This window comes from Blastococcus sp. SYSU DS0533, assembly GCF_054050775.1.
Genome location: NZ_JBJGZZ010000001.1, coordinates 168,678 through 279,144 on the forward strand (window position 1 = coordinate 168,678; position 110,467 = coordinate 279,144).

At 75.3% G+C, this 110,467-nt stretch carries 120 protein-coding genes (2 of these 120 only partly in view); 81 read left to right on the plus strand and 39 right to left on the minus strand.

All coding sequences use genetic code 11. From position 1 onward, the window contains the following. On the plus strand, window positions 1-588 hold the 3' portion of the coding sequence (gene hrpA / locus ACI79W_RS00835) for an ATP-dependent RNA helicase HrpA (protein WP_456560192.1). Its footprint begins 3,363 nt before the window's first position; 588 of the gene's 3,951 nt are visible here — the last part of the coding sequence; its start codon lies beyond the left edge, outside the window; it ends in the stop codon at window positions 586-588. Here hrpA and ACI79W_RS00840 read toward each other — a convergent pair. Further along, entirely contained in the window at window positions 585-953 is a 369-nt protein-coding gene (locus tag ACI79W_RS00840; protein WP_456560193.1) for a hypothetical protein, read from the minus strand. The genes hrpA and ACI79W_RS00840 overlap by 4 nt on opposite strands. A 209-nt stretch (window positions 954-1,162) precedes the next feature. Between ACI79W_RS00840 and ACI79W_RS00845 the strand changes: the two genes are divergently transcribed. The 3 genes from ACI79W_RS00845 (at window position 1,163) to ACI79W_RS00855 (ending at window position 3,190) form a co-directional block, all read left to right on the plus strand. After that, a complete protein-coding gene (locus tag ACI79W_RS00845; protein WP_456560194.1) occupies window positions 1,163-1,552 on the plus strand; it encodes an ATP-binding protein in 390 nt (129 codons plus the stop codon). Between the two features lie 75 nt (window positions 1,553-1,627). Next, window positions 1,628-1,792 (plus strand): hypothetical protein, encoded by a 165-nt coding sequence (locus ACI79W_RS00850; protein WP_456560195.1) that lies wholly within the window; start codon window positions 1,628-1,630, stop codon window positions 1,790-1,792. Window positions 1,793-1,873: 81 nt separating this feature from the next. Beyond that, window positions 1,874-3,190 carry a cytochrome P450 gene (locus ACI79W_RS00855; RefSeq protein ID WP_456560196.1) on the plus strand — a complete coding sequence of 439 codons (1,317 nt, stop codon included), beginning with the start codon at window positions 1,874-1,876 and terminating at the stop codon, window positions 3,188-3,190. A 65-nt stretch (window positions 3,191-3,255) separates the two neighbouring features. Here the strand turns inward: ACI79W_RS00855 and ACI79W_RS00860 are convergent, their stop codons facing one another. Continuing rightward, complete coding sequence (locus tag ACI79W_RS00860) at window positions 3,256-4,566, minus strand: sulfate adenylyltransferase subunit 1 (protein WP_456560197.1); 1,311 nt, start codon at window positions 4,564-4,566, stop codon at window positions 3,256-3,258. Window positions 4,567-4,634: 68 nt separating this feature from the next. Between ACI79W_RS00860 and ACI79W_RS00865 the strand changes: the two genes are divergently transcribed. Next, window positions 4,635-4,856, plus strand: coding sequence for a hypothetical protein (locus tag ACI79W_RS00865; protein ID WP_456560198.1), 222 nt, complete (start codon window positions 4,635-4,637; stop codon window positions 4,854-4,856). Here the strand turns inward: ACI79W_RS00865 and cysD are convergent. From cysD to ACI79W_RS00895, 6 genes are all read right to left on the minus strand, one after another. Then, window positions 4,847-5,755: a sulfate adenylyltransferase subunit CysD gene (gene cysD, locus ACI79W_RS00870; protein WP_456560199.1), complete on the minus strand. Its 909-nt coding sequence runs from the start codon at window positions 5,753-5,755 to the stop codon at window positions 4,847-4,849. The genes ACI79W_RS00865 and cysD overlap by 10 nt on opposite strands. Window positions 5,756-5,838: 83 nt before the next feature. Beyond that, entirely contained in the window at window positions 5,839-6,588 is a 750-nt protein-coding gene (locus ACI79W_RS00875; RefSeq protein WP_456560200.1) for an inositol monophosphatase family protein, read from the minus strand. Further along, window positions 6,579-7,301: a PaaI family thioesterase gene (locus ACI79W_RS00880; RefSeq protein ID WP_456560201.1), complete on the minus strand. Its 723-nt coding sequence runs from the start codon at window positions 7,299-7,301 to the stop codon at window positions 6,579-6,581. Before ACI79W_RS00880 ends, ACI79W_RS00875 begins: the two co-directional genes overlap by 10 nt. 21 nt (window positions 7,302-7,322) lie before the next feature. Then, complete coding sequence (locus ACI79W_RS00885) at window positions 7,323-8,735, minus strand: sensor histidine kinase (protein WP_456560202.1); 1,413 nt, start codon at window positions 8,733-8,735, stop codon at window positions 7,323-7,325. A 62-nt stretch (window positions 8,736-8,797) separates the two neighbouring features. Then, the gene (locus ACI79W_RS00890; protein WP_456560203.1) at window positions 8,798-9,526 is read right to left on the minus strand and encodes a response regulator transcription factor; all 729 of its coding nucleotides are present in this window, start codon (window positions 9,524-9,526) and stop codon (window positions 8,798-8,800) included. Window positions 9,527-9,628: 102 nt separating this feature from the next. Then, on the minus strand, window positions 9,629-10,423 hold the full coding sequence (locus ACI79W_RS00895) for a siderophore-interacting protein (RefSeq protein WP_456560204.1): 795 nt from the start codon (window positions 10,421-10,423) through the stop codon (window positions 9,629-9,631). 101 nt (window positions 10,424-10,524) lie between these two features. On the opposite strand from ACI79W_RS00895, the gene ACI79W_RS00900 reads away from it, so the two are divergent. Beyond that, on the plus strand, window positions 10,525-10,734 hold the full coding sequence (locus tag ACI79W_RS00900; protein WP_236827776.1) for a hypervirulence associated TUDOR domain-containing protein: 210 nt from the start codon (window positions 10,525-10,527) through the stop codon (window positions 10,732-10,734). Between the two features lie 58 nt (window positions 10,735-10,792). After that, complete coding sequence (locus ACI79W_RS00905; protein ID WP_456560205.1) at window positions 10,793-11,257, plus strand: DUF2795 domain-containing protein; 465 nt, start codon at window positions 10,793-10,795, stop codon at window positions 11,255-11,257. A gap of 20 nt (window positions 11,258-11,277) precedes the next feature. Here the strand turns inward: ACI79W_RS00905 and ACI79W_RS00910 are convergent, their stop codons facing one another. Further along, on the minus strand, window positions 11,278-12,246 hold the full coding sequence (locus ACI79W_RS00910) for a hypothetical protein (RefSeq protein WP_456560206.1): 969 nt from the start codon (window positions 12,244-12,246) through the stop codon (window positions 11,278-11,280). Window positions 12,247-13,047: 801 nt separating this feature from the next. Here ACI79W_RS00910 and ACI79W_RS00915 point away from each other — a divergent pair. Next, entirely contained in the window at window positions 13,048-14,502 is a 1,455-nt protein-coding gene (locus ACI79W_RS00915) for an LCP family protein (RefSeq protein ID WP_456560207.1), read from the plus strand. A 292-nt stretch (window positions 14,503-14,794) separates the two neighbouring features. Here ACI79W_RS00915 and pstB read toward each other — a convergent pair whose 3' ends face one another. The 5 genes from pstB to ACI79W_RS00940 all read right to left on the minus strand — a co-directional run bounded on the left by pstB (window position 14,795) and on the right by ACI79W_RS00940 (window position 20,683). Continuing rightward, complete coding sequence (pstB, locus tag ACI79W_RS00920; RefSeq protein WP_456560208.1) at window positions 14,795-15,574, minus strand: phosphate ABC transporter ATP-binding protein PstB; 780 nt, start codon at window positions 15,572-15,574, stop codon at window positions 14,795-14,797. Between the two features lie 25 nt (window positions 15,575-15,599). Then, the gene (gene pstA, locus ACI79W_RS00925; protein ID WP_456560209.1) at window positions 15,600-16,682 is read right to left on the minus strand and encodes a phosphate ABC transporter permease PstA; all 1,083 of its coding nucleotides are present in this window, start codon (window positions 16,680-16,682) and stop codon (window positions 15,600-15,602) included. Continuing rightward, a complete protein-coding gene (pstC, locus tag ACI79W_RS00930; RefSeq protein ID WP_456560210.1) occupies window positions 16,682-17,632 on the minus strand; it encodes a phosphate ABC transporter permease subunit PstC in 951 nt (316 codons plus the stop codon). The genes pstA and pstC overlap by 1 nt, the downstream gene beginning before the upstream one ends. Before the next feature lie 127 nt (window positions 17,633-17,759). Continuing rightward, window positions 17,760-18,875, minus strand: a complete 1,116-nt coding sequence (gene pstS / locus ACI79W_RS00935) for a phosphate ABC transporter substrate-binding protein PstS (RefSeq protein ID WP_456560211.1) — start codon at window positions 18,873-18,875, stop codon at window positions 17,760-17,762. A gap of 326 nt (window positions 18,876-19,201) precedes the next feature. Then, window positions 19,202-20,683, minus strand: coding sequence for a PhoX family protein (locus tag ACI79W_RS00940; protein ID WP_456560212.1), 1,482 nt, complete (start codon window positions 20,681-20,683; stop codon window positions 19,202-19,204). Window positions 20,684-20,947: 264 nt separating this feature from the next. On the opposite strand from ACI79W_RS00940, the gene ACI79W_RS00945 reads away from it, so the two are divergent. Both ACI79W_RS00945 and ACI79W_RS00950 read left to right on the plus strand, forming a co-directional pair. Next, entirely contained in the window at window positions 20,948-21,577 is a 630-nt protein-coding gene (locus ACI79W_RS00945) for a flavodoxin domain-containing protein (RefSeq protein WP_456560213.1), read from the plus strand. A gap of 4 nt (window positions 21,578-21,581) precedes the next feature. Further along, window positions 21,582-21,884, plus strand: a complete 303-nt coding sequence (locus ACI79W_RS00950) for a twin-arginine translocase TatA/TatE family subunit (RefSeq protein ID WP_456560214.1) — start codon at window positions 21,582-21,584, stop codon at window positions 21,882-21,884. An 11-nt stretch (window positions 21,885-21,895) separates the two neighbouring features. Here ACI79W_RS00950 and mshD read toward each other — a convergent pair whose 3' ends face one another. Together mshD and ACI79W_RS00960 are read right to left on the minus strand one after the other, a co-directional pair. Further along, entirely contained in the window at window positions 21,896-22,792 is an 897-nt protein-coding gene (mshD, locus tag ACI79W_RS00955; RefSeq protein ID WP_456560215.1) for a mycothiol synthase, read from the minus strand. A gap of 7 nt (window positions 22,793-22,799) precedes the next feature. Further along, a complete protein-coding gene (locus tag ACI79W_RS00960; RefSeq protein WP_456560216.1) occupies window positions 22,800-23,555 on the minus strand; it encodes a winged helix-turn-helix transcriptional regulator in 756 nt (251 codons plus the stop codon). Between the two features lie 219 nt (window positions 23,556-23,774). Here ACI79W_RS00960 and ACI79W_RS00965 point away from each other — a divergent pair, with 219 nt between their 5' ends. The 5 genes from ACI79W_RS00965 (at window position 23,775) to ACI79W_RS00985 (ending at window position 27,046) form a co-directional block, all read left to right on the plus strand. Then, window positions 23,775-24,599 (plus strand): hypothetical protein, encoded by an 825-nt coding sequence (locus ACI79W_RS00965; protein ID WP_456560217.1) that lies wholly within the window; start codon window positions 23,775-23,777, stop codon window positions 24,597-24,599. Continuing rightward, window positions 24,596-25,285 carry an LmeA family phospholipid-binding protein gene (locus ACI79W_RS00970; protein WP_456560218.1) on the plus strand — a complete coding sequence of 230 codons (690 nt, stop codon included), beginning with the start codon at window positions 24,596-24,598 and terminating at the stop codon, window positions 25,283-25,285. Before ACI79W_RS00965 ends, ACI79W_RS00970 begins: the two co-directional genes overlap by 4 nt. Window positions 25,286-25,342: 57 nt before the next feature. After that, window positions 25,343-25,681: a thioredoxin family protein gene (locus ACI79W_RS00975; protein WP_456560219.1), complete on the plus strand. Its 339-nt coding sequence runs from the start codon at window positions 25,343-25,345 to the stop codon at window positions 25,679-25,681. Window positions 25,682-25,918: 237 nt separating this feature from the next. Continuing rightward, on the plus strand, window positions 25,919-26,746 hold the full coding sequence (locus ACI79W_RS00980; protein ID WP_456560220.1) for a sulfurtransferase: 828 nt from the start codon (window positions 25,919-25,921) through the stop codon (window positions 26,744-26,746). 6 nt (window positions 26,747-26,752) lie between these two features. Further along, entirely contained in the window at window positions 26,753-27,046 is a 294-nt protein-coding gene (locus ACI79W_RS00985) for a DUF1416 domain-containing protein (RefSeq protein ID WP_456560221.1), read from the plus strand. A 117-nt stretch (window positions 27,047-27,163) separates the two neighbouring features. Here ACI79W_RS00985 and ACI79W_RS00990 read toward each other — a convergent pair whose 3' ends face one another. The 3 genes from ACI79W_RS00990 to ACI79W_RS01000 all read right to left on the minus strand — a co-directional run bounded on the left by ACI79W_RS00990 (window position 27,164) and on the right by ACI79W_RS01000 (window position 31,032). Next, window positions 27,164-28,921, minus strand: coding sequence for a SpoIIE family protein phosphatase (locus tag ACI79W_RS00990; RefSeq protein ID WP_456560222.1), 1,758 nt, complete (start codon window positions 28,919-28,921; stop codon window positions 27,164-27,166). Between the two features lie 187 nt (window positions 28,922-29,108). Continuing rightward, complete coding sequence (locus ACI79W_RS00995; RefSeq protein WP_456560223.1) at window positions 29,109-30,203, minus strand: right-handed parallel beta-helix repeat-containing protein; 1,095 nt, start codon at window positions 30,201-30,203, stop codon at window positions 29,109-29,111. 151 nt (window positions 30,204-30,354) lie between these two features. Continuing rightward, on the minus strand, window positions 30,355-31,032 hold the full coding sequence (locus tag ACI79W_RS01000) for a TetR/AcrR family transcriptional regulator (RefSeq protein ID WP_456560224.1): 678 nt from the start codon (window positions 31,030-31,032) through the stop codon (window positions 30,355-30,357). A 128-nt stretch (window positions 31,033-31,160) separates the two neighbouring features. Here ACI79W_RS01000 and ACI79W_RS01005 point away from each other — a divergent pair, with 128 nt between their 5' ends. From ACI79W_RS01005 to ACI79W_RS01015, 3 genes are all read left to right on the plus strand, one after another. Then, window positions 31,161-32,090, plus strand: a complete 930-nt coding sequence (locus ACI79W_RS01005; RefSeq protein WP_456560225.1) for an NAD-dependent epimerase/dehydratase family protein — start codon at window positions 31,161-31,163, stop codon at window positions 32,088-32,090. Window positions 32,091-32,226: 136 nt separating this feature from the next. After that, window positions 32,227-32,772 (plus strand): FABP family protein, encoded by a 546-nt coding sequence (locus tag ACI79W_RS01010; protein WP_456560226.1) that lies wholly within the window; start codon window positions 32,227-32,229, stop codon window positions 32,770-32,772. After that, window positions 32,769-34,481 (plus strand): DUF885 domain-containing protein, encoded by a 1,713-nt coding sequence (locus tag ACI79W_RS01015; RefSeq protein ID WP_456560227.1) that lies wholly within the window; start codon window positions 32,769-32,771, stop codon window positions 34,479-34,481. The genes ACI79W_RS01010 and ACI79W_RS01015 overlap by 4 nt, the downstream gene beginning before the upstream one ends. Before the next feature lie 3 nt (window positions 34,482-34,484). Here ACI79W_RS01015 and ACI79W_RS01020 read toward each other — a convergent pair whose 3' ends face one another. The 3 genes from ACI79W_RS01020 to ACI79W_RS01030 all read right to left on the minus strand — a co-directional run bounded on the left by ACI79W_RS01020 (window position 34,485) and on the right by ACI79W_RS01030 (window position 38,133). Continuing rightward, entirely contained in the window at window positions 34,485-35,219 is a 735-nt protein-coding gene (locus ACI79W_RS01020; RefSeq protein WP_456560228.1) for a hypothetical protein, read from the minus strand. A gap of 368 nt (window positions 35,220-35,587) precedes the next feature. Then, window positions 35,588-37,195, minus strand: coding sequence for a Na+/H+ antiporter NhaA (gene nhaA / locus ACI79W_RS01025; protein ID WP_456560229.1), 1,608 nt, complete (start codon window positions 37,193-37,195; stop codon window positions 35,588-35,590). A gap of 89 nt (window positions 37,196-37,284) precedes the next feature. Then, complete coding sequence (locus ACI79W_RS01030) at window positions 37,285-38,133, minus strand: aminotransferase class IV (protein ID WP_456560230.1); 849 nt, start codon at window positions 38,131-38,133, stop codon at window positions 37,285-37,287. 39 nt (window positions 38,134-38,172) lie between these two features. On the opposite strand from ACI79W_RS01030, the gene ACI79W_RS01035 reads away from it, so the two are divergent. The 7 genes from ACI79W_RS01035 (at window position 38,173) to ACI79W_RS01065 (ending at window position 43,257) form a co-directional block, all read left to right on the plus strand. Beyond that, window positions 38,173-38,631 (plus strand): Fur family transcriptional regulator, encoded by a 459-nt coding sequence (locus ACI79W_RS01035; protein WP_456560231.1) that lies wholly within the window; start codon window positions 38,173-38,175, stop codon window positions 38,629-38,631. Then, entirely contained in the window at window positions 38,628-39,737 is a 1,110-nt protein-coding gene (ygfZ, locus tag ACI79W_RS01040) for a CAF17-like 4Fe-4S cluster assembly/insertion protein YgfZ (RefSeq protein ID WP_456560232.1), read from the plus strand. Before ACI79W_RS01035 ends, ygfZ begins: the two co-directional genes overlap by 4 nt. A gap of 123 nt (window positions 39,738-39,860) precedes the next feature. Continuing rightward, the gene (locus ACI79W_RS01045) at window positions 39,861-40,421 is read left to right on the plus strand and encodes an RsiG family protein (protein WP_456560233.1); all 561 of its coding nucleotides are present in this window, start codon (window positions 39,861-39,863) and stop codon (window positions 40,419-40,421) included. Window positions 40,422-40,538: 117 nt separating this feature from the next. Continuing rightward, on the plus strand, window positions 40,539-41,483 hold the full coding sequence (locus ACI79W_RS01050) for an asparaginase (protein WP_456560234.1): 945 nt from the start codon (window positions 40,539-40,541) through the stop codon (window positions 41,481-41,483). Between the two features lie 87 nt (window positions 41,484-41,570). Further along, window positions 41,571-42,023 carry a helix-turn-helix domain-containing protein gene (locus ACI79W_RS01055; protein ID WP_456560235.1) on the plus strand — a complete coding sequence of 151 codons (453 nt, stop codon included), beginning with the start codon at window positions 41,571-41,573 and terminating at the stop codon, window positions 42,021-42,023. Between the two features lie 34 nt (window positions 42,024-42,057). Next, complete coding sequence (locus ACI79W_RS01060; RefSeq protein ID WP_456560236.1) at window positions 42,058-42,831, plus strand: hypothetical protein; 774 nt, start codon at window positions 42,058-42,060, stop codon at window positions 42,829-42,831. 138 nt (window positions 42,832-42,969) lie between these two features. Further along, window positions 42,970-43,257, plus strand: a complete 288-nt coding sequence (locus tag ACI79W_RS01065; protein ID WP_456560237.1) for a DUF2516 family protein — start codon at window positions 42,970-42,972, stop codon at window positions 43,255-43,257. 13 nt (window positions 43,258-43,270) lie between these two features. On the opposite strand, the gene ACI79W_RS01070 is transcribed toward ACI79W_RS01065, so the two are convergent. Next, entirely contained in the window at window positions 43,271-43,474 is a 204-nt protein-coding gene (locus tag ACI79W_RS01070) for a PspC domain-containing protein (RefSeq protein WP_456560238.1), read from the minus strand. A gap of 44 nt (window positions 43,475-43,518) precedes the next feature. After that, window positions 43,519-44,358: a spermidine synthase gene (locus ACI79W_RS01075; protein ID WP_456560239.1), complete on the minus strand. Its 840-nt coding sequence runs from the start codon at window positions 44,356-44,358 to the stop codon at window positions 43,519-43,521. 101 nt (window positions 44,359-44,459) lie between these two features. Between ACI79W_RS01075 and ACI79W_RS01080 the strand changes: the two genes are divergently transcribed. Next, window positions 44,460-44,807 carry a cupin domain-containing protein gene (locus ACI79W_RS01080; RefSeq protein ID WP_456560240.1) on the plus strand — a complete coding sequence of 116 codons (348 nt, stop codon included), beginning with the start codon at window positions 44,460-44,462 and terminating at the stop codon, window positions 44,805-44,807. Window positions 44,808-44,814: 7 nt separating this feature from the next. Here the strand turns inward: ACI79W_RS01080 and ACI79W_RS01085 are convergent, their stop codons facing one another. Then, complete coding sequence (locus tag ACI79W_RS01085; protein ID WP_456560241.1) at window positions 44,815-45,678, minus strand: class I SAM-dependent methyltransferase; 864 nt, start codon at window positions 45,676-45,678, stop codon at window positions 44,815-44,817. A gap of 34 nt (window positions 45,679-45,712) precedes the next feature. On the opposite strand from ACI79W_RS01085, the gene ACI79W_RS01090 reads away from it, so the two are divergent. Next, window positions 45,713-46,720, plus strand: coding sequence for a UDP-N-acetylmuramate dehydrogenase (locus ACI79W_RS01090; protein ID WP_456560242.1), 1,008 nt, complete (start codon window positions 45,713-45,715; stop codon window positions 46,718-46,720). Window positions 46,721-46,933: 213 nt separating this feature from the next. Here ACI79W_RS01090 and ACI79W_RS01095 read toward each other — a convergent pair whose 3' ends face one another. After that, on the minus strand, window positions 46,934-47,719 hold the full coding sequence (locus ACI79W_RS01095) for an SDR family oxidoreductase (RefSeq protein WP_456560243.1): 786 nt from the start codon (window positions 47,717-47,719) through the stop codon (window positions 46,934-46,936). An 84-nt stretch (window positions 47,720-47,803) separates the two neighbouring features. Between ACI79W_RS01095 and mshA the strand changes: the two genes are divergently transcribed. The 4 genes from mshA (at window position 47,804) to ACI79W_RS01115 (ending at window position 52,229) form a co-directional block, all read left to right on the plus strand. After that, on the plus strand, window positions 47,804-49,141 hold the full coding sequence (gene mshA, locus ACI79W_RS01100; protein ID WP_456560244.1) for a D-inositol-3-phosphate glycosyltransferase: 1,338 nt from the start codon (window positions 47,804-47,806) through the stop codon (window positions 49,139-49,141). Continuing rightward, window positions 49,138-49,668 (plus strand): YbjN domain-containing protein, encoded by a 531-nt coding sequence (locus ACI79W_RS01105; RefSeq protein ID WP_456560245.1) that lies wholly within the window; start codon window positions 49,138-49,140, stop codon window positions 49,666-49,668. The genes mshA and ACI79W_RS01105 overlap by 4 nt, the downstream gene beginning before the upstream one ends. Continuing rightward, a complete protein-coding gene (locus tag ACI79W_RS01110; protein WP_456560246.1) occupies window positions 49,665-51,257 on the plus strand; it encodes an MFS transporter in 1,593 nt (530 codons plus the stop codon). The genes ACI79W_RS01105 and ACI79W_RS01110 overlap by 4 nt, the downstream gene beginning before the upstream one ends. A gap of 210 nt (window positions 51,258-51,467) precedes the next feature. Beyond that, window positions 51,468-52,229, plus strand: a complete 762-nt coding sequence (locus ACI79W_RS01115; protein WP_456560247.1) for a phosphoglyceromutase — start codon at window positions 51,468-51,470, stop codon at window positions 52,227-52,229. A 68-nt stretch (window positions 52,230-52,297) separates the two neighbouring features. On the opposite strand, the gene phoU is transcribed toward ACI79W_RS01115, so the two are convergent. Beyond that, window positions 52,298-52,963 (minus strand): phosphate signaling complex protein PhoU, encoded by a 666-nt coding sequence (phoU, locus tag ACI79W_RS01120; RefSeq protein ID WP_456560248.1) that lies wholly within the window; start codon window positions 52,961-52,963, stop codon window positions 52,298-52,300. Between the two features lie 167 nt (window positions 52,964-53,130). On the opposite strand from phoU, the gene ACI79W_RS01125 reads away from it, so the two are divergent. After that, window positions 53,131-54,333 carry a sensor histidine kinase gene (locus ACI79W_RS01125; RefSeq protein ID WP_456560249.1) on the plus strand — a complete coding sequence of 401 codons (1,203 nt, stop codon included), beginning with the start codon at window positions 53,131-53,133 and terminating at the stop codon, window positions 54,331-54,333. Next, window positions 54,330-55,019 carry a winged helix-turn-helix domain-containing protein gene (locus ACI79W_RS01130; protein ID WP_456560250.1) on the plus strand — a complete coding sequence of 230 codons (690 nt, stop codon included), beginning with the start codon at window positions 54,330-54,332 and terminating at the stop codon, window positions 55,017-55,019. Before ACI79W_RS01125 ends, ACI79W_RS01130 begins: the two co-directional genes overlap by 4 nt. Before the next feature lie 10 nt (window positions 55,020-55,029). Here ACI79W_RS01130 and ACI79W_RS01135 read toward each other — a convergent pair whose 3' ends face one another. Next, complete coding sequence (locus ACI79W_RS01135; RefSeq protein WP_456560251.1) at window positions 55,030-55,221, minus strand: DUF3072 domain-containing protein; 192 nt, start codon at window positions 55,219-55,221, stop codon at window positions 55,030-55,032. Window positions 55,222-55,231: 10 nt separating this feature from the next. Further along, window positions 55,232-55,450 carry a hypothetical protein gene (locus ACI79W_RS01140; protein ID WP_456560252.1) on the minus strand — a complete coding sequence of 73 codons (219 nt, stop codon included), beginning with the start codon at window positions 55,448-55,450 and terminating at the stop codon, window positions 55,232-55,234. Window positions 55,451-55,531: 81 nt separating this feature from the next. Between ACI79W_RS01140 and ACI79W_RS01145 the strand changes: the two genes are divergently transcribed. Next, window positions 55,532-56,617 carry a helix-turn-helix domain-containing protein gene (locus ACI79W_RS01145; RefSeq protein ID WP_456560253.1) on the plus strand — a complete coding sequence of 362 codons (1,086 nt, stop codon included), beginning with the start codon at window positions 55,532-55,534 and terminating at the stop codon, window positions 56,615-56,617. On the opposite strand, the gene ACI79W_RS01150 is transcribed toward ACI79W_RS01145, so the two are convergent. Next, entirely contained in the window at window positions 56,501-57,376 is an 876-nt protein-coding gene (locus tag ACI79W_RS01150) for a hypothetical protein (protein ID WP_456560254.1), read from the minus strand. The two genes, ACI79W_RS01145 and ACI79W_RS01150, sit on opposite strands and share 117 nt — an antisense overlap. A gap of 84 nt (window positions 57,377-57,460) precedes the next feature. Between ACI79W_RS01150 and ACI79W_RS01155 the strand changes: the two genes are divergently transcribed. Together ACI79W_RS01155 and ACI79W_RS01160 are read left to right on the plus strand one after the other, a co-directional pair. Beyond that, window positions 57,461-58,405, plus strand: coding sequence for a Ppx/GppA phosphatase family protein (locus ACI79W_RS01155; RefSeq protein ID WP_456560255.1), 945 nt, complete (start codon window positions 57,461-57,463; stop codon window positions 58,403-58,405). Then, complete coding sequence (locus ACI79W_RS01160) at window positions 58,405-59,187, plus strand: hypothetical protein (protein ID WP_456560256.1); 783 nt, start codon at window positions 58,405-58,407, stop codon at window positions 59,185-59,187. Before ACI79W_RS01155 ends, ACI79W_RS01160 begins: the two co-directional genes overlap by 1 nt. A 6-nt stretch (window positions 59,188-59,193) precedes the next feature. Here the strand turns inward: ACI79W_RS01160 and ACI79W_RS01165 are convergent, their stop codons facing one another. Beyond that, the gene (locus tag ACI79W_RS01165) at window positions 59,194-59,760 is read right to left on the minus strand and encodes a type 1 glutamine amidotransferase domain-containing protein (protein WP_456560257.1); all 567 of its coding nucleotides are present in this window, start codon (window positions 59,758-59,760) and stop codon (window positions 59,194-59,196) included. A gap of 308 nt (window positions 59,761-60,068) precedes the next feature. Between ACI79W_RS01165 and proC the strand changes: the two genes are divergently transcribed. From proC to ACI79W_RS01190, 5 genes are all read left to right on the plus strand, one after another. Then, window positions 60,069-60,887 carry a pyrroline-5-carboxylate reductase gene (gene proC / locus ACI79W_RS01170; protein WP_456560258.1) on the plus strand — a complete coding sequence of 273 codons (819 nt, stop codon included), beginning with the start codon at window positions 60,069-60,071 and terminating at the stop codon, window positions 60,885-60,887. A gap of 344 nt (window positions 60,888-61,231) precedes the next feature. Beyond that, entirely contained in the window at window positions 61,232-61,576 is a 345-nt protein-coding gene (locus tag ACI79W_RS01175; protein WP_456560259.1) for a helix-turn-helix domain-containing protein, read from the plus strand. A 220-nt stretch (window positions 61,577-61,796) separates the two neighbouring features. Beyond that, the gene (locus ACI79W_RS01180; RefSeq protein WP_012854759.1) at window positions 61,797-61,895 is read left to right on the plus strand and encodes a 30S ribosomal protein bS22; all 99 of its coding nucleotides are present in this window, start codon (window positions 61,797-61,799) and stop codon (window positions 61,893-61,895) included. A gap of 10 nt (window positions 61,896-61,905) precedes the next feature. Beyond that, window positions 61,906-63,012: an NAD-dependent epimerase/dehydratase family protein gene (locus tag ACI79W_RS01185; RefSeq protein WP_456560260.1), complete on the plus strand. Its 1,107-nt coding sequence runs from the start codon at window positions 61,906-61,908 to the stop codon at window positions 63,010-63,012. Further along, window positions 63,005-63,919: a lysophospholipid acyltransferase family protein gene (locus tag ACI79W_RS01190; RefSeq protein ID WP_456560261.1), complete on the plus strand. Its 915-nt coding sequence runs from the start codon at window positions 63,005-63,007 to the stop codon at window positions 63,917-63,919. Before ACI79W_RS01185 ends, ACI79W_RS01190 begins: the two co-directional genes overlap by 8 nt. On the opposite strand, the gene ACI79W_RS01195 is transcribed toward ACI79W_RS01190, so the two are convergent. The 3 genes from ACI79W_RS01195 to ACI79W_RS01205 all read right to left on the minus strand — a co-directional run bounded on the left by ACI79W_RS01195 (window position 63,877) and on the right by ACI79W_RS01205 (window position 66,976). Further along, complete coding sequence (locus tag ACI79W_RS01195; RefSeq protein ID WP_456560262.1) at window positions 63,877-64,869, minus strand: HAD family hydrolase; 993 nt, start codon at window positions 64,867-64,869, stop codon at window positions 63,877-63,879. The genes ACI79W_RS01190 and ACI79W_RS01195 overlap by 43 nt on opposite strands. 108 nt (window positions 64,870-64,977) lie before the next feature. Further along, window positions 64,978-66,123, minus strand: coding sequence for a DUF5667 domain-containing protein (locus tag ACI79W_RS01200; protein ID WP_456560263.1), 1,146 nt, complete (start codon window positions 66,121-66,123; stop codon window positions 64,978-64,980). A 112-nt stretch (window positions 66,124-66,235) separates the two neighbouring features. Beyond that, the gene (locus ACI79W_RS01205; RefSeq protein ID WP_456560264.1) at window positions 66,236-66,976 is read right to left on the minus strand and encodes a sigma-70 family RNA polymerase sigma factor; all 741 of its coding nucleotides are present in this window, start codon (window positions 66,974-66,976) and stop codon (window positions 66,236-66,238) included. A gap of 195 nt (window positions 66,977-67,171) precedes the next feature. On the opposite strand from ACI79W_RS01205, the gene ACI79W_RS01210 reads away from it, so the two are divergent. The 15 genes from ACI79W_RS01210 to ACI79W_RS01280 all read left to right on the plus strand — a co-directional run bounded on the left by ACI79W_RS01210 (window position 67,172) and on the right by ACI79W_RS01280 (window position 81,757). Beyond that, entirely contained in the window at window positions 67,172-68,752 is a 1,581-nt protein-coding gene (locus tag ACI79W_RS01210) for a class I adenylate-forming enzyme family protein (RefSeq protein ID WP_456560265.1), read from the plus strand. Further along, window positions 68,745-69,002 carry a glutaredoxin family protein gene (locus ACI79W_RS01215; RefSeq protein WP_456560266.1) on the plus strand — a complete coding sequence of 86 codons (258 nt, stop codon included), beginning with the start codon at window positions 68,745-68,747 and terminating at the stop codon, window positions 69,000-69,002. The genes ACI79W_RS01210 and ACI79W_RS01215 overlap by 8 nt, the downstream gene beginning before the upstream one ends. 236 nt (window positions 69,003-69,238) lie before the next feature. After that, window positions 69,239-69,898, plus strand: a complete 660-nt coding sequence (locus ACI79W_RS01220; protein ID WP_456560267.1) for a redox-sensing transcriptional repressor Rex — start codon at window positions 69,239-69,241, stop codon at window positions 69,896-69,898. Further along, window positions 69,895-71,274 carry a glutamyl-tRNA reductase gene (locus ACI79W_RS01225; RefSeq protein ID WP_456560268.1) on the plus strand — a complete coding sequence of 460 codons (1,380 nt, stop codon included), beginning with the start codon at window positions 69,895-69,897 and terminating at the stop codon, window positions 71,272-71,274. The genes ACI79W_RS01220 and ACI79W_RS01225 overlap by 4 nt, the downstream gene beginning before the upstream one ends. Next, window positions 71,271-72,257 carry a hydroxymethylbilane synthase gene (hemC, locus tag ACI79W_RS01230; RefSeq protein WP_456560269.1) on the plus strand — a complete coding sequence of 329 codons (987 nt, stop codon included), beginning with the start codon at window positions 71,271-71,273 and terminating at the stop codon, window positions 72,255-72,257. The genes ACI79W_RS01225 and hemC overlap by 4 nt, the downstream gene beginning before the upstream one ends. Before the next feature lie 91 nt (window positions 72,258-72,348). After that, a complete protein-coding gene (locus ACI79W_RS01235) occupies window positions 72,349-73,893 on the plus strand; it encodes a uroporphyrinogen-III synthase (RefSeq protein WP_456560270.1) in 1,545 nt (514 codons plus the stop codon). A 26-nt stretch (window positions 73,894-73,919) separates the two neighbouring features. After that, entirely contained in the window at window positions 73,920-74,909 is a 990-nt protein-coding gene (gene hemB / locus ACI79W_RS01240) for a porphobilinogen synthase (protein WP_456560271.1), read from the plus strand. A gap of 19 nt (window positions 74,910-74,928) precedes the next feature. Next, window positions 74,929-75,408 carry a hypothetical protein gene (locus ACI79W_RS01245; RefSeq protein WP_456560272.1) on the plus strand — a complete coding sequence of 160 codons (480 nt, stop codon included), beginning with the start codon at window positions 74,929-74,931 and terminating at the stop codon, window positions 75,406-75,408. Next, window positions 75,405-76,772: a glutamate-1-semialdehyde 2,1-aminomutase gene (hemL, locus tag ACI79W_RS01250; protein ID WP_456560273.1), complete on the plus strand. Its 1,368-nt coding sequence runs from the start codon at window positions 75,405-75,407 to the stop codon at window positions 76,770-76,772. Before ACI79W_RS01245 ends, hemL begins: the two co-directional genes overlap by 4 nt. Next, window positions 76,769-77,401, plus strand: coding sequence for a histidine phosphatase family protein (locus tag ACI79W_RS01255; RefSeq protein ID WP_456560274.1), 633 nt, complete (start codon window positions 76,769-76,771; stop codon window positions 77,399-77,401). The genes hemL and ACI79W_RS01255 overlap by 4 nt, the downstream gene beginning before the upstream one ends. Next, entirely contained in the window at window positions 77,398-77,970 is a 573-nt protein-coding gene (locus ACI79W_RS01260) for a TlpA family protein disulfide reductase (protein ID WP_456560275.1), read from the plus strand. The genes ACI79W_RS01255 and ACI79W_RS01260 overlap by 4 nt, the downstream gene beginning before the upstream one ends. Before the next feature lie 2 nt (window positions 77,971-77,972). Next, window positions 77,973-78,797, plus strand: a complete 825-nt coding sequence (locus ACI79W_RS01265) for a cytochrome c biogenesis CcdA family protein (RefSeq protein ID WP_456560276.1) — start codon at window positions 77,973-77,975, stop codon at window positions 78,795-78,797. After that, window positions 78,794-80,413 (plus strand): cytochrome c biogenesis protein ResB, encoded by a 1,620-nt coding sequence (resB, locus tag ACI79W_RS01270; protein WP_456560277.1) that lies wholly within the window; start codon window positions 78,794-78,796, stop codon window positions 80,411-80,413. The genes ACI79W_RS01265 and resB overlap by 4 nt, the downstream gene beginning before the upstream one ends. After that, window positions 80,406-81,353, plus strand: coding sequence for a c-type cytochrome biogenesis protein CcsB (ccsB, locus tag ACI79W_RS01275; protein WP_456560278.1), 948 nt, complete (start codon window positions 80,406-80,408; stop codon window positions 81,351-81,353). The genes resB and ccsB overlap by 8 nt, the downstream gene beginning before the upstream one ends. A gap of 116 nt (window positions 81,354-81,469) precedes the next feature. After that, window positions 81,470-81,757, plus strand: a complete 288-nt coding sequence (locus tag ACI79W_RS01280; RefSeq protein ID WP_456560279.1) for a hypothetical protein — start codon at window positions 81,470-81,472, stop codon at window positions 81,755-81,757. 15 nt (window positions 81,758-81,772) lie between these two features. On the opposite strand, the gene ACI79W_RS01285 is transcribed toward ACI79W_RS01280, so the two are convergent. Continuing rightward, window positions 81,773-81,985 (minus strand): hypothetical protein, encoded by a 213-nt coding sequence (locus tag ACI79W_RS01285; protein WP_091931071.1) that lies wholly within the window; start codon window positions 81,983-81,985, stop codon window positions 81,773-81,775. A gap of 105 nt (window positions 81,986-82,090) precedes the next feature. Between ACI79W_RS01285 and ACI79W_RS01290 the strand changes: the two genes are divergently transcribed. Together ACI79W_RS01290 and ACI79W_RS01295 are read left to right on the plus strand one after the other, a co-directional pair. Then, the gene (locus tag ACI79W_RS01290; RefSeq protein WP_456560280.1) at window positions 82,091-82,519 is read left to right on the plus strand and encodes an Lrp/AsnC family transcriptional regulator; all 429 of its coding nucleotides are present in this window, start codon (window positions 82,091-82,093) and stop codon (window positions 82,517-82,519) included. Then, window positions 82,512-82,838: a DUF4229 domain-containing protein gene (locus ACI79W_RS01295; protein WP_456560281.1), complete on the plus strand. Its 327-nt coding sequence runs from the start codon at window positions 82,512-82,514 to the stop codon at window positions 82,836-82,838. Before ACI79W_RS01290 ends, ACI79W_RS01295 begins: the two co-directional genes overlap by 8 nt. Before the next feature lie 6 nt (window positions 82,839-82,844). On the opposite strand, the gene ACI79W_RS01300 is transcribed toward ACI79W_RS01295, so the two are convergent. Together ACI79W_RS01300 and menE are read right to left on the minus strand one after the other, a co-directional pair. Continuing rightward, complete coding sequence (locus ACI79W_RS01300; RefSeq protein ID WP_456560282.1) at window positions 82,845-83,714, minus strand: 1,4-dihydroxy-2-naphthoate polyprenyltransferase; 870 nt, start codon at window positions 83,712-83,714, stop codon at window positions 82,845-82,847. Continuing rightward, a complete protein-coding gene (menE, locus tag ACI79W_RS01305; protein ID WP_456560283.1) occupies window positions 83,714-84,835 on the minus strand; it encodes an o-succinylbenzoate--CoA ligase in 1,122 nt (373 codons plus the stop codon). Before menE ends, ACI79W_RS01300 begins: the two co-directional genes overlap by 1 nt. A gap of 89 nt (window positions 84,836-84,924) precedes the next feature. Between menE and ACI79W_RS01310 the strand changes: the two genes are divergently transcribed. The 3 genes from ACI79W_RS01310 to ACI79W_RS01320 are packed head-to-tail and all read left to right on the plus strand — an operon-like array spanning window position 84,925 to window position 87,822. Beyond that, window positions 84,925-85,887, plus strand: coding sequence for an o-succinylbenzoate synthase (locus ACI79W_RS01310; RefSeq protein WP_456560284.1), 963 nt, complete (start codon window positions 84,925-84,927; stop codon window positions 85,885-85,887). Continuing rightward, window positions 85,884-87,566 (plus strand): 2-succinyl-5-enolpyruvyl-6-hydroxy-3-cyclohexene-1-carboxylic-acid synthase, encoded by a 1,683-nt coding sequence (gene menD, locus ACI79W_RS01315; RefSeq protein ID WP_456560285.1) that lies wholly within the window; start codon window positions 85,884-85,886, stop codon window positions 87,564-87,566. The genes ACI79W_RS01310 and menD overlap by 4 nt, the downstream gene beginning before the upstream one ends. 40 nt (window positions 87,567-87,606) lie before the next feature. Continuing rightward, entirely contained in the window at window positions 87,607-87,822 is a 216-nt protein-coding gene (locus ACI79W_RS01320; protein ID WP_456560286.1) for a hypothetical protein, read from the plus strand. Here ACI79W_RS01320 and ACI79W_RS01325 read toward each other — a convergent pair. Next, a complete protein-coding gene (locus ACI79W_RS01325) occupies window positions 87,804-88,379 on the minus strand; it encodes a dihydrofolate reductase family protein (RefSeq protein WP_456560287.1) in 576 nt (191 codons plus the stop codon). The two genes, ACI79W_RS01320 and ACI79W_RS01325, sit on opposite strands and share 19 nt — an antisense overlap. 136 nt (window positions 88,380-88,515) lie before the next feature. Further along, entirely contained in the window at window positions 88,516-89,760 is a 1,245-nt protein-coding gene (locus tag ACI79W_RS01330; RefSeq protein WP_456560288.1) for an isochorismate synthase, read from the minus strand. Between the two features lie 35 nt (window positions 89,761-89,795). Here ACI79W_RS01330 and ACI79W_RS01335 point away from each other — a divergent pair, with 35 nt between their 5' ends. The 20 genes from ACI79W_RS01335 to nuoN form a co-directional block, all read left to right on the plus strand. Next, window positions 89,796-90,515 carry a demethylmenaquinone methyltransferase gene (locus ACI79W_RS01335; RefSeq protein ID WP_456560289.1) on the plus strand — a complete coding sequence of 240 codons (720 nt, stop codon included), beginning with the start codon at window positions 89,796-89,798 and terminating at the stop codon, window positions 90,513-90,515. Between the two features lie 88 nt (window positions 90,516-90,603). Further along, window positions 90,604-91,002, plus strand: a complete 399-nt coding sequence (locus tag ACI79W_RS01340; RefSeq protein WP_456560290.1) for a DNA polymerase beta superfamily protein — start codon at window positions 90,604-90,606, stop codon at window positions 91,000-91,002. A 23-nt stretch (window positions 91,003-91,025) separates the two neighbouring features. Further along, window positions 91,026-91,226, plus strand: coding sequence for a hypothetical protein (locus tag ACI79W_RS01345; RefSeq protein ID WP_456560291.1), 201 nt, complete (start codon window positions 91,026-91,028; stop codon window positions 91,224-91,226). Between the two features lie 108 nt (window positions 91,227-91,334). After that, window positions 91,335-92,840: a DUF222 domain-containing protein gene (locus tag ACI79W_RS01350; RefSeq protein WP_456560292.1), complete on the plus strand. Its 1,506-nt coding sequence runs from the start codon at window positions 91,335-91,337 to the stop codon at window positions 92,838-92,840. Between the two features lie 248 nt (window positions 92,841-93,088). Beyond that, window positions 93,089-93,748, plus strand: a complete 660-nt coding sequence (locus ACI79W_RS01355) for a phosphoribosyltransferase (protein WP_456560293.1) — start codon at window positions 93,089-93,091, stop codon at window positions 93,746-93,748. Window positions 93,749-93,835: 87 nt separating this feature from the next. Continuing rightward, window positions 93,836-95,104, plus strand: coding sequence for a geranylgeranyl reductase family protein (locus ACI79W_RS01360; protein ID WP_456560294.1), 1,269 nt, complete (start codon window positions 93,836-93,838; stop codon window positions 95,102-95,104). Window positions 95,105-95,193: 89 nt separating this feature from the next. Then, a complete protein-coding gene (locus tag ACI79W_RS01365) occupies window positions 95,194-95,556 on the plus strand; it encodes an NADH-quinone oxidoreductase subunit A (protein WP_456560295.1) in 363 nt (120 codons plus the stop codon). Between the two features lie 13 nt (window positions 95,557-95,569). Further along, complete coding sequence (locus ACI79W_RS01370; protein WP_456560296.1) at window positions 95,570-96,244, plus strand: NuoB/complex I 20 kDa subunit family protein; 675 nt, start codon at window positions 95,570-95,572, stop codon at window positions 96,242-96,244. Continuing rightward, the gene (locus tag ACI79W_RS01375; protein ID WP_456560297.1) at window positions 96,241-96,990 is read left to right on the plus strand and encodes an NADH-quinone oxidoreductase subunit C; all 750 of its coding nucleotides are present in this window, start codon (window positions 96,241-96,243) and stop codon (window positions 96,988-96,990) included. Before ACI79W_RS01370 ends, ACI79W_RS01375 begins: the two co-directional genes overlap by 4 nt. 16 nt (window positions 96,991-97,006) lie before the next feature. Next, complete coding sequence (locus ACI79W_RS01380; protein ID WP_456560298.1) at window positions 97,007-98,338, plus strand: NADH-quinone oxidoreductase subunit D; 1,332 nt, start codon at window positions 97,007-97,009, stop codon at window positions 98,336-98,338. After that, a complete protein-coding gene (gene nuoE / locus ACI79W_RS01385; RefSeq protein ID WP_456560299.1) occupies window positions 98,335-99,417 on the plus strand; it encodes an NADH-quinone oxidoreductase subunit NuoE in 1,083 nt (360 codons plus the stop codon). The genes ACI79W_RS01380 and nuoE overlap by 4 nt, the downstream gene beginning before the upstream one ends. Before the next feature lie 3 nt (window positions 99,418-99,420). Further along, complete coding sequence (nuoF, locus tag ACI79W_RS01390) at window positions 99,421-100,749, plus strand: NADH-quinone oxidoreductase subunit NuoF (RefSeq protein ID WP_456560300.1); 1,329 nt, start codon at window positions 99,421-99,423, stop codon at window positions 100,747-100,749. After that, complete coding sequence (locus ACI79W_RS01395; RefSeq protein WP_456560301.1) at window positions 100,746-103,256, plus strand: NADH-quinone oxidoreductase subunit G; 2,511 nt, start codon at window positions 100,746-100,748, stop codon at window positions 103,254-103,256. Before nuoF ends, ACI79W_RS01395 begins: the two co-directional genes overlap by 4 nt. Continuing rightward, the gene (gene nuoH, locus ACI79W_RS01400; protein ID WP_456560302.1) at window positions 103,253-104,722 is read left to right on the plus strand and encodes an NADH-quinone oxidoreductase subunit NuoH; all 1,470 of its coding nucleotides are present in this window, start codon (window positions 103,253-103,255) and stop codon (window positions 104,720-104,722) included. The genes ACI79W_RS01395 and nuoH overlap by 4 nt, the downstream gene beginning before the upstream one ends. Beyond that, window positions 104,715-105,338: an NADH-quinone oxidoreductase subunit NuoI gene (nuoI, locus tag ACI79W_RS01405; protein ID WP_456560303.1), complete on the plus strand. Its 624-nt coding sequence runs from the start codon at window positions 104,715-104,717 to the stop codon at window positions 105,336-105,338. The genes nuoH and nuoI overlap by 8 nt, the downstream gene beginning before the upstream one ends. Next, the gene (locus ACI79W_RS01410; protein ID WP_456560304.1) at window positions 105,335-106,189 is read left to right on the plus strand and encodes an NADH-quinone oxidoreductase subunit J; all 855 of its coding nucleotides are present in this window, start codon (window positions 105,335-105,337) and stop codon (window positions 106,187-106,189) included. Before nuoI ends, ACI79W_RS01410 begins: the two co-directional genes overlap by 4 nt. A 127-nt stretch (window positions 106,190-106,316) precedes the next feature. Beyond that, window positions 106,317-106,616: an NADH-quinone oxidoreductase subunit NuoK gene (gene nuoK, locus ACI79W_RS01415; protein WP_246982456.1), complete on the plus strand. Its 300-nt coding sequence runs from the start codon at window positions 106,317-106,319 to the stop codon at window positions 106,614-106,616. 19 nt (window positions 106,617-106,635) lie between these two features. After that, entirely contained in the window at window positions 106,636-108,543 is a 1,908-nt protein-coding gene (gene nuoL / locus ACI79W_RS01420; RefSeq protein ID WP_456560305.1) for an NADH-quinone oxidoreductase subunit L, read from the plus strand. 52 nt (window positions 108,544-108,595) lie between these two features. Further along, the gene (locus ACI79W_RS01425; RefSeq protein ID WP_456560306.1) at window positions 108,596-110,185 is read left to right on the plus strand and encodes an NADH-quinone oxidoreductase subunit M; all 1,590 of its coding nucleotides are present in this window, start codon (window positions 108,596-108,598) and stop codon (window positions 110,183-110,185) included. Continuing rightward, window positions 110,185-110,467, plus strand: partial view of an NADH-quinone oxidoreductase subunit NuoN gene (nuoN, locus tag ACI79W_RS01430; RefSeq protein ID WP_456560307.1) — the 5' portion only. The gene runs 1,256 nt beyond the window's last position; the window shows 283 of its 1,539 coding nt (coding positions 1-283); it begins with the start codon at window positions 110,185-110,187; the stop codon falls past the right edge of the window. The genes ACI79W_RS01425 and nuoN overlap by 1 nt, the downstream gene beginning before the upstream one ends.

A 110,467-nucleotide genomic window follows, 5' to 3' on the forward strand; every position in this document is an offset into this window, starting at 1 on the left:
GACCTGGTCGCCGACTGCGTGGACGCGGCCGCCGACGAGCTGATCGCCGCCGCCGGGGGGCCGCCCCGCGATGCGGCGGCCTTCGACGCCCTCGTCGTCTCGGCGAAGGGGCAGCTGCACCGGCTCACCACGGACACGGTCGGGCGCGTCGAGGCCGTGCTGACCCGAGCGCGCGAGGTGGCCGGGGCGATCGGCGCCGCGCCCGCCCGCCGGGTGCCCGAGGCGGCGGTGGCCGACCTGCGGCGGCAGATGACCGGGCTGCTGCACCGCGGTTTCGTCGCCGCCACCGGCCGCCGCCGGTTGCCCGACCTCGTCCGGTACCTCACCGCGATGGCGCACCGGCTGGAGAAGCTGCCGGCCAACGCGGTGCGCGACGAGCTGTCGATGCAGCAGGTGGCCGCGGTGACGGCGGAGTACGAGCAGCTCCGGAGGGAGGTCCCGCCGACCGGGGCGCCCGATGACCCGGTCATCCGGGTCCGCTGGATGATCGAGGAGTTGCGCGTGGGGCTGTTCGCCCAGAACGTGGGCACGCCCCGGCCGGTGTCCGAGCAGCGCATCTACAAGGCGATCGACGCGATCGGGGTCTAGGCCCCCGTGCCCGGCGCGTGCTCCTTCAGCAGGGCCGAGATGCGCTGGCGGGTGACGCCGAAGAGGGCGGCGATCCGGTTGATGCTGACCTGCTCGCGCTGCAGGGCCGCCGCCTCCTCCCGCCGGAAGGCGTGGCCGGCGGTGGCCAGCGTTGCGAGCACGGTGGAGATGCTCTCCACCACCAGCGGGCCGGACTCCTCGGTGACCAGTTCCAGCCACGACCGGCCGGCGCGGCGCTCGCCCAGCAGCAGGTCGGCCCGGCCCCGGGCGTGCTCCAGCTCGGCGAGGGAGGCGTCGATGCAGGCGATGAGGCGCTCCAGCGCCACCGCGGCCGGTTCGTCCGGCGTGCCGTGCGGGCCGCTCATCGCTGCTCCTCACGGGCTCGGCGGGGGTCGGGGGAACAGTAGCCGGACATGTATTGCACACAACCCGCGTGGGGGGCAAGGGGCGTTGCACCTCAGGCTTGCGCATGGCAGGTTGTGCGCAACGGTTTAGTTCCCGCTCCGGTCTGCCGATGATGCCGGTACCGGGCGACCAGGCCGTCTCCCCGCCCGCCGGCAGAACGGAACGCACCGTGTCCACGCTCAGCGCCAGCCTCGACCTCCCGCCGGTCGCCGCGAGCGTGCCGGCGGCCCGTCGGCTGGTCCGCGAGCTGCTGATCTCCTGGGGCGCCCGCCAGGACCACGAGGACGCCGCCCTGCTGGTGACCGAGCTCGTCGCCAACGCCGTGGACCACGTGGACGGCACCGCCTGCCTGACCGTGGAGGCGACCCTCTCGGAGGACTGGCTGCGGCTCGCCGTCGTGGACTGCTCCCCCATCCGTCCGGCGGTGCAGCCGTTCTCCCCGGACCGCCGCCGGGGCCGGGGGATGCTCATGGTGGAGGTGCTCGCCGACCGGTGGGGGTGCGAGGACCACCGCGACGGCAAGCGCGTGTGGTTCGAGCTGCGTCCCCCCCGGCTGTGACGCGCCGGCTGGTTTGCCGCAGTCGCCGATCGGGGACGGGCGAGGAGGAAGCCAGCCGAAGGAAGGGACTGCGCGATGAGCGATCCGAACACCCACGCCGCCGGTGAGGACGTCTCCGACGAGGAGATGATCGAGACCGTGGCGAGCCAGACCGACAGCGCGTCGGAGAACGCCGACGTCGCCGGCAAGGACTGGGACGGTGACCCGGGGTCCGCACCCGCCCCCAGCGACGAGGCCTGAGCGCCACCGACGCCCCGCACCGCCCCCGCCCCGATCCCGGGCCGGGGGCGGTGCCGCGTCCGACCCGGGCACACTGCGGTGGTGAGCGCCACAGGAGAGCTGCTGACCCGGCCCGCCCGCACCGCGGCCCGCTGGGTGGTCCGCCACGGCCTGCCCGCCCTGTACCTCGCCCGCAGCGCCCGCCGGGGCGATGCCGTCGGCCGGCTGATGCGCGACCCCGCGCTCCGCGAGCACCCCTACGGGCTGTACGAGGAGCTCCGCGCCCGGGGACCGCTCACGGGCAGCAGCCTGGGGCTGGTCACGACGTCGCACCCCGTGGCCCAGGAGGTGCTGCGCAGCGAGCGCTTCGGTGTGGGCTGGGATCGCGCGGCGGCGCCCCGGCCGGTCCGCTGGGCGCTGGAGTTCGGCGACGACCCGGCCACGGCCGGGGTCGCCGAGCCGCCGTCCATGCTCGTCGTCGACCCGCCCGACCACACCCGGTTCCGCCGGCTGGTCAGCCGCGCCTTCACCCCGCGGGCGACGGCGGCGTTCGAGCCGGCGATCCGGCGCACCGCCGAGCGGCTGCTGGACGACCTCGAGCGCCGGGACGGCGTCGTGGACCTCGTCGAGGCCTACGCGGCGCAGCTACCGGTGCTGGTCATCGCCGAGCTCCTGGGCGTCCCCGTCGAGCGCCGCGTGGAGTTCCTCCGCTGGGGCGCGGCGGCGGCCGCCACCCTCGACCCCGGACTCCCGCTGGGTCGCTTCCTGGCCGCCGAGCGGGCACTGCGGGCCATGCACCGCTTCCTCGGCGAGCACTTCGAGCGGCTGCGCCGGGAACCGGACGAGGACCTGGTCAGCAGGCTGGTGACCCTGCCGCCCGACGAGGCCCTCACCGATCGGGAGCTGCACGCCACCGTGCTGCTGCTCCTGGGCGCGGGCTTCGAGACCACGGTCAACCTGCTCGGCAACGCCGTCGTGCTGCTGGACGCGCACCGCGACCAGTGGGCGGCCCTCCGCGGCGGTGACGCGGGCTGGGACGACGCCGTCGAGGAGGTGCTGCGGCTGGACAGCCCGGTGCAGGTGACCGGCCGGACGGCGCGCGCGGACGTCGAGCTCGCCGGGCGGCGGGTGGCCGCCGGCATGCGGGTCACGCTGCTGCTGGGTGCGGCGAACCGCGACCCAGACGTCTTCCCCGACCCGGCGCGCTTCGACGTCACGCGGGCCAACGCGCGCGAGCACCTGGCCTTCTCCGGTGGGATCCACTACTGCCTGGGGGCCGGGCTGGCCCGGCTGGAGGGCGCGGTGGGCCTGGAGGTGCTCGGCGAGCGCTTCCCGGGCCTGCGCGTGGCCGGCCGCCCGGTGCGCCGCGACCTGCAGACCCTGCGCGGCTTCGAGCGCGTCCCGGTCACGCTGCGCTGACGGGGCGTGGCCCCCTTCCGGGCACCGCCCCGAGCCTGCGAGGGGTGGGGGGAAGGGGTGCTCCATCAGCTGCCGGGGACCAGCATGCCTGCGCCGACGGTGGCGTTGGTGGCCTCGTCGACGAGGATGAAGCGGCCGGTCACCCGGTTGCGGGAGTACTCGTCCACGAACAGCGGCTGGGTGGTGCGCAGCCGCACCCGGCCGATGTCGTTCAGGCCGAGCTCTGTCGCCTCCTGCTCGCGGTGCAGGGTGTTCACGTCCAGCCGGTACTGCAACTCCTTGACCACCGCCCGCACCGACCGGGTCGTGTGCTTGACGGCCAGCCGCTGGCGGGGACGCAGCGGCTCGTCGGTCATCCAGCACACCAGCGCGTCGAGGTCCTGGGTCACGTGCGGGGCGTTCGCCGGCCGGCAGATCAGGTCGCCGCGCGAGACGTCGAGGTCGTCGGCCAGCCGGACGGTCACCGACATCGGCGCGAACGCCTCCCCGACCGGGCCGCGGGGCCCGTCGATGCCGGCGATCGTCGTCGTCAGGCCGCTGGGCAGCACCTGGACCTCGTCGCCGGGGCGCAGCACGCCGCTGGCGACCGTCCCGGCGTAGCCGCGGTAGTCGTGGTGCGCGTCGGACTGCGGCCGGATGACGTACTGCACCGGGAAGCGCACGTCGATCAGGTTGCGGTCGCTGGCCACGTGCACGTGCTCGAGGTGGTGCAGCAGCGAGGGGCCCTGGTACCAGGGCGTGTTCTCCGACCGGCGCACCACGTTGTCCCCGTGCAGCGCCGAGATCGGCACCACGGTGAGGTCGGGGACGTCGAGCTTGGCGGCGAAGGCCGTGAACTCGTCGCGGATCGCCTCGTACGTCTCCTCCGACCAGTCGACCAGGTCCATCTTGTTGACGGCGACGACCAGGTGCGGCACCCGCAGCAGAGAGGCGAGGAAGGCGTGCCGCCGGCTCTGCTCGACCATGCCCTTGCGGGCGTCGACGAGGACGATCGCCAGGTCCGCCGTCGAGGCGCCGGTGACCATGTTCCGCGTGTACTGCACGTGGCCCGGGGTGTCGGCCAGGATGAACGTCCGCCGCGGGGTGGCGAAGTACCGGTAGGCGACGTCGATGGTGATGCCCTGCTCGCGCTCGGCGCGCAGGCCGTCGGTGAGCAGCGCGAGGTCGACGTAGTCGCCCTTGCTGGCGCGCTCGACCGCCTCGTACTGGTCCTCGAACACGGCCTTGCTGTCGTACAGCAGGCGGCCGATCAGCGTGCTCTTGCCGTCGTCCACCGAGCCCGCGGTGGCGATGCGCAGGATGTCCTTGCGGGCGGTGGCGATCTCGGCGGCCGCCTCGGCGGCGGCCGAGTGGACGTCGACGGGGGCGTCGGTCATCGGGCGGTCTCCTGGCGCGGGGCGGCGGCGTGGCGGACGCTGGTGTCCGTCGACCGGGGAGGCAGCGGGTGTTCGTGTTGCTCGCCGTACCGGGGCTGCTGGTCGTGGTAGGGGGGTACGTCGTCGGCTTCGCCGTGGCGGACTGGGTGTGCGGGCTGCTCGGCGCGCGACCGGGCGGGGCGCCGGAGGTCGCCGGCTGGCTGACGGGGCTGCTCCTGCTCGCCGTCGTGGTGCGCGGCGTGGTGGGCCACCTGCGCCGCCGGCGCGAGGACCGCGGGCATCAGAAGTAGCCCTCCTTCTTGCGGTCCTCCATGGCGGCGTCGCTCACCTTGTCGTCCCCGCGGGTGGCCCCGCGCTCGGTCATGCGGGTCACCGCGATCTCGGCGATGACCTCCTCGACCGTGGTGGCGGTGGAGGGGACGGCGGCGGTCAGGTTGGCGTCGCCGACCGTGCGGTAGCGGACGCTGCGCCGCTGCACCTGCTCGCCCTCGCGCGGGGTGATGAACTCGTTCACCGCGTAGAGCATCCCCTGGCGCTCGACCACGTCCCGCTCCTGGGCGAGGTAGAGCGGGGGGATGGCGATCCCCTCGCGGAGGATGTACTGCCAGATGTCCAGCTCGGTCCAGTTCGACAGCGGGAAGACGCGGATGGACTCACCCAGGTGGATCCGGCCGTTGTAGAGGTCCCAGAGCTCGGGGCGCTGGTTCTTCGGGTCCCACTGGCCGAACTCGTCGCGGAAGGAGAACACCCGTTCCTTGGCGCGGGCCTTGTCCTCGTCGCGGCGGGCGCCGCCGAACAGCGCGGTGAAGCCGTGCTCCTCGACCGCGTCGAGCAGCACGGGGGTCTGGATGCGGTTGCGGGAGCCGTTGGGCTCCTCCTTCACCGTCCCGGCCGCGATCGCGTCGGGCACCGAGGCCACCACGAGCTGGACGTCGAGCTCCGCGACCCGCTTGTCGCGGAAGGCCAGCACCTCGGGGAAGTTCAGCCCCGTGTCCACGTGCATGACGGGGAACGGGATGCGGGCGGGCGCGAACGCCTTGCGGGCCAGCTCCAGCATCACGATGGAGTCCTTGCCGCCGGAGAACAGCAGCACGGGCCGCTCGAGCTCGGCCACCACCTCACGGATGACGTGGATGGACTCGGCCTCCAGCGTCTCCAGCTGGCTGAGCCGGTAGTCGGGCGTCGTCACGCGCGCATGCTCCACGGGGTAGGGATCGGGTCGGCGACCGGCGCAACCCGATCGGGTCGGTGCGGATTCCCGCCCAGTGTCCGCTATCGGGCCGCGGCGACCGCAGCCAGGACCTCGTGCGCCAGCTCCGGGCGGACGACCACCAGCTCCGGCAGCGAGGGTTCGGGGTCGTTGTAGACCAGCGGCGACCCGTCCAGCCGGCAGGTCACCAGCCCCGCGGCGCGGGCCACGGCGACAGGTGCGGCGGAGTCCCACTGGTACATGCCCCCGCCGTGGACGTAGGCGTCGACCTCCCCCCGCACGACCGCGAGGGTCTTGTAGCCCGCGGAGCCGAGCGGCACCAGCTCGCCACCCAGTGCAGCCGCGACGGCCTGAGCCTCGGCCGGGGGGCGGGTGCGGCTGACGGCGATGCGGACCGGTCCGTCCGGGCGGGGCGGCAGCGCGGGGGCCGGATCGGTGACGTGCACCTCGTCCAACGCCGGCAGGGCCACCGCGGCGGCCACCAGGTCGCCCCCTGCCCAGAGGGCGACGTGCACCGCCCAGTCGGTGCGGGCGGGGTCGGAGTACTCGCGGGTGCCGTCGAGCGGGTCGACGATCCACACCCGGTCGGCGGTCAGCCGGCGGGCGTCGTCCACCGCCTCCTCGCTGAACACGGCGTCCTCCGGGCGGGCGTCGGTGAGCACGCCGAGGATCGCCCGTTGCGCGGCGGCGTCCCCGGCGTCGCCCAGGGCGCGCCCCTCCGGGCCGCCCGCGCGCAGGGGCAGGAGCGCGGCGGCGGCGGCTCGTGCGGCGGCCACGGCGACGGCGACGTCGCCGTCGTGGGTCAGCTCCACTGGACGGAGGTGGCGTCGCCGGGCCGGCGGGGCGGGGTGTGCCGGCCCGCGGCATCGGTGATGGTGCCGAAGTAGGCCTGGACCTTCTCCGGGCGGGGCATGACGAAGATGCCGCGGGCCTCGACCAGCGGGCGTCCGGGGTCGGCCGCCAGCGCGATCGTGCCGACGATCACCGACTTGCGACCCTCGTTGCTCTCCACCCGGGCGCGCATCACCAGCGGGGTCTCCAGCGGCAGCGGGCCGCGGTAGTCGAGCTCCAGGTGCGCGGTCATGCCCCACAGCCCCGCCGCACCGGCCGCGCTGCCCAGCAACTGGTCCATGAAGAGGGCGCTCATCCCGCCGTGCACGTAGCTGGGCGGGCCCTCGTACGCGACGCCCAGGGTGACCTCGGCGACCACGCCGCCCTCCTCCCGGCGCACCACGAGCGGCGGGGCCAGGGCGTTGCCGATGCCGACGACCGGGTTGAAGACGCGGCGGCCGACCGAGGGGTCGTCCAGCGCCGGGAGCTGGGTGGCGGGGCGCCGCGAGGCGCCGATCGCCGCGGTGGCCCGGCGCACCTGCTCGGCGGCCGCGGCCACCTCCGCCGCCGGGGCGGTGGTGAGCACCGAGGCCTCGATCAGCTCGCGCAGCGCGGCCCCGAGATCGGTGGAGGCCACCATGAGCTCGGCGTCGTAGGGGGCCCCGGGCTCCGGGGTGCCGTCGTTCGTCGTCACCGGGCGATGGTCGCAAGGGGCTCAGGCGGCCGGTGCGCCACCCCCGGGCGGCCCGCTCCGCGGCAGCCGCACGGTCACCGCGAGCCCCCGACCCGGGGCGGTCTCCAGCGACGCCGACCCGCCGTGCGCGGCGGCCAGCGAGGCGACGATGGAGAGCCCCAGCCCGGTGCCACCGGCGGCGCGGGTGCGCGAGGCGTCCGCCCGGTAGAACCGCTCGAACGCGCGCTCCGCGTCGGCCTGTGCCATGCCCGGGCCCTCGTCGGCGACGCGCAGCAGCAGCGCGTCCGGGTCGTCGGGGGCCTCGGCCACGGAGACCTGCACCCGGGTGGACGGCGGCGTGTGGGTGAGCGCGTTGGTGACCAGGTTCCCGACCACCTGGCGCAGCCGGCTCTCGTCGCCGAGCACGACCGGCACGTCCGTGAGCGACTCGTCCAGGTGCAGGCTGATCGGCCGGTCCGGCTGGACGGCGCGGGCGTCGTGCACCGCGTCGCCGGCCACCGCCGCGAGGTCGACCGGTGCCACGGACAGCGGCCGCTGCTGGTCCATGCGCGCGAGGAGCAGCAGGTCCTCGACGAGGAGGCCCATGCGTCCGCCCTCGGCCTCGATGCGCTGCATGAGCCGGGCGACGTCCTCTTCCGAGCGGACGGCGCCCTGGCGGTACAGCTCGGCGAAGCCGCGGATGGAGGTCAGCGGGGTGCGCAGCTCGTGGCTGGCGTCGGCGACGAACCGGCGCATGCGGTGCTCGGACCCGCGCGCCTGCTCCTCCGATGCCTGCTGGGCGCGGAAGGCGGCCTCGATGCGGGCGAGCATGCCGTTGAGCGCCGTCGAGAGCCGCCCCACCTCGGTGCGCTCGTCGCCGACGGGGACGCGCCGGGAGAGGTCGCCCGCGGCGATGGCGGCGGCCGTGCGCTCGACGTCGACCAGCGGGCGCAGGCTGTTGCGCACCAGCACGTAGCCGGCGGCGCCCAGCAGCACCAGGAGGGCGAGCCCGACGACCAGCTCGATCCGCACCAGCCGCGAGATGGCCCGGTCCACACCCGCGAGGTCGTCGCCGACGACCAGGGTGTAACCGCCGGGCAGCTCGCCCGAGGTCATCCGCCACCGCTCGCCGTCGACCCAGACCGTGAAGGGGCGGCTGTCCGCCCGGAGGCGCTCCACCGCCTCGCCGTCCAGCTCGGGCCCGTCGTCCCCGCGGGGCCCCTGGGGCTCGCCCAGGACCACCGGCTCCTCACCGTCCGGCGCGAGGCACGCGACGAAGAAGGGGTTCGGGGCGGGCTCGCCGGCCTGGCGGCAGGCGGCGGCCACCTCGGGTCGCAGGTTGTAGTCGATGAAGAGGCGGAGCTCGGCGTCCCGCTGGTCCTGGAGGTAGTCGCGCAGCAGCGAGGTCGTGGCCAGACCGGTCACCAGCAGGGCGGCGCTCAGCAGCGCCACCATCAGAGCGACGAGGGTGACCCGGAGCGGGACGCGCGGGCCTCGCACCGGCGCGGGAGGAGCGGTCATGCGCCCCGCGGCAGCCGCAGCGTGTACCCGACTCCCCGGATGGTGTGCAGCAGGCGCGGCTCGGTCGTGTCGATCTTGCGGCGCAGGTAGGAGATGTAGGACTCGACGACGTTGGCCTCGCCGTTGAAGTCGTAGTTCCACACGTGGTCGAGGATCTGCGCCTTGGAGAGCACCCGCCCGGCGTTGGCCATCAGGTAGCGCAGCAGCTTGAACTCGGTGGGGGAGAGGCTGATGACCTCGCCGGCCTTGATGACCTCGTGGCTCTCCTCGTCCAGCTCGATGTCCGCGAACGTCAGCCGCGGGGCCTCGGCGCCGCGCTGGGCGCCGGCGGTGCGCCGCAGCACGGCGCGGATGCGCGCCACCACCTCGTCCAGGCTGAACGGCTTGGTCACGTAGTCGTCGCCGCCCAGGGTCAGACCGGAGACCTTGTCCTCCGCGGCGTCCCGTGCGGTGAGGAAGAGCACCGGGGTGTGCCGGCCGCTCTCCCGCAGGCGCCGGACGACGCCGAAGCCGTCGAGCCCGGGCATCATCACGTCGAGCACCAGCAGGTCGGGTCGGAACGAGGCGGCCAGCGCGAGAGCCTGCTGGCCGTCCGCGGCGGTGGCCACCTCGAAGCCCGCGTACCGGAGGCTCGCCGACAGCAGCTCGCGGATGTTCGGCTCGTCGTCCACCACGAGCAGGCGGGCCTCGGGGGCCGTGCGCCCGGTGGGCTGGGTGCCGGACATCGTTCCTCCGGGGGCGTGCGCCGGTGCCGTCGACATGCACCCAGGGTGGGCGCGCCGGCTGCGGTGGTTCTGGACGCTACCTGTGAACCAGCTGGGAGCGGTTCAGCCCGCGGGGGCCATGGCGCGCCCGCGCCGCCAGTACCCGATCGCGTGGTGCTGGGCCCGGCCCAACCCCCAGCGCCCGCGCAGGTCGGCCCGGATGGCGCGCACGGCAGCCGACTCGGCGCCCACCCAGGCGAACACGTCGTCGCCCGCGGGCCGCTCCAGCGAGGCCACGGCGTCGACGAGCAGCGTGCCCTCACCGGGCGGGGTGGCCCCCCGGTGCAGCCAGCGCAGCTCGACCCCGGCCGGGGCGGCCAGCTGCTGTTCCTCCTCCGGGCCGGCCACCTCGAGGTAGGCGACCCCGGTGGTGCCGGCCGGCGCGGCGGCGAGGATGCGGCTCACCGCGGGCAGCGCCGTCTCGTCCGCGGCCAGGAGCAGCCACCGGGCCGGGCGCTCGGCGAGCGAGGCGGCGCCGGCGACGCCGAGCAGGGCGCCGGGGTGTGCCGCGGCCGCCCAGGTGGCGGCCGGGCCGTCGCCGTGCAGGACGAAGTCGATGTCCACCTCACCGGCGGCCGGGTCCTGTCGGCGGGCGGTGTAGCTGCGCAGCGCCACCCCGTGGCTGCCGTCGGGCCACACCACGCGACCGTCGCGCTGGAGGAGCGGCCAGCGGGGTGCGGCGTCGTCCACCCGCGGCACCAGCAGGTTCACCGTGGGCCCGGCGGCCGCCACGGCCTCCGGCGTCCCCGACAGCGTCACGCGGCGGACCGAGGGGGTGACGTCGGTGACCGCTACGACGGTCAGGACGTCGACCGGGCGCAGGCCGTCCACGAGGGCGGCGTCGTTCGCGGTGGTCACGTCGTCCGAGCCTAGGCGGACAGGCGATCGGGCCCCGATGTGTGCCCGCAGCGCGCTGCGGGCACCGGCAGGACCAGCACCGTCCGACGGAGGGGAAGGCGATGGCTGACGACTTCGAGAAGGGCGACCACGTCGCCTGGAAGAGCCACGGGTCGAAGACCGAGGGCACGGTGGAGAAGAAGATCACCTCCGACACCGAGGCCTCCGGCCGCACCGTGCGCGCCAGCGAGGACGACCCGCAGTACGAGGTCCGCAGCGACAAGAGCGGGCGCACCGCGGTGCACAAGCCCGGCGCCCTCGACGAGGCCTGATCCCTCGCGGACCGACCCCTGGCCCGGCGCTGCCGGGCCCGATCAACAGGAGGCACACGTGACCGAGTCCGCAGGCGAGTTCTCCGGCTCTCGCAGCACCAAGCACAACCCGCGGCTCGACGAGGAGCTCGAGCACGAGGTCCAGGGCATGCTCAAGGCCGAGCGGGCCACCCGGGCGCACGAGTGGCGCGAGGTGGAGCCGGTCGCCGAGGGCGAGCCGGACATCGACGCCGACCCGGCGGGCACGCTGGTCGGCGGGACGCCGGTCGGCATGGACGAGGACGCCGTGGTCGCCCGCGCCGAGCTGGCGCGCTGGCTGGACCGGGCCGACTTCCCGAGCAACGGACCCGACCTGGTGGAGGCCGCGCGCGACCACCGGGCACCCGACGTCGTCGTCGCGGAGCTGGAGCGGCTGCCCCAGGGGGAGACGTTCGAGCGGATCGGTGACGTCGTCCGCGCCCTGGGCTACCCGACCGAGACGGGGCCGGGTCCCGGGGCCTCGGAGTCCGCGCAGGGCTCCTGACCGGACGCGGGGGCGCCGGCTCAGCCGCCGGCGCCCTCGCGCGCCTCGTCCTCCGCGATCTCCTCGGCGCCGCGGCGGCGGAACAGCTTGGAGCCGGGGAAGCCCTTCACGATCCGCCGCATGTCCTGCACGGTGTCGACGAGGTCGCGCACGTCGGTGCCCACGTTCTCCAGCCCCTCGAGAGCCGGCAGCACCTGGTCGTCCAGGTGGCCGAGCACCTGCGGTAGCCGGTCGATCAGCGTGATCAGCGCGTCGACCTCCGTCGCGTCGAACTCCGCCGCCAGCCGTCGCAGCGACGGCGCGAGCGCGACGAGCGCCGGTTCGTAGTCGGCGAGCAGCGGCTCGAGCCGGCCGACCATCCCCTCGGCCCGCTCGACGAGCCCGTCCGCCCGGCCGACCGTGCCGCCGACGTCGGCGACGGCACGGTCGGCCTTCTGGCGGGTGCCGTCCATGTCGGTGATGGCTTGGTCGGCCTTCTGGCGGGTGCCGTCCATGTCGGTGAGGGCTTGGTCGGCCTTCTGGCGGGTGCCGTCCATGTCGGTGATGGCTTGGTCGGCCTTCTGGCGGGTGCCGTCCATGTCGGTGAGGGCTTGGTCGGCCTTCTGGCGGGTGCCGTCCATGTCGGTGATGGCTCGGTCGGCCTTCTGGCGGGTGCCGTCCATGTCGGTGATGGCTCGGTCGGCCTTCCGCCTGGTCTCGCTGATGCCCTCGATGGCCTCGTCGGCCCGCTGCTGCGTCGCAGCGACGCCGGCGATCGCCTCGTCGGCGGTGGCGCGCGTGGCGTCCAGGCGCGTGATCGCCCCGTCCGCACGGTCGAGCAGCGCCTCGGCGCGGTCCACCGCGCCGGACACCCGGCCGAGCAGCCCTTCGAGCTCGCCGAGCACCGCCGCGGCCCGGGGTACCAGCGCGAGCGCGTCCCCGAGGCCCTCGCGCACCCCTCCTACCAGCGCGACGACGTCCGACGGACCGGGGACCGAGGGCAGGCGCACCAGGCGAACGCTACGCAGTGCGCCCGTGGCTCACCATTCGATCGCGCCCGTCCACCCGGCGGGGGCCGTCCCGGCGGCTGGGTGCCCCCGCGCGTCGGCGTGGTCATCGCGGATCCGCCCGTATCGTGGGACGACGGGCACGGACATGCGGACGACGAGAAGGTGTCGACACCTGTGGGGGATCAGCCGACGTGGGATGACGCGGGGGACCGCGACCTCCCCGGTCGCAAGCGCCGTGGGCGCACCCCGGAGGGCGGCGGCGCCGAGCCGGTGACGGTGGAGCAACTGCTCGCGCGCCAGGGGAACGATGTCGGAGGCCGGCGGGCTGCCCGGCGCGCCACCGCCCAGCCGGCCTCCCGTCGCAGCCCAGCGACGCCCGGTGCCCGGCGGTCGACGGCGGACCCCCGCGGCGTGGACGGGGCCCGGCCGGAGCAGCGCGGGCAGGGAGCACGGGACGGTGCCGCGAACGGACCAGGTGTCCGCTCGGGTCTCCCGCCGGTACCCGGTGCCGCACGACCCGGCCACGCCGCGGATCCCCGACCCGGCCTCCCGCCGGTGCCCGGTTCCCCGTCCGCGCGGCCCCCGGGCGCCGCAGCCCAGCCGGGTCTCCCGCCCGTCCCGGCCGCGCCGCCTGGGTTCCCGCCCGTCCCCGGCGCCGCAACGGGATCGCCCGCCGGGTCCGGGCCGGCCGGGACTCCGGCGGCCTGGGCTCCCGACGAGCGACCGTCCCGGCGCAGCGGTCCGATCCCCCCGCTGCCCGGCCTGGCGCCGCCACCGCCGTCCGGCGCCACCCGCCGCCGGGTGCCCGCCGACCGCCCGCCGCGCAGCCCGGGTCGCAGGCGCCTGGCGCGCGGCGTCACGGCGCTGGCCGCCGTTGTGGGCGTCGTCGTCCTGTACCACCTGGCGCTGTACTTCTACGTCGACCAGCGCATCGACCGGGTCGACGCGCTCGCCCTCGACGGTCCGGAGATCCTCGCACCCGACCTGCAGGACGCCGCCGAGACCTACCTCGTCGTCGGCACCGGTGTCCCCGGGCAGACCGGGGCGGCCTCCGTGGCCACGCTCATCGTGTCGGTCTCGGCCGACGGCGACCGCGCCGCGCTGGTCAGCGTGCCCCCCACGGCGCTCGTGGACACCCCCGTGTGCCGCACGCCCGACGGGACCCTCCGGGACCCGGTCACCGAGGCGTTCGCCAGCTCGCTCCTCGAGGGCGGCCCGGCGTGCACGGTGCGGGCGGTCCAGCAGCTGTCCGGGCTGCGCGTCGACCACTACCTGGGCGTGGACCTCACCCGCCTCCCGGGGATGGTCGACGCCCTGGGCGGCATCCCCGTCTGCGTGGTCCCCACCGCGGCGACCGCGGCTGCGGCGACCCTGCCCCCGGCCGGGCCCTCGGAGCTCTCCGGCGACGCGGCGTCGGGCTTCCTGCAGCCGGGCGACGGCGGCGTCGACGTCACCGGGGGCGCCGTCGCCGAGCGGGCGCAGCGGCTGCTCACCTCGACCCTGCGGGCGGCGATGTCCACGGAGACGCTGCTCGACCCGGTCGCGCTGACCCGCTTCCTCTCCCGCGCCTCCGACGCGCTGACGGTCGACGACCAGACGACGCTCGGCGACCTGCGCGCGCTGGCCGGGACCCTCGGCGACCTCTCCGGCGACGCGGTGCAGCGCGCCGAGCTGCCGGTCGCCCAGGTGGGGTACGTCCCGGCCGGGACCGACCAGGCCTACGTCGTCCTCGACGCCTCGGCGACGCGAACGCTCTTCGACGAGGTCATCGACGGCGTCCGGGTGCCGGCGGAGCTCCGGGCCGTCCCGGGGGCGGCACCGGTGGAGGCCGAGCCCGAGCCGGCCCTTGAGGCGGCGGCGCCGCCCGTGCCCGAGCCGCTCACCGCGGCTCCCGGCGAGATCACCGTCGACGTGCTGAACGGCACCGCCACCACGGGCCTGGCCGCCACCGTCGCCGACGCCCTCCGCGGGCAGGGCTTCGGCATCGGCACGGTGGGCAACGAGACCGGCACCGTCACCGAGAGCGTCGTCCGGTACGGGCCGGCCGCGCTGGACCGGGCGCGGACCGTCGCCGCCGCCGTCCCGGGCGCGGTGCTGCAGCCCAGCGACGCGCTCGGGGACGCCGTGCAGCTGGTCATCGGGCCGAGCTACTCCACGGTCGTCCCGGTGGAGATCGGCGCACCGGAGCCGGTCCAGGCGGCGCCGGACACGGCGGCGGCCGCCCCTGGACCGGAGGCGGCCGCGGTCCGCTGCTGATGCCCCACCCGCCGATTCCCGCCCTCAGCGGTCCGTCCAGCAGCAGGTCAGGACCACTCGATCCTGCCCCGTCGGCTGTGGGACCCGGGACAGGAGGAAGCCCCGGCGACGACGAGCGCGGTCACCAGCGCAGCCAGAGGACCGGGTGGAGCGGCCGGGAGGTCACCACACGTCGCGCCGCCGGGCGTCGACCGTGGTGCCCGGGGCAGGAGGACGTCCTGGCTCAGCTGATGAGGTCCTGGCGCACGGTGGACGGTGGGCCAGGACCCCTGACGACCAGGACACCTGGTCGTCAGCCGAAGCGGCCGGAGATGTAGTCCTCGGTCGCCTTCTGGTCGGGGTTGCTGAAGATCTTCTCGGTCGGGTTGAACTCGATCAGCCGACCCGGCTGCCCGACGCCGTTGAGGTTGAAGAAGCCGGTCTGCTCGCTCACGCGGGCCGCCTGCTGCATGTTGTGGGTGACGATGACGATGGTGAACCGCTCCTTGAGCTCCGTCATCAGGTCCTCGATGGCGAGCGTGGAGATGGGGTCGAGGGCCGAGCAGGGCTCGTCCATGAGCAGCACGTCGGGCTCGACGGCGATGGCGCGGGCGATGCAGAGCCGCTGCTGCTGACCGCCGGAGAGCCCCGACCCGGGCCTGTCGAGGCGGTCCTTGACCTCTTCCCACAGGTTGGCGCCCTTGAGCGAGCGCTCCACCAGGTCGTCCATGTCGGACTTGCTCATCTTGACGCTGTTGAGCCGGAGCCCGGCGGCGACGTTCTCGTAGATCGACATCGTCGGGAAGGGGTTCGGCCGCTGGAACACCATGCCGATCTGGCGGCGCACGGTGACCGGGTCGGTGTCTGCGCCGTAGAGGTCCTGGCCGTCCATGACGACCTTGCCCTCCACGCGGGCGCCCGGGATCACCTCGTGCATCCGGTTGAGCGTCCGCAGGAACGTGGACTTCCCGCAGCCGGACGGACCGATCAGTGCGGTGATGCTCCGGGGCTCGATCGAGACGTTGACGCCCTCGACCGCTCGGAAGTTGCCGTAGTAGATGTTCAGGTCGGAGACGTCGATGCGCTTGGCCACGGGGATTCCCTCTGGGTCGGTCCGGTCAGCGACCGGTCTTGGGGGCGAAGAAGCGGCTGATCAGACGGGCGACGACGTTGAGCCCCATGACCAGCATGATGAGCAGCAGCCCGGCCGTCCAGGCCCGGTCGATGGCGAACTCCGGCGGCACGCCGGGCTGGGTGAGCTGGTAGTAGGCGTAGACCGGCAGCGTCGCCATGCGGCCGTCGAAGGGGTCGAAGTTCGTCGCGTTCGTGATGCCGACGGTGATCAGCAGCGGCGCGGTCTCGCCGATGACGCGGGCGATCGCGAGCGTCACCCCGGTGCCGATGCCGGCGATCGCGGTCGGGATGACCACCTTGGTGATCGTCCGCCACTTCGGGACCCCGAGGGCGTAGGAGGCCTCGCGGAGCTCGTTCGGGACCAGCTTGAGCACCTCCTCGGCCGAGCGGACGACGACCGGGATCATCAGCACCGACAGCGCGATCGCGCCCATGATGCCCAGCCGGATGCCCGGGCCGAAGAAGAGCACGAAGAGCGCGTAGGCGAACAGGCCGGCGACGATCGAGGGGATGCCGGTCATGACGTCGACGAAGAACGTGATGGAGCGCTTGAGGCGGCCGCGCGCGTACTCGACGAGGTAGATCGCCGTCATGAGGCCGATGGGCACGGAGAGCAGCGTGGTCAGCCCGGTGATGATCAGCGTGCCCATCAGGGCGTGGTAGGCGCCGCCGCCCTCGCCGATGATGCCCTGCAGCGAGGCGTTGAAGAACTCGCCGTCGAAGCGCTCGATGCCGCGGCCGACGACCTCCCAGATGAGGGAGACCAGCGGCACCATCGCGAGGCCGAACGCCGACGTCACGACGGAGGTCACCAGGCGGTCGGTGGCCCGGCGCCGCCCCTCGGCCACGCGGGAGACGACGTACACCGCCAGGGTGCCGAGCACGACCGCGTAGATGACGAACAGCGCGATGTTGAACCCGGTGACCGTGGTCAGCAGGGCGGCGACCGCGGCCCCCGCGGCGAACACGGCGGGCGGCACCCAGCGTGGCAGGGTGCTCTCCTGGTGCTGCTGGGGCCGGGTGGCGGCGGAGGACCCGCTGGTGGGGGTGGGCGTCTGGACGCTCATCAGTTGGCTCCGGAGAAGTCGGCCCGGCGGTTGACGATCCAGCGCGCCAGCATGTTGACGGCCAGTGTGATGACGAACAGCGCGAGCCCGCTGGCGATGAGCGTGTTGACGTCGATGCCGGAGGACTCGGGGAAGTCGAGGGCGATGTTGGCCGCGATGGTGGCGGGGTTGGCGCTGCTGATCAGGTTGAACGTGATGCCGCCGGAGACGGAGAGGATGATCGCGACGGCCATCGTCTCGCCCAGCGCGCGGCCCAGGCCGAGCATCGCGCCACCGATGACCCCGCTCTTGCCGTAGGGGATCACGGCCATCCTGATCATCTCCCAGCGCGTGGCGCCGAGCGCGAGCGCTGCCTCCTTGTGCAGCGTGGGGACCTGGCGGAAGACCTCGCGGGAGATGGCGCTGATGATCGGCAGGATCATGATCGCCAGCACCAGGCCGACGGTGAGCATGGTCCGGCCGGTCGCGGAGGTGGGCCCGGCGAAGAGGGGGATGAACCCGAGGTTCTCCTCGAGCCAGCGGTAGAACGGGACGAGCTTCGGGGCCAGCCAGAAGATGCCCCAGAAGCCGTACACGATGCTCGGGATCGCGGCCAGCAGGTCGACCACGTAGCCCAGGCCCTGCGCCAGCCGGCGCGGCGCGTAGTGCGTGATGAAGAGCGCGATCGCCACGGCCAGCGGGGTTGCGACCACGAGAGCGATCACGGCCGAGAGCAGGGTGCCGAACAGCAGGGGGCCGATGTAGGAGAGCAGCCCCTCGCCGCCGGGGATCTCCTCGGCGGGCGCGGTGAGCGACGGGATGGCCTCGACCAGGAGGAAGGCGGCGACGCCGGCCAGGATGACGAGGATGAGGATGCCCGCGCCCCGGGCGGTGCCGGCGAAGATGCGGTCACCGGGCCGGCGGGGGGGCTTGGTGGTGGTCTGGTCGGACGGCGTCCGCGTGGCTGTCACCGCTGCTCCGGGAGGTCGGTGGGGGAACTGCTGGGAACTTCCTACCCGTCGCCGGGCGGCGCAGCGGCCCGGGGCGTCAGATGACGCTCCGGGCCGCTGCCTTGCTGGGGTCGATCAGGACCTCACGTCACCCGGCGACCGTGATGGCGTCGATCGCCGACTGGGCCTGCTCGCGCAGCCCGTCGGAGATCGGCGCGGAGCCGGCCGCCTCGGCCGCGGCCTGCTGGCCCTCCTCGCTGACCACGTAGGACATGAAGTCCTTCACCAGGTCGACCGTCTCCTGGTCCTCGTACTCGATGCAGCCCACGTGGTAGCTGATCAGGACGATCGGGTAGTTGCCCGACTCGGTCGTGTCGCGGGCCAACTCGATGGCGAAGTCGTACTCGCCCCGACCCTCGAGGGTCTCGGAGTTCTCGACGACGGCGGCGGCGGCCTCGGCCGACGGCGCCACGAACTCCTCGCCCACGCCGACGTTCGCGACACCGAGGTCGCCGGCCTGGCTGAGGTCGGCGTAGCCGATGGCGCCGTTGCCGGCGCTGACCGCGCTCACCACGCCCGACGTGCCCTGGGCGGCCTCGCCACCGGCGACCGGCCAGTCACCGCTGGGCTCGTGCGGCCACGCGTCGGCCGCGGCGGCGGCCAGGTACTCGGTGAAGTTCTCGGTGGTCCCCGACTCGTCGGACCGGTTCACCGGGGTGATCGGCAGGTCGGGCAGCGTGGCGTCCGGGTTGGCCTCGGCGATCGCCGGGTCGTTCCAGTTGGTGATCTGCTGGTTGAAGATCCCGGCGATCACGGCGGGCGGCAGGTTGAGCTCCTCGACGCCCTCGAGGTTGTAGACGACCGCGATCGGCGAGATGTAGTTCGGCAGCTCGAAGACGCCGGAAGGGCCGCAGCGCTCCTCGGCGGCGGCGAGCTCCTCCTCGTCCAGGGGGGCGTCGGAACCGGCGAAGTCGGTGCCGCCGTCGAGGAACTGCTCGCGGCCACCACCGGAGCCCACCGGGTCGTAGTTGACCGTCACGTCAGGCTGGACGCTGGAGTAGCCCGCGGTCCAGCCCTGCATGGCGGCCTGCTGGCTGCTCGCGCCGGCGCCGACGAGCGTGCCGCTCAGCTCCGTGCCGGAGCCGGCGTCGCTGCCGCTACCGGTGTTCGAGGTCTCGTTGGACGCACCGCAGGCGGCGAGCGCGAGGGTGCTGGCGAACGCCACGGAGAGCGTCGTGGCGCGCGTCTTGGTGCTGAGCTTCAACTCAGGGCCTCTCAGGTTCGCCCGGACCTGTTCCGGGCAGCGTGGGACCGACAGGAGCGACGGTAGGGAGCCCAGGTGGCTGCCCGGCCCAGGTGAAGTGAACGGATGGTGAACGACCGCCGAGGACTCGGACGATCTTGGGTGGTGCCGGTCACGCCCGGGGGAAGATGCGGGGTCCGGTGCAGCCCGGACGGGTGGCCGGGACGTTGCCCGGTCCTCCGGCGCGCTGGGCCCGGGACGCGACTGCGCCCCGGCATCCCCTGGGGATGCCGGGGCGCAGCCCGACCTCAGTGCGCGGCCGGGAGCCGCGCGGGTGCCACGCTGGGTCAGATCGAGCCCTTCCCCCAGGGCCCGCGGATGGCGAAGCTGACGCCCGGGGTCTGGATGTTGACGAACAGGACCTCGCCGTCGGGGCTGAAGCAGGCCCCGGCGAACTCGTTGTTCACGTCGTCCTCCTCGCCCTCGATGCTGTTCCGGGCGAAGTCGAAGATCCGGCCCTGCTCGTCGAGGCCGCGGACGAACTGCTCGCCGCCACCGTCCTCGCACAGGACCAGGCCGCCGCGGGGGCTGACCGTCAGGTTGTCCGGCGAGTCCAGCACCTCCTCGGACGGGGACTCGAAGAGCAGGATCAGCTGGCCACCGGAGCGGCCGCGGGGCCGGAACTCCCACACCTGACCGGCGCCGACGTCGCCGCCGCTGGTGGCGTTGAAGAAGATGCTGCCGCCGTCGTACCAGCAGCCCTCGAGGCGGGCGAACGACGCCCCGCCCTTGGCGAAGCCCTGGTTGAACACCGACTCCGAGGTGATGTCGGCCGGGTCCGGGTCGTCGATGGTGACCCACTCGACCTGCAGCGGCCGGCCCACCAGGTCGCCGACGCCCTGGTGGGTCTGCAGCTGCGGCTGGCCCTTCACCGCGAGCATCTGGAGCGTGCCGCCCTCGGCCAGGTACCCCGGCTTGTTGGGCAGGAAGCGGTAGAAGCCCGAGGTGTTGCCGCTGTCCTCGGTCTCGTAGACCGTCCCGTTCGCCGGGTCGACGGCCACCGCCTCGTGCGCGAACCGGCCCATCTCCCGGAAGGGGCCGCGGGAGCGCTTCCGGTCGGGGCCGTTGGCCGGCACCTCGAACACGTAGCCGTGGTCCTCCCGGAAACCGTTCTGGGTGCCGTTGATCGTCTCCTCGCAGCTCAGCCAGGAGCCCCAGGGCGTCGGGCCGCCGGCGCAGTTGACCGAGGTCCCGTTGAGGCTGATGAAGCTGTCGACCAGCGTCAGCGAACGGGTGTCGAACGTCATGGTCGTCGTCCCGCCGGCGCCCGCGACGTCGTAGGCGGTCGCAGGGTCGCCGATCAGGAGGCGGTCGTACTCGCGCTCGGCGGTGTAGTCCGCAGGCTCCTGTGACGCGTCGGTCGGGGAGTAGCCCTGCTCGTGGTTGCGGACCAGTCGGATGACGCCGCGGTGGCTCTCGGGCGTGGTGAAGGTGGCCATGCCGTCGTGGCGGCCGGGGGTGGGGTAGCCGTCGGAGCCGACCGCCGCCGGGAGGCCGAGGGCGGCGGCGTACTCGGCCGCGTGCCCGAAGGAGGCGTACTCGAACCCGGCGGGCAGGTGCAGCAGGGTCCGGCCGGTGGTCCGGTCCTCCGTCGGCTGCAGCGGGCCGTAGCCACCGTTCCCCGGGGCCTTCAGCTCCGGGCCGCGGCGGCCGGGGGCGGCGAGGGCGCCGTGCGCGCCCAGGAGCTGGGTGCCGCTGGCCAGCACGGTGCCGGCCGTCACAGCCGCGCCGCGCTGCAGGAACTTCCGTCGATCGAACGAGATGGTCATGAACCGTGTCTCCTCGGAGTGGGTCCTCGGGGCTGGTGCGACCCCAGGGCCTGACCGACGTTAGGCACGGCACGAGGCGCTCGGACGGCCCGCGGGCGAACCCTGGGACAACGGTCGGCGCCCTGGGTTCACCCGGCGGGAAAGGCGCCGACCGGTTGCCCGGCCGCCCCGCGCGCGCGGGGACGAGTGCCCCCTTGCGGGGTCGGCGGGTGTTCCCCCGGAGTTCACGCCGGCGCCCTCCCGTGCCGCATAGCGTCCAGGGCCATGACCCACCTGCTGGCGACGAGCCCCCGTGCGCCCGTCCACACCTCCCCTCCCGGGACAGGGGAGCTCCTGGCCCCGCCCACGGCCGGGCCCGGTGGCGGGCCCCGCGTGCTCGTGGTCTTCGCCAGCCGGCACGGTTCCACCAGGGAGATCGCCGCCGAGCTGGTCCGGGCGCTGCCGGGGTCGGCCCCGGGACGGAGCGGCGGGCTGTCAGCGACGCTGGCCCCGGTCGAGATGCACCCCGATCCGGCCGGCTTCGACGCCGTCGTGCTCGGGAGCGCGGTCTACGCGGGCCGCTGGCTGGAACCGGCGCGGCGGTACGTCGACGCGGTCGCCCCGCAGTTGCGCGCCCGCCCGACGTGGCTGTTCTCCAGCGGCCTGGCCGGCAACCGCCCGTGGTGCCCCGACGGCGCGGACCGCGACGCGCGGAGCCTCGGCGAGCTCACCGGAGCCCGCGGGTACCGCGCGTTCGGCGGCCGGTTGGAGCGGCGGCTGCTGTCGGCTGCCGAGCGGCGCGACTGGCCGGCCGGTGGCGCGACGGGCGACCTCCGGGACTGGCGGGCGGTACGGGGCTGGGCCGGGGAGATCGCCGAGGCGGTCGCCCGCCAGGCCGTCCCTCTCCCGGGGTAGCGCGGTGCTCAGCTCCATCGGGTGGGGCGAGATCGTCGCCCTCGCCCTGGTGGCCCTGTTCGTCTTCGGCCCGGAACGGCTGCCGGGCCTGGCGAAGGAGGCCGCCGGAGGCCTGGGGCGGCTGCGCGGCGCCGTGACCGGCGTGCGCGCTCAGCTTCACGACACCCTCGGTGAGGACTTCGACCACCTCCGGGACGTCGACCTGCGCCGCTACCACCCGAGGGCGCTCCTGCGCGAGCACCTCCTCGGGGAGGACGACGACCAGCCGCCCCGGCGGGGCCCCCGGCCGTCCTCCGGTCCCGGCTGACCCGCAGCGCCTCAGCGCGCCTGCGGCTCCAGGTGCCACCCGACGTCAACCGAGTACCGGGTGAAGCCCCGGCCCTCGTACAGCCGCACCGCCGCCGCGTTGTCCTCCTCGACGTAGAGCAGCACCTCGCCGAGGCCCCGTGCGCGCAGGTGCGCCAGCCCGAGGTCGGTGAGCGCCCGCCCGAGCCGCAGCCCCTGGGCGGCCGGGTCGACGCCCAGCACGTACACCTCGCCGACGGGGTCGGGGCCGGCGTCCCCGGCGGGGTGGACCTTGGTCCAGTGGAAACCGAGCAGGTCGCCCCCCTCGCCGGGGTCCCCGCGCCACGCCATCAGGAAGCCCTCGGGGTCGAACCACGGCTCGGCCTCGCGGCGCTCCAGGTCGGCGCGGGTCATCCGGCCCTGCTCGGGGTGCCAGTCGAAGGCGCGCGCGTTGACCCGCAGCCACGCCTCCTCGTCCCGGCCGGGGACGAAGGGCACCACCTGGACGTCGCCGGGCAGCTCGGGGCGCGGGTCGGGGTCGACGCCGGCCAGGTCGCGCCGCAGCTGCAGGAGCACCCGCGCCCGCCGGAAGCCGTGCGGGGTGAGCAGCTCGGCCGACCCGGGCAGGTCCCCGTGCGCCCAGACGTCCAGCGGCTGCCCGCCCGCGGCGTCCAGCACCCGCTGCAGCAGCGCGGTGCCGTGGCCGCGACGGCGCCGCTCGGGGTGCACCACCAGCTCGGCGGTGCCGCCGTCGAGGCGGGCGTAGCCGGCCAGCGCGCCGTCGGCGTCCCGGACCGTGAGGTCCTGCCCGTCGGCGGAGCCGTGCCGGAGGCGCAGCTCGGCCTCCTCGGAGACGGGGCGCACCCCGTCGGCGGCGCCGGCGGCGCGGAGCAGGTCGAGGACGCCGGGGACGTCGCGTTCGTCGATCACCGGCCCATCAGACCAGTTCGGCGCCCGCCCCGGCGTCGGCGGTCGCCGCGCGGTCCTCGGCCGCGGCCCGCGCGGTGGCGTCGGCCACCTGCTGGTCGAGCTTGTAGCCGACGTTGCGCACGGTCCCGATCAGCGCCTCGTGCTCGGTGCCGAGCTTGGCGCGCAGCCGGCGGACGTGGACGTCGACCGTCCGGGTGCCGCCGAAGTAGTCGTAGCCCCAGATCTCCTGGAGGAGCTGCGCGCGGGAGAAGACCCGGCCCGGGTGCTGCGCCAGGTACTTCAGGAGCTCGAACTCCTTGTAGGTCAGGTCCAGCGGGCGGCCGCGGAGCTTGGCCGAGTAGCTGTGCTCGTCGATCACCAGCTCGCCGGCCTGGGTGAGCCCGCCGTCGCCGCCGTCGGCCGGGGTGGCGGCGGCCAGGCGCCGGGCGGTCGCCCACTTCAGGCGGGCGTCGACCTCCGCGGGACCGGCGGTGTCGAGCAGCACGTCGTCGACGCCCCAGTCCGCGGAGAGGGCGACCAGCCCGCCCTCGGACAGGACGGCGACCAGCGCGGCGGCGACCCCGGTCGAGGAGAGCAGCCCGCAGAGGGTGCGGGCCTGGATGAGGTCGTAGCGGGCGTCGACGAGCACGACGTCGCCGGAGTCGCCGTCGAGGAGGCTCGAGAGCTCCGGGGCCACGACGCGGACCTGGTGGCCGAGCAGCCCCAGGGCGGGCAGGACCTCGGTCGTCGCCTGGCGGGCGGCGGTCATGAGCACGAGTCGCATGTCGTCTCCTCAGGGGTCCGGGGCCGGCGGGTGCCGACCGGACCTGCGACGGCGCTGTCGAGGTGAGAGGGAAGGATAGCCGACGTCCTCGCCGGACCGGCCCATCGCGGGCAGGGCGTCCTCGTCGGGTGAGCCCCGGGCGCCGGACATCCCGGTCGTGGAGCGGGTGACCCCGCTCGTCGAGCGGATCGGGCGGCGGGCTTCTGAGACGATCGGGCCGTGAGCTCTGCAGCGGTCCCGTCGACGACGCCGGCCCGCCCGCACCACGTCCCGGCGGCGGGCCTGGCCGTCGTCGCCGCGGGCCTGGTCGCCGGACTGCCGCCGCTGGTCGGCGAGGTCGGGGCCCTCGCCGCCGTGCTCGTGCTCCAGCTGGCGCTGGTGCTCTCCTGGGTGCTCGCCACGGGGATGCAGGGCTTCGCCGCGTCGCTGGCCGTCGGCACGGCCGCCGCCGTGGCGGCCGATCTCGCGCTCGTGCTGCCCGAGGACCCGGTGCTGGGCGGGCTCCTCGCCGTGCTGGGCGTCGGCTTCCTCGCCGCCGTGCTGCAGCAGATGCTCCGCACCCCGCGGGAGGCCCTGGTCGACTCGCTGGCCGGCTCCGCGGTCCTGCTCGCCGCCGTCGGCGCGCTGGCGGCGCTGCTCCTGCTGGGCCGCGCCGACGGCGGCGGCCTGACCACCACCGCCCTGGTCGCGGGGGTCGCGCTGGTCGTCGGCCACCTGGTCGACCGGGTGCTGCCGCGACCCCAGCTCGCCCCGGGCGTCCCGCGCGGTCTGCTCGCCGTGGTGCTCGCGGTCCTGGCCGGCGCGGCGACGGCGTGGGCGGTCCGCGACCTGGCCGAGCTCGGCGCGCTCCGCGCGCCGGCCGTGGGCGCCGTCGTCGCCGGGGTGGTCGCGCTGGTGGCCGTGGCCGGCAGCTACCTCGCCGTCGAGACGACGACCGAGGGCGAGGCGGAGGCGCTCTCCCCGTGGGCGCCGACCGTGGTGCAGGTCGTGCTGCCCTTCGCCGCCTGCGCACCGGTGGGCCTCGCGCTGATGACCGCCCTGTGAAGGCCGCCGCGGTCGTCCTGCTGCTGCTCGTCGTCACCGGTGTCGTCCTCGACCGGGTGGCGGTGGGCTTCGCCGAGCGCGAGGTGGCCGGGCAGCTGGCGGCCCAGGACGCGCTGGCCGGCGCCCCGGACGTCGACGTCCGCGGCTTCCCCTTCCTCACCCAGGCGTTCGCCGGGCGCTACGAGGAGGTCCGCATCTCGCTGACCGCCGACGACCTGGGACAGCCCGAGGGCACCCGCGCCGACGTGACGCTCCGGGGCGTGCACCTGCCCCTGTCGGCGCTGCGGGCGGGCACCGTGGCGGAGGTGCCGGTCGAGCGCATCGACGGCACCGCGACGCTCTCGTACGAGCTGCTGGCCGGGGAGCTCGGCGCGGACACCACCCTGCAGCGCGAGGGGGACGGGCTGCGCATCACCCGCACCGTCGACGTGCTGGGCCGCACGTTGCCGCTCACCGCGGCCGGCACCGTCTCGCTCGACGGCGACGCGCTCGTCATCGACGTCGAGCGGGCGTCCGGGGTGGGCGTCGACGTCCCGCGCATCCTCGTCGAGCGCGCCACGGACCTGCTGGACCTGCGCTACCCGGTGGAGCTGCCCTACGGGCTGCGGCTCACGGAGGTGGCCCCGCAGGCGGACGGCGTCGCGGTGCGCGCGGTGGCCGAGGACGCCGTCCTCGCGGCGGAATAGCGCCGCGGCCCCGCCGGGTTGTGCGCACGGGGTGCCCGGCGAGCGGAGGAGGACCAGGTGGACGCTGCGGCGGTGTTCGACCGGCTCGGCGTGCGCCCGGCGGAGGCGGACCTGACCGTCGTCCAGTTCTCCACGGCGTTCTGCCGTCCGTGCCGCGCCACGAGGGCCAGGCTGGAGCAGTTGCGGGTGGGCCGACCGGGGCTGGCCGCCGTCCACGTCGACGCGGAGAGCCACCTGGACGAGGTCCGCGAGCTCGGTGTCCGGTCGACGCCGACGTTGTTCTACCTGGACCGGGACGGACGCCTGGTCGGCCGCAGCACCGGGGCTCCCCGGCCGGCGGACCTGGCCGCCCTGGTGGATGCGCACGTGGGTGGCCGGGCGGGGGGCCCGGCGTGATCGGCTACCCTCGCGCCGTGGGCATCCTGCTGACCTCGCGCCGCGCAGTGGACCTGTGCCGCGTCGGCAGCTGCCTCTGTCCCGCCCTCTGAGGGCGGCACCGCGCCGTCCAGACGCGCTCTCCGCGCCGTCGGGATGCCCTTCTCTCCCGTGAGTTCCGCGCTGCGAGCGATCCGCGTCGTCCCGCTCCACCCGAACGACCGACCGCACACACCGATCACCCGGAGGACCACCACCATGAGCCGCAACGACGTGCTCGTCACCGTCGACTGGGTCCAGGAGCACCTGGGCCAGCCCGGCATCGTCCTCGTCGAGGTCGACGAGGACACCACCGCCTACGACGGCGGCCACATCGAGGGCGCCGTCAAGCTGGACTGGAAGAAGGACCTGCAGGACCCGCTGCGCCGCGACTACCTGGACAAGAGCGCCTTCGAGGAGCTGCTCTCGAGCCGGGGCATCGCCAACGACGACACCGTCGTGCTCTACGGCGGCAACAACAACTGGTTCGCCGCCTACGCGTACTGGTACTTCAAGATCTACGGCCACTCCGACGTCAAGCTGATGGACGGCGGCCGCAAGAAGTGGGAGCTGGACGGCCGCCCGCTGTCCAAGGACCCGGTCGAGCGCCCGGCCACGCAGTACAAGGCCTCCGAGCCGGACCTGTCGATCCGCGCGTTCCGCGACGAGGTCGTCGCCTCCATCGGCTCCAAGAACATCGTCGACGTGCGCTCGCCCGACGAGTTCTCCGGCAAGATCCTGGCGCCCGCCCACCTGCCCCAGGAGCAGTCGCAGCGGGCCGGGCACGTGCCCACCGCGATCAACATCCCGTGGAGCAAGGCGGCCAACGAGGACGGCACGTTCAAGTCCGACGAGGAGCTGGCCAAGCTCTACGCCGAGCAGGGCTACGACGAGAGCAAGCCGACCATCGCCTACTGCCGGATCGGCGAGCGCTCGAGCCACACGTGGTTCGTGCTGCGCGAGCTCCTCGGCAAGACCGACGTCAAGAACTACGACGGCAGCTGGGTCGAGTACGGCTCGCTCGTCGGCGTCCCGATCGAGAAGTGAGCTGACATGTGCGGAGCGCCCAAGCAGGGCGGTGTCCTCGACGGCATCGACCTGAGCACGCAGACGGTCATCCAGGGCTCGGTGTGGCACGACGGCGCGCCGGTGGCCGGGGCCTACGTCCGGCTGCTGGACTCGACCGACGAGTTCACCGCCGAGGTCGTGACCAGCCCGGAGGGCGAGTTCCGGTTCTTCGCCGCGCCCGGGCCGTGGAAGGTGCGCGCCCTGGCCGCGGTCGGCAAGGGCGAGCGCACCCTCTCGGCCGAGGTCGGTCTGAACGAGACCACGATCGCGATCTCGTGAGGACCGCGTTCTCCTGAACGCTCGCGAGCTCGCGGCGAGCCCCTGAACGGGGCCGAGAGCTCGCGGACGACGGCCCGTCTCCCCCGGGGGAGGCGGGCCGTCGTCATCCCCGGCGGCTCAGGTCAGGCCCGGCGGCAGCCGGTTCGGCCCGGCCTCGGCGGGCCGGGGGCGGTCCTCGGGGAAGGCGCGCACGGCGACGATCGCGACGTCGTCGGCGCCGGGCTCGGGCACCAGCCGGCTCAGCACGGTGTCCAGCAGCTCCTCCAGCGGCGTCGAGCCGAGGTCGCGCAGGGCGTCGCGGAGCCGCTCGATCCCTTCGTCGAGGTCGATGTCCCGGCGCTCGACCAGCCCGTCGGTGACCAGCAGCAGGGTGTGGCCGTCGGGCAGGTCGACGGACTGGTCGCTGCGGGGTGCATCCGGGTCGATCCCGAGCATGAGCTCCGGTCTGCTGGTGAGCATCGTGACCGAGCCGTCGGGAGCCAGCAGGACCGGCGGCAGGTGCCCGGCATTGCTCCAGCGCAGCAGCCGGCGCCCGGCCACCGGCACGTCGGGGTGCCGCTCGATGCGCGCCAGGACCGCTGTGGCGAGGGTGGAGACCGCCAGCCCGCGGGCGGCGTGCTCGACCCGCGTCAGGGTCGCCGCCGGGCCGTCCTCCTCGGCGTAGGCGAGGGCGCGCAGCAGCCCGCGGAGCTGCCCCATCGCCGCGGCGGCGCTGCTGTCGTGGCCGACCACGTCGCCGATCACGAGCATCGTGGCGCCGTCCGGCTGGAGGAAGGCGTCGTACCAGTCGCCGCCGACCTGCGCCTCGTGCGCGGCGGGGCTGTAGCGGACGGCGATCTGCAGGTGGTCGGGCTCCGGCGGCGGGGTGAGCAGCGACTGCTGCAGCCGGTCGGACAGCGCGCGGTCGGCGGCCGCCCGTGCGGCGAGCGCCTCGAGCTCCGCGGCCTGCCGCTGGGCCGCCAGGCGGTCGGTGAGGTCGCGGAAGGAGACGACCACACCGGTGTGCACGCCCTCCTCCAGGGTGGGGACGACGATCATCTCGACCGGGACCGGGGTGCCGTCCTTGCGCCAGAGGGTCTCGTGCTCGGCGACGATGGTGCGGCCGGTGCGCAGCGCCTCCCAGACCGGGCACTCCTCGCGGGGGTACTCGGAGCCGTCCGGGCGCCGGCCGTGGACGAGGGCGTGCTGGTCCTGGCCGAGCTGCTCACCGGGCCGGTAGCCGGTGAGGCGTGCCGCGGCGGGGTTCAGGAACTCCACCCGGCCCTCGTTGTCGAGGCCGTAGATCCCGTCGGCGACGTTGGCCAGCACGCGCTCGGTGATCGCGAGGGCGCGGGTGAGCTTGGCCTCGGTCTCGCGCAGCACCTCCAGGTCCCGGGCGCGCGCGGTGGCCACCTGGCGCAGCGTGGTGGCCTCGGTCCCGGCGGCCCGGGCCTCCGCGGTGAGCCGCTCGGCGTGCAGCCGGTCGGTGATGTCCATGCCGGTCACCAGCAGGAACTGCTGCCGGTCGCCGTCGGGCACCAGCTGCATGGTCAGGTCGGCGGTGCGGCGCCTCCCCTCGGCGAGGAAGAAGCCGGTGACCGCCCGGACCGGTGCGCCCCCGGCGGCGACCTCCAGGCACCAGTCGCGCACCCGGGTGCCCACTGCCGGGTCGCCGGACCACCAGCCGGCCTCCCAGAGGGGGCGGCCCAGCTGCTCGCGGCGGTCGAAGCCGCAGCCTTCCACGGCCAGGCGGTTGGCGGTCAGCAGCGTCCCGTCGGTGTCGCAGACGGCGGCGAACATGAACGTCGACTCGTGGAGCACGGCGTACCACGACGGCGTGCCCGGGAGCGCCTCGGCGTCCGGGGTCGGCGCGGTGCCGCGGCCGGCCTCGGCCATCTCGATGACTGCTCCTCCCGCCCCGTCCCGCCGTCCGGGGTGCGCCCAGCCTGCCGTACGACCCCCGGCCGGCACCAGCGACCCCGGCTGTCGGGTCCGCCTCACCTGCACCGGGGCGGTCCCGCGCGCGACGGGGCGCCCGCCCCGGCGGGATGCCGGAGCGGGCGCCTCGGGTGGTGCGGTGAGTTCAGCCGCAGAGCCCCTCGGGGATGGAGGTCATGCACCGGTTCCTGTCGAAGTCGACGTCACCGGTCCCGTCCCAGTTGATGTCGGCCGGCTGGTTGCCCTTCGCCTTGTTGCGCTCGACCTCACCGCTGGGGTCGAAGCCGGGCGCGAGGACCTCGGGCAGGGAGTTGGTCGAGAGGACGACGATGCCGCCCTCGAGCAGGCTCGCGGCGTCCGACCTGTTGTCGCGGACCGTGTTGTCGCGCACGCGGAAGTCCTGCGCACCCACCAGCGCGATGCCCGCGCCGCTGAGGGCCGGGACCCCGTCCTCGGCGTTGCCCTCGCAGACCTTGTTGTTCGCCGAGACCTCGTTCTTCCGCAGTTCCCAGTCGGTGACCGGCCCGGGGGCTCCGGCGAGCAGCAGCACGCCGACGCAGTTGCCGACGGCGACGTTGCCCTGCATCTTGCCGACGCTGGCGTTCCGGTAGAAGTAGCCGAGCTCGTTCTTCGCCGAGTAGTTGCCGCGGACGTCGGCATCGGCGTGCTCGCTGTCCCCGACGTAGAAGCCCGCCTCGGCGTTGCCGGTGGACTTGTTGCCGCGGAACGTGGTGCCCTCGGTGACGAAGCTCGCGGCGCCGTACCCGCCGTTGTCGGTGAAGCGGCTGTCGCTGACCTCGAGGTCCTTCGTCGCGAGCGCCACCAGGCCGTCCCCCGTCGCGCCGGTGACGGTGACGCCGCGGACGCTGACGCCGGTGACGCGGTCGACCGCCTCGAAGGTCTCGGGATCGACCTCGCCGAGGATGCAGATGCCGGACACGCGGTCGGTCTCGGGGTCGTCGAAGGTGTCGCACGCGGTCGAATCCGCGCCGGCGGGCGCGATGACCGCGCGGTGGCCGAGCAGCGTGATGCCGTCCTTCTGGATGGTCACCGACTCGTGGTACGTGCCGGGCGGGATGCGGATCGTGTCACCCGGCTTCGCGGCGTCCACCGCGGCCTGGATGCTGAAGCCGCCGTGCGGGCCGGGCTTCCGGCCGTCGTCCGCGGCGGCCGGTCCGGCTACCGCCAGTGTGGCGAGGGTGGTGGCGGACGCCACCGCCAGGAGGCGTGCTCTGCGCATGTGCATGGGTGCTCCCCGGATGCGGGCCCCGGCCCCCCGGTTGGCGGACGTCGGTGTCCGCCGCCGCGTCGCCCTGAGGACGGCCAGACTGCCCCCGGCCCGGGTGGCACGGAAACCCCCGATTCCGGGGGTCGGCGCCCACCGCGGCCGGTCAGAGGCCCAGGCCGGCGGCGAGCTCCCCCATGGCGCGGTCGAACCAGCGGTCGGTGTCCAGCACCGACCCCACCAGGTGGCCGAAGAGCTCGAAGCTGATCGTGCCGAACAGCGCGCTCCAGGCCAGCAGCGCCCGCACCCGCACTGCCTCGTCGAGGGCCGGGTGCTCCCCGCCCAGGATCGCGACGGCGTCCTCGCTGATCAGCGCGGGGTCGCGTTCGCCGGCCGCCTCCGGGAGGGCGCCGGACCGCGCCGCGTCGCCGAGGATGCGCCCGAGGACGAGGCCGGCGCGGGCGGCGGCGGGCACGGTGTCGGCGGGCGCCCGGTAGCCCGGCACGGGGGAGCCGTAGAGCAGGGCGTACTCGTGCGGGTGTGCCCGCGCCCAGTCGCGCACCGCTCGGCAGACGGTCAGCCAGCGCATCCGAGGGGGGTCCCCGGGCACGTCGGCCGCCTCGGCAGCGGCGCCCAGGTCGTCGTACGCGTCGATGATCAACCGCGTCAGCAGGTCGTCGCGGCTGGGGACGTAGCGGTAGACGGCCGAGGAGGCCATGCCGAGCTCCCGCGCGACGGCCCGGAGGGACAGCCCGGCCGCCCCGACCTCGGCGAGCTGCCGGCGCGCGGCGTCGGCGATCTCGGCGGTGATCTCGGCGCGGACGCGCTCGCGAGCGGTGGGCATCGGGCCAGGCTGCCTCATCGGAGCGCTGCACGCAAACGAGAGCACCGCTCTTGACAGCCGCGGCAGGAGGCGCGAGCATCAGTCCGCATCGAGAGCACCGCTCTCACTCCGACCTTCGGGAGCACCTCATGGCACTGCACGTCGTCGTCGGCAAGGGGCCGGTCGGCCTGACCACCGCCCGGGAGCTCCGGGACCGCGGGCACGAGGTCCGCGTGCTGTCCCGGTCCGGCGGGGTGTCCGCGGACGGGATCGAGCACCGGCAGCTGGATGCCGCCGACCCGGCAGCCCTCGCCGGTGCTGCGCGCGGGGCCGCCGCGCTCTACAACGCCGTCAACCCGGCCTACCACCGGTGGGCGACCGACTGGCCGCCGATCGCCGATGCGCTGCTCACCGCCGCCGAGCGCACCGGCGCCGTCCTGGTGACCATGTCGAACCTCTACGGCTACGGCCGTCCGGAGGGCCCGATGACGCCGCGGTCACCCCTGACCGCCACCGACACCAAGGGTGTCGTCCGGGCGCGGATGTGGGCCCAGGCGCTCGCCGCCCACGAGGCCGGGCGGGTGCGCGTCACCGAGGCCCGGGCCGCGGACTTCGTCGGGCCGCAGGTGCCGCCCGCGCAGTCCCACCTGGTGCGCCAGCTGCCCGCCCTCCGGCGCGGCCGCACCGCCTGGGTGATCGGCGACCCGGACGCGCCTCGCAGCTGGGCCTACCTCCCCGACGTGGCGACCACGCTGGTCACCCTGGGTACCGACGAGCGGGCGCTCGGCCGGGCGTGGCACGTGCCCAGCGGGCCCCCGCGCTCGCAGCGCGCCGCCCTCACCGACCTCGCGACCGCCCTGTCCGCCCCGGCCCCCACCGTGCGCGGCATCCCGTGGGCGGTGCTGCGGGCCGCGGGTCCGGTGTCCCCGCTGGTGCGCGAGGTGCTCGCCGTGCGGCACCAGTTCGACCAGGAGTACGTCATCGACGCGGCGGAGACGACGGCGACCTTCGGCCTCGCCCCGACCCCCTGGGCCGAGGTGGTCGCCGCGACCGCCGGCCGGGCACCGGCGGCCGCCTGAGGCCGGGTCGCGGCGCCGTCACTACGGTGGTCGCCATGGTCTCTGCCTGGCTCCTGGTCACCCTGACGGCGTCCTCCGCCGTGGCGCTGGGCTACGGCGCCGTCCGGCTCTCCCGCGGACCGAAGGCCGGTCGGCGGTGAGCGCGCCGACGGAGCTGCCGGTGCCCGACACCGCCGACGTCCGCAGCGGCCCGGAGGTCTCCCCGGACCTCCTCTCCGTGCTGCCGCTGCTGGGGGAGTGGCACGGCGAGGGCATCCTGAGCGGTGCCGTGGCCGGTTCCGACCATGACCTCCGGTTCGGCCAGTGGATCCGCTTCGCCCACGACGGCCGCGGGTTCCTGGCCTACGAGTCGCGCACCTGGCGGCTCGCCGACGACGGGAGGATCGTCGGGCCGGACGTCCGGGAGTCGGGCTTCTGGCGGCCCCGCGGTGAGGACGACGTCGAGCTGCTCGTGGCCAGCCCGGAGGGGCTCGTGGAGATCTACGTCGGCACCGCGCGCACCACGACCAGCTGGGAGCTCACCAGCGACGTGCTCGCCCGCACGCCGGACGCCCCCGACGTCACCCGGTCGGTGCGCCTGTACGGCATCGTCGAGGGGGCGCTGATGTACGCGATCGACCGCGCGGTGGGGGAGCAGCCGCCGCGCCCGGTGATGTCGGCCCGGCTGGAGCGCCTCCGGTGACGGCGCCGTCGTCCGCCCGGCCCACCACTCCCCGGCAGGTCGCCGATCGCTACGTCGACGCCGTCTGCGACCTGGACCCGATCGTCGCGACCTCCCTCGGGGTCCGTCCGGGCGACGACCGGCTGCCCGACGTGAGCCCCGCCGGGCTCGAGGCGGAGGCCGCCCTGGCCCGCGCCACCCTGGCCGAGCTGGACCGGGTGCAGGCGGCCGACCCGGCGCTCGACGACGACCCGGTCGAGCGCCGCTGCGCCCGCCTGCTGCGGGAACGGCTGGGCGCGGAGCTGGCCGTGCACGAGGCGGGGGAGGGGTTCCGGTCCCTCAACAACCTGTTCAGCCCGCTGCACGCGGTCCGGCAGGTGTTCATGCTCATGCCGGCGGCGACGGAGGAGGACTGGTCCGTCCTCGCCCGCCGGCTCGCCCGCGTGCCGGAGGCCTACCGGGGCTACCGCGAGACGCTCGCCGAGGGGGCGCGCCGCGGCCTGCTCGTGGCCCCCCGGCAGGTGCGCACCGTCCTGGCCCAGCTCGACGAGTGGTCGAGCGGGCCATTCTTCGGCTCGTTCGTCGCCACCGGGCCCGAGGCGCTGCGGGGCGAGCTCGCCGCGGCCGCCCGTGCCGCGGACGAGGCGGTGGTGGAGGTGCGGGACTTCCTCCGAGACGGGTACGCCCCGCGCACCGACGGGACGCCGGACGCCGTCGGCCGCGAGCGCTACGCCGTCGCCGCTCGCCGCTGGACCGGTTCGGACCTGGGTGCCGGTCGCGGGCTCGAGGAGGCCTACGCCTGGGGCTGGGCCGAGCACCGGCGGATCCTGGCCGAGCAGCGCGTGGAGGCGGAGCGGGTGCAGCCCGGTGCGACGCCGCTGGAGGCGATGCGCCGGCTCTCCCTGGAGGGCCCCGCAGTGGAGGGCGTGGAAGCGATCCGAGACCGGCTGCAGCAGATGATGGACGAGGCGATCGCGGCGCTGGACGGGACGCATTTCGACCTGGCGGAACCGGTCAAGCGGGTGGAGGCGATGATCGCCCCGCCCGGGAGCGCGGCCGCCCCGTACTACACCCGACCGGCGCACGACTTCTCCCGGCCTGGCCGCACCTGGCTGCCCACGCTCGGGCGCACCCGCTTCCCGCTGTGGGACCTCCTGTCGATCTGGTACCACGAGGGCGTCCCGGGCCACCACCTGCAGCTCGCGCAGTGGGTGCACGTGTCCCGGCAGCTGTCGACCTACCAGACGTCACTGGGCTCGGTGGGTGCGAACGTGGAGGGGTGGGCCCTCTACGCCGAGCGGCTCATGGACGAGCTCGGCTACTTCGCCGACCCCGGGGAACGGCTGGGCTTCCTGGACGCCCAGCAGCTGCGCTCGGTGCGCGTGGTGATCGACATCGGCATGCACCTGCGGCTCCCCGTGCCGGACGACGCCGAGGGCGTGCTGGCCGGGCACCGCGGCCGGCCGTGGACGCCCGAGCTGGCCCGCGTCTTCCTCGGCGAGCACTCGGGTGCGGAGGTCGCCTTCCTCGACAGCGAGCTGGTGCGCTACCTCGGTCTGCCGGGGCAGGCGATCAGCTACAAGCTCGGGGAGCGGGCCTGGCGGGACGGGCGGGCGGCCGCCGAGCGGGCCCGTGGGGCGGGCTTCGACCTCAAGGCGTGGCACATGGCCGCGCTGTCGCAGGGGTCGCTGGGCCTGGACGACCTCGCCGGCGAGCTCGCGCTGCTCTGACGGTCAGCCCCGAGCGGGCAAGGGGTTCACCGGGTCGTCGGCGTGGCCGACCCGGTCCTCCGCCGCGCTCGGGCAGACCTCCAGCCCGGGCGTGGAGAGCAGCTCGGCGATGCAGGCGGCGCTCCCGCCGACGTAGGTGCTCATCAGGTCGATGTCGGTGGCCACGACCCACGAGCGGTCGGCGGGCCACCACAGGTTGGCGCTCTGCTCCCACGGCTCGGGGGCGAGGTTGCGCACCGCGTCGCCGACGGAGCCCCGCACCAGCACGGCGTCGCGCCCGCGGGGCATCGGCAGGGTCGCCACGCCCCGCAGCGCGGCGGTGTCGGGACCCAGCCCGGCCCAGCGGCCCAGCAGGCACTCGCCGGGGGTGCCCGTGTGGCGGGCCAGCACGGCCGCCATGCGCGCGGCGACGGTCGTGGGCAGGTGCCCCTCCGCGGGGGCCCCGTCCCAGTCGGGGGGCTGGCTGTCCTCGGCCAGGTACTCCCAGCCGCCCGTCACCGACGGCCACTGCACCAGCGGGTGGGCCACGGCGCCGTTCAGCGCGGCGACGGCGGCCCAGGTCACCTCGACGTCGGCGTCGCCCTCGTAGCGGTAGGCCGGGTGCAGCACGCGGGCGTAGGCGGGGAACAGCGGCGGCACCAGCGAGGCGACCGTGCCCCAGGGGGATCGGGCTACGGCCTCGGCGATCCAGGTGCCGACGGAGACGTCGGTCTCGACGGGCAGACCGCCGAGCTGCACGCACGCCTCCTGGGGACGGACAACCCCCGGGCTGCTCCGCGGCGCTCCGCTGGGGAGCAGCACGCGGGCCGACTGGACAAATGTCGGCGGCCCGGGGGTCGGGTGACTGTCCGGTTCTCGCTCGCCGCCGTGCGACGGACGGGCGATCATGCCGTCGTTCGCACTGTCGTACGAACGGGCGGCCCATCTGGACGGCGGCTAGCGGACAGCCACCTCACGAGTCCTGTAGCTCAGCAAAGTTACGGACCACCTCCCTTCTCGTGTGCCACGACGGTACGTCCGCGTGCAGGCCGAGCGCCAACGATTTCCGTCCGCTCTCGGCGAACACCCGGTGGTGGGTGCGACCGCCGCCGGCGTGTCCGCCCCGGTCAGCCCCCGCTGCCCGGGCCGAGGGTGCGCCCGGGCGGGCGGGAACCCTCCCACCCCGGGTCGTGCTCGGCGCGGTCGTCGACGGTCTCGTACCCCGGTCGGGGGCCGTCGTGGTCCCCGGCGGCGTCCGTCGCCGTGCGCCCGGGCGGGGGGGCACCTTCCCAGGCCGGGTCGTGCTCGGCCTCGTCGTCGACCGTCTCGTAGCGCGGGTGCGCGGCGCCCTCGCCGAACTCGTCGGTGGCGGCGGTGGCGCCGGGGCCGGGCGGCGGCGTGGCCGCGCGGTCCGCGGGGCGCCCGGGCCGGTCGTCGACGGTGTCCCAGGCGTCGGGGATGCCGTCGCGGTCGGCGTCGCTCATCTCGTGGAGGTACATCGCCTTGTAGCGGCGGTTGCGCAGCCGGAGGATCACCGCGGCGAGCAGGGCGGCCAGCAGGGTGCCGAACAGGATGCCGACCTTGGCGTGGTCGTAGCTCTCGCTCTCCGCGCCGTAGGCGAGCTCGGTGATCAGCAGCGAGACGGTGAAGCCCATCCCGCCGAGGAGCGCCAGGCCCACCACGTCCGGCCAGCCCAGGTTCTCGTCCAGCTGCGCCCGGGTGAAGCGGGAGACCAGCCAGGTGGCGCCGGTGATGCCGATCGCCTTGCCGGCGACCAGCCCGACCATGATGCCGATGGCGATGCTGTCGCCGAGGGACTCGCCCAGGCCGGAGAGCCCGCCGATGGCGACGCCGGCGGAGAAGAAGGCGAAGACCGGGACGGCGACGCCTGCCGACAGCGGCCGGATGCGGTGCTCGAAGTGCTCGGCCATGCCCGGCCCGGCGTCGGGGCCGCCGGCGGCGTCGCTCCGGACGACCGGGACGGTGAAGGCGAGCAGGACGCCCGCGACGGTGGCGTGCACGCCGGACTCGTGGACCAGCACCCAGGTGACGGCGGCCAGCGGCAGCAGCAGCCACCAGGACCGGATCCGCTTCTGCACCAGGAAGCCGAACAGGGCCAGCGGGATCAGGGCCAGCAGCAGCGGCGTGACGGCCAGCGAGGCCGTGTAGAAGATCGCGATGATCGTGATGGCCAGCAGGTCGTCGACGACGGCGAGCGTCAGCAGGAAGGTGCGCAGCGCGCTGGGCAGGTGGGTGCTGATGACCGCCAGGACGGCGAGCGCGAAGGCGATGTCGGTCGCCGACGGGATGGCCCAGCCCGCGAGCGCCCCCTCCGGGCCGCCCAGGTTGAACAGCACGAAGAACAGCGCCGGGACGACCATGCCGCCGACGGCGGCGGCGATGGGCAGTGCCGCCCGGCGGGGTTCGCGGAGGTCGCCCGCGACGAACTCCCGCTTGAGCTCCAGCCCGGCGACGAAGAAGAAGATCGCCAGCAGGCCGTCGGCCGCCCAGGTCCCGAGGGTGAGGTCCAGGTGCAGCGACGCCGGGCCCACCCGCGTGTCGCGCAGCGCCTCGTAGCTCTCCGACCAGGGCGAGTTCGCCCAGATCAGGGCGATCGCCGCACCGATCAGCAGCAGGGCGCCACCGACGGTCTCCTTGCGGAGGACCGAGGCGACGCGCTGCGCCTCGGTCCAGGATCCCCGCCCGAAGAGGCGGGTGGGGGCGGAAGTCGTCACGGGGCGGCTCCGGGGGACGGGGTCGGGTGGGGACGTGCCCTCGACGGACACGCTGCCGACCAGACTTCCCGGCGCACCTCCTGCTCACGCTACCCGGCGAGCAGTTCCCTGACCCGGGGTGAGAGCCCGCCGTCGCCGCGGGGGACGCCGTCGAGGGTGTGCACGTGGACGGCGCCGCGCACCCCGGAGAGCAGCCAGACGGCATCGGCCGCGTGCAGGTCGTCGACCGTGCCGGGCGTCGAGGCGGTGGGCCAGCCGGCCGCCCGGGCGGCGGCGAACAACCGCGCCTGGGTGGTACCGGCGAGGATCCCGCTCTCCACCGGTGGCGTGTGCAGCGTGCCCCCAGCGGCCCAGACGACGGTCGAGGTCGGGCCCTCGAGCACCCGGCCCTCCAGGCTGGTGAGGACGACGTCGTCGGCGCCGAGGGCGTGCGCGTGCCGCTGGGCGGCCATGTTCACCGCGTAGGAGAGCGTCTTCGCGCCGCCGAGCAGCCAGGGGGCGCCCGCCCGGAAGTCGGCGGGCACCCCGAGGCCGAGGGTCACCACCGCGACGCCCTCCGCGCGCTGGCGCACCGCCTCCCGGGGCACCGGCGCGAGCAGCGCCAGCGCCGTCGGGGGCGTGCCCTCGCCGAGCCCGCGGGTGAGCAGCAGGCGGCACACGCCCTCGACCTCCGCCGGCCAGCCGGCCAGCGCCGTCCCGACCAGGGCCCGCCAGGCGGCGTCGCCGGGGTCGGTCAGCCCGAGCAGCTGCGCGGAGCGGCCCAGCCGGGCCAGGTGCGCATCGAGGTGGGGGGTGCGCCCGCCGACGACCGCCACGGACTCGAAGACGCCGTCCCCGCGGCCCAGGCCCAGGTCGAAGGCGGTCACCACCGGCTGGTCCGCGGCGACGGGTACCGCCGCGCCGTCCCGCCAGACCGCCACCCTGCGCTGCTGATCCACGCGCGCCAGCCTGCCGTACCCGGGGAATAGGCTCGCGTCATGGGGACCGACGACGTCGCCGCGCCGCTCGCGGAGCAGCTTCGTGCGCGCGGGCTGCGCCTGACCCCCCAGCGCGCCCGGGTGCTGGCCGCGGTGGCCGCGCTGGCGCACGCCACCCCGGAGGCGATCGGTGCCCGGCTGCGCGAGGAGGCCGGCCCCGGCGGGAGCGCCCCCGACACCTCGACGGTCTACCGGACGCTGGAGCTGCTCGAGCGGCTCGGGCTCGTCTGGCACACCCACCTGGGGCGCGGCGCGCCGGTCTACCACGCCGCCGAGCGCCCCCACCTGCACGTCGTCTGCAACTCCTGCGGGGAGATCTCGTCGGCGGCGCCCGACCTGCTGGACGGGGCGGCGGAACGTCTGGCGGCCGAGCTGGGTTTCACCGTGGACGTCGGCCACGTCGCCCTGTCGGGTACGTGCCGCGCCTGCAGCGACCGCGCCGGAACGGAGACCCCATGACCACGCCCTCGCCCCTCCTCGCCCGCCCCGGGGCGGTCGCCGTCGAGCCGGGGCCGGAGGCCACCCGCACCGTCGCGGCGCACTACGGCGACCCGCTGCGCGAGCAGCGGCTGCTCGCCGAGGGCGCCGGCCTGGTCGACCGCAGCGACCGGGACGTGCTCGCGGTGCCGGGCGCCGACCGCCTCTCGTGGCTGCACAGCATCACCAGCCAGCACGTCGCCCAGCTGGCCGACGGCGCGGGGAGCGAGGCCCTGGTGCTGAGCCCCCACGGGCACGTCGAGCACCACCTGGTCGTCACCGAGCTCGCCGGCACGACCTGGGCCGACGTCGAGCCGGGCGCGGGCCCCGCGCTGCTGGCCTTCCTGGAGCGGATGCGGTTCATGCTCCGGGTGGAGCCGCGTCTGGCCACCGACGACCTGGGGCTGCTGTCGCTCGTCGGCCCGGGCTCCGCCGCGGCCCTGGCGGCGGCCGGGCTGCCGGTGCCCGCGGAGCCCTACGCCGTGGCGCCCCTCGGCGAGGGCTGGGTGCGCCGCATGCCGGCGGTCGGCGACGGCGCGGCCGTCGTCCACGACCTGCTGGTCCCGCGGGTGGGGATCGACGCCCTGGCCGACCGGCTGGGCGTCCCCCTCGCCGGCGCCGCGGCGTACGACGCGCTGCGCGTGGAGGCCCGGCGGCCCCGGTTCGGCGTCGACAACGACCACCGCACCATCCCCAACGAGCTCGAGTGGCTGCGCACCGCCGTCCACCTGGACAAGGGCTGCTACCGCGGGCAGGAGACCGTCGCGCGGGTGCACAACCTGGGGCGCCCGCCGCGCCGCCTGGTGCTCCTGCACCTCGACGGCGTCAGCGAGGACCTGCCGGCGCCCGGCGAACCGGTGCTGGCGGGCGCGCGGGCGGTCGGCCGCGTGGGCAGCGTGGTGCGGCACCACGAGCTGGGCGTCGTCGCCCTGGCCCTGGTCAAGCAGTCGGTGGCCCAGGACGCCACGCTCACCGTCGCCGGCTCCACCGCAGCCATCGACCCCGACGACGCGCCGCCGGCGCTCGACGACACCCAGGTGGCGGCGCGGAACCGGGTCCGGGCCGTCCGGTCTGGGACGATCGGCTGAGCGCGCCACGAACGCCCCGCTCCCGGGTGGGCAGGCCGGGGCCGCTGACCTACGCTCCGCCCAGCGCCCGCCGCTGACCACCGCCGATCCCCCCGTCGGGCATCCCGCACCTGGAGGCCACCCGTGAGCCCGAAGCCGTCCCCCGCCGGGGGTGCCGCCGTCGACGCGCTGCTGGACCCCGCGTTCCTGGAGGGCGCCGTGCGCCGGCCCATGGGGGACGTGCGGCGGCTGCGCCGAGACGCCGAGCAGCAGGAGGTCAACCTCTCCTACACCCGGCGGCTGCTGCAGGGGCGCCTGGACATCGTGCGGCGGGAGCTGCAGCGGCGGGCCGAGCACGACGGGCGTTCGCTGGTCGACCTGCTGCCGGAGATCCTCGCCGAGAAGGGGCGCGGCCCCGCGCACGGCCTGGGCCGGCACCAGACGGTGCAGCCGGCCGACCCCCAGGAGTACGAGTCCTGGGTCCACTCGCTGACCCCCGGGGCCGACCTCTCGGCGATCACCGAGCTCTCCGACGCCGAGCTCGAGGCGGCGGCCCGGTCGCTCGCCGAGGCCGAGAAGGGCCTGTCGGAGCGCCGCCGCGGCGTGCAGCAGGTCATGGACGGGCTCGCGGCGGAGCTCGGTCGCCGCTACCGGGACGGCGAGGCCGACGTCGCCGCCCTGCTCGCCGACGAGGGCCGCCACTAGGAGGGCCACGCCTCCGCCATGCCTCGCACGCCCGGCATGGGACCCTGGGGCGTGGCCGTTCCAGCACCTCACCAGGCTCCCGGTGGTCCCCGCAGCTCCCCCTGGCCGGACAACCCGGTGCTGGTCGAGGTGCACCGCTCGGGCTTCCTGGAGTCGGTGCACCGGGGCTCGCTGGTGGTGCTCGACGCCGCGGGCGGGGTGACCTTCGCCGCCGGTGCGGTCGACCGCCCGACGCTGCCCCGGTCGTCGAACAAGCCGGTGCAGGCGACGGCGCTGCTCGCGGCCGGCTGGGCGCCGCGCTCGGGCGAGGAGCTGGCCATCGGCGCCGGCTCGCACCTCGGCGAGGACGGGCACCGGGAGCTCGCCGCGAGCATGCTCGCCGCCGCCGGTCTCGGCCCCGACGACCTGGGCTGCCCGCCGGCGCTGCCCTCGCACGAGGGGACGAAGGCGGCCTGGCTCGCCGCCGGCCGCGCGCCGGAGCGGCTGGCCATGAACTGCTCGGGCAAGCACGCCGCGATGCTGGCCGCCTGCGTGGCGGCCGGCTGGCCGACGGAGGGCTACCTGGCGCGCGAGCACCCCCTGCAGCAGGCGATCGAGGCGCGGCTGGGCGAGGCGGCCGGCGAGCCGGTCGCGGCGGTCGTCGTCGACGGCTGCGGGGCGCCGCAGCACGCCCTCTCGCTCACCGGGCTGGCCCGCGGGGTCCTCTCCCTCGTGCAGGCCGCTGAGGGCTCCCGCGAGCGGGCGGTGGCCGACGCGATGCGGGCCCACCCGTGGTTCGTCGCCGGCAGCGGGCGGGAGGACACCGATCTCATGCGCGCGGTCCCCGGCCTGCTGGTGAAGGGCGGTGCCGACGGCGTGCACGTAGCGGCGCTGCCGGGTGCGGGGGCCGTGGCGATCAAGCTCGACGACGGCGGGGACCGCGGGCGGACGCCGGCGCTCACGGCGGGGCTGCGCCGGCTCGGCGTCGCCCCCGAGGTGCTTGCTCCCTGGGCGCGCACGCCCGTCCCGGGTGGCGACGGCGTCGTCGGCGAGGTCCGCGCGTCCGCAGTGCTGGAGGGCTGACCAGGGCTCCCCGGTGTGGTCGTCATCACGTCCGGGTGCTAGCCGCTCCGCTTGCAGGAGCTAGCACCCGGGGTTAGCGTCGAGGACGTGCAGACCCCGGGTGAGTTCGTCCGCGAGCAGGTGACCTCCGTCCGTTCCACGGTGGACCGGGTCGCCGACTCCGTCGCCGACGCGTCCGGCGTCACGGCGGTCAGCTCGTCGGTGGGCGACTTCATCCGCGAGCAGCGCAACGCCGCGCGGGTCTCGCTGCGCGAGCTGGCCCGCACCGCCGGCGTCAGCAACCCCTACCTGTCCCAGGTGGAGCGGGGCCTCCGCAAGCCGTCAGCGGAGATCCTCGCGTCGATCGCCCGGGGCCTGAAGATCTCGGCCGAGACGCTCTACGAGCAGGCGGGGATCCTCGACCGGCGTTCCGGCAACCCGGACACCGTGGCGGCGATCCGCTCCGACGACGCGCTGTCCGAGCGGCACAAGGCCGTCCTGCTCGAGCTCTACGAGACCTACGTCCGTGAGCACCGGGCCTCGTCCCCGGCCGCCAGCTGACCACCCCCCATCTCCCACTCCCGAGGAGTCCGGCATGACCCCCACCCAGACCGTGAAGCAGTACGGCGAGTTCGCCGTGGCCCAGGGCCGCACGCTCGCCGAGCAGGCCCGCACCCCGCTGCTCGCCTTCGTCGGCGCCGGTGACCTGGCCGTCGAGCGCGCCCGCACCGTCGTCGCGCAGTTCCGCAGCACCGCCGAGGCGCTGCCGGGCGAGGCGCAGGTGCAGGCCGACCTCGCCGTCAAGGAGGCCCGGACCCGGGCCGCCGAGGCCGCCGGCACCGCCCGCACCACGGCGCACCAGCTGGCCGTCGCCGCTCGTCCGGAGGCGCTGCGCAGCACCGTCGCCGGCCTGGTCGAGACCGCCCGCACCCAGGCGATCGCCACGGTCGAGACGCTGGCCGAGCGCGGTGCCGTCGTCGTCGAGGACCTGCGCCGCCAGCCCGGCGTCCGGCGCATCGTGCGCCGCGCCGAGCAGGCCGTCGACACCGTCGAGGAGCGGCTCGAGGACGCCATCGAGGACGGCGCCGAGGCCGTCGTCGAGGCCTCCAACGAGGTGACCTCGGTGGCGCAGAAGACCGCCGCCAAGGCCACCAAGGTCGCCGCGAAGGCCGAGGCCGAGGTCGAGGACGCCGCCGACGCCGCCAAGGCCACCGCGGAGGAGGCCGCCGCCCCCAAGCGCCGGACCGCGGCCAAGAAGACGACCTCGGCCGCCCGCAAGTCGCCGGCGAAGGCCACCTCGGCGCGCGTGACCCGTGCCCGCACGGCCAAGCCGGCCGACCCGACCGCCGTGCCCGCCAAGAAGAGCTGACGGCACGGCCCCACCGACCAGGGCCCCGGAGCTGCGACCAGCGCTCCGGGGCCCTGTCGCGTCCGCCCACCGCCGTCCCGGGCGGGTCGGACGCTCGACCGGCCCGGTGCGGGGCGGGCCACGAGTAGGCTCGCGGGCATGGGTCTGTTCGACGGGTGGCTGCTGCTCGGCCTCTACTGGGCGTCCCTGGGGCTGACCGCCTGGGCGTTCGTGGACGCCCTGATTCGGCCCGCCGCCGGGTACGTCGCCGCCGGCAAGCTCACGAAGCCGGGCTGGGCGGCGATCACCGGCCTGGCCCTGCTGGTCATCTTCTGGCAGAAGACCCCGCTGTCGCTGCTGGGCCTGCCCGCCGTCATCGCGGCGATCGTCTACCTGGTCGACGTGCGCCCCGCGGTGGGCGGGATGCGCCGCGACAACACCTGGTAGCAGCCGGCCCGGTTCAGTACCGGTCGTCGGCCGGCATGAGCACCCACAGCAGCAGGTAGGCGACGAACTGCGGGCCCGGGAGCACGCAGGAGACCACGAAAGCCACCCGCAGCCCGCTGCGCGAGAGCCCGTAGCGCCGGGCGATGCCCGCGCAGACGCCGGCGACCATCTTGTGGCGGGTGTCCCGGCGGAGCCGGTACGGCGAAGGTGTCGTCATGCGGCCAGCCTAGGGTGGTGAGCCGGCTCCGACCGGTCGTGCGGTCAGCGGCCGAACACGCCGGCCGGCGGCTCGGGCGAGGGCTCGGCGCCGGCGTCGGGCACCGGCCGGGCGTCGCCCGCGAACCGGTCGAGGTCGTCACCGTCCACGACGCGCGACGGCATCGGGTCGCGGGCGCAGGCGCGGCTGAGCTCCGCCAGCGGCAGCTCCGCGTCGGACGCGACGGCGACCAGGTTGCCGAACCGCCGGCCCCGGAGGGTCCCCGGCTCGGCCAGCAGGCAGACGTGCCGGAAGGCCGTGCGCAGCGTGGCGACCTGGCCGCGGGCGAAGCGCAGCGGGGGTCCGTCGGCGACGTTGGCCGCGTAGACGCCCCCGGGCCGCAGGGCACGCGCGACCGCCGCCGCGAACTCGACGGTCGTCAGGTGGGCCGGGGTCCGGGCGCCGGCGAAGACGTCGGTGACGACGACGTCCGCGCTGCGCGGGTGCAGGGCGGTGAGCGCCTCCCGGGCATCGGCGGCCCGCACCCGCACGCGGGCCGACCGCGGCAGCGGCAGGTGCTCGCGCACCAGGTCGGTCAGCGGCTGGTCGATCTCGGCCACCCGCTGGCGGGACCCGGGGCGCGTGGCGGCCACGTAGCGGGGGAGGGTCAGCGCCCCGCCACCGAGGTGCACGACGTCCAGCGGGGCACCGGGCTCGGCGGCGGTGTCGAGCACGTGCCCGATGCGCCGCACGTACTCGAACTCCAGGTGCGCCGGGTCGGTCAGGTCGACGTGCGACTGCGGGGTGCCGTTCAGCATCAGCACCCACGAGCCGTCCCGGTCGGCGTCGGCGAGCAGCTCGGCGGTGCCGCCGTCCACGGCGACCGGCCCCGGCGGTGTCCTCACCGGCGCCCCGTCCCTGCCCGGCACCCGGCCGTCCCCGCGCTCATCCGCGTCATGGTCCCACCGGGAGGAGTCCGGGCGCCCGGGTGGCTACCGTCCCGTTCGTGCGCCGGGTCCGCCTCTCCTCGCGGGAGATCACCGCCTTCGGCAGCCACGGCGTCTCCATGGTGTCGCCCGCCCGGGTGCTCGAGCCGGTGCCCGGCTTCGGGGTGCACCTGGCGACCTTCGCGGCCGGTGCGGTCGTGGGCCGGCACGAGACGCGCGTCTGGCAGCTGTTCGCGGTCGTCTCCGGGGCGGGCTGGGTGGCCGGCACGGACGGCGTCCGGGTGCCGCTGGCCGCCGGGGACGCCGTCCTGTGGGAGCCCGGGGAGCTGCACGGGAGCGGGTCGGACGCCGGGATGGTCGCCGTGGTGGTCGAGAGCCCGGTGGTCCCGGTACCGGACGGGGGCTGAGGCCCGGTCAGACGGGCGCGACCGCCGACCACCGCACGGTGACCTCGCCGTGCCGCCAGCGCCGGCTGGAGCCCACCAGCGGCCAGCCCTGCTCACCGAGGGCCTCCACCGCCGCCGTCCAGCGCTGGCGCGGGCCGAACGTGCCCATGCCGGCGACGGCCGCCCACGCGGCGTCGAAGGCGCGCAGGAACTCGTGCACCGGCTGCCCGGGCACGTTGTGGTGGATGAGCGCCTTGGGCAGCCGCTCGGCCAGGTCGGACGGCGTCGCGATGTCGGAGACCCGCGCCGCGAGCGTGAGGGTGAGCGGGCCGTCGGCGTCCAGCGCCACCCACGCCGAGCGGCGTCCCCACTCGTCGCAGGTGCCCTCGACGAGCAGCCCGCCGGGCGCGAGCGTGCCGCACATGGTCTCCCAGGCCCGGGCGGCGGACTCCTCGTCGTACTGGCGCAGCACGTTGAAGGCGCGCACCAGGACCGGGCGCAGCCCGGCGAGCTCGAAGCCGCCCACCCGGAAGTCGACCCGCGGCGGGTCGCGGTCGGCGGCCACGGCCGCCACCCGCTCCGGGTCGATCTCCAGCCCGACGACCTCGAGGCCGGCCACCTCGGGGCCCAGGCGTTCGACGAGCTCCAGCGTGGTGACGGCGGAGGAGCCGTAGCCGAGGTCGACGACGAGCGGCCGGGCGGCGTCGCGCAACCGCGGCACCTGCGTGGCCAGCAGCCAGCGGTCGACCCGGCGCAGCCGGTTGGCGTTGGTGGTGCCGCGCGTGGGCAGGCCCAGCGCCCGCGCCCGCCCGGCGGCCAGCCGGGGTGCCCGGCGCTGCGGCTGGGGGGACAGCGACGCCCGGCGCTTGTGCTCGTCGCCCGGCTGGTTCACGGGGTCACAGGCTAGCCCCGGCTACCGTCGAGCCGTGCAGGTGCGATCCGACGTCCCCCTCGCGGAGCTGACCACCCTGGCCGTGGGCGGTCCCGCCGACCGGCTGGTGGAGGTCGAGACGGCCGCCGAGCTGGTGGCCGCCGTCCGTGACGCGGACGAGTCCGGCCGCCCGCTGCTGCTCCTCGGCGGCGGCTCCAACCTCATCGCCCCCGACGAGGGGTGGCCCGGTGACGTCGTCGCCGTCCGGTCGCGGGGGATCGAGCGCGCCGGCGACATCCTCGTGGTGCAGGCGGGCGAGGACTGGGACGGGCTGGTCGCGCACACGGTCGAGCAGCGGCTGGCGGGTGTGGAGGCGCTGTCGGGCATCCCCGGTTCCACGGGGGCGACCCCGGTGCAGAACGTCGGCGCCTACGGCCAGGAGGTCGCGCAGACCATCACCGGTGTGCGGGTGTACGACCGCGCCGCGAAGGCCGAGCGCACGCTCGCGCCGGCCGAGTGCGGCTTCGCCTACCGCGACAGCCGGTTCAAGCGCGAGCCGGGCCGGTTCGTCGTCCTGGAGGTGTCCTTCGCGCTGGAGCCGAGCGGCCTGTCGCGCCCGGTCGGCTACGCGGAGCTGGCGCGCAGCCTGGGCGTGGGGGTCGGCGAGCGGGCGCCGCTGGCGGCCGTCCGCGACGCCGTCCTGGCGCTGCGCCGCGGCAAGGGCATGGTCTGGGACCGGGCCGACCCCGACTCGCGCAGCGCCGGCTCGTTCTTCACCAACCCGGTCGTGCCCGCCGAGCGCGCCGTCGAGGGCTGCCCGAGCTGGCCGGCCGGGGACGGGCAGCTCAAGCTCAGCGCCGCCTGGCTGGTGCAGCACGCCGGCTTCGGCCGCGGCACCCGCGACGGGCGGGTGGGCACCTCGTCTCGGCACAGCCTGGCGCTCACCACCGAGGACGGCGCGACGGCGGCCGAGCTGCTCGCCTTCGCCGACCGCGTGGTCGGTGCGGTGCGCGAGCGGTTCGGCGTCACGCTGGACCGCGAGCCCACCGCCGTCCGCCCCTGACGGGCGCGGCCGACGCGTCGCCGGTCCGGCCGGCCGTGCCGGCCGACGACGGCGGGTGGATCGACGTCCTCCCCGGACCGGAGGCGTTCGACTTGAGCCGGGCTACGCAGACGAGGACTGGACCGTCATAGCCCATCGCTGGCGAGTTCGGCGATCTCGCCGGTCCTGAGGCCTGGGAGCGTGCCCAGATCGCCGATCTCGCAGTCGGGACGGTCAGTCCGTCTCGCGGTGGACCTTGTGCTGGGCGGCCTGGGCGCGCGGGCGGACCACCAGCAGGTCGACGTTCACGTGGTGCGGGCGGGTGAGCGCCCAGGCGATGCAGTCGGCGACGTCCTCGGCCACCAGCGGCTCGCGCACCCCGCGGTAGACGGCGTCCGCCCGCTCCTGCGAGCCGGTGCGGTTGAGCGAGAACTCCTCGGTCTTCACCATCCCGGGTGCGATCTCGATCACCCGGACCGGCTCCCCGCAGAGCTCGAGCCGCAGCGTCTCGGCCAGCGTGTGCACCCCGTGCTTGGCGGCGGTGTAGGAGGCGCCGCCCTCGTAGGAGATCAGCCCGGCGGTGGAACCCACGAAGAGCACGTCACCCGCGCCGGTCGCGCGCAGCGCCGGCAGCAGGGCCTTGGTCAGGCGCACGGTGCCGAGCACGTTGACCTCGTAGGTGCGCGCCCAGGAGTCGAGGTCGGCGTCGGCGACGGGATCGGTGTCGAACGCCCCGCCGGCGTTGTTGACCAGCACGTCCACCCGGTCGAGGGCGGCGGCGAAGGCGGCCACCGAGGCGGGGTCGGTGACGTCCAGGGGCACGGCGCGGCCGCCGATCGACGCGGCGAGCGCCTCCAGGCGGTCCAGCCGGCGGGCGCCGACGACGACGTCGAAGCCCTCGGCCGCGAGCCGCCGGGCCGTGGCCGCCCCGATCCCGCTCGAGGCGCCGGTGACGACGGCGGTGCGACCGGTACCGGGCAGCGGGCCGGCCCCAGGGGTCGAGGGTGAGGTACCTGACATGCCCCCATCCTGGCGCTGTTGCAAGATGGGGGACCGACAGGGGTGCTGGTCGGGGGCCCTCGCAGAGCAGAGCGGAGGTCCGTGGTGCCCGCTCGCCGCTTCCCCGCACCCGGCCGCCCGGCTCGCGTCGCGACGCTGTCGGTGCACACCAGCCCGCTGGACCAGCCCGGGGCCGGTGACGCCGGGGGCATGAACGTCTACATCGTCGAGGTCTCGCGCCGGCTGGCCGCCCGCGGTATCGAGGTCGACGTCTTCACCCGGGCGACCTCGAGCGAGCTGCCCCCGGTGGTCGAGATGAGTCCCGGCGTCACGGTGCGGCACGTCAGCGCCGGGCCCTTCGAGGGCCTGGGCAAGGAGGAGCTGCCCGCCCAGCTCTGCGCGTTCACCGCGGCGGTGCTCCGGGCGGAGGCGCAGCACGAACCGGGTCACTACGACGTCGTCCACTCGCACTACTGGCTCTCCGGGCAGGTCGGCTGGCTGGCCCGCGACCGGTGGGGCGTGCCGCTGGTGCACACCGCGCACACCCTGGCCAAGGTCAAGAACGAGGCGCTGGCCGACGGCGACCGCCCCGAGCCGCGCGCACGGGTGATCGGCGAGGAGCAGGTCGTGGCCGAGGCCGACCGGCTGATCGCCAACACCGACGAGGAGGCCCGGCAGCTGGTGCGCCTCTACGGCGCCGACCCCGCGCGCACCCTCGTCGTGCCGCCCGGGGTGGACCTCGACCGGTTCGCCCCCGGCAGCCGGTTCGCCGCCCGCCGCGCGGTCGGCGTGCGCGACGACGCCGTCGTCCTGCTGTTCGTGGGGCGGATCCAGCCGCTGAAGGCGCCCGACGTGCTGCTGCACACGGCCGCGCGCATGCTGGCCGACGACCCCGCGCTGCGGGACCGCCTGGAGGTGCACGTGGTGGGTGCGCCCAGCGGCAGCGGCCTGGACGCCCCTCGTCAGCTGGAGGAGCTCGCCCGCTCGCTCGGCATCGGTGACCTGGTGCGGTTCCACCCGCCGCAGCCGCCCGCCCGGCTGGCCGAGTTCTACCGCGCCGCGGACGTGACGGTCGTGCCCAGCCACAACGAGTCCTTCGGGCTGGTCGCCCTGGAGTCGCAGGCCTGCGGCACCCCGGTCGTCGCGGCGGCCGTGGGCGGCCTGCCGACGGCGGTGCGCGACGGCGTCTCCGGGGTGCTCGTCGACGGTCACCGGGCCGGCGGCTACGCCGCCGCGGTGCGCTCGGTCCTCGCCCGCCGCGAGCTCCTCGCCGCCGGCGCCGGCCGGCACGCGTCCGCCTTCTCCTGGGACCGGACCGCCGACGCGCTCGTCGCCGCCTACGCCTCCGCGGCCGCCGAGATGACCGCACCGCAGGCCCGACCGCTGCGGGACCGCCGCCCCGGGCGGCTCCGGGCCCTGCCAGGGATGGGGGTGGCCCGGTGAGCCGGACCGTCGAGGAGCTCGACGAGGTGATCGAGCGGACCCTGCGCGACACGGAGCTGGTGCACGAGCACCCGCGGCCGGGCACCTGGCTGGTCGACCTGCCGGGGACCAAGAAGCTGAAGACGGTGTGCGGCCTGATCGTGGGCGACCACGCGCTCCGGGTGGAGGCGTTCGTCTGCCGCCAGCCCGACGAGAACCGCGAGCAGCTGTGGACCTACCTGCTCCAGCACAACGCCCGCATGTACGGGGTCGCCTACTCGATCGACTCCGTGGGTGACGTCTACCTCACCGGGCGGCTGCCGCACGCCGCCGTCACGCCCGAGGAGCTCGACCGCCTGCTCGGGGCGGTCCTCAGCTACGCCGACGACCACTTCAACACGATGCTCGAGATCGGGTTCGGCACGTCGATCCGCCGCGAGTGGGAGTGGCGGGTCAAGCGCGGGGAGTCGCTGCGCAACCTGGAGGCGTTCGCGGCCTTCGCCGATCCCAGCCGCCGCTCCGGCGCCGACCCCGCCAGCAGGGCGTGACGGCGACCGACAGGTCCCGGCCGGGCGCGGCGGCGCCCGGCGACGAGCTGCCCCCCGGGTACGCCCGCCGCTGGTGGGTGCTGGCCACCATGACGGTCTGCCTGCTCGTGGTGATCATGGGCAACACGATCCTCAACGTCGCCCTGCCGACGCTGCAGCGGGAGCTGGACGCCAGCCAGGGCGAGCTGCAGTGGGTCGTCGACGCCTACATCCTCGTGTTCGCCGGCCTGCTGTTCACCTGGGGCGTCATCGGCGACCGGATCGGCCGCCGGCGGGTGCTGCTCATCGGGCTGTCCGTCTTCGCCGTGGGGTCGGTGCTCGCCGCGCTGAGCGACGGCCCGCTGGAGCTGATCGCGTGGCGGGCGGTGATGGGCATCGGCGGGGCGGCGGTCCAGCCGACGACGCTCGCGGTCATCACCAACGTCTTCCCGCCCCGCGAGCGCGGGCGCGCGATCGGCGTCTGGGCGGGGACGGCGGGGATCGCCGTCGCGGGCGGCCCGCTGGCCGGCGGCGCGGTCCTGGAGCACTTCTGGTGGGGCGCGGTCTTCCTCGTCGGCGTCCCCGTGGCGGTGCTCGGCGTCGTCGCCGTGCTCGCCTTCGTCCCGGAGTCGAAGGACCCCTCCCCGGGGCGGCTGGACCTGCCGGGTGTGCTGCTGTCGATCGCCGCGCTCGCCGGCCTGGTCTACGGGATCATCCACGGCGGTGGCGGCGCGGGGTGGACGACGCCGGGGGTCCTCGTGCCGCTGCTCGGCGGGCTGGTCCTGCTGGCGCTGTTCGTCTGGCTGCAGCGCCGGTCGGCCCACCCCGCGCTCGACGTCTCGCTGTTCCGCAACCCGGCCTTCTCCGCCGCCGCGGCGGCGCTGGGCCTGAACTTCTTCGCGCTCCTCGGCGCCACGTTCTACCTGGTGTTCTACCTCCAGGGCGTGCGTGGCTACTCACCGCTGCAGAGCGGGGCGGCGCTGATCCCCGTCGCGCTCGGCATGGCGCTGATGGCGCCCCGGAGCTCCGGGCTGGCCGAGCGGTTCGGGGCCAAGGCCGTCTGCGCGACCGGCTTCGTGCTCATCACCCTGTCGTTCCTCGGGGTGCAGCTGCTCGACCTCACCTCGCCGGTGTGGCTGCTCCTGGTGGTCCTCTCCGTCCAGGGGCTGGGCATGGGTGCGGTCATGGCCCCCGCGACCGAGTCGATCATGTCCGTGGTGCCGCGGGAGAAGGCCGGTGCCGGGGCCGCGGTCAACAACTCGGTGCGGCAGGTGGGGGGCGCCCTCGGCGTCGCCATCCTGGGCTCCCTGCTCGCCGCCACCTACGCCGCCCAGCTGGGCTCCGCGGCCGACGGCCTGCCGGCCGGTGCGCGTGACGACGCCCGGCAGTCGGTCATCGCCACCCTGGACGCCGTGCGCCGGGCGCAGGCCGAGGGGACGCCGGAGGTGGCCCGCGCCGCGGCCGCGGTCGTCGACCCGGCCCGCGAGGCCTTCGTGACCGCGATGCACCTGACGGCGATCGGCACCGCCACCGCCACCCTGGTCGCGGCGGTGGTGGTGCTGATCTGGCTGCCCGGCCGGCGGGACCGGGTGGCGTCGGTCACGCGCTGACCCGAAGGGCAACGGAGAGTCGACCACGGCGGGTCCGCCGCCCAGTCCGACGCCCGACGCGAGCTGGGACTCCCCGCGCCGGACCGGGGGAGTCCCCAGTGCCCCACCACGCCCACCACCCGGCCACGGGGCGACGCGACCCCTTCGTCCCGCTGGCGCTCGCCTGACTCTCCGCTGCCCGCGACGGCGCCGTCGGGCAGGATGATCGCCGTGACGACCTCCACGGGAACCCTGGTGCTGCTCCGCCACGGCGAGAGCGAGTGGAACAAGGCCAACCTCTTCACCGGCTGGGTGGACGTGCCGCTCACGGACAAGGGGCGCGAGGAGGCCGCCCGCGGCGGACGGCTGATGGCCGAGCACGGGCTGCTGCCCGACGTCTCGCACACCTCGCTGCTGCGCCGGGCGATCATGACCGCCGAGCTGGCGCTGCACGAGGCCGACCGGCAGTGGATCCCGGTGAAGCGGTCCTGGCGGCTCAACGAGCGGCACTACGGGGCGCTGCAGGGCAAGGACAAGGCCGCCACGCTCGCCGAGTTCGGCGAGGAGCAGTTCATGACCTGGCGCCGGTCCTACGACACCCCGCCGCCGCCCATCGAGCCGGGGAGCGAGTACAGCCAGGACGGCGACGCCCGTTACTCGTTCCTCCCACCGGAGGCGCGCCCGGCGACCGAGTGCCTGGCCGACGTCGTCGTGCGGATGCTGCCGTACTGGTACGACGCGATCGTCCCGGACCTGCGGCTGGGGCAGACCGTGCTGGTCGCCGCCCACGGCAACAGCCTGCGGGCCCTGGTGAAGCACCTCGACGGCATGGGTGACGACGAGGTGGTCGGGTTGAACATCCCGACCGGTGTGCCGCTGCGCTACGACCTGGACGACGACCTGCGGCCGGTGAAGCCCGGCGGCGAGTACCTCGACCCCGACGCCGCCGCGGCCGCCATCGAAGCGGTCAAGAACCAGGGCAAGAGGAGCTAGTCACCCTCCCCGCCCCGCTGACCCACGGTGCGGGCCCCTGCGACCAGGCCGGAGGGGCCCGCACCGGGTCAGGCCTGACCGGCCGTCTCGGAGTCGTACCGCTCGCCGGTGACCAGGTAGCAGACCCGGCGGGCGACGCTGACCGCGTGGTCGGCGAAGCGCTCGTAGTAGCGGCCCAGCAGCGTGATGTCGATGGCCGACTCGATGCCGTGGGGCCAGTCCTCGCTCAGCAGCTGCCGGAACAGCCCGCGGTGGATCTGGTCCATCGCGTCGTCGTCGGTCTCGAGCTCCTGGGCGGCCTCGACGTCGCGCTTGGCGATGACCGTCGCGGTCTTCGTGATCAGGAGCTCGGCCACGTTGCCCGCCTCCAGGAAGGCCGGCCGGACCTCCTGAGGCACCGCGTGGTCGGGGAACCGCATCCGCGCCACCTTCGCGATGTGCGCGGCGAGGTCGCCCATCCGCTCCAGGTCGGCGACGATCCGCATGGCGGTCGTGATGGTCCGCAGGTCGCCGGCCACCGGCTGCTGGCGGGCGAGCAGCGTGAAGGTGCGCTGCTCGATGCTCTCGCGGGTGGCGTCGATCTGGTCGTCCCCGGCGATCACCAGGTCGGCCAGGGCGACATCGGCGTCCAGGAGCGCCGTCGTGGCCGTGCTCATCTGCGAGCCCACGGAGTTGGCCATCTCCACCAGGCAGGTGTTGATGTCGTCGAGTTCCTCGTGGTAGCTGTCCCGCACGGTCGTCCTCTCGTCGTGGTTCCCCGGCGACAGTAGGCGCGGCTGGGGCGTATCCGGCCGCGGCGGGGTGAACTCGGGCCCACCGGCCGGTGAACAGTGACCCGTCCGAGCGGTGAACCTCTTGCCGGATCATGATCCCTCGCCGCCGCACACCTAGCATCTGGGCCGTGAGTCCACTGGTCGCCCTGGTGGTCGGCCTCCTCCTGGGTGGGGTGGTGGTCGCCACCGTCCTCATCCGCTCCCGCTCCGACCTGGGGCGTCATCCCCTCGACGGAGCGGCCGTCCCGCTGCCCGAGGCGGTGCTGGCGCGGCGGCTCGTGGACCTGATGGACCCCGCCCTCCTCGTGGTGGGCATCGACGACGCCGTGCTCCTGGCCAATCCCGCGGCCCGCGCGCTGGGCATCGTCCGCGGCACCCGGCTGCTGGTGCCCGAGCTGGTCACGCTGGCCCGGGCGGTGCGCAGCGGGGGCACCCGGCGGGCCGACGTGCGGTTGCCCGGTGACCTGGTCGGCGCGGGCCCGCGGCTGGTCGGCGTCCACGGTGTGCGGCTCGACAGCGGCGCCGGCACGCCGGCGGGGCCGGTCGCGCTGGTGCTGCAGGACGTCACCGAGGCGCGACGGGTCGAGGCGGTCCGCCGCGACTTCGTCGCCAACGTCGGTCACGAGCTGAAGACGCCGGTGGGGGCGCTGGCCCTGCTCGCCGAGGCGATCGAGGGCGCCGCCGACGACCCGGAGGCGGTGCAGCGCTTCGCGGCGCGGATCGCCCACGAGGCCGACCGGCTGGGCCGGCTCGTGCGCGAGCTGATCGACCTCTCCCGGCTGCAGGGCGGCGAGCCGCTGCCCGCGCTGGTGCCCGTCGAGGTGGACCGGGTGCTCGGGGAGGCGGTCGACCGCACCCGCACCGCCGCCCGCGCCAAGGAGCTGGAGATCGTGCTCGGCGGGCAGGCGGGCCTGGTGGTGCGCGGGGTGGAGAGCCAGCTGGTCACCGCGGTCACCAACCTGCTGGCGAACGCCGTGGCCTACAGCACGGGGAAGAGCCGGGTCGCGGTCGCAGCCCGCGCGCGGTCGGGGTTCGCGGAGATCGCCGTGACCGACAGCGGCATCGGCATCCCGCGGGCCGACCGGCACCGGGTGTTCGAGCGCTTCTACCGGGTCGACCAGTCGCGGGCCAGCAGCACCGGGGGAACCGGGCTAGGGCTCGCGATCGTCAAGCACGTCGCCAGCAACCACGGCGGCTCGGTGACGGTCTGGAGCGAGGAGGGGCTGGGGTCGACCTTCACCCTGCGCATCCCGCTCGCCGGGGCCGGGGAGGACACGGCGGCCGGATCGTCCGCCACCGCAACGCAGAATCTGGAGAACGAGCACTCATGAGCCGAGTCCTGGTCGTCGAGGACGAGGAGTCCTTCTCCGACGCCCTGTCCTACATGCTCCGGCGGGAGGGCTTCGAGACCGTCGTGGCCGCCACCGGGCCCGACGCCCTGGCGGAGTTCGACCGCGGCGGGGCCGACATCGTGCTGCTCGACCTCATGCTCCCCGGCCTGCCCGGGACCGAGGTCTGCCGCGCGCTGCGCTCCCGCAGCAACGTGCCGATCATCATGCTGACCGCCAAGGACGCCGAGATCGACAAGGTCGTCGGCCTGGAGCTGGGCGCCGACGACTACGTGACCAAGCCGTACTCGGCGCGGGAGCTGGTCGCCCGCATCAGGGCGGTGCTGCGCCGCCGCGGTGAGGCGGCCGACGCGGCTCCCGCCGAGGGCGGCGTGCTGGTCGCCGGGCCGGTCCGGATGGACGTCGAGCGCCACGTGGTCGCGGTGGACGGCGAGCAGGTGCCCCTGCCGCTCAAGGAGTTCGACCTGCTGGAGTTCCTGCTCCGCAACGCCGGCCGCGTGCTCACCCGCGCCCAGTTGATCGACCGCGTGTGGGGGTCGGACTACGTGGGCGACACCAAGACCCTCGACGTCCACGTCAAGCGCCTGCGGGCCAAGCTCGAGCCCGACCCCGCGAACCCGAAGTACCTGCTCACGGTGCGGGGTCTGGGCTACAAGCTGGAGGCCTAGCCGGACCCCCTCAGTCGTTCTTGAGGTCGTCGATCTTCTTGGACGCGTCGGCCTTCGAGATGTCCTCGGGGATCTCCTCGTCGGTGCCCCGGGCCAGCGTCTCGAGGTAGCTCTTCTGGGCGCCGGTGGCGGGCTCGTCGCCGGTGACCCAGTCGTCCGGGTCCTTCTCGGTGGTCTGGTCGGCGGAGTTCGGTTCGCTCATGTGTTCGATGCTAGGCCGGGTGCAGCTCGGGCGCGCGCCGGACGGCGGCCGCGGCACGCGCGGCCTGCGTCGCCTCCCACCGGCGGCCGGTCGGGTAGACGTGGACCGCGCCGCAGGCGGGGCACTCCACGTGCAGCGCGATGTGCGTCGGGTGGTTGGTGACCGACCGGATGCGCCGGTCGGCGACCAGTTCGTCGGTCCGGGTGACGGGGCAGGTGATCAGCAACATGGGACCAGCGTGGCGCCGCCTGCCCACCTGCACGAGTGGCAGGGGTGACCGCTACCGCAGCTTTCCTGCCATAGTGTGGGCATGGCAGAGGGACGCCCGCTGGTGGTCAGCCTCGTCGTCGGCGAGGGCCTCGTCGCCAGCTTCGGGCTGGGGGTGAGCAACGAGGTGTTCGGCTACGACCGCCCGGAGATCGGCCTGCCCCGCTTCGACTTCGCACTGGTCGCCGAGCACCCGGGCGTCCTGCGCACCGACACCGGCATCGGCATCCTCGTCGAGCACGGCCTCGACCGGCTGGACCGCTCCGACATCGTGCTGGTGACCGCCTGGGAGGTCGTCGACCGGCTCCCGTCACCGGCGCTGCTGGACGCGCTCCGGCGGGCGCACTCCCGGGGCGCCATCCTCGTGAGCCACTGCACGGGGGTCTTCGCCCTGGCCGCCACCGGCCTGCTGGACGGGATGCGGGTCACGACGCACTGGCGCTACGCCGGCGAGCTCGCTGCCCGCTACCCGCAGCTCGACGTCGACCCGGCGGTGCTCTACGTGGACAACGGGCGCATCCTCACCGGAGCGGGGACGGCGGCGGGCGTCGACGCGCTGCTGCACCTCGTCCGCCGGGAGTGGGGCGCCTCCGCGGCCAACGCGCTGGCCCGGGAGATGGTCGTGCCGCCGCACCGGGACGGCGGCCAGGCGCAGTTCATCGACGCCCCTGTCCCCGCCTGCTCCGACGACCTGCTCGGCCTGGTCCTGGAGTGGGCCGGTCGCCACCTCGCCGACAACCTCTCCGTCGACGTCCTCGCGCGGCGCGCGCTGATGAGCCCGCGGAGCTTCGCCCGGAGGTTCAAGGCGACCACCGGCACGACGCCGCACGCCTGGCTGCTCGCCCAGCGGCTCGCGGCGGCCGAGGAGCTCCTGGAGAACAGCGACGCCCCGGTCGAGGAGATCGCCCGGCTGGTCGGGTTCGGGACGGCGGCGGGGCTCCGCGAGCAGTTCACCCGCCGGCGAGGTGTCTCCCCGCGGACCTACCGGCAGACCTTCCGGGCCGGCGCGGTGTCACGCCTCGGGGCGGCGCCGGTGCAGCTGGACGGGCACCGGCCCGGCGAGGGCGGGGCTGGCCGGGTGGGGGGCGACCAGCCCCAGGTCGAGCCGCAGCTCGGCCAGCCGGCGTAGCTCCTCGTAGGCCGGGCCCCCGAGCAGCGCGACCAGCTCCGCGGCGTAGGTCTCGACCAGCGGTTCGGGCGAGACGTGCGCGGTGGGCGAGCCGGTGCACCACCAGTGCAGGTCGTGGCCGCCGGGGCCCCACCCGCGCCGGTCGAACTCACCGATCGTCGAGACCAGCACCCGGGTGCCGTCGGGCCGGTCCACGTGCTCCTGCTCGCGGCGCACCGGCAGCTGCCAGCAGACGTCCGGCTTGGTCGTGAGGGGGTGCAGCCCGGTCCGCAGCGCCATCCCGTGCAGGGCGCACCCGGTGCCACCGGCGAACCCAGGGCGGTTGAGGAAGACGCAGGCGCCGTCGACCACGCGGGTCCGCAGCGACCGCACGCGATCGCCGGCGTGACCGCCCGGGCGCTCTCCCCCCGGGTCCTCGGCCGTGCTCTCTTCCCCCGGGTCCTCGGCGTCGTCCACCTCGGTCCAGGCGCCGCGTCCGGCGGGGGCCAGCTGCCAGTCCTCGTCGGTCAGGTCGGCCACCGCGGCGGTCACCCGGTGCAGGTCGTCCTCGTCGGTGAAGAAGGCACCGTGGCTGCAGCAGCCGTCGTCCGGGCGCCCCTCCACCACGCCGGCGCAGCCCCGGCCGAACACGCAGGTCCACGCCGAGGTGAGCCAGGTGAGGTCGGCCCGGACGACGTGCCCGGGATCGGCCGGGTCGGGGAACTCCACCCACTCGCGGGCGAAGTCGGGGGCGACCTCGTCGAAGGGCTCGTTCCGCACCTGGCCACCTTAGAAGGCCCCCCTCCTCCCCCGTCCCGCTGCGCTCGACGCGAGCCCTGGCGAGGGGCCAGGCAGACTGGCCGCATGCGGCTCGGGGTGCTGGACGTCGGCTCGAACACGGTGCACCTGCTTGTGGTGGACGCCCACCGCGGTGCGCACCCGACCCCGATGCACGACGACAAGTCGGTGCTGCGGCTCGCGGAGCACGTGGGTCGGGACGACGTGCTCTCCAAGGCGGGGGAGAAGGCGCTGCTCAGCGCGGTGCAGCGGGCGTGCGACCAGGCGGAGTCGCAGGGCTGCGACGAGCTGCTGGCGCTGGTCACCTCCGCCATCCGCGAGGCGGCCAACGGACTGGAGGTGCTGGACCGGGTCCGGCAGCGCACCGGCGTGGACCTCCAGGTGCTCAGCGGTGAGGACGAGGCGCGGCTGACCTTCCTCGCCGTCCGGCGCTGGTTCGGCTGGAGCGCCGGCCGGCTGCTGGTCCTCGACATCGGCGGCGGCTCGCTGGAACTCGCCGCGGGCATCGACGAGGACCCCGACGTCGCCCTCTCCCTGCCCCTGGGCGCGGGCCGGATGAGCCGGCTCTTCCTGCCCCGGGCGGAGGCGGGGGGGCGGCCCGACCTCTCGGCGCTGGAGGCGCTGTCCGCGCACGCCGCGGACCTGCTCGCACCGGCCGCGGAGAAGATCGCCGCGGCGGGCCCGCCGGACCTGGTCGCCGCGACCAGCAAGACCTTCCGCACGCTCGCCCGCCTCGCCGGCGCCGCGCCGTCCGCGAGCGGGCTGCGGGTCCCGCGGGAGCTGACGGCGACCGGCCTCGGTCAGCTGGTCGGCTTCGTCTCCCGGATCGAGTCCTCGGCGCTCGCCGAGCTCCCCGGCGTGTCCGCCGCGCGGGCGCACCAGGTTCCCGCCGGCGCCGTCGTGGCTGCCGCTACTCTGCGTGCGCTCGACGTACCGTGCGTGCGGATCTGTCCGTGGGCGCTGCGCGAGGGGGTCATCCTCCGCCGGCTGGACTCGTTGGGAGGGGCGTGATGGCCGAACCGGACTGGAGCCCGGATACGGGAGGGCGCTCCCTCGCCGAGATCCTCCGCGAGGCCGGCATCGAGTCGGCGGCCCGCACCGCCCGGCGCCGGCGCGCCGACGACGAGGACGACACGGGGATCCGCCAGCGGCGCGCCGATGCCGGCGCCGACCGTGCCGGTTACGGCCGGCGACGCAGCGACCTGCAGGCCCCCGAGGCCGAGGCCGTGCCCGCTCGGGCGAGCCGCCCAGCCGGCCGGGCCGCCGACCCCGCCACCGCCGCGATCCCCGGGCTGCGGCCGGACCGCAAGCCCGGGGTGCCGCACCCCTCCGGACCGGTGCCGCCCCTGCGGCGCCCCGCCGAGGCGGCGGAGGCGGCCGGCCCGCAGCGCACGACCCGGCGGCCCGCCCGCGGGGCGACGGCGACGGGTGCGGCTCCTCGCGAGGGCGTGGCGTCCACCGGGCCGATCCCCGTGGTCCGCGCCGACGACGCCGGCGTGGACGCCACCCCGCGCGAGAGCGCGCTGGCCTGGCTCCGGTTCGCCGGCGAGCTGGTCATCGCCCTCGCAGCCGGGGTGGGGATCTACTTCGCCGCCACCGTCCTCTGGGAGATGATCCCGCACCTGGCGGTGTTCCTGGCCCCGCTCGCGGTCACCGGGCTGGTGGCCGGGGTGAACGCGTGGCGCGAGCGCCAGGGCTCCGAGCCGGTGGGCGCCCCCCTGCTCGCCGTCCTGGTGTTCGCGGGCACCCTGCTCACGATCGCGCCGGCGGCCACGCTCCTCGCGACCTCCTGACCCCGGTCAGGCGTCGGCGGGCTCGGCGTCCCGCGACGCGGCGAACTCCTCGACGATCGCCGCCCCGAAGGCGTCGAGGTCGTCGGGCTTGCGGCTGGTCACCAGGTTCCCGTCGACCACGACCTCCTCGTCCACCCAGTCGGCGCCCGCGTTGCGCAGGTCGGTCTGCAACGAGGGCCAGGAGGTCATCCGGCGGCCGCGGACCACGCCGGCCTCGATCAGCACCCAGGGTGCGTGGCAGATCGCCGCCACCGGCTTGCCGGCGTCGAAGAACGCCTTGACGAACGTGACCGCGTCGGCGTCCGCGCGCAGGAAGTCTCCGTTGATCACGCCGCCGGGCAGGACCAGGGCCGCGTAGTCGTCCGGGTCCGCTGAGCCGAGGTCGGTGTCGACCGTGCGCTTCTCGCCCTTGTCGATGTGCTGGTAGGCGGTGATCGTGCCGGTCGAGAAGGACACCAGCTCCGGCTCGGCGCCGGCCTCCTCGAGCGCCTGCCAGGGGCGGTCCAGCTCGACCTGCTCCACACCGTCGGTGGCCAGCACGGCCACCCTCATCCCGTCCAGTTCTCCTGCCATGGGGCGCCGCTACCCGGCGCCCGGAGCCGGCACACGCCCGAGCACTACGGTTTCGGCGTGCCCGTCCGCCCGCCCGCACCCAGCGTGCCGCTGCCTCCCGGGGACGCCGCGCGGAGCGCCGGGCACGCGGTGGGCCGGGCCACCGGCCCGCGACCGATCGCCACCACCGGTAGAGCGCACGGCCCGGGCCGTGCGCCCGACAGCTGGGAGCACGTCATGCCCTGGGGAGAAACGACCGAGGCGCAGCGCCGGCTGCTCGCCGCCGCCCACGCCGCCCGCGCGCAGGCGCCCGCCGCAGGGGTGCGGCGGTGACCGCGACCGGCCGGCGCGGACTGGCGATCGTCGGCGGGGGGAAGATCGGCGAGGCGCTGCTGTCCGGTCTCGTCCGCCGAGGCGGGGCCGACGGGCTGCTCGTCGTGGAGCGCAGCCCGGAGCGCGCCGCCGAGCTCACCGGGCGGTACGGGGTCCCCGCGGTCGACCTCGGTGAGGCCGCGACCCGGGCGCGGGTGCTGCTGCTCGCGGTGAAGCCGCAGGACATCGACGCGCTCCTCCGACTGGTCGCCGAGCACGTCGACGACGGGCACCTCGTGGTCTCCGTCGCCGCCGGCGTGCCCACGGCACGGATCGAAGCGGCGCTGCCGCCCGGCGTCCCGGTCGTGCGGGTCATGCCGAACACCCCGGCGCTCGTGGACGAGGGCATGAGCGTGCTCTCGGCCGGTGCGCACGCGAGGGACGAGGACCTGGACGAGGCGGAGGCGCTGCTGGCTGCCGTCGGGCAGGTGCGCCGGGTGCCGGAGGCGCAGCAGGACGCCGTCACCGCGCTGTCGGGGAGCGGGCCCGCTTACTTCTTCTACCTGGTCGAGGCGATGGTCGACGCCGGCATCCTGCTGGGGCTGCCGCGAGCGCTGGCCGCCGACCTGATCGTGCAGACGGCGCTCGGCGCGGCGGTGATGATGCGCGACTCGGGGGAGCACCCGGTCCAGCTGCGCGAAGCGGTCTCGAGCCCGGGTGGCACGACGATCGCCGCCATCCGGGAGCTGGAGAAGCACGGCGTCCGGGCGGCGCTCATGGCCGCGATCGAGGCCGCGCACGCGCGGTCGGTCGAGCTGGGCCGGGACGGGGCCTGACGACAAGTCCTGACGTCGACCGGTCAGGACGCGGTGCCGGTGCCTTCCCGTGTCGACAGGTCGACGACCACCTGGCGTGATCGGGCGAACACGGTAGTGCACGTCCGAGCAGATCGGTGCGACCCTGCGTCACCGACTTCTCACCGTGTCGTGAAACGCGCCGGAACGCGTGTGCACCGTGTTGCATAGGTGTAGTTCTGCCTAGGACGGACCGGTCCGCCTGTTCGTTTCACCCATCGCTTCAGTCACGCCCGCCCCCTTACTCTCAGTGCCAGCGCGTGCGTGTTCAGTTGCCGGTGGGGAAGCCGGCGCCACGACACGAGCTAGGTTCCGGAGACGAAGACATGACCATGCCCCAGCGCCACGCTGCCGCCACCGTCGTCCGCCCGGGGATGCCCGTGCCCCGTCAGATGGTCCGCCCGATGAACGCCTCTGCGGTCGCCCGCCCCGTGCCGGCCCAGCACCCCGCCGCCATGCCGATCGGCCGCCCGGCCGTCCCCGCCCCCCGCGCCGCCGTCACCTTCCTGACCGTCGCGGAGGTCGCCTCGATGATGCGCGTCTCCAAGATGACCGTGTACCGCCTCGTCCACGCCGGTGAGCTCTCCGCCGTCCGCGTCGGCCGCTCGTTCCGCGTGCCGGAGCGCGCCGTGCAGGACTACCTGCGCGACGCCTACACCGACATCGCCTGAGAGACGGGAGGGCGACAGCGTCGTCGCCCGGAGGTCTCCGCGAGGAGTGACGAAACGGCCCGACGCGACGAGTGCGCGGCCGCTGGTCGCCCTGGCGCCCGGAGGGCGACGGTGTCATCGCCGCGAGGCGGCTCGGGTACGCTCGGTCGCCGGGCGACGGCAGGGCAGGCTCCTGCGGCCGCGTTCGAGCTGATCATTTCGCGAAGTCGGGAGAGCACACGTGGGTTCGGTCATCAAGAAGCGGCGCAAGCGGATGGCGAAGAAGAAGCACCGCAAGCTGCTGAAGAAGACGCGCGTCCAGCGTCGCAACAAGAAGTGAGCTGAGGCTCGTGCCGCCCGCGGTCGTCCTCGTCACCGGCGTGAGCCGGTGGCTGGGGGGCGCGCTGGCGGCCGAGCTCGCCTCCGACCCGCGCATCCGGCGGGTCATCGGGGTGGACACCGTCCCCCCGTCACCGGCCGTGCTCCGCCGGCTGGGGCGCACCGAGTTCGTCCGCGCCGACATCCGCAACCCGCTGATCGGCAAGGTGATCGCCGCGGCGTCGGTGGACACCGTCGTGCACATGAACATCAGCTCCACCCCCGCCGGATCCGGCGGGCGGGTGCCGATGAAGGAGCTCAACGTCATCGGCACCATGCAGCTGCTGGCGGCCTGCCAGCGGGCGTCATCGGTGCGCCGCCTGGTCCTGAAGTCGACCAGCGCCGTCTACGGCGCCTCCTCGCGCGACCCGGCGGTCTTCACCGAGGCCATGCAGGCGCGGCAGGTGCCGGCGGGCGGCTTCGCCCGGGACAGCGTCGACATCGAGGGCTACGTGCGCTCCTTCGGCCGCCGCCGTCCCGACGTCGACGTGGCGGTGCTCCGGTTCGCCAACTTCATCGGCCCACGCATCGACTCGCTGCTGACCGGCTTCCTGCGCATGCCCCTGGTGCCCACGGCCCTGGGGTACGACGCCCGGGTGCAGCTGCTGCACGAGGACGACGCGCTCGCGGTGCTGACCCGCGCGACCACCGGTGACTTCGCCGGCACCGTGAACGTGGGCGGCGAGGGCACCCTCCTGCTCTCGCAGGCCATCCGCCGGCTCGGCCGCCTCGAGGTACCGGTGCCCACGCCGGCCCTGGGCTCGGTCGGCCGGCTCTCGCGCCGGTTCGGCTTCGTCGACTACTCCCCGGAGCAGATGCGCTTCCTGAACTTCGGCCGGGTGGTCGACACGACGGTCCTCCGGCGGGATTTCGGCTACACCCCGCGGTACACCACCGCGGCGGCGCTGGCCGACTACGCGCGCACCGTGCCGCCCGTCCTCGACCCGGCCGCGGTCCGCGCGGTGGGCAGCGGGCTGCGCTCGCTGCTCGGTCGGATCGGCGACACCGCCTCGGCCGTGGAGCAGCGGTTCCGGCCGTCCCCGCCGTCCCCGGCGCTGCGGGCGGTGCGCGATGCCTGAGGCCCGGGTGATCCGGCTCCGCCCCGAGGACGACGAGCCCCGCGTGACCGCGCCGCCTGCGCCCCGCGGCTGGGAGGAGCAGCTGGCCGGTGGCGTCGACTTCCTGCAGCGCCGCCTCACCGGCGAGTACGAGACCGACGAGTTCGGCTTCGACCCCGACCTGGCCGACCACGTGCTGCTGCCGGCGCTCCGCCCGCTGTTCCGCTCCTGGTTCCGGGTGGAGACCTCCGGGCTCGAGAACGTGCCCTCCGACAGCGGGGCGCTCGTCGTGGCCAACCACTCCGGCACGTTGCCGATCGACGCCCTCATGACCACCGTCGCACTGCACGACGAGCACCCGGCCGGCCGCCGGTTCCGGCTGCTCGGCGCCGACCTGGTGTTCGAGCTGCCGGGCGTCGGCGCGCTGGCCCGCAAGTTCGGCGCCACCCTCGCGTGCAACGAGGACGCCGAGCGGCTGCTCACCAGCGGCGAACTGGTCGGCGTCTTCCCCGAGGGCTTCAAGGGCATCGGCAAGCCGTTCCGCGAGCGCTACACGCTGCAGCGGTTCGGCCGGGGCGGCTTCGTCTCCGCGGCCCTGCGCACCGGGGCGCCGATCATCCCCTGCGCCATCGTGGGCGCCGAGGAGATCTACCCGATGATCGGGAACGCCCGCACCCTCGCCCGGCTGCTCGGGCTGCCCTACTTCCCGGTCACGCCGACGTTCCCGCTGCTGGGCCCGCTCGGCCTGGTGCCGCTGCCGTCCAAGTGGCTGATCGCCTTCGGTGCGCCCATCGAGACGGCGTCCTACGGCCCGGCCGCCGCCGAGGACCCCATGCTGGTCTTCAACCTCACCGACCAGGTGCGCGAGACCATCCAGCACTCGCTCTACCAGCTGCTGCTGCGCCGCAAGAGCGTCTTCGGCGCCTGAAGCAGCGTCGACCTCGGCTCGGCGACCGGGACCGGTGGCTGCGCCGCCCCCCAGGGCAGCTTGTTGCGCCGGCGCAGCGCCAGCGCGCCGCCGACCAGCCCGCCGGAGAGCGCCGCCGCGGCCACCGTGGGGACGCCGATCTTCGCCGCCTTCCGGCCGGTGCGGAAGTCCCGGATCGTCCAGCCCCGGGCCCGGGCCTCCGCGCGCAGCTCGGTGTCGGGGTTCACCGCGACGGCGGTGCCGGTCAGGGAGAGCATCGGCAGGTCGTTGGCCGAGTCGCTGTAGGCGGTGCACCGGGACAGGTCCAGGCCCTCCCGCTCGGCGAGCGCGAGCACGGCCTCGGCCTTCGCCGGGCCGTGCATCAGCTCGCCGACCAGGCGGCCGGTGTAGCGCCCGTCGACGATCTCCGAGACGGTGCCGAGCGCACCGGTCAGCCCCAGCCGCTGCGCGATGATCGACGCCAGCTCGACCGGTGTGGCCGTCACCAGCCACACCCGCTGCCCGGCGTCGAGGTGCTGCTGGGCGAGCACGCGGGTGCCCGACCAGATCCGGTCGGCCATCAGCTCGTCGTAGATCTCCTCGCCGGCCTGCTGGATCTCGGAGACCTCGCGGCCGGCGACGAAGGCGAGCGCGTTCTCGCGGATCGTGAGCATGTCGTCGGCGCTCTCGTTGCCGGCGATGCGGAACTTCGCCTGCTGCCAGACGAACCGGGCGAGGTCGCGGTTGGAGAAGTACTTCCGGGCCGCCAGGCCGCGGGCGAACCAGAACAGCGACGCGCCCATCATCATCGTGTTGTCCACGTCGAAGAACGCCGCGGCCGTGAGGTCGGGCTCGACGGCCGGCGGGCTGGCCACCTCGGCGGCCGCCGCCGACGCGGCGCCCGCGACGTGGGCGCGGGTCTCCTCGGCGGGCTGGGCGGCACGGTGACCGCGCACTGGTAGTCGCGCCACGGCGACCTCCCTCACTCGATCCGGCTCGACCCCGGAGCCGGGCCTGACGTCGTCCCCGGCGCCGCTCCTGCGACCCTAGCCGGGGCCGGCACACCGGACAGGTCCCGGTCAGCACTCCCCGACGGTGATCAGCGGGGGCAGGCAGACCTGGAGCGGACCGGGGAGCGGGACGGCGACCACCGGTGGGGGCGTCCGGGTGGTGCTGCTGCCGGTGCCGGGCCTCTCCGGCTGCGGCAGGCTGGGCACCGGTGGCCGGGGGAGGCCGCTGGGCGTGGGCGGTGCGGTGCTCGGGGGCACGTCCCGGCCGGGACCCTGCGGCTCGCCCGCCAGGGTGCTCCCGGGCGCCGGGGGGGCGGACGGCACCGCGGGCGCGGGAGGGCCGGCCGACGGCGGGACGTCGGGGGAGGGGGCGGCCTCGGGGGGGACCACGGCGGGGGGCTCCTCGACGACGGTCACCGGGCTGTCGGCGGGGCAGACGCCGGGGACCGGGCCCAGGGCGTCGTCCCCCACGACGGCCGGACCGGCCGTGCACCGCAGGGCCTCGCGGAGCGCCTCGACCCGGGTGGCCAGGGCGCGCAGCAGGTCGGTCGAGCGGCCGTACGCGGGGGCGGCGCCCGCCGGCACGTCGCCGGCCAGGGCCGCGAGCCCGCCCGACTGCTCGGCGGTCCAGCGGGACAGGGTGTCCAGCGGTGCGGTGTCGCCGCCCTGCACGGCCTGCCCGGTCAGCAAGCCGGCCCCCTGGGTGGTGTGCTCGTCCATGGTGTGCAGGGTGCGCTCGACGAGCACCGGGTCCCCGGCCCCCAGGAGGAGGGTCAGCTCCCCCAGTCGGGTCCCGGCCAGCTCCAGGAGGGTGTGGCCGCGGCTGTCGCCCGCCAGCGCCAGCTGGGTCTGCTCGGTGCCGCGCTTGAGGTCGTAGAGGGGGTCACCGGGCTGCGCGCCGGCCGCGACGGCCACCAGGGCGGCCAGGCCGGTGACCCCGACGGCGGCTCCGGCGAGCCCGGCGGTGATCCGTCCCCGCCACCGCGACGGGGGCCGGTCCACGGCCCGGGCGGCCAGCAGCCGGCGGCGCAGGGGGCGCGTCGCCGGCTCGGGGGTGCGGACGGCGGCCATCGCCACCAGCCGGGCCCGGGCGCGGGACCGGTACTGCGGGTCGGGAGCGGTGTCGAGCTGGTCGGCGAGGGCCTCGAGACGGGCGACCACCGCGGCCCCGGTGCCGGGGCCGGCCAGGGCCGAGCCGTCCTCGGGCTGGATCACCCGCCACCTCCCGTCCTGACCTGGGCGCACGTCCTGCTGTCGGCGGCCGTCCGCCGCGCCCTGCCCAACGACGGGGCGGGCCCGCCGGTTACGGCCGGTCGCGGCGCGGGGGTCACCGCAGCCCCTCGGGGAGCAGGCTCGCCAGCCGCCGGACCGCCCGGTGCTGGAGCGCCTTGATCGCACCGTCCTTCTTGCCCATGATCTCGGCAGTCTCGGAGACGGAGAGGCCGTGCAGGAAGCGCAGCACGATGCACTCCTGCTGCTCGCTCCCCAGCTGCCTCACGCACGCCAGCAGCTGCTCGTTCGTCAGGTGCTGCAGCACCGCGTCCTCGGGGCCGTCGGTGGCCCGGTCCGCGTCGCGCATGTCCGCGGTGCTGACCTCCAGGCGGAAGCGGCTGCTCTTCACCTGGTCGCGGATGATGTTGCGGGCGATCGTCACGAGCCAGGCCCCGACGTCGCGGCCCTGGAACGAGAGCGAGTCGATCCGCCGCAGGGCTCGGACGAAGGTCTCGCTGGTGACGTCCTCGGCCGTCGCCCGGTCGCCGACCCGGTGGTAGGCGTACCGGTGCACCAGGGTCACGTAGTGGTCGTAGAGGCGGCCGAACGCCTCGGCGTCCCCCGCCTGGGTACGGCGCACCAGCTCCCAGACGTCGACGTCGCCGGCCGCGACGGGGCCCGGGTCGGCGGCGGCGAGCTCCGCGACGACCTCGGTGGGCAGCTCCGCGGGCAGGGGGACGGGCGGGGGCGGCGGCAGGGGCGCGGGCAGGGCCTCTGCGCTCGCTCGGGGGAACGGTGTCGGGCGCGGGCGGGAGCCGGCGCCGGCCGACCGCTCGGCGTCCAGGGGGTGCGGCATGCGGGGCGTTCGACCTCCTCCTCGGCCCGCTCTGCCTGGACCGTCCTGGGACTCCCGCGCACGCCGGAGGGCGCGCGCGGGCTGCGGCACGGGCCCCATGGTGACAACATCGCCCGTGCCCGTCCACGGCAGCCTGCCCCCGCGCGCCCCCGGGCGCACGGCGGGCCCGGTTGCGCGTCGCTCCGACGACAGGAGATGTCAGTGCCCGAGGCAGGCACCTCGCTGGCCGCGCTGGTCCGCGGGGCCGCGCAGCGCGACCCGGACGCCCCCGCGGTGGTCGCCGGGGCCCGCCGGCTCAGCTGGGGTGAGCTGGACGCGGCCGCGGACCGGGTGGCGGCGGGCTACGCCGAGCGCGGGCTCCGCGCCGGGGACCGGGTCGCCGTCCAGCTGCCCAACGGGGTGGACTGGCTGCGGGCGGTGCTGGGCGGGTTGCGCGCCGGCCTCGTCGTCGTCCCGGTGAACACCGCCTACACCGACCCCGAGCTCGAGCACGTGCTCACCGACTCCGGCGCCGCGCTGCTGGTGGCCACCGACGTGCGCGACGAGCTGGCCGGGGTGCCGGTCTGCCCCGGCCCACCCGAGGCGGACGGGCCGGCCCCCGCGGTGGCCGACGACCCCGCCGCGCTTGCCTTCCTCTGCTACACCAGCGGGACCACCGGTCGCCCGCGCGGCGCGATGCTCACCTCGGGTGCGCTGCGGGCCAACCAGGAGCAGTGCCTGGCCATGACGCCGCCGCCGGTGCAGCCCGGCGACCGCGTGCTGCTGGTGCTGCCGCTGTTCCACGTGTACGGGCTGAACGCCGGCTTCGGGCTGGTGGCCGCGGCCGGTGCCTGCGCCGTGCTGCAGGAGGGCTTCGACCCGCGGGCGTCGCTGGCGCTCATGGCCGAGGAGCAGGTCACCACGGTGCCGGGTGCGCCGCCGATGTACCAGGCCTGGCTGGCCGCGGCCGACGCGGCGAGCAGCGACGCCGACCTCCGCCGCGCGTTCGCCGCCGTCCGCATCGCCACGGCCGGGGCCGCCCCGCTGCCCGAGGAGGTGTGGACGGCGATGCGCGAGCGCGCCGCCGTCACGGTCTGGGAGGGCTACGGCCTCACCGAGGCGGCGCCCGTCGTGACCAGCACCCTCGCCACCGGCCGCGCCAAACCCGCCTGCATCGGCGGCCCGGTGCCGGGGCTGGAGCTGGCGCTGCGCGACACCGCCGCCGCGGCGCCGCTCCCGGGCGGTGACGGCACCGGTGCCGCGGAGCCCGAGGACGGCGCCGACGAGGGTCCGGGCGAGATCTGGGTGCGCGGCCCGAACCTGTTCTCCGGCTACTGGCCCGACGGGGCGGACGGGCCCGACGCCGACGGCTGGCTCGGCACCGGTGACCTCGCCTACCGCGACGCCGACGGCGACCTGCACCTGGTGGACCGGCGCAGCGACCTGGTCCTCGTCAGCGGCTTCAACGTCTACCCGGCGGAGGTGGAGCGGGTCCTCGACCAGCACCCCGCGGTGGTGGAGAGCGCGGTCATCGGCGTCCCCGACGGGCGCACCGGGTCCGCGGTGCGCGCCGTCGTCGTCCTGGCGCCGGGGGAGCGGCTGGCGGTGGAGGAGCTGCAGGCCCACGCGGCGGAGTCGCTGGCCCGGTACAAGGTGCCGACCTCGGTGCACTTCCTCCCGTCGCTGCCACACTCCCTCACCGGCAAGGTCAGCCGCGCCCGCCTGCGCGAGCTGGGCCTCCCCGGCACCGACGACCCGGTGACGGCGTCCGCGCTCGGGGAGGGTGCCGGTGGCTGAGCGGCTGCAGCTCCTGGTGCGCGAGGGCTGCCACCTCTGCCTGACCGCGGCCGAGCAGCTGGCCCCGGTCGCCGCGCGCGCCGGGCTGGAGCCGGTCGAGGTCGACGTCGACACCGACCCGGAGCTGCAGGCCGAGTACGGCGACCGGGTGCCGGTGCTGCTGCTCGACGGCCGGGAGCACTCCTACTTCACGCTGGACGTCCCCCGGCTGCGCCGGGACCTCGGCCTGCCGGAGGACGCCGCCGGCTGAACGCAGGGGCCACCCCCCGTCCGGGTGGTGGCCCCCGGCGGTTATCGTGGTCTCCACCACACCTGTGACCCGATCGGTCCAGGTCAACGGGCCGTAGGTGCGCTGGCGACTTTGTTCCTGCGTTCACAAGCGGTTACCGTGGCGGACGCGAGCGCGTCGAGCGCCCGCGTCCCCGATGTCGTAGCCCCGCCCCCGGCGCCCGCCGGGCCCCCGGGCGCGACCGCTGTGGAGAGCCCGTGATCCAGCCGCGGCCCCGGTCGATCCCGGAGGCCACCGTCGCCCGTCTGGCCGTGTACCTGAGGGTGCTGACCGGCTTCGCCGACGGCGGCCGGACCACCGTCTCCTCCGGCGACCTCGCCTCGGCCGCCGGCGTCAACCCCGCGGGGTTGCGCAAGGACCTGTCCCACCTGGGCTCCTGCGGGGTCCGGGGGGTCGGGTACGACGTGCGGGCGCTCCGCGAGCGGATCGCCCGAGTGCTGGGCGCCGAGCGCTCGCGCGCCTGCGTGCTCGTGGGCATCGGCAACCTGGGTGCGGCGCTCGCCGACTACGCGGGCTTCGGCAGCCGGGGCTTCCAGTTCGTCGGCCTGCTCGACGCCGCGCCCGACCGCGTCGGCCTGCGCATCGGCGGGCTGACCGTGCAGGACGTGGCGGAGCTCGAGGCCGTCGTCTCGGCCACCCGGGCCTCCATCGGGGTCATCGCGACGCCGGCCGACGTCGCCCAGCAGGTCTGCGACCGGCTCGCCGCGGCCGGGGTGAGGAGCATCTTGAACTTCGCGCCGGTTTCGCTGTCGGCTCCGGCGGGCGTCGACGTCCGCCACGTCGACCTCTCCGTGGAGCTCCAGGTGCTGGCCTTCCTCGGCCAGCAGCGGGTGCCCGTGGGGGAGGAGTCGGCGTGAGCCTCCTGGCGGTGGGCGTGAGCCACCAGACCGCACCGGTCGCGCTGCTGGAGCAGTTCGCGATGGGTCCCGACGAGCGGGTCAAGGCGCTGCACGAGCTCGTCGGCAGCGACCACGTCAGCGAGGCGTTGGTGCTCGCCACCTGCAACCGGGTGGAGGTGTTCGCCGAGGTCGAGCGGTTCCACGGCGGTGTCACCGACGTCAGCCGGGTGCTGGCCCGCCAGGCCGGCGCCACGGTGGAGGAGCTCTCGCCGTACGTGACCGTGCACTACGAGGACCAGGCGGTGGCCCACCTCTTCACCGTGGCCGCCGGGCTGGACTCCATGGTCGTGGGCGAGACCCAGGTGCTCGGCCAGCTGCGCGCCGCCTACGCACTCGCCCGCGAGGAGGGCACGGTCGGCCGCGCCCTGCACCCGGTGGCCCAGCGCGCGCTGCGCGTCGGCAAGCGGGTGCACTCCGAGACCGGCATCGACCGGGCCGGCGCCTCGCTGGTCTCGGTGGCCCTCGACCGGGCCGAGAGCCGCATCGGGCCGCTCGCGGGCCGCCCCGTCCTCGTCGTCGGCGCCGGCTCCATGGGCGCGCTCGCCGCCACCACGCTGGCCCGCCGCGGCGCCGACGTGGTGGTCAGCAGCCGCACGCCGGCGTCCGCCGATCGGCTGGCCGAGGCGGTCGAGGGGCGTGCCGCGCCGCTGGCCCGCATGGGCGAGGAGATCGCCGCCGCGGATGTGCTGGTCACCTGCACCGGCGCCACCGGGCTCGTCGTGGGCACCGACGTCGTCGCCGGGGCGATGAGCGGCCGGGGTGACCGGCCGCTGGTGGTCATCGACCTCGCGCTGCCCCGCGACGTGGACCCCGGTGTGGCCGCGCTGCCCGGCGTGCACGTCGTCGACCTGGCCCTCCTGCAGAGCGAGAACCGTGGAGCTCTTCTGCAGGGCGAGCGGCGCGACGGCGGGAGCACCCCCGGACCGGTGGCGGCCGACGACATCAGCGCCGCCCGCGCCATGATCGAGGCGGAGACGGCGCTGCTGCGCGCGGAGCGGCAGGCCGCCGAGGTGGGCCCCACCGTCTCCGCGCTGCGCAGCCAGGCCGCCGAGGTCGTCGACGCCGAGCTGCTCCGGCTCGCCGGCCGGCTGCCCGACCTGGACGCGCGGGCCCGCGCCGAGATCGCCCGCACGGTGCGCCGCGTCGTCGACAAGCTGCTGCACGAGCCCACCGTCCGGGTCAAGGAACTCGCCGCCACGCCGGGGGGGACCGACTACGCGGGCGCGCTGCGGGCACTGTTCGGGCTGGGCATCGACGCCGACGTCACCCCCGGTGCCGGCCGGCTGGCCGAGGCCGTCACCGTCGACCCCGACCGCCCGGGAGGCCCGGCATGACCGCCACCGACGAGCGGGTCGCCGCCACCACGGCGGCAGGCACCGCGACCCCGCTGCGGCTGGGCACCCGGGCCAGCGTGCTGGCGCAGACCCAGTCCCGCGCCGTCGCCGACGCCCTCACCGCCGCCACCGGCGTACCGGTCGAGCTCGTGCTGATCAGCACCGAGGGCGACCGGTCGTCGGCGGCGATCGCCCAGCTGGGTGGCACCGGCGTGTTCGTGACCGCCATCCGCCGCGCCCTGCTGGACGGCGAGGTCGACCTGGCGGTGCACAGCTACAAGGACCTGCCGACCGCGCCCGAGCCGGGGCTCAACCTCGCCGCGGTGCCGGTCCGGGAGGACCCGCGCGACGCCCTCGTGGCCCGCGACGGCCTCACCCTCGGCGAGCTGCCGCCGGGTTCGCGGATCGGCACCGGCGCCCCGCGCCGCGTGGCCCAGCTGCGCGCCCTCGGGCTGGGCCTGGAGATCGTGCCCATCCGCGGCAACGTCGACAGCCGGCTCGCCCGCGTGGCCGGCTCGCCCGGCGGCCCCGGTGACCTGGACGCCGTCGTCCTGGCCCGGGCCGGCCTGAGCCGGATCGGCCGCACCGACCGGATCACCGAGACCCTCGACCCACTGCAGGTGCTGCCCGCCCCGGCCCAGGGGGCCCTGGCGGTGGAGTGCCGCACCAGCGACGCCCGCACCCGCGAGCTGCTGGGCCGGCTCGAGGACGCCGCCACGCGCGCCTGCGTGGTGGCCGAGCGCGCCACCCTGGCCGCGCTCGAGGCCGGGTGCAGCGCGCCGGTCGCCGCGTACGCGGAGGTCGCCGAGGGGGAGAGCGGCCCCGAGCTGTTCCTCCGCGCCTCGGTCACCGCGCTCGACGGCAGCGACTCGGTGCGCGGTTCGGCCACCGGCCCGCTCGCCGACGCCGCGGCGCTCGGCCGGGGCCTCGCCGCGGAGCTGCTCGACCGGGGCGCGGCCGCGCTGATGGCGGCCGGCGAGTGACCCCGCACCCCACCCAGACCCCAGAAGACGCCCGGACGTCCCGGGCCATACCAGACGCCCGACCTCGTCGGGCCAGGATCAGGAGCACGCCATGACGCGCTTCCGCAAGACCGCAGGCCAGTCCGGCCGGGTCGTGTTCGTCGGCGCCGGCCCGGGTGACCCGGGCATGCTCACCGCCCGCGCGCACGCCGCGCTGGCCGAGGCGGCGGTGGTCCTCGTCGACCCCGACGTCACCTCCGCCGTGCAGGACGCCGTCCGCGAAGCCAACCCGGGGACCGAGCTCACCCCGGTGTCCGGCGAGCCCGCGGAGGTGGCCAAGAGCGCGGTCGCGGCCGCCAAGAACGGCGCCGTCGTCGTCCGGCTGGTGACCGGTGACCCCTACACCTCCGACGACGTGGTCAAGGAGGTGCTCGCCGTCGGCCGCACCTCCGTGCCCTTCGACGTGGTGCCCGGCGTCGCGACCGCCACCGCCGTCCCGGCCTTCGCAGGCGTCGCGCTCGGCAGCACCGCCGTGACCGCGGACCTCCGCAGCGGCGTGGACCTCCCCGCGCTGGCCGGCGCCGCCGCGGCCGCCGGGGGCACGCTGGTGCTGCAGGGCGCCGCCGACGAGCTCCCGGACGCCGCCGTGCGCCTGGTGGAGGGCGGCCTCGCCGGCAGCACCCCGGTCGTCGTCACCACCGGCGGCTCCGGCACCGGCCAGAAGAGCCTGGTGACCAAGCTGTCGGCCGTGGCGGAGAAGACCGCCGGGCTGGACCCGCTCAGCGGACCGGTGGTCGCCACCGTCGGCACCGCCGTCGACAAGCGCGCCCGCCTGTCGTGGTGGGAGAGCCGACCGCTGTTCGGCTGGCGGGTGCTCGTGCCGCGCACCAAGGACCAGGCCGGGGAGATGAGCGACCGGCTGCGCGCCTACGGCGCGGTGCCGGTCGAGGTGCCGACGATCGCCGTCGAGCCGCCGCGGAGCCCCGCGCAGATGGACCGCGCCATCAAGGGCCTGGTCACCGGCCGCTACGGCTGGATCGTCTTCACCTCGGTCAACGCGGTGAAGGCCGTGCGGGAGAAGTTCGTCGAGCTGGGCCTGGACGCCCGCGCCTTCGCCGGCGTGAAGGTCGCCTGCATCGGCGAGCAGACCGCCGACGCGGTGCGCGAGTTCGGCATCCAGCCGGAGCTGGTGCCCACCGGCGAGCAGTCCAGCCAGGGCCTCCTGGCCGACTTCCCCGAGTACGACGACGTGCTCGACCCGATCGAGCGGGTGCTGCTGCCCCGAGCCGACATCGCCACCGAGACCCTCGCGGCCGGGCTGGTCGAGCGCGGCTGGGAGATCGACGACGTCACCGCCTACCGGACCGTGCGCGCGGCGCCGCCGCCGGCCGCGGTGCGCGAGGCGATCAAGGGCGGTGGCTTCGACGCCGTCTGCTTCACCTCGTCGAGCACCGTCCGCAACCTGGTGGGCATCGCCGGCAAGCCGCACGCCAAGACCGTGGTCGCGGTGATCGGCCCCGCGACGGCGGCCAGCGCGCAGGAGTTCGGCCTGCGGGTCGACGTGCAGCCGGAGACCGCCGCCGTGGCGCCGCTGGTGGACGCGCTCGCCGAGCACGCCCTGTCGCTGCGCGAGGCGGAGGGCGGCGAGGGCAAGTGACGGGCGGGGGTGGCGGGGCGGGACGGGTGCAGGGTGCCAACCCGGGCTTCGCGCGCGGGCGCCGGCTGCGGTCGACGCCCGCGCTCCGGCGGCTGACCGCGCAGACCCGGGTGGCCCCGGCCGACCTGGTGCTGCCGGTCTTCGTCAAGGAGGGCATCGACGCGCCGGTGCCGATCGGCTCGATGCCCGGCGTCCTCCAGCACACCCAGGACTCGCTGCGGAAGGCCGCGCACGAGGCGGCCGAGGCCGGCATCGGCGGGCTCATGCTCTTCGGCATCCCGTCGGGGAAGGACCCGGTCGGCTCGCAGGCCGACGCCGCCGACGGCGTGGTCAACGTGGCGCTGCAGCACCTGCGGGCCGACCTGGGCGACGAGCTGGTCCTCATGGCCGACCTCTGCCTGTGCGAGTACACCGACCACGGGCACTGCGGGGTGGTCACCCCCGCCGGCGTCGTCGACAACGACCCGACGCTGGACCGGTACGCTGCGGTGGCGATCGCGCAGGCCCAGGCCGGTGCCCACCTCGTCGCGCCGAGCGGGATGATGGACGGTCAGGTGGCGGCGATCCGCGCCGGGCTGGACAGCGCCGCGTTCACCGAGGTGCCGATCCTGGCCTACGCGGCCAAGTACGCCTCGGGCTTCTACGGCCCGTTCCGCGAGGCCGCCGAGGGCGCTCCGCAGTTCGGTGACCGCTCGACCTACCAGATGGACCCGCCGAACGCCGACGAGGCGCTGCGCGAGGTCGCGCAGGACCTCGCCGAGGGGGCCGACGCCGTCATGGTCAAGCCCGCGCTGCCCTACCTGGACATCGTGGCGCGGGTGGCCGAGGCGGTGCAGGTGCCGGTGAGCGCCTACCAGGTCAGCGGCGAGTACGCGATGGTCGAGGCGGCCGCCGCCAACGGCTGGGTGGACCGCGAGCGGGCGATCCTCGAGACGCTGGTCGCCATCCGCCGCGCGGGCGCGGGTCAGGTGCTCACCTACTGGGCCGTCGAGGCGGCGCGGCTGCTGACCCGCTGAGCCGGGGGTGGTCGGGGACGTGGCGTACGTCGAGCCCGGGGGCTCCTGGCGGCCGTTCTGGCTGGTCGCCGCGGTCCTCGGGCTCTTCGCCGTCTGGGACCTGCTGCTGCCTGGGCCCGACGTCCCCCCGCTGGTCTGGGTGCTCACCCTGGTCGCGGTCCCGGGGATCGTCGCGATCGGCTGCCTCTCCGCCCGCCGGGTCTGGACGGTGCGGGTGGACGCCGACGGCCTGGTGGTCGGCCGCGAACGGGTGGCGCTGCACGACGTCGACGCGGTTGCGCTGCGGGAGGCCGACGCCGGGGCGGACGCCGGTGCGCCCGTGCTCGGCGGGGGGTGGTCGCTGCCCCGAGGCCGCACGGGGCTGCCGCTGCGGCTGGCCGACGGCCGGACGGTGCTCGTCCCGACGCGGGACCCCGCGGCGCTGCGGGCGGCCCTCCTCGGGGGTGTGCGCGATGCCTCCGACCGGTCGCCGGGCGCAGAGGGGACACTGGGGACGTGACCTCGTTGGACAACCCGCCGTACACCTACGAGGCCCCCGTCTCGGCCGGCCTCTTCGCCCGCGGTCAGGAGATCACCCCGGGCGGGGTGAACAGCCCGGTGCGGGCCTTCCGCGCCGTCGGCGGCACGCCGCGCTTCATGGCCGTGGGCTCGGGTCCCTGGCTCACCGACGCGGACGGCCGGCGCTACGTCGACCTGGTCAGCTCGTGGGGGCCGATGATCCTCGGCCACGCGCACCCCGCCGTCGTCGAGGCAGTCACCGCGGCCGCCCGCCGCGGGCTGTCCTTCGGCGCCCCGACCGAGGGCGAGCTGGAGCTCGCCGAGGAGATCCGCAGCCGGGTGGCCCCGGTGGAGCGCGTCCGGCTGGTCAACTCCGGCACCGAGGCGGTGCTCTCGGCCGTGCGCCTGGCCCGGGGTGTGACGGGCCGGCCCCTGCTGGTCAAGTTCGCCGGCAACTACCACGGCCACGTCGACGCGCTCCTGGCCTCGGCCGGCTCGGGCGTCGCCACGCTCGGGCTCCCCGACACGCCCGGCGTGACCACCGGGGCCGCCGCCGACACGGTCGTGCTGCCGTACAACGACGTCGCGGCAGTCGAGGCGGTGTTCGCCGAGCGGGGCCCGCAGATCGCCGCGGTCGTCAGCGAGGCCGCCCCCGGCAACATGGGTGTCGTGCCCCCGCTGGACGGCTTCAACGCCGAGCTGAGGCGGATCACGTCCGCGCACGGTGCGCTGCTGGTGCTCGACGAGGTCATGACCGGTTTCCGCGTCTCGCGGTCGGGCTGGTACGGCCTGGACCCGGTGGACGCCGACCTGTTCACCTTCGGCAAGGTCATGGGTGGCGGGCTGCCGGCCGCGGCCTTCGGTGGCCGGGCCGACCTCATGGACCACCTCGCGCCCAGCGGGCCCGTCTACCAGGCCGGCACCCTCTCGGGTAACCCGGTGGCGGTGGCGGCGGGGCTGGCCACGCTGCGGAACTGCACCGACGAGGTCTACGCCCGCTGCGACGAGGTCTCCGCGGTGCTGCGCGGCGCCGCGAGCGCGGCGCTGTTCGCCGCCGGCGTGCCCCACCGGGTGCAGCAGGCCGGCAGCATGTTCTCGATCTTCTTCGTGCCGGACGAGCGGCAGGTGCGCGACTACGACGACGCCCGCACGCAGGACGTCTCCCGCTACACCGCCTTCTTCCACGCGCTGCTCGCCCGCGGTGTCTACCTGCCGCCGTCGGCGTTCGAGGCGTGGTTCGTCAACGCCCGGCTCGAGGGCGAGGCCCTGGACCGCGTGCTCGAGGCCCTGCCCGCAGCGGCCCGGGCCGCCGCCGAGGCCGACGCCCACCGCACCGGCGCGATCGACAGCGAGCGCTCCTCGTGACCACGACCGTCGTCCACCTCCTGCGTCACGGCGAGGTGCACAACCCCGCGGGCGTGCTCTACGGCCGGCTGCCCGGCTACCGCCTGTCCGCCGCCGGCGAGGCCATGGCGGTGGCGGCCGCCGAGTGGTTCCGCGGGCGGGACGTCGTCCACCTGGTGTCCAGCCCGCTGGAGCGGGCCCGGCAGACCATCCGCCCCCTGGCCGAGGCCACCGGGCTGGAGGTCGCCGTCGACGAGCGGATCATCGAGGCGGGCAACGCCTTCGAGGGCACGGTCGTCGGCCGCGGGGGCGGCGTCTTCCGGGCGCCCCGCAACTGGTGGAAGCTGCGGAACCCCGTGCAGCCCTCCTGGGGCGAGCCGTACGTCGAGATCGCCGCGCGCATGATCGCCGCGGTCGAGGCCGCCCGGGACGCCGCCCGCGGCCACGAGGCCGTGCTGGTCAGCCACCAGCTGCCCATCTGGACGACGCGGCTGCACGTCGAGGGGCGCCGGTTCGCCCACGACCCCCGCCGCCGGCAGTGCTCGCTGGCCAGCGTCACCTCGCTCACCTACGAGGACGACCGCTTCGTCGGCCTCTCCTACGCGGAGCCGGCCGGCGCCACCGATCCCGACGCGGTGCCGGGCGCATGAGACGGGTGCTCACGGCCGTCCTGGCGGCGGCGCTGCTCACCGGGTGCAGCACCGGCTCGGACGCGGTCGACGTCAACAACGGCGGCGAGTTCCGCTTCGTGGCCGGCACCCCGGCCGGTGAGGTGATCCCGCCCGCCGAGCGGCAGGCCGCGCCGCGGTTCACCGGAGAGCTGCTCGACGGCGGCTCGTTCGACTCCGAGGCGCTGGACGGCGAGATCGCAGTGATCAACTTCTGGGGTTCCTGGTGCCCGCCCTGCCGGGTGGAGACGCCGGAGTTCCAGGAGGTCTACGGCGAGGTCGGGGCCGAGGGCGTCGAGTTCCTCGGCATCAACGTCAAGGACGACCGCCAGCTCGCCCAGGCCTTCCTCGACGGCAAGGAGATCACCTTCCCGTCGCTGTTCGACCCGCGCGGCGAGGTGGCCCTGGCGTTCCGCGACTACCCGGCCAACGCCATCCCGTCCACGATCGTGCTGGACCGGCAGGGGCGGGTGGCCGCGGTCTACACCGCGGCCGTGCAGCAGGAGGACCTGCGGGCGGTGCTGGACCAGGTGCTGGCGGAAGGAGCCTGACCGTGGGGGAGACCTTCGCCGGCCTGGTGACCGACGGGCCGCTGCTCGTGGCCGCCGGCGTCGCCGCGCTCGTGGGCCTGATCAGCTTCGCCTCGCCGTGCGTGCTGCCGCTGGTGCCCGGCTACCTGTCCTACGTCACCGGCCTCGTCGGCAGCGGCACCCGCACGGCGGCCGCCGCGCCCGCGCCCACGGGTGGCGGGACGGCGACGGCGGTGCGCGCGCCGGTGGACGAGCGCGCGCCGCGGGGCCGGATGGTGCTCGGCGCGCTGCTGTTCGTGCTCGGCTTCACCCTCGTCTTCGTGGCCTTCGGCGCCGCGTTCGGCGGCCTGGGCCGGCTCCTGGTGGAGCACGCCGACACCCTGAACCGGGTGTTCGGGGCGATCACCGTCGTGGTCGGGCTGGGCTTCCTCGGCTGGCTGCCGCTGCTGCAGCGCACCAAGCGCCTCACCGCGCGGCCGGTCGCCGGGCTCGCCGGCGCCCCGCTGCTCGGCATCGTCTTCGGGCTGGGCTGGACGCCCTGCCTGGGCCCGACGCTCGGCGCGGTGTACTCGCTGGCGGTCTCCGAGGCGACCGCCGGACGGGGCGCGCTGCTGGGCGTCGCCTACTGCCTGGGGCTGGGCGTCCCCTTCCTGCTGGTCGCGCTCGGCGCCCGCTGGGCCGTGGGAGCCACCTCGCTCCTGCGCCGGCACGCCCGCGCGGTCACCCGGTTCGGCGGCGTCGTCCTGGTCCTGATCGGGCTGCTGCTGCTCACCGGCGCGTGGACCGAGATGATGGGCTGGCTGCGCTCGTGGCTGGCGACCACCGGCTTCGGTGAGTCGGCCCTGTGAGCGTCGAGGCACCCCCGCGCCCGGCCGCGCCCGCCCCGCCGCCCGGGCCCTCCGCCGGCCGCCGGCTCGGCGGTCTGCTGCTCCGCTGGTGGCGGCGGCTCACCGCCATGCGGACCGCGATCGTGCTGCTGTTCCTCCTGGCGCTGGCGGCCGTGCCCGGCTCGCTGCTGCCGCAGCGGGCGCTGTCGCAGAACAACGTCAACCAGTACTTCGCCGACCACCCCGAGCTCGCCCCGGTGCTCGACCGGCTCTACCTGTTCGACGTCTTCAGCTCGCCGTGGTTCGCGGCGGTCTACCTGCTGCTGTTCGTCTCGCTGATCGGCTGCGTCCTCCCGCGCGCGGCCGAGCACGCCCGCGCGCTGCGCACCCCCCCGCCGCCGGCCCCGCGCAACCTCCTCCGGCTGCCCGACTCCGGCCGCCTGGCCGCCCCGGCCGCTCCCGGCCCGGCGCTCGACGTCGTCGAGGAGGAGCTGCGGGTGCGGAGGTACCGGGTCGTCCGCCGCGAGGGCGCGCGGGGCCCCGAGCTCTCGGCCGAGAAGGGCTACCTCAAGGAGACCGGCAACCTGGTCTTCCACCTCTCCCTGCTGGCCCTCCTGCTGGGCCTGGCGGGCGGGAAGCTGTGGGGCTACGAGGGCAGCATCCTGGTCACCGAGGGGCAGGGCTTCTGCAACTCGTTCCAGCAGTACGACACCTACTCCGCCGGCCCGCTGGTGGACAGCGGCGACCTCAACGCGCTCTGCGTCGACCTCGACCAGTTCACCGCCGAGTACGAGGAGAACCTCACCGCCGCCTCGTTCACCGCCGACATCCGCTACGGCGCCCCGGCCGGCGAGGAGCGCTCCCGCACGATCGGCGTGAACGACCCGCTGCGCCTCGACGGCGACCGCGTCTACGTCACCGGCCACGGCTTCAGCCCGACGTTCACCGTCACCGTGCCCGACGGGACGACGTTCACCGACCTGACCGTGCCGTTCCTGCCCAGCGACCAGCAGACGCTGGCCAGCCAGGGAGCGCTCAAGCTGCCCGACCTCCCGGGGCGGGAGGAGCAGCTGGCGCTGGAGGGCTTCTTCGCCCCGACAGGGCTCGTGCAGGGCGGCGTGCTGACGTCGGTCGACCCGCGGCCGCTGGCCCCGCAGGTGGCGCTGATCGCCTACTCCGGCTACCTCGGCCTGGACTCGGGGTTGCCGCAGTCGGTGTACTCGCTGGACCAGAGCCAGATCGAGCGCGGCCGGCTCACCGAGGTCGGGTCGGCGAACCTGTCGGTGGGGGAGTCGTTCGACCTGCCCGACGGCACCCGCATCACCTTCAGCGGGGTCAAGGAGTTCGCCGCCCTCCAGTACTCGCACGACCCGGGCCAGCTCTGGGTCCTGGGCGCCGCGATCGCGCTCCTCGGCGGGCTGCTCGGCATGCTGCTGCTGCGCCGCGAGCGCGTCTTCGCCCGGGCCGAGCCCGCCGCCGACGGCGGCGGTACCGTGCTCACGCTGGCGTCGCTGACGCGCGGCGGTGGCGAGAGCGGCTCGCGGTTCGACGCCCTGTCCGACGACCTGGGGGACGCGCTGGCCGCGGCCCCGCCCGCCCGCACCGCACCCGATCCGGAGGTCCTCCCGCGTGACTGACTCCTCGCTGGCCGAGCTGTCGGACAGCCTCTTCTCCGTGAGCGTCGCGCTCTACTCCGTCGCGCTGCTCGCCTTCTGCGCGCAGCTGGCCTTCGGCCGCCGGGTCGCCCGCCCCCGCGAGCTGGCCGCCGTCGGGGCCGGCGCCACCGGCGTCGTCGCCTCCGGGCCGGCGGCGGCCGGTGAGACCCCCCGGGGCAACCGCTGGGGGCTGGCCGCCATCGGGCTGACCGTCCTGGGCGCGCTCACCCACACCGGCATCCTCGTCACCCGCGGCATGGCGACCGACCGGCTGCCCTGGGGCAACATGTACGAGTTCGCGACGGCGGTCGTGCTGGTCGCGGTCGTGGCCTACGTCGTGCTCGCGGTGCGCACGCCCAACCTGCGGCACATCGGCGTCTTCGTGCTGGGACCGGTGGTGCTCTCGCTGGTGGCCATCGGGCTGGGCCTCTACACCGAGGCGGCGCCGGTCGTCGCCGCGCTGCGGTCGGCGTGGCTCGCGATCCACGTCACCGCGGCCATCCTGGGCTTCGGCATCTTCATGGTCAGCGGCATCGCCAGCGTCCTGTACCTGGTGAAGGCCCGCCCGGGCGCGGACGAGGGCGGCGGCGTCGTCTCCCGGCTGCCCGCGGCCGCCACGCTGGACCGCGTCGCGCACCGCACCGCGGTCCTCGGCTTCCCGATCTGGACCTTCGCGGTCATCGCCGGCGCCATCTGGGCCGAGGCGGCCTGGGGTCGCTTCTGGGGCTGGGACCCGAAGGAGACGTGGTCGTTCGTCGCCTGGGTCGTCTACGCGGCCTACCTGCACGCCCGGACGACGCCGGGCTGGCGGGGGCGCAAGGCGGCATGGGTCAACGTGGTCGGCCTCGCGGTCATGATCTTCAACCTGACGTTCGTCAACCTCGTCTCCAGCGGGCTGCACAGCTACGCCGGGGTCGAGTGACGCCCTCCCCCGTCCGGGCAGCGCCGCGCGGGCAATGCCGCCCGTCGTCGGCACCTCGTGCTTCCATGCCCCCATGGAGCTGACCAGCAGCGCACCGGCAGGTGGGGAGACGTCCCGTGGGTAGGCACGAGGCGCCCGAGGGCGCGGCGCAGCACCCCCTCGTCGCCGCGGCGCTCGCCGGCCGGCCGGTCGAGGCCGCGGGTGGGTACCACCACGGGCCGCGGTCCGCGGCGGAGGAGGGCGACCTGGGCTGGCCGGGGGACCAGCCCGCCCCCGGGGGCGGTGGCCTCGGGTGGCCGGGGGACCTGGACGACGAGGCCGCCGCCGCGCAGGCGCCCGTCCCCGCGGAGGCCGCGCCTCGGCGCGGCTGGCGCCGGCTGTTCGGCGCGGCGCCGGCCGCCTAGCGCGACCGGCTGGGCTCAGGTCGGGGAGCCGTCGTCCCTGCGGGCCCGCCGCTCGAGCTCGCGGAGGAACTCCGGGTCGTCGTCCGGCGCCACGAACTTCACGGGGCCCTTGGGTCGCTGAGGCCGGCGCGCGGGACGCACGCTGCCCTCGGGTCCGGCGTTCGCCGCGGCGCGCACCACCAGGGCGACGACCACGACCGCAACCACGAGAACCACCAGGAACACCACGGGCCCACCCCCTCGTCGGACTCCAGCGTACGTCGGCGGCGATACTCGGTGCCGCACAACCGACAGCGGTACCCCCGGGCAGGACGGAGAACCACCATCGACGCCGTGGACCGGCAGCTGGTCGAGCTGCTGAGCGCCAACGGGCGCGCCAGCTACGCCGAGCTCGCCCGGCAGGTGGGGCTCTCCTCGCCCGCCGTGCACGAGCGGGTCGGCAAGCTCGAGGCGGCCGGGGTGATCCTCGGCTACCGCGCCGTCGTCGACCCGGCCGCCGTGGGGCTGCCGGTGACCGCGCTGGTGAGCCTGATCGAGAGCGACGCCGTCGACGACCCTCGCGTGCGCGACGAGCTGCAGGCGCTCCCGGCCGTCGAGGACTGCTGGCGCGTGGCCGGCGGTGAGGACTACGTGCTGAAGGTGCGCGTGACCGACATCGCGGCACTCGAGGAGACCATCGACGCGTTGAACCGCATCAGAGGAGTCGCACGCACGAGGACGACGGTCGTTCTCTCGACCAAGTGGGAGGGCCGTCATGGCTGATCAGGACCAGCACCCGGCCGGTGCGCCGGTGGGCCCCGCCGGGGGCGCGGCCTCGCCCCCGAAGGTCCTGCCCTGGCTCATGGTGTACACCGTGGGCCGGTTCGCGATCGCCGCGGCCCTCGTCCTGGTCCTCTGGTGGGCGGGCCTGGGCAGCTTCCCGGGCCTGCTGTTCGGCCTGCTGCTGTCGATGCCGGTCTCCTACGTGCTGCTCCGGCCCTCGCGCGAACGGCTCACCGAGGCGCTCGCCGCGCGCAGCATCGCCCGGCGCGCGGCTCGCGAGGACCTCCGCGACCGGCTCAGCGGAGGCGCGGCCGAGTAGCCGCGCTCAGCTCAGCGCGAGCCCGGCGGCCAGCAGCACGCCGGTCGCCAGCGTCAGCACGCCGGTGGACGCCAGCACGGCGATGAGCGCCGGTCCGCGGCCGCCCGCCAGCACCGTCCGCGCGGGGGCGAGCGCCAGCGGCGCGGCGGCCAGCGCCAGCAGCGCCCACGGCCGGGTGACGCCGACCGCGGCGATGACCAGGAACGGGACGACCAGCAGGGCCGCGTAGAGCATCCGCGTGCCGCGGTCGCCGAGCAGCACCGCGAGCGTGCGCTTGCCCACCCGGGCGTCGCCCTCGATGTCGCGCAGGTTGTTGACGACCAGGATCGCCACGATGAGCAGCCCGATGGGCACCGCCACGGCGAACGCCAGCCCGGGCAGCGTGCGGGTCTGCACGTAGGTGGTGCCGACGACGGCGACGGGGCCGAAGAAGACGAAGACGAAGACCTCGCCGAGCGCCCGGTAGCCGTAGGGGAGCGGGCCGCCGGTGTAGGTCCACGCCGCGGCGATGCACACCGCGCCCACCGCGACCAGCCACCAGCTCGACAGCGCCGCCAGCGCCAGCCCCGCGACCCCGGCGACGGCGAAGGCCGCCAGCGCGGCGACGAGCACCTGCCGGGGCGTGGCGGCGCCGGAGCCGACCAGCCGCATCGGGCCCACCCGGTCGGCGTCGGTACCGCGCTTCCCGTCGGAGTGGTCGTTGGCGTAGTTCACCCCGACCTGCAGCGCCAACGCCACGGCCAGCGCGAGCAGCGCGGGGACGAGCCGGAACCCGTCGAGCGCCACCGCGGCCCCGGTGCCGACGAGCACCGGCGCGACCGCCGCGGGCAGGGTGCGGGGGCGGGCGCCGGCCAGCCACTGGGCGGGGGTGGCCATCAGACCTCCGGGGTGCGGGCCGCGACGGCGCGGCGGTCGGGCTTGCCCGTGTGCAGGGTGGGGACCGCGTCGATCAGGTGCAGCTCGCGCGGCGCGGCCGGGGGGCCGAGCCGCTGCGCCACCCACGGGCGCAGGTCGGCCAGTGCGGGGGCGGCCCCGGGCACCGGGACGACGGCGGCCACGACCCGCTGCCCCCACTCCGGGTCGGGGCGGCCGAAGACCACGGCGTCGGTCACGGCGGGGTGCTCGCGCAGCGCGGCCTCCACGCTCGCGGGTGCGACGTTGACCCCGCCGGTGATGACGACGTCGTCCAGCCGGCCGTGCACGGTGAGCCGCCCGCCGGGGTCGAGGACACCGGCGTCGCGGGTGCGGAACCAGCCGCCGGCGAACGCGGCCGCGGTGGCCTCCGGGTCCCCGCGGTACCCGAGCGCCAGCACCGGGCCCGCGAGCTCGACCCCGCCGTCGGTGATCCGCACGCGGACCCCGTCGAGCGGCACGCCGTCGTAGACGCAGCCGCCGGCGGTCTCCGTCATGCCGTAGGTCGTGACCACCGCGACATTCTCGGCCCCGGCGCGGGCGAGGAGCGCCGGGTCGGTGGCCGCACCGCCCACCAGGACCGCGTCGAAGGCGCGCAGCGCGTCCGGTTCGGCGTCCAGGGCCCGGCGCAGCTGGGTGGGGACCAGCGCCGTGTAGCGGCGGTCGCCGGCCGGCATGCGGGCGAGGGCGGCGGCGAGCGGCTCCCCGGCGCCGAGGCGGGTGGTGGTGCGCCCGGCCAGCAGCGAGCGGCAGAGCACCTGCAGCCCGGCGATCGCCGACACCGGCAGCGCCAGGAGCCAGCTGCCCGGGCCGCCGATCCGGTCGAGGGTCGCGGCCGCCGAGGCCCGCAGCGCCCCGGCGGGGAGCAGCACCCCCCGGCCGCCGCCGGTCGAGCCCGAGGTGACGACGACGAGGTCGGTGCCCGGCTCCAGCGGCTCCCCGGGGCGGAGCACGGCACGGGCGGCGTCGACCACGGCCGGCGGGCCGGCGGGCAGCACGGCCAGCGGGCGCTCGCCGTCCAGCGCCGCGCGGACGTCGTCGTCGGTGAGCTCGCCCGCGGCCACGAGGGTCAGCTGCCGAGCCACGAGGGACGAGGGTATGCGGCCTCCCGCCGGGGCCCGCCACGAGCCTCCGAGGGGAGGGTGCCGGCGGCCCTGCTCCTAGGCTGATCACCGTGACCGCCCTCCCCACGACCGCGCTGCCGGCGGGGATCACCGAGCTGGCGGTCTACGAGGTGCCTTTGCGCACCCGGTTCCGGGGGATCGACGTGCGCGACGGTGTGCTGCTCCGCGGCCCGGCCGGCTGGGGCGAGTTCTCGCCGTTCTGGGACTACGACGCCGCCGAGAGCCGCCGCTGGTGGGCCGCCGCGGTCGAGGCCGCCACCGAGGGGTTCCCGGAGCCCGTGCGCTCCAGCGTGCCGGTCAACGTGACGGTGCCCGCCGTCGACGCGGGGCGGGCGCACGCGATCGTCGCCACCTCGGGCTGCCGCACCGCCAAGGTCAAGGTCGCCGAGCCGGGGGAGACGGCGGCCGACGACCGGGCCCGCGTCGAGGCGGTGCGCGACGCGCTGGGCCCGCAGGGCGCGATCCGGGTCGACGCCAACGCCGCCTGGGACGTCGGCACCGCGGTGCGGCGCATCCGCGAGCTCGACGCCGCCGTCGGCCTGGAGTACGTCGAGCAGCCCTGCGCCACGCTGGACGAGCTGGCCGCCCTGCGCCGGCGGATCGACGTCCGGGTCGCGGTCGACGAGGCCGTGCGCCGCTCGGCCGATCCGCTCGCCGTCGACCTGCGGGAGGCCGGCGACGTCGTCGTCCTCAAGGTGCAACCGCTCGGGGGCGTGCGGGCGGCGCTGCGGGTCGCGGAGGCCCACGGCCTGCCGTGCGTCGTCTCCTCGGCGCTGGAGTCGTCGGTCGGCATCGCCGCCGGCGTCGCGCTGGCTGCCGCCCTGCCCGAGCTGCCGTTCGCCTGCGGCCTGGCCACCGTCGCGCTGTTCGCCGGAGACGTGTCGTCGTCCCCGCTGCTGCCGGTCGACGGCGCGCTCCCGGTGGTCCGCCCGGAGCCCGACCGCGTTCCCGCCGCCGGGCAGGGCACGGTCGCCCGGTGGACGGCCCGGATCGACGAGGTGCTCGCCGCGTGAACCCCTCCACCGCCTTCGGTCGGGTGCTGGTCGACGAACTCGTCCGCGGTGGCGTCACCGACGCCGTGCTCGCCCCCGGCTCCCGGTCGGCGCCGCTCGCGCTGGCGCTCGCGTCGGCCGAGCGGCACGGCCGGCTGCGGCTGCACGTGCGCATCGACGAGCGGACGGCGGCCTTCCTCGCCCTGGGGCTGGCGAAGGGGTCCGGCCGCCCGGTGCCGGTGGTGACCACCTCGGGGACGGCGACCGCGCACCTGCACGCCGCCGTGCTGGAGGCCGACGCCGGTGGGGTCCCGCTGCTGGCGCTCACCGCCGACCGGCCCCCGGAGCTGCGGGCCACCGGCGCCAACCAGACGATCGAGCAGGCCGGGCTGTACGGCGCCGCGGTCCGCTGGGCCGCCGACGTCGCGGTGCCCGAGGCCGGCCGCGAGGAGGCGCAGAACCGCTACTGGCGCTCGCTGACCGCCAAGGCGCTGACCATCGCGTCGGGCACGCTCTCGGCCGACCCCGGGCCGGTGCACCTGAACCTGGCGCTGCGCGAGCCGCTGCTGCCCGACGACGAGCCCGCCGAGCTCGTCGCCCCGTGGGCCGGCCGCCCCGGCGGGCGGCCGTGGACGGAGGCCGAACCGTCGGCCGGGTGGGCGGCGCGTGCCCACCGCCTGCCGCCGCGCACGCTGGTGATCGCCGGGGACGGCCCGCTGCACGCCGCGCCGGGGCTCTCCGACGGCTCTGCCTGGCCCGTCGTCGCCGAGCCGAGCAGCGCGTTCTGGGGCCTGCCGGGTGGGGTCCGCGGGGGTGTGCTGGCGCTCGGCGCCGCCGGCTGGCTGGCCGTGCACCGGCCCGAGCGGGTGCTCGTGGTGGGTCGGCCCACGCTCTCGCGGCCGGTCAGCGCGCTGCTGGCCGACCCCGCCGTCACCGTGGAGACGGTGAGCGCCTCGCCGCGGTGGGCCGACGCCGGCCGGTCGAGCAGCGCGGTCCGGCGGCTGTTCACCGGCGCGGAGCCCGACCAACCGGTCGACGCGGCGTGGGCGGCCGCCTGGCACGCGGCTGCCGACCGGGTGGGGGCGGCGGTGGACGCGGTGCTCGACGGCGCCCCGGCGCTGACCGCCGCGCGCCTGGCCCGCGACGTCGTCGCCGCGCTGCCCGCGGGTGCCCTGCTGGTGCTCGGCTCGTCCACGCCGGTCCGCGACGTGGACCGGCTCGCGGTGCCGCGCGCCGACGTCACCGTGCTGGCCAACCGCGGCGTCGCGGGCATCGACGGCACGATCTCCACGGCCGTGGGGGCGGCGCTGGTGCACGGCGGACCGGCGTTCGCGCTGATGGGGGACCTCACGTTCCTCCACGACCTGACCGGGCTGCTGCCCGGCGAGGGGGAGCCACGGCCGGACCTCACCGTGGTCGTGCCCGACAACGACGGCGGCGGGATCTTCGCCCAGCTCGAGCCGGGGCAGGACCGGCACGCGGCGGACTACCGACGGGTGTTCGGCACCCCGCACGGGCGGGACCTGGTCACGGTCGCGGAGTCGCTGGGCTGGCCGGCGACGCGGGTGTCGACGCCGGCGGAGCTGCAGGCGGTGCTGGGGCTCGGCGGCCCGCAGGTCGTCGTGGTCGGCACCGACCAGCGCGCCGAGGCGGAGCTCGCCGGCAGGCTGCGGCAGGCGGCCGCCGCGGCGCTGGGGTGACGGCCGGCGGTGCGCGGGCCCGTGGGCACGGCGCGCCCCCGTGAGCCGGCGTGCGATCGAGCAGATCGAACGCGCCCGAGCCGCGACCACCCTGCTGCTGGACGGGGCGGCCGCCGCGGTCGTCGCGGACCTGGGCTACTACGACGAGCCGCACCTCGCCCGCGCGCTGCGCCGGTACAGCGGGCGCACCGCCGGTCAGCTCCGCAGCGGGACCGGCGGTGCGCTCGCCCTCACGGCTCAGCGCACGACGTCGTAGAGGGCCTTGATGACACCGTTCGAGTAGGATTCGGACTCCCGCAGCGACAGCTGCCGCCGGTCCTCATCGGTCCGGCTGAACACGCTCTTGCCCGACCCCAGCAGCACCGGGAAGACCAGCAGGTTGTAGCGGTCGATCAGGTCGGCGTGGGCGAGGTTCCGCGCCAGTTTGGCGCTGCCGTGGACGAAGATCGCGCCACCCTCGGTCTGCTTGAGCGCGGCGACGTCCTCGGTCGTCCGCAGGATCTCCTGGGGGCCCCAGCCGTCGACGAGCGCCTCCTCGCCGAGCGAGCCGGACACGACGTACTTGGGCAGGTCGCGGTAGGCGATGTGGTCCTCGGAGCCGGGCCAGCTGCCGGAGAACGCCTCGTAGCTGCGCCGCCCGAACATGAGCGCGGTGGTCTCCTCCAGCTCCTCGGCCTTCAGCGCGAACGACTCCGGCACGAAGGGCGTCCGGAGCACCCAGCCACCGCTGGGGTGCCCCTCGACGGCTCCGCCGGGGGAGTCGACGACGCCGTCCAGGGTCATGAAGCCCGTCCAGACGAGTTGACGCGGCATGGTGTGCCTCCACGGTTCCAGGAGATCCATCTCCCTCGGCTCGGGCGGCGCCCTCGCGCCGTCCCACTGCCATGACCGTAGGGGCGCCGGGCGTCCGTGGTCTTGGACGGGACCGACACCGGTCGCGGGAGGCGGCTCAGGACTCGAGCGCGGCCTGGAACGCGGCGAACTTCGACTGGGTCTCGGCCAGCTCGGCGGCCGGGTCGGAACCGGCGACGATGCCGCACCCGGCGAACAGGCGTGCCCCGCCGTCCTGGGTGAGCTCGGCGCAGCGCAGCGCCAGCCCGAACTCGCCGTCGCCGCGGGCGTCCATCCACCCGACCGGGCCGGCGTAGCGGCCGCGGTCCATGCCCTCCAGCTCGCCGATCAGCGCGGCGGCGTCGGCGGTGGGGGTGCCGCACACCGCGGCCGTCGGGTGCACCGCACCCAGGAGCTCCAGCAGCCCGGCAGACGCTCGCTGGCGGCCGACGACGTCGGTGGCCAGGTGCCGCACGTTGGCGAGGGTGAGCAGCTCCGGTCCCGTCGGCGCGGTCAGCTCGTCGCAGTACGGCTCGAGCGCACGCACCAGGGAGTCGACGGCGAGCGCGTGCTCGCTCCGGTCCTTCGCCGACCCGAGCAGCGCCGCGGCGAGCCGCTCGTCCTCAGCGCCGGCCCCGCGGGGTGCGGTCCCGGCCAGCACGCGCGAGGACAGCTGCCGCCCGCTGCGCCGCAGCAGCAGCTCGGGGGTCGCGCCGAGCAGGCCGTCGACGGCGAACGTCCAGCAGCCGGGGAAGCGGGCGGCCAGGCGGTGCAGCAGCCGGCGCGGGTCCAGGGCGGGCTCGGCGGAGACCAGCAGGTCGCGGGCGAGCACGACCTTGGCCAGGTCGCCGGCGGCGATCCGCTCCACGGCTGCCGACACGGCGGCGCACCAGCTCGCCGGGTCCAGCGCGCCGTCGGCGTAGCGGAGGCGGGGCGCAGAACCGTCGCCGTCCCGGACGGGCGCCGGCAGCTCGGGCGCGGCACCGATCGCGGTCACCCACCCGACGCCGTCGCGCCGTCCCACGACCACCTCGGGGACGACGAAGACCGACGTGCCGGCCGCCGGGTCGAACGCGATGCTGCCGAAGAGGACCGGCCCCGACCCGGGGACGCCGAGGTCGTCCTCCACGTCGAGCCTCGCCACGTAGTCGTCCCACCAGTCGGCGGCCTCGGCCAGCGCGCGGGGGCCGGAGACCTCGAGCCGCGCCGCCTCGCCCCAGCCGACGAGCCCCTCGCCCCGCCGCACCCAGGACAGCCCGCCGCCCGCCGGCAGCAGGTCGAGCAGCTCGCCCGCGGCGTCGGCGCGGACCGTGCTGGCGGTGCGCGCGGCCGCTGCCGGGGAGGTCAGGGCGGCCGCGGTCACGAACCCAGCCTAGGCAGGCTTGTAGCGTCGACGCCGTGGCAGACCGGCGAGACAACCCGCACACCGCCGGCGTGAGGGCCGGTCTGGACAAGCGGCCGGCCGAGGTCGCCGCGATGTTCGACCGGGTCGCCGAGCGCTACGACCTCACCAACACGGTGCTCTCCGGCGGGCTGGACGCCTCCTGGCGGCGGGCCACCCGCGAGGCGCTCGGCGCCCGCCCGGGGCAGACGGTGCTGGACGTCGCAGCTGGGACGGCGGTCTCGACGGTCGAGCTCGCGGCCGGCGGCGTGCGCGCGATCGCCTGCGACTTCTCCCAGGGCATGCTGCGCGCCGGCGCCGCTCGCCCGGTGCCCAAGGTCGCCGGCGACGCGATGGCGCTGCCGCTGGCCGACGAGAGCGTCGACGGCGTCGTCATCTCCTTCGGGCTGCGCAACGTGGCCGATCCCGACGCCGCGCTGCGCGAGTTCTCCCGGGTCACCCGCCCGGGCGGCACGCTGGTGGTCTGCGAGTTCTCCAGCCCGACCTGGGCGCCCTTCCGCACCGTCTACACCGAGTACCTCATGAAGGCGCTGCCGCGGATCGCCCGGGCGGTGAGCAGCAACCCCGAGGCCTACGTGTACCTGGCCGAGTCGATCCGCGCGTGGCCCGACCAGCCTGCGTTGGCCGCCCGCCTGCAGGAGGCCGGCTGGGCGGACGTCGCCTGGCAGAACCTGACCGGCGGCATCGTCGCGCTGCACCGGGGCCGCAAGGGGTGAGCCGCCGGGCGCGGGTGCTCCTGGGGGACCGGTCGCTGCCCCCTGGGTACGCCCACCCGCCGGCGCCGGCGCCGGCTCCCGGGGGTGGGTGCAGTTCGAGCAGTACCACCGGCACACCGCCTGGGACCGGCCCGGTGGCCTGGCGAACCGGTCGGGCGCCGGTGACCTCGATGTCGTCGTGTACTCGGCGCAGACCTGGGCGCGGCTGGCCCTGGAGGGCAACCAATCGGTGCTGCTGCTCTTCGTGCCCGACGAGGAGATCGTGCACCGCGACGAGGTGGGCGCCGAGCTGACCGACAACGCGCACCGGTTCGTCTCACGCCGGGCCGGGGAGCGCTTCCTGGACTACCTCCGCGCGCAGAAGTCGGCGATGACCGGGGAGGCGGGCGCGCACACCAACCGGCCCGAGCTGTCCTCGAGCACGGCTACGACAGCGAGTACGCGATGCACGCCCTGCGGCTGGGCGTCCAAAGGATCGAGCTCCTGACGACCGGGCGGATCCCCTTGCCGGTGCCCGAGCCGGACCGCGCCCGGCTGCGCGCGATCCGCCGGGGCGAGGTGGACCTGGACGAGGTGCTCGCCGAGCTGGCCTCCGTCGAGGCGCGGCTGGTGGATCGGCAGGACAGCCCGGCGGTACCGGCCGAGCCGGACCGGGCGTGGGTGGACGACTGGCTGCACCGCGCGCACGTGGGGTATCGGGCAGCCGGCTGAGGGACGCGGTGCGACGCGGGGTGCCCGGCGATCCGCTCGTCGGCCTCCGTCCCGTCCATCGCTCACGGTCGAACCGGAACTGTCGTACCTCGTACGTATGTTCGATCCGTGCCCACCGCCGAGCTCTCCCGCAGTGCCCTCGAGGGTGCCCTCGTGGGGTGGTTGCTCGAGTCGCGGCCGACGGTGGCGCGCTTGCCGGTGGGGGCGCTGTCCGCTGCCGAGAAGGCCGCCGAGCTGCGGCGGCTGCAGGCGCGCCGGGCCATGGACGCCGCCTACGAGGCGGAGCTCGTGATGGGGCTGGCCGCCGACCGCCCCGACACCGACGACCCGCCCCCGGGGCACCCGGGGGCCCGCCGCCGCGGGCCGGGGTCGCCGGTGCCGGGGACGAGCGAGTTCCTGCCCGACGAGCTGGCCGCGGTGTTGAACTGCTCCCGGCCGTTCGCCGCCGGGGTGCTGTCCGACGCCTACTTGCTGGTGGAGCGGATGCCCGCTGTCTGGGCCGCGTGCGCGGCCGGCGAGCTGGACTGGTTCCGCGCCCGCGTGTTCGCCGGCGTGCTCGGCCATGCCTCCGACGACGTGATCGCCGCTGTGGTCCCCGCCCTGCTCCCCGGAGCGGCGGGGTTGTCGTCCGGCCGGTTGCGAGCGCAGCTGGTGGCCGCCGCGATCGCCGCCGACGAGGAGTACGCCGAGCGGCGGCGCGCCGAGGCCGAGGCGCGGGCCGGGGTGCGGGTGCACCCGACCGGCGACGGGCTCTCGGCGTTGACCACCGAGCTGCCCTCGCCGGTGGCGGCGGCGATGTGGTCGGCGATCGACCAGGCCGCCCAACTCGCCCGCACCGGTGGCGACGACCGGCCGATCGGGGTCCTCCGGGCCGAGGCGCACGCCGCGCTGGTGCTGCGACCGTGGGACACCTCCCGCCCCGCGATGACCGGGCACGTCACGGTGGTGGCCCCGCTGGCAGCGCTGGGCCGGCCGGCAGGCGCCGGCGCTCTCGGCAGCGAGGCCGGGCCGAGCGTGGACGGCATCCCGATCACTGCCGCCCACCTCCGCGAGCTCCTGGCCCGACTCGGCGCGTTGGGGGTGCAGGCCCCTCCGGGCGGCAGCCGGGCGGTGGCGATCACCGGGGCGGTCGGGGCACTCCTTGCCGCGGTGACCGCCGCAGAGCTGCGCCGGCTCGCCGCACGCGGCTGCCCGGCGCACGGCGGTGCCGCCGACTGCGGCTGCCCGCTGACGGGGTGCCCGGCGCCGGTGGCCGGGCACGACGCCTCCGCGGCCCAGAAGCGGTTCCTCCGGCTCCGCGACCGCACCTGCCGGCACCCGGGCTGCGGCCGGCCGGCCGGGCGCACCGACGCCGACCACGTGGTGCCGTACGACTGCGGTGGTCGCACCGCTTGCGAGAACCTCTGCTGCCTGTGCCGCAGGCACCACCGGCTGAAGACCTTCGCCCGCGGCTGGCGGTTCGAGCTGCTACCCGACGGCACCCTGCGGGTGACGACGCCCAGCGGGGTCACCCGCACCACCCGGCCTCCCGGTCTGCGCGACCTGTCGGCGCAGCCCGCACTCCCCGCGTCGCCTCCACCGCCACGCCCACCGGAGGAACCGCCGCCGTTCTGACCGCGCCGACGGGACGGTCGTCGATCCATCCGGGTCGAGTCCGGCCGGCGGCGCGGCCAGGTGTGCCGCGCCGCCCGGTGGTTAACGACCAGGCATGACGACACCAGCCTCACCCCAGCCCCAGGACCCCGACTCCGCGCCGACGGACCCGGTGGAGCCGCTCCCCGACCCGATCTCGAAGCCCGACCCGGACGACCCGGGCACGCCGCGACCGGAGTCGGACCCGGTCCCGATCGTCTAGCACCCCCGTGCAGCGCGCCCGCTACGCCGACCGCCGCGACGCCGGGCGGGTGCTGGCGGGCGCGCTCACCGGGCGGGCGGACGCCCGTGCGCTGGTCCTCGGGCTGCCCCGAGGCGGCGTCCTCGTCGCCGCCGAGGTGGCCCGCGCGCTCGGCGCGGAGCTCGACGTCCTCGTCGTACGGAAGCTCGGTGCGCCCGGTCAACCGGAGCTCGCGATGGGGGCGCTCGCCGCGATCGGCGACCGCGTGGAGACCGTCTGGGTGCCCGCGGTCCGCGACCGCGTCGACCCGGACCCGGCCGCGGTGGACGCCGTCCGCCAGCGCGAGCTCACCGAGCTGCGCCGCCGGACGGAGGCCTACCGCGGCGACCGGCCTGCTCCCGTCGTGGCCGGCCGCCACGTCCTGCTCGTCGACGACGGCCTCGCCACCGGTGCGAGCGTGCGTGTCGCCGTCACCGCCGTGCGGGCAGGCGGGCCGGCGCGCCTCACCGTCGCCGTCCCGGTGGGTCCGCGCGCGGCCCTCGCCGAACTGGCGGAGATCGTCGACGACGTCGAGTGCCCCCTCGCGCCGGCGAGCTTCCGGTCCGTGGGGCAGGCCTACGAGGACTTCTCCGAGACCTCCGACGAGGAGGTCCTCGACGCGCTCCACCGAGGGGGGACTGTCGGCTAGATCACACAGCGGCCTAGACTCGGGACCGACGGCCTTGTGAACCTTTTCACAAGGGCACCGGGCTCGACGACGGACCGGAGGTGCGAGATGGCGCGGACCGCAGCGGCGCACGTTGCCGACGTCGTGGTCGTCGGCGCCGGTCCGGCCGGCTCCAGCGCGGCCTGGCACCTCGCCCGTTCCGGGCTGGACGTGGCGCTGCTGGAGAAGGCCGAGTTCCCCCGCGAGAAGGTCTGCGGCGACGGGCTGACCCCGCGCGGCGTGAAGGCGCTGCGCGACATGGGCGTCGACACCGCGGGAGCGGGCTGGGTGCGCCGCCGCGGACTCCGGGTGCACGGCGGCGGTCGCGTCGCCGAGGTCGACTGGCCGCGGCTCGACTCGTGGCCCGACCACGGCCTGGTGCGCCCCCGGCGCCAGCTCGACGCGCTGCTGGCCGACCACGCCCGGTCCGCCGGCGCCCGGCTGGTCACCGGGACGACCGTCACCGAGCCGCTGCTCGACGACGACGGGCGGGTGGCCGGCGTCCGGGCCGCGACCGGTGACCGCCGGCCGGTCACCTGGCGTGCGCCGCTGGTCGTCTCCGCGGAGGGGCTCTCCGGCCGGCTGGCCAAGGGGCTCGGGCTGCTGCGGCGCACCGACCGGCCGCTCGGGGTGGCCCTCCGCGGGTACGTGCGCAGCCGGCGCAGCCACGACCAGTACCTCGACATCGCCTTCGACCTGACCGCCGACGGCCCGTCGCGCGAGACCATGCCCGGCTACGGCTGGATCTTCGGCATGGGTGACGGCACGGCGAACGTCGGCTACGGCCTGCTCGACACCCGGCGCGGCACCGGGGCTGACCGGCGCTCGGTCCTCCGCCGGTGGCTGGACCTCTTCCCCGCGGAGGACGGGCTCGGCGAGGACGACGCAGTCGGCCCCCTGCGCGGGGCGGGGCTGCCCATGGCGCTGAGCCGCGGCCCGGCCTACACCCGCGGGCTGCTCCTGGCCGGGGATGCCGCCGGCACCGTCAACCCGTGCAGCGGCGAGGGGATCAGCGCCGCGCTCGAGAGCGGGCGGATGGCCGCCGAGACCGCCGTGGCCGCGCTCGCGCAGCAGGCGGGCGCGGCGCGGGAGGCGGTCCTGCAGCGGTACCCCGGCCGGCTGCGCGCCGAGCTGGGCCGCCACCACCGCCTCGGGCTGGGCTTCCTCGCGCTGCTGGCCCGCCCCGCCGTCGTGCGGCTGGCCATGGCGCGCGGGCTGCGCCGACCCGCCGTCACCGACGCGGCGCTGCGGGTGATGGGCAACCTGTCCGACGGCCGCGACGGCGACATGGTCGACCGCGCGCTCGCGGTGCTCCTGCGACTGACCCCGGCGACCTGAGTGGCTGCCGTGACGACCCGCCCCGACACCGACCCTCCGTACCGAGACCGTTACCCGTACGTGACCTCCATCACCCTAGGGTGCCGCTGATGCTCTCGACATACGTCCCGATCGTCGGGCTGTTCGCCCTCGCCGCCGCCTTCGCGCTGTTCTCGGTGGCCGTCGCCCCGTTCGTGGGTCCGCGGCGCCACAACCGCGCCAAGCTCGCGGCCTACGAGTGCGGCATCGAGCCGGTCGACCAGCCGCTCACGGGCGGCCGGTTCCCGGTGAAGTACTACCTGACGGCGATGTTGTTCATCGTCTTCGACATCGAGATCGTCTTCCTCTACCCCTGGGCCGTCGCCAACGACGCCCTCGGGGTGTGGGGCCTGGTCGCGATGGGCCTGTTCATCGGCACCGTCTTCCTCGCCTTCGCCTACGAGTGGCGGCGCGGCGGGCTCGAGTGGGACTGACGGGGGAGCACTGATGGGACTCGAGGAGAAGCTGCCCAGCGGCGTCCTGCTGACCAGCGTGGAGAAGCTGGTCAACTGGACGCGCAAGTCGTCGCTGTGGCCCGCCACGTTCGGGCTGGCCTGCTGCGCGATCGAGATGATGGCCTCGGGCGCCGGCCGCTACGACCTCGCCCGCTTCGGCATGGAGGTCTTCCGGGCCTCGCCGCGGCAGGCCGACCTGATGATCGTCGCCGGGCGGGTCAGCCAGAAGATGGCCCCGGTCCTGCGCCAGATCTACGACCAGATGCCGGAGCCCCGCTGGGTGCTGGCGATGGGCGTGTGCGCGAGCTCAGGCGGCATGTTCAACAACTACGCGATCGTCCAGGGCGTCGACCACGTCGTCCCGGTGGACATGTACCTGCCCGGCTGCCCGCCGCGGCCGGAGATGCTCATGGACGCCATCCTCAAGCTGCACCACAAGATCCAGCACGAGCCGCTGGGCCCCAAGCGGGCGCGGGAGCTGGAGCGGGCACGCGAGGAGGGCACCGCGCGCGACCTGCTCGTCGAGATGCCCTCCACCGTGCGCGCGGACAAGCGGCAGCGCCGGGCCTACGAGGAGGCGGCCGCCCAGGGGCGGGCCGGCCAGTTCGCCATCGAGCAGCGTGGCGGCAACGCGGTGCTGCTGCCCGGCGAGAGGAGCGGCCGGTGAGCAACGACGGCGGGTCGGTCGTCCCGGGCCGCGAGGAGGCCGGGTACGACGACAGCACGGCGCCCGCGGGGGGCTTCCGGAAGGGCGCGTTCGGTGTCGCCGGCAGCGGCGACACCTCGGGCTTCGGCGGGCTCGTCCGCGTCGAGCCGGGCGGCGCTGTCGCGCTGCACTCCACCGACCGCCCTTTCGGCGGCTGGTTCGACGAGGTCACCGACGCGCTCATCGAGGCCGTGGGCGAGGGCACCTACGCCGCCGCGGTGCAGCGGGTGCTGGTCGACCGCGGTGAGATCACCTACTTCCTGGCCCGCGAGCACCTGCTCACCCTGGTGCGGGCGCTGCGCGACGACGAGGCGCTGCGCTTCGAGCTGTGCAGCAGCGTCTCCGGCGTCGACTACCTCGACAGCGGCGGCCCCGCGGTCGCGCCCGGCCGGCCGAGGCTGCACGTCGTCTACCACCTGACCTCGATGACCTACCGGCGCCGCATCCGGCTGGAGGTGGCGGTGAGCGCGGAGGACCCGCACGTCCCCTCGGTCACCGGCGTCTACCCGACGGCGGACTGGCACGAGCGGGAGGCCTACGACATGTTCGGCGTCGTCTTCGACGGCCACCCGGCGCTGACCCGGATCCTCATGCCCGACGACTGGGACGGCTTCCCGCAGCGCAAGGACTACCCGCTGGGCGGGATCCCGGTGGAGTACCACGACGCGGTCATCCCGCCGCCGGACACGCGGCGGGCCTACCGGTGACCGGGGGAGGGCACCGATGAGCACGACCTACGACCCCGCCGACCCCTATGCGGGTTCGCGGGAGACCACCGAGGGCCGGGTCTACACCGTCACCGGCGGGGACTGGGACGTCACCCTCGGGGCCGATCCGCACGGCGAGGAACGCCTCGTCGTCAACATGGGCCCGCAGCACCCGTCCACGCACGGCGTGCTCCGGCTGGTCCTCGACCTCGAGGGCGAGACGGTCACCAAGGCGCGGGTCGTCATCGGCTACCTGCACACCGGCATCGAGAAGAACACCGAGTACCGCAACTGGGTGCAGGGCACGACCTTCGTGACCCGCATGGACTACCTCGCGCCGCTGTTCAACGAGGCCGGCTACTGCCTGGCGGTGGAGAAGCTGCTCGGCGTCGAGGCCCCGCCGCGCGCCCAGACCATCCGCGTGCTGGTCATGGAGCTGAACCGGATCGCCTCTCACCTGGTCGCCCTGGCCACCTTCGGCATGGAGATGGGCGCCCTCACCGGCATGACGAACGGCTTCCGCGAGCGGGAACTCGTCCTCGACCTGCTCGAGGAGATCACCGGCCTGCGGATGAACCACGCCTACATCCGGCCCGGGGGACTGGCGCAGGACCTGCCCGAGGGGGCGGTCGAGCACATCCGCGAGTTCCTGCAGGTCATGCCGGAGCGGGTGGCCGACTTCCACCGACTGCTCACCGGCCAGCCCATCTGGCAGCGCCGGCTCAAGGACGTCGGGTACCTGGACGTCACCGGCTGCGTCGCGCTGGGCGTGACCGGCCCGATCCTGCGCGCCGCCGGGCTGCCCTGGGACCTGCGCAAGGTCGAGCCCTACCTCGGTTACGAGACCTACGACTTCGAGGTGCCCACCGCCGACACCTCCGACGCCTGGGGGCGCTACCTCGTCCGCATGGCCGAGGTGAACGAGTCGCTGAAGATCATCGAGCAGGCGCTGGACCGGCTCGAGCCGGGACCGGTGATGGTCGAGGACAAGAAGATCGCCTGGCCGGCCCAGCTCTCCCTCGGCCCCGACGGCATGGGCAACTCCCACGAGCACGTCGCGCACATCATGGGCCAGTCGATGGAGGCCCTGATCCACCACTTCAAGCTGGTCACCGAGGGTTTCCGGGTGCCGGCCGGCCAGGTGTACGTCCCGGTCGAGTCCCCCCGCGGGGAGCTCGGCTACCACGTGGTCAGCGACGGGAGCACCCGCCCGTGGCGCGTCCACGTGCGCGATCCCAGCTTCGTGAACCTGCAGGCCACGGCGGCGATGAGCGAGGGCGGCATGATCGCCGACGTCATCGCCGCGATCGCCTCGATCGACCCCGTGATGGGGGGAGTGGACCGATGAGTGCACTGCCTGGCAGCCCCGAGGGGACGGCGGTGACCGGGCTGGACTCCAGCCCGGTCGACGTCGGCTCGCTGGCCGGGGTGCCGCCGCTGCCCGAGCGCGCCCGCCTCGAGGCGCGGGACATCATCGCCCGGTACCCGGTGGCCCGGTCGGCGCTGCTGCCGATGCTGCACCTGGTGCAGAGCTACCAGGGCTACGTGACCCCCGAGGGGGTCGCGCTCTGCGCCGAGGAGCTCGGGCTGACCAAGGCCGAGGTCGGGGCGGTCGCGACGTTCTACACGATGTACAAGCGCCGCCCGACCGGCCGCCACCTGGTCAGCGTCTGCACCAACACGCTCTGCGCCGTCCTCGGCGGGCAGCGGATCATGGACGCGCTCTCGGCCGACCTCGGCGTGCACCACGACGAGACCACCGCCGACGGCTCGATCACCCTCGAGCACGCCGAGTGCCTCGCCGCCTGCGACTACGCGCCCGTGGTCACCGTCGACTACGAGTTCTACGACCAGCAGGACGTCGAGAGCGCCCGGGCGCTGGTCGCCGCCCTGCGCCGGGGTGAGAAGCCGCTGCCCACCCGCGGCGCCCCGCTCACCGACTTCCGCGGCGTCTCCCGCCAGCTGGCCGGCTTCTCCCAGCACGCCGACGAGGCCGCGGCGGCCGCCGCCGTCGACGCGCCCGGCGACTACGGGCCCACCCTGCGCGGGCTGCGGCTGGCCGCCGAGCGGGGCGAGTCCGCGCCGCCGGTGCGGGGGCCGGAGCCCGAGCCGGTGGACACGGGGGAGCCGCGCGAGACCGTCCGCCCGTCCGGGACCACCGGTGAGACCCCCGGGCAGGAGGCGGCGGACGCACGCGTCGCCGCCGCGGACAACCCGGCGGAGGAGGCCGGCGCCGCCGGGTCCCACCCCGACGCTCCCGAGCCGTCGGGCCGGGCGCTGGCCGACCAGGACGGCGGCACGGAGACGCCCGCGGGCGCCGAGCCGGGCACCGGCGACCAGGGCCCCGACGTCCCTCCCCCCACCGGACAGGGGTCCGACGGGACCTCCCGCACCTTCCAGGGCCGAGCACCGAAGCGGAGGCGCTGAGCCATGCCCCTCACCCCCGTCCTCACCGCCCGCTGGGGCGCCGAGAACTCGTGGCGGTTGTCGACCTACGAGCGGCTCGACGGCTACTCGGCGCTGCGCACGGCGCTGTCGATGGCGCCCGACGAGCTGGTCACCATGGTCAAGGACTCCGGGCTGCGCGGCCGCGGCGGCGCCGGCTTCCCGACCGGCATGAAGTGGAGCTTCATCCCGCAGCCCAAGCCGGGTGAGGAGCCCACCGGCCCGGCGGCCATGCCCAAGTACCTGGTCGTGAACGCCGACGAGGGCGAGCCGGGCACCTGCAAGGACCTGCCGCTGATGATGGCCGACCCGCACTCCCTCATCGAGGGCGTCATCATCTCCGCCTACGCGATCCGGTCCAGCTTCGCCGTCATCTACGTCCGCGGCGAGGCCGTGCACGCCCACCGGCGACTGCTCAACGCGGTCGGGGAGGCCTACGCCGCCGGGTACCTCGGCACCGACATCCTCGGCTCCGGCTACGACCTCGAGCTCCTGGTGCACGCCGGCGCCGGCGCCTACATCTGCGGCGAGGAGACGGCGCTGCTCGACTCGCTGGAGGGCTATCGCGGCCAGCCCCGGCTCAAGCCGCCGTTCCCCGCGGTGGCCGGTCTCTACGGCGCCCCGACGGTGATCAACAACGTCGAGACGCTGGCCAGCGTGCCGTTCGTCGTCCGCGGCGGCGCCGAGTGGTTCAAGGCGTTCGGCCCGGAGAAGTCGCCGGGGCCGAAGATCTACTCGCTGTCGGGCCGGGTCGTGCGGCCGGGCCAGTACGAAGCCCCGATGGGGACGACGATGCGCGAGCTGCTGGAGATGGCCGGCGGCGTCCGCCCCGGGCACGAGCTCAAGTTCTGGACCCCGGGCGGCTCGTCGACCCCGTACTTCACGCCGGCGCACCTCGACGTCCCGCTGGACTTCGACTCGGTCGCCGCGGCGGGGTCGATGCTCGGCACGACCGCGCTCATGGTGTTCGACGAGACCGACTCGATCGTCGAGGCCACCCTGCGGTTCACCCAGTTCTACGCGCACGAGAGCTGCGGCAAGTGCACCCCGTGCCGCGAGGGGACCTACTGGCTGGTCCAGATCCTGCAGCGGCTGGTCGACGGGCAGGGCACCGCCGCCGACCTCGACCTGCTGACCGACACCTGCGACAACATCCTCGGCCGCTCGTTCTGCGCTCTCGGCGACGGCGCGACCAGCTGCATCTCCAGCTCCCTGAAGTACTTCCGCGACGACTACGTCGCACTGCTGCCGCCCGAGGAGCAGGCCCGCCTGGGCCGGTCGCTCCGCCTCGAGCCGGTGGGAGCCGCCTCGTGACACTCACCCCGACCAGCCCCGACCCCGCGCCGGCCGTCCCACCCGGTGCGCCCGGTCCGCACACGCCCGAGGACGCCGTCCGCTGCACCATCGACGGCTTCGACGTCGCCGTGCCCAAGGGGACGCTGATCATCCGCGCGGCCGAGATGATCGGCGTGCAGATCCCGCGGTTCTGCGACCACCCGCTGCTGGAGCCGATCGGGGCCTGCCGGCAGTGCCTGGTCGAGGTCGAGGGCCAGCGCAAGCCCGTCGCCTCCTGCACCATGCCCGTCACCGACGGGATGGCGGTGCGCACCCAGCTGTCCAGCCCGGTCGCCGACAAGGCGCAGCAGGGCACCATGGAGCTGCTGCTGATCAACCACCCGCTGGACTGCCCGGTCTGCGACAAGGGCGGCGAGTGCCCGCTGCAGAACCAGGCGATGAGCAACGGCCGGGCCGAGAGCCGGTTCGAGGGGGAGAAGCGCACCTACCCCAAGCCGCTGCCGATCAGCAGCGAGATCCTGCTGGACCGCGAGCGCTGCGTCCTCTGCGCGCGGTGCACCCGCTTCTCGCAGCAGATCGCCGGCGACCCGTTCATCGAGCTCTTCGAGCGGGGCGCGCTGGAGCAGGTCGCGATCTACGAGGACGAGCCGTTCTCCTCCTACTTCTCCGGCAACACCACCCAGATCTGCCCCGTCGGCGCGCTCACCAGCGCCCAGTACCGGTTCCGCGCCCGCCCGTTCGACCTGCGCAGCGAGCCCAGCGTCTGCGAGCACTGCGCCTCGGGCTGCGCCATGCGCACCGACTACCGGCGCGGCCGGGTCACCCGCCGGCTGGCCGGGGACGACCCCGCGGTCAACGAGGAGTGGACCTGCGACAAGGGCCGCTACGCCTTCCGCTACGCCACCGCCAACGAGCGGCTGACCACGCCGCTGGTGCGCCGGGACGGCCGGCTCGAGCCCGCCTCGTGGCCGGAGGCCTGGGCGGCGGCGGCCGACGGCCTGCGCCGGGCCCGCGCCGAGGGGGGCGTCGGCGTGCTGCCCGGCGGCCGGCTCACCTTCGAGGACGCCTACGCCTGGGCCACCTTCGCCCGGGTCGCGCTGGGCACCAACGACGTCGACGCGCGCGCCCGCGCCCACTCGGCCGAGGAGCTCGCCTTCCTCGGCGCGGCGGTGGCCGGCACCGGGCCCGCGACCGGGGCGGTGACCTACGACGACCTCGGCTCCGCGCCGGCGGTGCTGCTCGCCGGGCTGGAGCCCGAGGAGGAGTCGCCGATCCTGTTCCTCCGCCTCCGTCGGGCGGTGCGCACCGGCGGGCTCGACGTGTTCGACCTGGCTCCCTTCGCCACCCGCGCCGCGCAGAAGCTGGACGCCACGGTGCTCACCACGGTGCCGGGCGCGGAGGCCCGGTCGCTGCACGCGCTCGCCGAGGGCAGCTGGGGCGGGCCCGCCGTCGAGGCGCTGCGGCAGCCGGGGGCGGTCCTGCTCGCCGGCGAGCGCCTGGCCGAGGCGCCCGGCGCGTTGACCGCGCTGCTGGCGCTGGCCCGGGCGACCGGCGCCCGCGTGGCCTGGGTGCCGCGCCGGGCCGGGGAGCGGGGCGCGGTCGAGGCCGGTGCCCTGCCCACCCTGCTGCCCGGCGGCCGCGCCGTGGACGACCCCGCCGCCCGCGCCGAGGTGGCCGCGGTGTGGGGGGTGGACCCCGCCGCGGTGCCCGCCGCGCCGGGCCGCGACCTCACCGGCATCCTCTCCGCCGCCTGCGCGGGCAACGTGCCCGGCCTGCTCGTCGGCGGCGTCGACCCGGCGGACCTGCCCGACCCCGCGCTCGCGCTGGCGGCGCTGGACGCGGCCGCCTTTGTCGTCAGCCTGGAGATGTTCCCGACGGAGGTGACCGAGCGCGCCGACGTCGTCCTGCCGGTGGCGGCGTCGTCGGAGAAGGCGGGGAGCTACCTGGACTGGGAGGGCCGGCTGCGCTCCTTCGACGCCACGCTCCACGGCACCGGCCGGCTGGGCGACGGCAGGGTGCTCCACGGGTTGGCCGACGCGATGGGCGTGGACCTGCACCTCGCCGCGCCGGAGGTCGCGCGGGCCGCGCTCGCCGGCCTGGGCGTGCGCCGCTCGGCCGCCGGCGGCGCGCTCCCCGACGTCGCACCGCCGGACGCCCCGGGGCTGCGCGAGGACGAGGCGGTGCTCGCCTCCTGGCGCCAGCTGCTCGACGTCGGCACGCTGCAGCGCGACGAGCCCGAGCTCGCCGGCACGGCGCGGCCCCCGGTGGCCCGCATCGGCGCCGGCACCGCCGCCCGCCTGGGCCTCGCCGACGGCGACCGCCTGACCGTCAGCGGCGTGACCGGCTCGATCAGCCTCCCGGTGGCGGTCACCGCGATGCCCGACCAGGTCGTGTGGCTGCCGATGCGCTCACCCGGCAGCGAGGTGCGGACGGCGCTGGGCACCGGGCCCGGCGGCATCGTCCGGCTGTCGGCCGGCCCGGTGCCCACCGGCGCCACGACGCACCCGCTGGAGGACGTGCGATGACGCCGTGGGCCTCGCCCGAGCAGCCGACGCTGGCCGACTTCGGCCAGGACGTCTGGTGGATCGTGCTCATCAAGGTCGTCGGCGTCTTCGCCGTGCTGGTGCTGATGACGCTGTTCGCGATCGTCCTCGAGCGCAAGGTCGTCGCCCGCATGCAGCAGCGGATCGGCCCCAACCGCGTGGGGCCGCGCGGCTCGCTGCAGAGCCTCGCCGACGGGCTGAAGCTGGCGTTCAAGGAAGACATCATGCCCGCGCTGGCGGACAAGCCGGTCTACCTCCTGGCGCCGGTGATCGCGGTCATCCCGGCGTTCGTCGCCTTCTCGGTCATCCCGATGGGGCCGGTGGTCAGCATCTTCGGCGAGCAGACGCCGCTGCAGCTGACCGACGCCCCGATCGGCGTGCTGATCATCCTCGCCATGTCCGCCATGGGCATCTACGGCATCGTGCTCGGCGGCTGGGCCTCCGGGTCGACCTACCCGCTGCTGGGCAGCATGCGCAGCGCGGCGCAGATGATCAGCTACGAGATCGCGATGGGGCTCTCCATCGTCGCTGTCTTCCTCTACGCCGGGTCGATGTCGACCTCGGAGATCGTCGCCGCGCAGGCGGACGGCAACGAGGTGTCCCTCTTCGGCCTGGAGTTCACCGGGCCCAGCTGGTACGCCGTGCTGCTGCCGGTCTCCTTCGTCATCTACGTCATCGCCGTCGTCGGCGAGACCAACCGCGCGCCCTTCGACCTCCCCGAGGCCGAGAGCGAGCTCGTCGGCGGCTTCCACACCGAGTACTCGTCGTTGAAGTTCGCGCTCTTCTTCCTCGCCGAGTACATCAACATGGTCACCGTCTCGGCGCTGGCCGCCACGCTCTTCCTCGGGGGCTGGCGGGCGCCCTGGCCGCTCTCGATCTGGGACGGCGCCAACAGCGGCTGGTGGCCGCTGCTGTGGTTCTTCCTCAAGGTCGTCGCCGCGCTGTTCGTCTTCATCTGGCTGCGCGGCACCCTGCCCCGGCTGCGCTACGACCAGTTCATGCGCTTCGGGTGGAAGGTGCTGGTCCCGGTCGCGCTGGTGTGGATCCTCGTCGTCGCCACCATGCGGACCCTCTCCCGCGAGGCCGACCTCTCCACCGGCCAGGTGGCGCTGTTCGTCGGCGTCCCCGTGGCGGTGCTGGTGCTGCTCGGTCTGGCGGTGGCCAGCCGGTCGGCCAACCGGGACACCCGGCTCATGGCCGAGGACGCCGCGACCGGGGGCGTGCACGCCTCGGACCCCGAGCCCGAGGTGCTGCCCCCGGCCGGCGGAGGACGGCGCCCGGCCGGCGGTCCCAGCCGGTCCGAGGGCGGCTTCCCCGTCCCGCCGATGGACCTCGTGGTGCCGCCGTCCCCGCGGCTGCGCCGAGAGCCGGTCGCCACCGACGGCTCGGTCGTCGGCACCGGGCGGCGTTCGGCCCCGACCACTTCCCAGGAGGACGGCGATGAGTGACAGCCGCAGCGGCGACCGGGCACCGGCCCGGCGCGGGAGCGCCGAGGTCGAGCGGGCCGCGGGGGCAGCGGCCGCGCGCCCCGTCGCGCGCCCCGGCCTGCGCGACAAGCTGGTGCCGGCGCCCGCCCAGGGGTTCGGGGTCACCTTCGCGCAGATGTTCCGGACGGTGACCACCGAGCAGTACCCGTTCGAGCCGAAGGTGACCAAGCCGCGCTACCACGGCCGGCACGTGCTCAACCGGCACCCGGACGGGCTGGAGAAGTGCGTCGGCTGCGAGCTGTGCGCGTGGGCCTGCCCCGCCGACGCCATCTACGTGGAGGGCGGCGACAACACCGAGGACGCCCGCTTCTCGCCCGGTGAGCGGTACGGCGCGGTCTACCAGATCAACTACCTGCGCTGCATCTTCTGCGGGCTGTGCATCGAGGCCTGCCCGACCCGCTCGCTGACCATGAGCAACGACTTCGAGCTGGCCGACGACAACCGGCGCGACCTCATCTACACCAAGGAGCAGCTCATGGCCCCGCTCCTGCCGGGCATGGAGGCGCCCCCGCACGCCATGCGCCTCGGCGACGACGAGAAGGACTACTACGTGCGCGAACCGGAGGCCCGGTCGTGACGCCGGACGCCGCGGTCGCCATCGGGACCGGCGAGGCCGTGGTCTTCTGGATCCTCGGCCCGCTGTCCCTGGCCGGGGCCCTGGGCATGGTGCTCAGCCGCAACGCCGTCCACTCCGCGCTCTGGCTGGTGCTGACCATGCTCTCGCTGGGCGTCTTCTACGTCGTCCAGTCCGCGCCCTTCCTCGGTGCCGTGCAGATCATCGTCTACACCGGCGCGATCATGATCCTGTTCCTGTTCGTGCTGATGCTGGTCGGCCGCGACTCCTCGGACTCGGTGGTCGAGACGCTCCGTGGGCAGCGGGTCGCGGCGACGCTGCTGGGCATCGGGTTCGCCGCGCTCGTCGGGGCCGGCATCGCCCGGGCGACCCAGGACCTGCCCGTGGTGGGGCTGGAGGCGGTGCAGGCCGGGGCGGGCGGGCCGGCGGCCGGCAACGTCGAGGCGATCGCGGCCCTGCTCTACACCCGCTACCTGCTGGCCTTCGAGGTCACCGGGGCGCTGCTGATCGTCGCCGCCGTCGGCGCGCTGGTCTTCACCCAGGCCGAGCGGGCACCCGGCAGCCGCACCGGCCAGAAGGAGCTGTCGCGGGCGCGCTTCCTCACCGACCGGCCGCAGACGCTCCCCGGCCCCGGCGTCTACGCCCGCGCCACCTCGGTCGCCGCACCCGGGATGCTGCCCGACGGGAGCATCGCGCCGGACAGCATCGCCACCGGCATCGAGCCGCAGCGGGTCGAGCCGCTGCCCCGGGGCACCGGCCGGCACCAGCTCGGCTCCCCGGACGCCGCGCTGGGCTCGCTCGACCCCACGCTCAGCGACACCCCGGGCGGCCGCGAGGGCGGTGAGCACAGGTGAGCGAGCGTGCGAGCTCACCCATGAGCAGAGCAGCGTCCGCGAGCGGACCGGGGAGCAGAGCACCACAGGTCACGGCTGCGACGAGCTGGGGGCACCTCCCGCTCGCGGGGGACAGCGAGGAGTTGGCATGACGCTCTCGTACTACCTGGTGCTCGCGGCGATCCTGTTCACCATCGGCGCCGTCGGGGTCCTGGTGCGGCGCAACGCGATCGTGGTGTTCATGTGCGTGGAGCTGATGCTCAACGCCGTCAACCTGACGCTGATCACCTTCGCCCGGTCGACCGGCACCGTCGACGGGCAGATCATCGCGCTCTTCGTCATGGTCGTCGCCGCCGCCGAGGTGGTCGTCGGTCTCGCGATCATCATGTCGATCTACCGGACCCGCAGGTCCGCCTCGATCGACGACGCCAACCTGCTGAAGTACTGACGGCGAGACGGGGACACCTGTGTCTGAGACGCTGCCCGCCGACGGGCTGCTCGGCTGGTCCTGGTTGCTCATCGCGCTGCCGCTGGCCGGCGCCGCGGTGCTGCTGCTGGGCGGCCGCCGCACCGACCGCTGGGGCCACCTGCTGGGGACGGCGACGGTCGGCACCGCGTTCGCGCTGGCGGTCCTGTGCACCGTGCAGCTGGCCGGCCAGGACGGGGCGCCGGCCGACGTCGAGCTGTTCACCTTCATCGCCACCGGAGAGCTCGACGTCACCGCCGGGCTGCTCTACGACCCGCTGTCGGCGGTCTTCGCGCTGCTGATCACCGGGGTCGGCTCGCTGATCCACGTCTACTCGATCGGCTACATGGCGCACGACCCCGGGCGCCGCCGCTTCTTCGCCTACCTCAACCTCTTCGTCGCGGCGATGCTGCTGCTGGTCCTCGGCAACAGCTTCGTCGCCCTCTACGTCGGCTGGGAGGGCGTGGGCCTGGCGTCCTACCTGCTCATCGCGTTCTGGTACACCCGCCCGGGCGCGGCGACCGCGGCCAAGAAGGCGTTCATCATGAACCGGGTCGGCGACGTCGGCCTGGCGCTGGCGATCTTCGTGATGTTCGCCCAGCTCGGGACGACGTCCTACGCGGGCGTCTTCGGCTCGGTGGGGACCCTCGCCGGCGGGACGATCACCGCCATCGGGCTGCTCCTGCTGCTGGGCGCGTGCGGCAAGTCGGGCCAGTTCCCGCTCCAGGCGTGGCTGCCCGACGCGATGGAGGGCCCCACCCCGGTCTCGGCGCTCATCCACGCGGCGACCATGGTCACCGCCGGCGTCTACCTCGTCGCCCGCTCGGCGCCCATCTACGACCTGACGCCGACGGCGCGGGCGGTCGTGCTGGCGGTCGGGGCGCTGACCCTGCTGATCGGGGCGATCGCCGGCTGCGCCCACGACGACATCAAGAAGGTGCTGGCCTACTCGACGGTCAGCCAGATCGGCTACATGTTCCTGGCCGTCGGCCTCGGCCCGGCCGGCTACGTCGCCGGGCTGGCCCACCTGCTGGCGCACGGCTTCTTCAAGGCCGGGCTCTTCCTGGGCGCGGGCTCGGTCATGCACGCGATGCACGACTCGGTGGACATGCGCCGCTTCGGGGCACTGTGGAACAAGCTGCCGATCACCTTCGTGACCTTCGGGCTGGGCTACCTGGCGCTGATCGGCTTCCCGTTCCTGTCCGGCTACTTCACCAAGGACGCCATCATCGAGGCGGCCCTGGACCGCGACGACGTCTGGGGCTGGGTGCTCGGCGGCGTCGCGGTGCTCGGTGCCGGGCTCACCGCCTTCTACATGACCCGGCTGATGCTCATGACCTTCTTCGGCCGCGCGCGCTGGGAGGAGGGCGTCCACCCCCACGAGGCGCCGCCGGTGATGACCGCGCCGATGGTGGTGCTGGCCGTCGGGTCGGTCGTCTCCGGTGCCCTGCTGGTCTCGGTCTTCCCGCTCGCGGGCTGGCTCGAGCCGGTGTTCGGCGAGCCGGCGGAGGCGGACCACGTGGTGGCCCCGGCGGTGATCGGCCTGGTCGTCACCCTCGTGATGGTGCTCGGCGTGCTGGCCGCCTGGCTCTTCGTCGGCCGCCGCGAGGTGCCGGTCACCGCGCCGGTCCGGGTCTCGCCGGTCACCCGGGCGGCCCGCAACGCGCTCTACGCGGACGCGGTGAACGAGTCGCTGTTCATGCGCCCGGGGCAGTGGCTCACCCGCGCGCTGGTCTGGCTGGACAACCGCGGCGTCGACGGCGCGGTCAACGGCCTGGCCGCGGGGCTGGGCGGTTCGTCGTCGCGGCTGGGCCGGGCCCAGACCGGCTTCGTGCGCACCTACGCCCTGGGCGTGCTCGGCGGCGCGGTCGTCGTGGCCGGGGCCCTGCTGGCGGTGACGACGGGATGAGCGCGCAGGTGGTCGGGAGCACCGACGGGTACTTCGGAGAGGACGTGCTGCGGTGAGCGACTTCCCCTGGCTGCTGGCGATGATCGCCGTGCCGGCCGTCGGCGCCGCGGTCGTCGCGGCCCTGCCCCGCGAGCGGGCCCTGCTGGCCAAGCAGGTGGCCCTGGGGGTCGGCCTCGTCGTGCTGCTGCTGGCCGTGCTGGCCACGCTCGCCTTCGACGCGGGCGGGCCGCGGTTCCAGCTCACCACCTCGGTGCCCTGGATCCCCGACTTCGGCTCCGACTTCGCGCTCGGTGTCGACGGCATCGCGCTGGTGATGGTGCTGCTCGTCGGCGTCCTGGTACCGCTGGTGGTGGCCGCCTCATGGCACGAGGCGGACGCCGGGCCCCGGCCGGTGCGGGTCTTCTTCGCCTGGTTGCTGCTGCTCGAGGCGATGATGGTGGGCGTCTTCGTCGCCACCGACGTGCTGGTGTTCTACGTCTTCTTCGAGGCGATGCTCGTCCCGATGTACTTCCTGATCGGGAGCTTCGGCGGGCCCCGCCGGCAGTACGCGGCGGTCAAGTTCTTCGTCTACAGCCTGGTCGGCGGCCTGGTGATGCTGGCCTCGGTCATCGGCCTCTACGTGGTGAGCGCCGCCGTGCTCGGCGAGGGCACCTTCGCCTTCGACACGCTCACGCGCATCGACATCGACCCCGACGTCCAGCGCCTGCTGTTCCTCGGCTTCTTCATCGCCTTCGCGATCAAGGCCCCGCTGGTGCCCTTCCACACCTGGCTGCCCGACTCCGGTGCCGAGGCGCCCGTCGGCGGGGCGGTGCTGCTGGTGGGCGTGCTGGACAAGGTGGGCACCTTCGGCTTCCTGCGCTACTGCCTCCCGCTGTTCCCCGACGCCTCCCGGTTCTACGCCCCGTTCGTGCTGGTGCTGGCGGTGATCGGCATCCTCTACGCCGCGCTGCTGGCCATGGGGCAGAGCGACATGAAGCGGCTGGTCTCCTACACCTCGATCTCGCACTTCGGCTTCATCGCGCTGGGCATCTTCGCCTTCACCACCGAGGCCGGCACCGGTGCGGTGCTCTACATGGTCAACCACGGGCTGGCGACCGGCCTGCTGTTCCTGGTCGTCGGCATGCTGATCGCCCGCGGCGGGTCCCGCCGGATCGCCGACTACGGCGGGGTGGCGGCGAAGGCGCCGCTGCTGGCCGGCGCCTTCCTGGTGGCGGGCCTGGCGTCGCTGGCGCTGCCGGGCACCGGCAGCTTCGTCAGCGAGTTCCTCGTGCTCATCGGCTCGTTCCCCGAGCGGCCGGTGTTCACGGTGCTGGCGACGCTCGGCATCATCCTGGCCGCCCTCTACGTGCTGCTGATGTACCAGCGCACCATGCACGGGCCGGCCCGCGGGGTGCTGCTGCAGGAGGACCCGGCCGAACCGCTGCCGGCCGGTGGTGGCGGCGCGACGGCGACGGCCACGCTCACGACCCCGCGCCGCACGCTGCGCGTGGCCGACCTCGGCCGGCGCGAGCTCGCCGTCGTCGCGCCGCTGGTGGCGCTGATCCTCGTGCTCGGCGTCTACCCGCAGCCGCTGATCGACCTGATCGAACCGGCCGTCGTCGCCACCCTCGACGACATGGGCGCCTCCGGAGGGACCGACTGATGATCGAGGCACCCGACATCTCCTGGGGGGCGCTGGCCCCCCTCCTGCTGGTCTTCGGCGCCGCCTGCGCCGGGATCCTGGTCGAGGCCTTCGTGCCGCGGGCGCTGCGGCACCCCGTCCAGGTGGGCCTCGCGCTGGCGGGCACCCTCGGGGCGCTGGCCGCCACGGTGCTGCTCGCGGGCACCCGGGAGGTCACCGCGGTGGGCGCCCTCGCCATCGACGGCCCGGCCCTGTTCCTCCAGGCCACGATCGCCGGCCTGGGTGCGCTGTCGCTCCTGCTGT

Excerpts from the sequence above, each read along its gene's own strand:
- ACI79W_RS00840 (WP_456560193.1), bottom strand. The coding sequence starts at position 953 with ATGAGCGGCCCGCACGGCACGCCGGACGAACCGGCCGCGGTGGCGCTG.
- ACI79W_RS00850 (WP_456560195.1), top strand. The coding sequence starts at position 1,628 with ATGAGCGATCCGAACACCCACGCCGCCGGTGAGGACGTCTCCGACGAG.
- ACI79W_RS00860 (WP_456560197.1), bottom strand. The coding sequence starts at position 4,566 with ATGACCGACGCCCCCGTCGACGTCCACTCGGCCGCCGCCGAGGCGGCC.
- ACI79W_RS00885 (WP_456560202.1), bottom strand. The coding sequence starts at position 8,735 with ATGGTGGCGCTGCTGAGCGCCGCCCTGCTGGTGACCGGTCTGGCCACG.
- ACI79W_RS00890 (WP_456560203.1), bottom strand. The coding sequence starts at position 9,526 with ATGTCCGGCACCCAGCCCACCGGGCGCACGGCCCCCGAGGCCCGCCTG.
- ACI79W_RS00900 (WP_236827776.1), top strand. The coding sequence starts at position 10,525 with ATGGCTGACGACTTCGAGAAGGGCGACCACGTCGCCTGGAAGAGCCAC.
- pstA (WP_456560209.1), bottom strand. The coding sequence starts at position 16,682 with ATGAGCGTCCAGACGCCCACCCCCACCAGCGGGTCCTCCGCCGCCACC.
- ACI79W_RS00940 (WP_456560212.1), bottom strand. The coding sequence starts at position 20,683 with ATGACCATCTCGTTCGATCGACGGAAGTTCCTGCAGCGCGGCGCGGCT.
- ACI79W_RS00945 (WP_456560213.1), top strand. The coding sequence starts at position 20,948 with ATGACCCACCTGCTGGCGACGAGCCCCCGTGCGCCCGTCCACACCTCC.
- ACI79W_RS00960 (WP_456560216.1), bottom strand. The coding sequence starts at position 23,555 with ATGCGACTCGTGCTCATGACCGCCGCCCGCCAGGCGACGACCGAGGTC.
- ACI79W_RS00980 (WP_456560220.1), top strand. The coding sequence starts at position 25,919 with ATGAGCCGCAACGACGTGCTCGTCACCGTCGACTGGGTCCAGGAGCAC.
- ACI79W_RS00985 (WP_456560221.1), top strand. The coding sequence starts at position 26,753 with ATGTGCGGAGCGCCCAAGCAGGGCGGTGTCCTCGACGGCATCGACCTG.
- ACI79W_RS00990 (WP_456560222.1), bottom strand. The coding sequence starts at position 28,921 with ATGGCCGAGGCCGGCCGCGGCACCGCGCCGACCCCGGACGCCGAGGCG.
- ACI79W_RS00995 (WP_456560223.1), bottom strand. The coding sequence starts at position 30,203 with ATGCGCAGAGCACGCCTCCTGGCGGTGGCGTCCGCCACCACCCTCGCC.
- ACI79W_RS01000 (WP_456560224.1), bottom strand. The coding sequence starts at position 31,032 with ATGCCCACCGCTCGCGAGCGCGTCCGCGCCGAGATCACCGCCGAGATC.
- ACI79W_RS01005 (WP_456560225.1), top strand. The coding sequence starts at position 31,161 with ATGGCACTGCACGTCGTCGTCGGCAAGGGGCCGGTCGGCCTGACCACC.
- ACI79W_RS01035 (WP_456560231.1), top strand. The coding sequence starts at position 38,173 with ATGGGGACCGACGACGTCGCCGCGCCGCTCGCGGAGCAGCTTCGTGCG.
- ygfZ (WP_456560232.1), top strand. The coding sequence starts at position 38,628 with ATGACCACGCCCTCGCCCCTCCTCGCCCGCCCCGGGGCGGTCGCCGTC.
- ACI79W_RS01060 (WP_456560236.1), top strand. The coding sequence starts at position 42,058 with ATGACCCCCACCCAGACCGTGAAGCAGTACGGCGAGTTCGCCGTGGCC.
- ACI79W_RS01065 (WP_456560237.1), top strand. The coding sequence starts at position 42,970 with ATGGGTCTGTTCGACGGGTGGCTGCTGCTCGGCCTCTACTGGGCGTCC.
- ACI79W_RS01070 (WP_456560238.1), bottom strand. The coding sequence starts at position 43,474 with ATGACGACACCTTCGCCGTACCGGCTCCGCCGGGACACCCGCCACAAG.
- ACI79W_RS01095 (WP_456560243.1), bottom strand. The coding sequence starts at position 47,719 with ATGTCAGGTACCTCACCCTCGACCCCTGGGGCCGGCCCGCTGCCCGGT.
- ACI79W_RS01130 (WP_456560250.1), top strand. The coding sequence starts at position 54,330 with ATGAGCCGAGTCCTGGTCGTCGAGGACGAGGAGTCCTTCTCCGACGCC.
- ACI79W_RS01135 (WP_456560251.1), bottom strand. The coding sequence starts at position 55,221 with ATGAGCGAACCGAACTCCGCCGACCAGACCACCGAGAAGGACCCGGAC.
- ACI79W_RS01140 (WP_456560252.1), bottom strand. The coding sequence starts at position 55,450 with ATGTTGCTGATCACCTGCCCCGTCACCCGGACCGACGAACTGGTCGCC.
- ACI79W_RS01145 (WP_456560253.1), top strand. The coding sequence starts at position 55,532 with ATGGCAGAGGGACGCCCGCTGGTGGTCAGCCTCGTCGTCGGCGAGGGC.
- ACI79W_RS01155 (WP_456560255.1), top strand. The coding sequence starts at position 57,461 with ATGCGGCTCGGGGTGCTGGACGTCGGCTCGAACACGGTGCACCTGCTT.
- ACI79W_RS01160 (WP_456560256.1), top strand. The coding sequence starts at position 58,405 with ATGGCCGAACCGGACTGGAGCCCGGATACGGGAGGGCGCTCCCTCGCC.
- ACI79W_RS01165 (WP_456560257.1), bottom strand. The coding sequence starts at position 59,760 with ATGGCAGGAGAACTGGACGGGATGAGGGTGGCCGTGCTGGCCACCGAC.
- ACI79W_RS01175 (WP_456560259.1), top strand. The coding sequence starts at position 61,232 with ATGACCATGCCCCAGCGCCACGCTGCCGCCACCGTCGTCCGCCCGGGG.
- ACI79W_RS01190 (WP_456560261.1), top strand. The coding sequence starts at position 63,005 with ATGCCTGAGGCCCGGGTGATCCGGCTCCGCCCCGAGGACGACGAGCCC.
- ACI79W_RS01205 (WP_456560264.1), bottom strand. The coding sequence starts at position 66,976 with ATGCCGCACCCCCTGGACGCCGAGCGGTCGGCCGGCGCCGGCTCCCGC.
- ACI79W_RS01210 (WP_456560265.1), top strand. The coding sequence starts at position 67,172 with ATGTCAGTGCCCGAGGCAGGCACCTCGCTGGCCGCGCTGGTCCGCGGG.
- hemC (WP_456560269.1), top strand. The coding sequence starts at position 71,271 with ATGACCGCCACCGACGAGCGGGTCGCCGCCACCACGGCGGCAGGCACC.
- ACI79W_RS01235 (WP_456560270.1), top strand. The coding sequence starts at position 72,349 with ATGACGCGCTTCCGCAAGACCGCAGGCCAGTCCGGCCGGGTCGTGTTC.
- ACI79W_RS01260 (WP_456560275.1), top strand. The coding sequence starts at position 77,398 with ATGAGACGGGTGCTCACGGCCGTCCTGGCGGCGGCGCTGCTCACCGGG.
- ACI79W_RS01295 (WP_456560281.1), top strand. The coding sequence starts at position 82,512 with ATGGCTGATCAGGACCAGCACCCGGCCGGTGCGCCGGTGGGCCCCGCC.
- ACI79W_RS01300 (WP_456560282.1), bottom strand. The coding sequence starts at position 83,714 with ATGGCCACCCCCGCCCAGTGGCTGGCCGGCGCCCGCCCCCGCACCCTG.
- ACI79W_RS01325 (WP_456560287.1), bottom strand. The coding sequence starts at position 88,379 with ATGCCGCGTCAACTCGTCTGGACGGGCTTCATGACCCTGGACGGCGTC.
- ACI79W_RS01360 (WP_456560294.1), top strand. The coding sequence starts at position 93,836 with ATGGCGCGGACCGCAGCGGCGCACGTTGCCGACGTCGTGGTCGTCGGC.
- ACI79W_RS01365 (WP_456560295.1), top strand. The coding sequence starts at position 95,194 with ATGCTCTCGACATACGTCCCGATCGTCGGGCTGTTCGCCCTCGCCGCC.
- ACI79W_RS01370 (WP_456560296.1), top strand. The coding sequence starts at position 95,570 with ATGGGACTCGAGGAGAAGCTGCCCAGCGGCGTCCTGCTGACCAGCGTG.
- ACI79W_RS01380 (WP_456560298.1), top strand. The coding sequence starts at position 97,007 with ATGAGCACGACCTACGACCCCGCCGACCCCTATGCGGGTTCGCGGGAG.
- nuoE (WP_456560299.1), top strand. The coding sequence starts at position 98,335 with ATGAGTGCACTGCCTGGCAGCCCCGAGGGGACGGCGGTGACCGGGCTG.
- nuoF (WP_456560300.1), top strand. The coding sequence starts at position 99,421 with ATGCCCCTCACCCCCGTCCTCACCGCCCGCTGGGGCGCCGAGAACTCG.
- nuoH (WP_456560302.1), top strand. The coding sequence starts at position 103,253 with ATGACGCCGTGGGCCTCGCCCGAGCAGCCGACGCTGGCCGACTTCGGC.
- nuoI (WP_456560303.1), top strand. The coding sequence starts at position 104,715 with ATGAGTGACAGCCGCAGCGGCGACCGGGCACCGGCCCGGCGCGGGAGC.
- nuoK (WP_246982456.1), top strand. The coding sequence starts at position 106,317 with ATGACGCTCTCGTACTACCTGGTGCTCGCGGCGATCCTGTTCACCATC.